We start from the raw sequence: 114,982 nt of genomic DNA, 5'->3' as shown, positions 1-114,982 counted from the left end.
TATGGTGAAGGCCCTTCTCCCCGCGCCGGTCCGCCATGAACACAGCCTATCCCCACCTGCTCTCGCCCCTGCACGTCGGCCCGCTGCACCTGCGCAACCGCGTGGTGATGGGCTCCATGCACACCGGCCTGGAAGACCGCCTGCGGGACTTCGACAAGCTGGCGGCCTACTACCGGGAGCGGGCGCGGGGCGGCGTCGGGCTGATCATCACCGGCGGCTTCGCGCCCAACCGGGAGGGCTGGCTGCTGCCCTTCGGCAGCAGCCTGACCCGCGGCCTGGAAGTGCCGGCCCACCGCCGTCTGACCCAGGCGGTGCACACCGAGGGCGGGCGCATCCTGCTGCAGATCCTGCATGCCGGGCGCTACGGCTATCACCCGCTGGTGGTCTCGGCCTCGCCGCTGAAGTCCCCCATCAGCTGGTTCGCCCCGCGCGAGCTGAGCGAGCGGGGCATCGAGCGCACCCTGCGGGCCTTCGTGCGCTGCGCGCGGCTGGCCAAGGCGGCGGCCTACGACGGGGTGGAGATCATGGGCAGCGAGGGCTACCTGCTGAACCAGTTCCTCTGCCCGCGCACCAACCAGCGCCGCGACCGCTGGGGCGGCTCGCTGGAGAACCGCATGCGCCTGGCGGTGGAGATCGTCCGACGCATCCGCCGCATGGCCGGGGACGGTTTCGCCATCGGCTTCCGCCTGTCGCTGCTGGACCTAGTGGAGGGGGGCAACACCGCCGAAGAGGTGCAGCAGATCGCCCTGGCGCTGCAGGAGGCCGGCATCGACCTGCTCAACACCGGCATCGGCTGGCACGAGTCGCGGGTGCCCACCATCGTTACTTCGGTGCCGCGCGGGGCCTTTGCCGAGGTCAGCGCACGGCTGCGGCGCGTGTTGCGGGTGCCGGTGGTGGCCAGCAACCGCATCAACACCCCGGAGCTGGCCGAGGCGCTGATCGCCGACGGCCAGGCGGACCTGGTGTCCATGGCCCGGCCGCTGCTGGCCGACCCGCAGTTCGTCGCCAAGGCCGCGGCGGGCCGGCCCGAGGCGATCAACACCTGCATCGCCTGCAACCAGGCCTGCCTGGACCACGCCTTCGCCAACCGCCGCGCCAGTTGCCTGGTCAACCCACGGGCCGGCTTCGAGACCGAGCTGCGCTACCGCCGTACCCGCCAGCCCAAGCGCATCGCCGTGGTCGGTGCCGGGCCGGCGGGGCTTTCCGCCGCCTGCGTGGCCGCCGAGCGCGGACACCGGGTGACGCTGTTCGAGGCGGCGGCCGAGATCGGTGGGCAGTTCAACCTGGCCCGGCGCATCCCCGGCAAGGCGGAGTTCGACGAGACACTGCGCTACTTCCGCACCCGCCTGGCGGAGCTGGGGGTGGAGCTGGTGCTCAACCGCCGCATCGGCCCCGGCGAGCTGAGCGGCCATTACGACGAGGTGGTGGTGGCTACCGGGGTGCGCCCCCGCGCGCTGGCGCTGCCGGGCGGCGGGCACCCCAAGGTGCTCAGCTACGCCGAGGTGCTGCTGGGTGCGCCGGTGGGCGAACGGGTGGCGCTGGTGGGGGCCGGCGGCATCGGCTTCGACCTGGCGGCCTTCCTGCTGCAGCCGCACACACCGGACCCGGCGCGCTGGCGTGCCGAGTGGGGCATCGACCTGCAAGGCACCACGCCCGGCGGGCTGGTTCCGCCGCTCGCCCTGCAGCCGCAGCGGGAGCTGTGGCTGCTGCAACGCAAGCCGGCGCCCCTCGGCCGGGGGCTGGGTAAGACCAGCGGCTGGGTCCACCGCGCCCACCTGCAACGCCTGGGCGCGCGGATGCTGGGCGGGGTGGAATACCTGCGCGTGGACAACGACGGCCTGCACATCCGCCACGACGGACGCGAGCAGGTGCTGCCTGTGGATAACGTGGTGATCTGCGCCGGCCAGGAACCCGTGCGCGACCTGCACCCGGTGCAAGGCTCCGACCACCTGCGCCTGCACCTCATCGGCGGCGCCCGCCGCGCCGGCGAACTCGACGCCAAGCGCGCCATCCGCGAAGGCGCCGAGCTGGCGGCGCGGTTGTGAGGGGCGTCGAGATTCCTGGCGGCGCAGATAGACGCCGGTGGGCTGAAGCGGAACGCCGCCCAGCCCACCCTACGACCGATGCCTAAAGCTGTTTGGCTGCACCCTGTGGGAGCACTTTCAACATCGATGCGGTTCGCCGAGCTCACCGCATCCTACGGCCCCGCTCCGTCCGTAGGATGGGCTGAGCTGTGCGAAGCCCATCGGGATGGCGTGCGGGATCGATCCACCAACGCAACGCTCATGGGCCGCCGATACGTCGGCCTCTCGCACACCTGACGGATCGATGCGGTTCGCCGAGCTCACCGCATCCTACGGTCCCGCTCCATCCGCAGGATGGGCTGAGCTGTGCGAAGCCCATCGGGGTGGCTGCGGGATCGATCCACCAACGCAACGCTCATGGGCCGCTGGAGACGCCGGCCTCTCGCATACCTGACGGGTCGATGCGGTTCGCCGAGCTCACTGCATCCTACGGCCCCGCTCCATCCGTAGGATGGGCTGAGCTGTGCGAAGCCCATCGGGATGGCGTGCGGGATCGATCCACCAACGCAACGCTCATGGGCCGCTGGAGAGCGGTCGGCCTCTCGCATCCCTGACGGATCGATGCGGTTCGCCGAGCTCACCGCATCCTACGGTCCCGCTCCGTCCGTAGGATGGGCTGAGCTGTGCGAAGCCCATCGTGACGGGCTCCGGGCGAGGGACTTCGAGATTCCTGAAGCCGCTAGGCTTCACGCATCCCAGTCGGTGTCGTCCTGCAGGCGTTCGGCGAGGTGGTCGAGGAGCAGGCGCAGGGCGTGGGGCATTTGCCGGCGGCTGCCGTAGAGGGCGTAGATGCCGAGCACCTGGGGTTCGTGGTCGGGCAGCAGCTGCACCAGGTCGCCGCTGCGCACCAGGGCGGCCACCGAGTAGCGCGGTTGCAGGCTGATGCCCTGCCCCGCCAGCGTGGCCTCCAGCAGCACCATGGATTCGTTGGCGCTGAGCCGGCCGCTGACCGGCACGGCGCTGGGCTCGCCGTCGCGGAAGAAGGTCCACAGGCTGCGGCCGAAGTAGGAGTAGGTCAGGCAGTCATGGCGCACCAGGTCCTCGGGGGTGCGCGGCAGGCCGTGGCGGGCGACGTAGGCCGGGGTGGCGCAGACCACCGAGCGGCAGGTGCCGAGGCGCCGGGCGATGAGGTTGGGGTCGAGCTGGTTGGTGATGCGCAGGGCCAGGTCGATGCGTTCCTCGATCAGGTTGACCGCCTGGCTGTTCACCAGCAGGTCGATGCCCACGGCCGGATACTGCTGCTGGAAGCGGCCGATCTCGTGCACCAGCCAGGCCTGGGCGAAGGACTGGCTGCAGGTGACCCGCAGGCGGCCGCTGGGCGCCTCGCGGTGGTCACGCCCGAGGCTCTGCATGGATTCGGCCAGGGCGCAGACCTCCCGGCACTGCGGCAGCATCTGCTCGCCGGTGCCGGTCAGGCTCAGGCGCCGGGTGCTGCGGTGCAGCAGGCGTGCGCCGGCCCACTCCTCCAGCGCGGCGAGGTAGCGCGAGATCATCGCCCGCGACATGTCCAGGGCATCGGCAGCGGCGGTCTGGCTGCCCCGCTCCACCACTTCGACGAAGACCCGCATGGCAGTGATCCGATCCATGTCTATGCTCGCTATGTGCAACAAAGAAGCGCGGATTATGGCGTTTTTTGCCGCCTATCACGCAACTATCCTGCACGCCGTCACCCACTCACCGAGGTAGCCCACCATGGCCCCGTTCGCTCTCATCCGCCGCCTGCTGGCCGGCGCCCTGCTCAGCGCCGCCGCCGGCAGCGCCCTGGCCCAGCAACCCCTGGAACTGCAGGTCTACAACCCCGGCGAGCAGGCCGTGTTCCCGGTCAGCTCCTCCCTGCTGCTGGGCGAGAAGGACGCCCTGCTGGTGGACGCGCAGTTCTCCAGCCACCAGGCCGATGACCTGGTCAAACGCATCCAGGCCAGCGGCCGCCGCCTGACCACCATCTTCATCAGCCACGGCGACCCGGACTTCTACTTCGGCCTGGACACCCTGCTGCGCGCCTTCCCGGACGCCAAGGTGCTGGCCACCCCGCAGACCATCGCCCACATCCAGGCCACCAAGGACCTGAAGCTGGCCCACTGGGGCCCGATCCTCAAGGACGGCGCGCCGCGCAACCTGGTGGTGCCGCAACCGCTGCAGGGCGACAGCCTGACCCTGGAAGGCGAGCGCATCCGCGTGATCGGCCTGGACGGTCCGGACCCGAGCCACACCAGCCTCTGGGTGCCCTCCCTGCGCACCGTGCTGGGTGGCGTGCTGGTTAGCGGCAACATGCACGTGTGGACCGCCGACTCGCAGACCGTCGAGTCCCGCCGCAACTGGGTCGGCGCGCTGGACGCCCTGGAAGCGCTGCAACCGCAACGCGTGGTCCCCGGCCACTACCTGGGCGAACCGGCCAAGGGCCTGGGCGACTTGCAGTTCACCCGTGACTACCTCAAGGCCCTGGAGCAGGAACTGCCCCGCGCCAAGGACGCCAAGGCCCTGGTGGCCGCGATGAAGAAGCGCTACCCCGACCTGCACGGCGTGGAAGACCTGGAACTGAGCGCCAAGGTGCTCAAGGGCGAGATGCAGTGGCCCTGATCTGAGACAGCGACCGGGGGGCGGCGGCATAATCGCCGCCCCCTTCGTTTCAGGAGATTCCCCCATGCCCAATGCCTGGTGGCTGCTTGCCCTGCCCTTCGTCGCCGGTTCCTTCCTCCCGCTCCAGGCGGGCATCAATGGCCAGTTGGCCAGGCAGGTCTCCAGCGTCATGAGCGCGGCGCTGATCTCCTTCCTGGTGGGCACGGTGGCGCTGTTCATCGTCGCTGCCGCGCAACGCGAACTGCCCAGTTTCACCGCGCTCAAGGGCCTCACCTGGTGGCACTGGAGCGGCGGCCTGCTGGGGGCCGTGTTCATCGCCACCGCCGCTTTCGCCGGGCCACGCATCGGCGCGCTGCTGTTCATGGTGCTGGTGCTTGCCGGGCAACTGAGCATGGCCCTGGCGCTCGACCACTTCGGCTGGGCCGGTTACCGCGAGGCCCCCATCAGCGTCGGCAAGCTGGCCGGCCTGGGCCTGATCATTGCCGGCGTGTGGATGATCCGCCGCGGCTGACCGGCCGTCAGACAAAGGTCGGCCGGGACAGTGGCCAGTTGATGTCAATGCGGAACCGGGTAAGCTCTGCCCACCAGCCGTATTTGTGATCACAACGCATGACTGACACAGAGCTGCCCCACCAGCCGGAGACCTTCCCGCTCTGGCGCGAGATCCAGGACACCCGCACCCGCACCCGCCTTGGCGGCCTCTACTACCTGCTGGCCTGGACCATTGCCTGGGCCTTCAGCGCCGCACCCGGCGAGCACCTGCTGCTGGGCCTGGGCGGCACCCTGCTGTTCGGCGCCCTGCTGGTGGCGCGCCTCCGTCACTGCCCGGGCGCGGCCGCCAGCCAGGCGCAGCTCAAGCGCTGGCTGGACACCCACTGGGGGCTGATCCTGCTCACCTGCCTGGCCTGGGGCCTGGCCCACGCTTACATGATCCTCACGCCCGACTACCGGGACGCCCGCATCATCGGCACCCTCAGCACCGTCGCCTTCGGCACCGCCATGGCCTTCAACTTCGCCATGCGCCGGGCCTGGGCCATCCTCGCCTTGATGCTGCTGTACCTGCCGGGCCTGGCCGCCATGCTGCTTTCCCCCGAGCGGCTCACCGCCGAGCTGGTGACCCTGGCCTTCTACCTCAGCTACCTGCTGCTGGCCCTCAACCGCAGCCACCGCGAGTACCAGGGCACCCTGAACCTGGAGATGGAGCTGCTGCAGCAGCGCCAGCGCCTGGATGCCCTCAGCCGCACCGACGGGCTGACCCTGCTGGGCAACCGCCACCAGTTCAACAACCTGTTCCCGGCCATGGTCGCCCACGCCGCCCGCGAGGGCTCGCCGCTGTCACTGGTGCTGCTGGACATCGACTTCTTCAAGCGCATCAACGACGAGTACGGCCACGCCGCCGGCGACCGCTGCCTGGAGCAGTTCGCCGAGCGCATGCGCCAGGTGTTCCGCCGTGACAGCGACGCCCTGCTGCGCCTGGGTGGCGAGGAGTTCGGCGTGCTGATGCCCGGCACCACGCGGGAGCAGGCCGTGCAACTGGGCGAGAGCTTCCGCAGCGCTCTGGCCCGCGAGGGCCTGACCTATGACGGGCACACCCTGCCGATGACCACGAGCCTGGGCGTCGGCTGCTTCGACCCGCAGCAAGACGCCAGTGCCGAGGCCTTCTTCAAGCGCGTGGACGATGCCCTGTACCGCGCCAAGAGCCACGGCCGCGACCGGGTGGAGACCGCCTAGGCCGCCACCCGCCGCCCGGCCTCAGAGGCGGAAGCGCCCCATCTGCCCGGCCAGGTCGTCGGCCAGCCGGCTGAGTGCCTGGCACTCCTCGCGGCAGCCGCGCACCTCGCCGGCGGTGGCACCGGCCAGGTCGGCGATGCCCTGCACGTTGCGGTTGATCTCCTCGGTGACCGAGGACTGTTCTTCGGTGGCCGCCGCCACCTGGTGGTTCATGTCGCTGATGGCCTCCACCTGGTCAGTGATCGCCGACAGCGACTGGCCGGTGCGCTGGCTGGCCTCGACGCCGGTGCCGGTGGCCGATTGCCCGGCGCGCATGGAGCTGACGGCCGTCTCCGCGCCGCTCTTCAGGCGCTGGATCATCTGCTGGATCTCGTCGGTGGAGGCCTGGGTGCGGCTGGCCAGGGTGCGCACCTCGTCGGCCACCACAGCGAAGCCGCGGCCCATCTCGCCGGCCCGCGCCGCTTCGATGGCGGCGTTCAGTGCCAGCAGGTTGGTCTGCTCGGAAATGCCACGGATCACCGCCAGCACCTGGTCGATGGACGCCACCTGCTCGGCCAGCTCGGTGACCGCCGTGGCCGCCTCGCCGATCTCCCCGGACATGCGCTCGATGTGGCGGATGGAGTCCCCCACCACCTGGCGCGCCTGCACCGCTTCGTCCCGCGCCTTCTGCGAGCTGAGCGCGGCGCTGCCGGCGTTGCGGGCGATCTCCTGCACGGTCAGGCCCATCTCGTGCACCGCCGTGGCCACCATGTCGGTCATCTCCTGCTGGCGGCCGGCGCGCTGGGCGGTGTTCTCCACCACCGTGGTCACCTGGCCGACCGCATCGCGCAGGCTGCGGCTGGTGCCGAGCACGTCGGCGATCAGCCCGCGCTGGCTCTCCAGGAAGCGGTTGAAGCCCCGCGCCAGGTCACCCAGCTCGTCGGCGCGGCTGTCGTCCAGGCGCCGGGTCAGGTCGCCACCGCCACCGCCGATCTCCACCAGCGCCGCCGTCACCTGGCGGATCGGTCGCACCAGCCCACGGGCCAGCAGCACCACCAGCAACAGCGAGAGCAGCGCCACGCCAATGCCCACCAGGCAGGTGGTGATCAGCGCCTGGCGCGCCTCGGCGTAGATCTCGCCCTCGGGCACCTCGCTCACCAGCACCCAGTCCACCGACTGCAGCGGCTGAGCCAGCGCCAGGAAGGGCTGGCCGTCACGCTCGAAGCGCACCGCCTGGCCCTGGCCGCCCAACAGCGCGCGGGCGGCATCGCCGCTGGTCAGGTCGGCCAGGGTGCGGCTGTCGTTGTAGTCCGACTGCGGGTGGATCTTCACCTTGCCGTCGGCGCTGACCAGGTACACCCGGCCGCTCTTGCCGAAGCGGAAGTCGCGGATCATCGCCGACATCGCCCCCAGCCCGTAGCCCAGGCCCGCCACCCCCAGGGTGCGGCCGCCGGCACTGACCCGCTGGTTGATGAACAGCGTCGGCTGGCGGGTGCTCTTGTCCACGTCGATGTCCAGCGAGCGCGGCTTGCCGCCATCGAGGAAGCCGTAGAACCAGGCGTTCTCCGCCGGCCCCCGGGTCAGGGTGCGGTCCAGGCCCTTGCCGGTGTAGTAGTGCCCGCTGTCCTGGCTGACCAGGAAGGTGACCAGGGCGTTGTGCTGCGCCTGCACGCCGGCCAGGTAGCGCACGAAGTCCGCCTGGCGCGCCGGGTCCTCGCCGGCGCCGAGCCAGTCATGGACCAGGCTGTTGTCCGCCAGGGAGCGCGCCGCCGTCAGCGGCTCGGCCAGCACCCGCTCCAGGTCGTTGCGGATGGCCAGGGTGCTCTTGGGCAACGCCTCGCCCACCAGGTAGCGGTCGCTCAGGCGGAAGACCACCGCCGAGTAGAGGCCGACCACGATGAGGATGCTCACCAGCAGGGCCGCGCCCATGCTGAGGATCAGCTGCCATTGGATACTGCGTTGCCAGAGGCGCATGGGCCTATCTCCTGGGACTGTGTGGCTGAAAGGCACGCGACCGCCCTGCCCCGCCGGCACGCGCCGGCGAGCCGCCACGATCCGGGGCGGGCAGGTGGGGCTCCTGGGAGGGGCGAGGCGTTCGGACGTGCCTGTCCGGTTACGGGCCCGACCGCGCGCGAATGCACGGGGGCCGGGCGGGACGGCGGATTGTATACATGAAGCCGGACAATCCGGCAGCCCGCCCACCCTGTTTTCTCGACCGCGGGGTCAAGTTGCTTGAGCGGTGGCTAGTCGATCACCCGGAACTCCAGACGAGCGGTCGCCCCGGCCTCGTCCAGCAGGCTCAGCTGATGGCGCCCCACGTCACCGGGCCATGCGTCCAGGGCGCCGTCCGGGCTGCTCTCGCCCAGGGGCGCGCCGTCGAGGAACCACCAGCGCCGGCCACTGCCCCCCAGGCTCGACAGGCGCACCCGCAGCGGACCCGCGCTGGCCGCCGGGCGGCGCACCTGCTCGCCTTCGCGCAGGCCGACGATGGACAGCGGCGCGGCGCCGGGCAGCAGCACCGGCGGGCACGTCGGCGAGGGCGGCGGCAGGCGCCCGGCCAGGCGTTCGCGCCGGGGCAGCCAGGGTTCCAGCGGGGCGGGCCACAGCGCCACCTCGCGGGGCTGGGCACCAAGGCAGCCCGGCGCGGTGCGCCGGCCCTGGGTGTCCACCCACCAGGTCTGGCGCAGGCCCAGGCCCAGCGGCTGGTCGGCCGCCAGCAGGGTCGGCGGGGTGGTGCCGTCGAGGGTCCAGGCCAGGCGCGGCCGGCGGCAGTTGGGGTCGTCCCGGTCCAGGGGCTGGCCGAGGGGCCAGCAGATCGCCGCGATGCCCACCGAGTCCGGGCGTGGATCCGCCGGGGGCAGCACGCCGCGCTGGGCGTCGCGGTTGAGCAGCACATCGTGCACCTGCATCAGCAGCGGCGCCGCCGAGGCCAGGCCGAACTGGCCCGGCACCGGGGTGCCGTCGGGGCGGCCGATCCACACGCCCACCAGATAGCGTGGCCCCACGCCCATGGCCCAGGCATCGCGGAAGCCGTAGCTGGTGCCGGTCTTCAGCGCCAGCAGCGGGCCCAGCGGCGCCGGGGCCTGGGGGTCCGGGTCCGGGCGGGACTGGCCGGCGAGGATGCGCCGCACGATCCACGCCGCTCCGGGGGACAGCAGGCGCCGCTCGCGCAGCCCGTCGTCCGGCTGCAAGCGGGGCGTGGCGGCACGGCCCTGGCGGGCAAGGGCGGCGTAGGCGCCCACCAGGTCCTCCAGCCGCGCCCCGGCACCGCCCAGCACCAGCGCCAGGTTCGGCTCGGCGCCGGCCGGCAGCACCAGGGGCAGGCCGGCGCTGCGCAGCTCACCGGCGAAGCGCTTCGGCCCGTAGGCCTCCAGCAGCTGCACGGCCGGCAGGTTGAGGGAGGTGGCCAAGGCCTCGCTGGCCGCCACCGGCCCGCTGAAGCCGGAGGAGAAGTTGCCGGGGCGGTAGTCGCCGTAGCGGCGCGGCACGTCCTGCAGCAGCGATTCGGAATGGATCAGCCCGGCGTCCAGGGCCAGGCCATAGAGGAAGGGCTTGAGGGTGGAACCGGGGGAACGCAGCGAGGTGACCATGTCGACGTGGCCGAAGCGGCGGGCGTCGTCCAGCTCCACCGACCCCAGGTAGGCGCGCACCGCCATGCTCGGGTGCTCCACCACCAGGATCGCCGCCGAGGTGCGCTCCGGCAGCTTCGCCCGCCAGCCCAGCAACAGGCTTTCCAGCCGCCGCTGCAGGGCCGCGTCGACGGTGGTGCGGATCAGCGGCGGGCTGCCCGGCCGGTTCAGGCGCCGCGCCAGCAGTGGCGCCAGGTTCGGCTCCTGGCGCGGCGCCAGCAGCACCGGCTCCTGCAGGGCTTCGTCCACCACCGCCTGGGGCCACACGCCGTATTCGGCGAGGCGCTTGAGCACCTTGTCCCGCGCGGCGGTGGCGCGCTCGGGGTGGCGGTCCGGGCGCAAGCGGCTGGGGGCCTGGGGCAGCACCGCGAGCAAGGCGGCCTCGGCGCGGGTCAGCTGCGACGGCGGCTTGCCGAGGTAGGCCCAGCTGGCCGCCGCGACCCCCTGCAGGGTGCCGCCGAAGGGTGCGCGGTCCAGGTAGAGGGTGAGGATCTGCGTCTTGGACAGGTGCCATTCCAGCTGCAGGGTGCGCCACAGCTGGCGCAGCTTGCCGGTGAAGGTCCGCGGGTGGGGGTCGAGCAGCCGCGCCACCTGCATCGACAGGGTGCTGCCGCCGGAGAGCACCCGGCCGCCGCTGAGGTTCTGCCAGGCGGCGCGCCCCAGGGCCAGCGGGTTGACCCCGGGGTGGCGGTAGAACCAGCGGTCCTCGTAGGTGAGCAACGCCTCCAGGTAATAGGGCGAGACCTGCTCCGGGGTCACCGGGTAGCGCCACACGCCGTCGGCGTCGGCGAAGCGCCACAGCGGGGTGCCGTCCTCGGCCAGCACCACCCGCGCGCGGTCGTCGGCCGGGAGTGGCAGCGGGAACAGGCGGTCGGCCAGCCACAGCAGCGCCAGTAGCAGGAGCGGCACGCTGATCCAGCGGCGCCGCGCCAGGCGTCGGGCGCCACGGTGGCAGGTGGAAAGCAACGACACGAACGGCACTCCAGGCAGCATCGGACAACGGCCGGCCCCGCCACCGCAAGGGGGTGGGGCCGGCCTTCAGGGCATCGCCAAGACCGGGGGCGAGGCCATCAGCGGTCGTGGATCACCATCACCTCCGGCGCATCCCCCAGGGCCTGCCATTGCGGCCGGTACATGGACTCCACCTGGGGCGGGGGCACGCGGTAGGTGCCGGGGGTCACGGCGCGGGCCAGGTAGAGCAGGTGCGTGGTGTCGTAGCCGCTGACGTCCACGGCGGCCACGTAGCGGTCGTCGCGGAACTCCTGGTGCTTGATGGCCGCCCCCTGCATGGACTCCTGCAGGCCGCGCACTTCCTGGCTGGCGTCCTGCAGGCTGGCGGCGCTGTGGGCCAGGTTCTGGTTCTCCGGCTCCAGCCCGGCGGGCAGCAGGTCCACCACCAGGGCGTCGGGGGTGCGCTCGTGGGCCTGCACACTGAGGTGCACCAGCACCAGCTGGCCGCTGCGCAGGTCGCGGATGTCCACGGGCTTGCCGTCCAGGCCCAGGTAGTCGCGCTGGATCGAGAGGTTCTCGCCGCCCGCCTTCGGTGCCTCCGTCGGGTAGCCGGACAGGGTCAGGCGCTGGTACAGCGGCGCCGGGCTGCGGCTGGTGAGGGTCAGCGGTTCGGCCAGGGCCTGCTCGTCGAGGCGCAGGTTGGCGTGGTCGCGGTCCAGGGTGCGGGCCTGACCGGCGATGTCCAGGCTGGCCTGCCAGTCCGGCTCGGGCTTGCCGATCAGGTGGCGGCCGGCGAGGAACAGCGCGTTGCGCTCCTGGGTCGACAGCCAGTCACGGCCGGCCAGGCGATCCGACAGCGGGAACAGGCGGGCGTCGACCTGATCCGGCGCCAGGCCGCTTTCCTCCAGCAGGGCGAGGATCAGCGCCTCGTCCCGCAGGGTGCTGCCGTAGTCGGCGTACCAGCCGTCGCCACGCACGGCCTGGGCCGCCAGCCCGGCCTCCAGCGCCTGGTCGGCGCGGGGCTGGTCGCCCATGGCCTTGAGGGCCACGGCCAGTTGCACCAGGGCCAGGCCCGAGCGCGATTCGGCACGCCGCTCGAACAGGCTGCGCAGGGCACCGAGGGGTGCCTGCTGGGTGCGGGCCAGCACGTAGCCGGCGTAGGCCTGCACGGCGAAGCGGCTGTAGTCGCTGTTGTCGGTGTAGTTCACGTCGATCTGGTTGCGGTCCTGCAGGTAGCGCAGCAGGCGCTCGTTGGCCTTGGCGAGGGCGGCGGCGGGCACGTCGAAGCCCTGCTCGCGGGCGCGCTGGAGGAAGTCGGTGACGTAGGCGGTCAGCCAGGGTTCCTCGTCGCTCTCGTTGCTCCACAGGCCGAAGCTGCCGTTGAAGCGCTGCATGCCCAGCAGGCGCCCGATGCCGATGGCGATGGCCTTGCGCCGCTGCTCGTCGGGCTCGTCCTCCAGGCCCAGGCGCTGGCGGGTGGCGGCGTCGAGGTAGAGCGAGGCGTAGAGCCCGCTGGTGGTCTGCTCGGCGCAGCCATAGGGGTAGGCGCGCAGGGCGCGGATGTGCTCGGCGATATTCAGCGGCGGGCGCGCGGACACCGACAGCCGGGCCTCGCGGCCGATGGTCTCGAAGGCCGCCAGGGTGCCGGCGGGCAGGCTCCAGCTGTCGCCCTTGAGCACCGCGCGGAAGCTGCGGTTCTGCGCCGGCCAGGCCGGGCGGATGCCCAGGGTCCAGTCACGGGTCAGCGGTGCCAGGGCCTCGCCGGGCAGGGCCAAGCCGTTGACCGTGACGCGGATGCTGCCCTGGCCGAAGCCACTGAGGGCGCGCACCGGCACCCGCAGGGTGGTGCGCTGGCCGTCGGCCAGTTGCAGCGGGGTGGTCTGCCCGGCGGGGGCCTCGGCGAGGCGCAGCAGGCCGTCGGCCTCCAGCTTCACGTCAAGGGCCTGGGGCTGGCCGGAGAGGTTGGTCAGGTCGAGGGCGACGCTGGTCTCGTCACCGCCGGCGAGGAAGCGCGGGGCGGCCAGTTCGGCCACCAGCGGCGCGGCCACCACGGTCTTGCCTTCGGCCATGCCGTAGCGTTCGTCGGTCCACACCTGGGCCATCAGCCGCAGCTCGCCGTTGAAGTCGGGGATATCCAGGCTGACGTCGCCTTCCCCCTGCTCGTCGAGGGTCACCGGCACGCTCTGCAGGGCCACCAGGCGCACCTTGCTCGGCGGGCGCTTGCCACCGGCGGCGAGGCCGGCGTCACCGCCGAAGGCCAGGGAGGCTAGGCGCCCCTGGCCGGCTTCGATCAGTTGGCCGTACACGTCCAGCTGGTCGGCGCCGTAGGCCTTGCGGCCGAACAGCGCGGCGAAGGGGTCGGGGGTGGCGTAGTCGGTGATGCTGAGGATGCCGGCGTCCACCGCCGCCACCAGCACATGGGCCTGGCGCGCCGGGGTGCCGTCGGCGTTCTTCGCTTGCACGTGCACCGCCAGGGGCTGGTTGGGGCGCATCTTCTCGGCGGCGCGCAGGGTCAGCGCCAGCTTGCGCGGGGCGCGCTCCAGGGGCAGGTGCAGCAGACCGACGGCGCGCTTGGGCGTGACCCGCTCCTTGCGCTCGCCGGGGCGCACCACCAGGGCGCTGACGTAGAGGTCATGACGAGCCCATTCGCGGCCCACCGGGACCTCGAAGGTGCGGCCTTCGGCGGGCACGTCGATGTTCTGCCACCACAGCGGGCCGTCGGCGGATTCCACCAGCAGGTAGCCGCTGCCGGCCGCCGGCGGGGTGACGCTGATGCGTGCCACGTCGCCTTCGCTGTAGGCGGGCTTGTCCAGCGCCAGCTTGACCTGGTCGGGGCGCACGGCGCCGCCCTCGGTGTTGTCCTGCCAGCGGTAGCCGGCCCAGAAGCGCAGGCTGCTGACCATCCCGGTCTGCGGGTCTTCCACCTCGACCCGGTAGGGGCCCCACTGCACGGGGAAGCTGACGCGGGTGGTGCCGTTGGCGGCGACGTCCACCAGGCGTTCGTCGCTGATGAGGAATTTCTCGTTGTAGTGGTAGTTCCAGCCGCCGTCGTCGTCGTAGCTCCAGTAGTAGTCGCGGCGCTCGCGCACCAGGCGCACCTTGACGCCCTGGGCAGCCAGCTTGTTGCCCTCGGGATCGGCGATCAGCAGTTCCACCTCGGCCATGCCGTTCATGTCCACCTGGTCGTCGGTGAACACGCCACGCAGGCCGGGCAGGCGGGCAGCGGGCCACACCGGCTGCTCCAGGCGCCGGGTGACGGGGCGGCCGCCGGACTCCAGCAGGCTGGCCTGCAGGGTCAGCGACAGCGGCGAGCGGGCGCTGGCCCAGCGGCTTTCCAGCTCCAGGGCGCCCTTGCCGGCTTCGTCGAGCTTGACCTCGTCCAGCTCCACGTCCTGGCTCAGCTCCTCTTCGGTCACCGAACCGAACTGGTAGCCGGGCAGTGCCTTCACCGCTTCGCGCAGCGGCCGCACGTAGAGCTGGCCGGTGAGGCGGTTGCCGGCAGCCGGGGCGCCGTAGAGGTAGCGCCCCTGCACCTGGAAGCGGGCGACGTCGCCGGGTTCCAGGGGCGTGTCGCTGCCCTTGATCTCCAGGGCCATGCGTTCGGGGAGGAAGTCCTCCACCTGGAATTCGTAGAGCTGCTTGTGGCCGTTGCCGAGGTCGATCAGCAATTGCCAGCGGCCGGTGGGGGCATCCCCCGAAAGGGCCAGCTGGTGCTGGTAGAGGCCGTTGGCGTCGGGGGTCCAGACGAAGCTCTGGCTGACCTGGTCGTCCGGGCGGCGCACTTCGACGTTCACCGGCTGGGGCGCCAGGGCGTGGCCGTCGCGGTCACGCAGCAGGGCGTTGAGCAGCACGGTCTCGCCGGGGCGGTAGAGGTCACGCGGGCCGAAGACGAAGAACTGCAGCGGCTGCTGGGCCGGCCCGGCGATGTCGAACTCGGACAGGTCCAGGGCCGGCGTGTCCAGGCGCAGCAGGCTGATCTGGTCACCCTGGTGGCCCACCAGCACGCGGCCCTTGTCGGTCAGCGGCAGTTGCAGGTGGCCCTTGTCGTCGGTCTTGCCCTCGGCCAGCACGGTGCCTTCGGAGTCGAGCAGCTGCAGGTTCACCTCGGCCTGGGGCTTGCCGCCCTCCAGGGCCTGGGCGAAGACATCCAGGCGGCCGCCGAAGCGGTGGGCGGAGAGGCCGATGTCGCTCAGGGTGAACAGCGTGGCGGGGTTGCTGTAGCTGTAGCGGCCGGCGCGGCGCATCACCGCCAGGTACACGCCGGCCGGTTTCAGCGGCTCGATGCCGGCGATGGGCAGCAGCAGGTTCTCGCGGGTGTTGGGCGCGGGCTTGAGGTCGAAGCGCCCGGAGTAGACCAGGTCGGCGGTGCGCAGCAGGGCGTCGCTGTCCCAGTAGCTCATCTGGCTGCGGCGGCCCCAGCGGGCGAGCAGCTTGGGCAGTTCGGCGGGGCGCACGCGGAAGAAGTCGACATCCACGGCGTCGACGTTGAGGGCGATCACCGGCAGGCCTTCGGCAAGGCGGCTGGGCAGCAGCGAGCCCTGGCTGGCGAAGCCCACCGAGGGCTGCAGGTCGCGGGTGCGCAGCTGGCTGACGCTGGCGGAGGCCAGGCGGGCGTCGTTCACCCCGCGCAGGCCGGCGTCGATGGTCAGCTCCAGGTCACGCTTGGGCTGCAGGTGGCGCAGGCGCAGCTCCATGAGGTTGTCGTCCAGCTCCCAGGCGCCATCCACCTTGCCGCTGGCCTTGTCCACCAGGTGCAGGCGCTCGGCGAAGGGCTGCTCCGGGTCCAGCGGCACGGAGAAGGTCACCGACAGGGCGCTGGCGCCGTCGAGCTGGACTTCGGAGATGTCCACCACCTTCAGCTCGCGGCCGGCATAGCGCTTGGCCAGTGCCGCGGTGTCCACCGGCGCGCGGGGCGCCTGGACCTGGGCAGCGGGTTCGGCGGCGGCCTTCTCGGCGGTGTGTTCGGGGGTGGAGGAATCGCAGGCGGCAAGCAGCCCCAGCGAGAGGGCCAGTAACAATCCTTTGTACGACGACATGGTGACTCCGGGGCGGGACGCGCGGTTGCGCGCGCGGCAACTATAGACGAGCCGTGATGCCGGTAAAGTCGCCGCCTTCACGGTTTTGCACCGCTATACTGCGCTGCCCTTGCGGAGCCCGAGAATGAGCCCGATTCGCGACGCCTGGCGGCACCGCCCCACCCACCGACGGGTGTGGGGCCTGGCCGCACCGATGATCCTCTCCAATGTTTCCGTGCCCCTGGTGGCGCTGGTGGACAGCACAGTGGTGGGCCACCTGCCCCATGCCCACCAACTGGGCGCCGTGGCGGTGGGCAGCATGCTCTACACGCTGATGATCGGCGTGCTCGGCTTCCTGCGCATGGGCACCACCGGCTTCGCTGCCCAGACCGCCGGACGGGCGGATGGCGGTGCGCTGCGCCAGGTGCTGCTGCAGGGCCTGCTGCTGGCCGGGGTCCTGGCGCTGGGCCTGGGGCTGCTGGCCCTGCCCTTCGGCCACCTGGCCCTGGGGCTGATGGCGCCCTCGGCGGAGCTGGACCAGCTGACCCGCGAATTCTTCCACCTGCGCCTGCTGGGATTGCCGGCGGCCCTGGCCAACTACGCGCTGGTGGGCTGGTTCCTCGGCACCCAGAACGCCCGGGCGCCGCTGGCGATCCTGCTGGGGACCAACCTGGCGAACATCGCCCTGGCGCTGTGGTTCGTGCTCGGGCTGGACTGGGGCGTGGCCGGCGCGGCCAAGGCGGCGGTGACGGCCGAGTGGTTCGGCGCCCTGATCGGCCTGGCGCTGACCCGGGGCGCGCTGCGGCGCCACCCGGGGCGCATCGTGGCGGGTGCCTTGCGCCGCTGGGCCAGCTGGCGGCCGCTGCTGGCGGTGAACCGCGACATCTTCATCCGTTCCCTGGCGCTGCAGCTGGTGTTCTTCCTGCTCACGGTGCAGGGCGCGCGGCTGGGCGATGCCACGGTGGCGGCCAACGCGCTGCTGCTCAACGGCCTGCTGGTGACCGCCTATGCGCTGGACGGCCTGGCCCACGCGGTGGAGGCCCTGTGCGGCCACGCCATCGGCGCCGGCAACCGCGCGGAGCTGCGCCGGGCCCTGGTGGTGGCGGGGGGCTGGTCGCTGATCGCCAGCCTGGGCTTTGCGCTGTTCTTCCTGCTCGGCGGCGGGCTGTTCATCGACCTGCAGAGCGACATCGCCGAGGTGCGCGCAGTGGCCCACCGCTACCTGCCCTACCTGGCGCTGCTGCCACTGGTGGCGGTGTGGAGCTACCTGCTGGACGGCCTGTTCATCGGCGCCACCCGCGCCCGCGAGATGCGCAACGCGATGCTGCTGGCGGTGCTGCTGAGCCTGCCGCTGGGGCTGGCCCTGGCGGGCCTGGGCAACCACGGGCTGTGGCTGGCCTTCCTGGGCTTCATGGCGCTGCGCGGCCTCAGCCTGGCGGGCCTGGCCTGGCGCCTGCAGCGGCGCGATGCCTGGTTCGCGGGGGCGCCTGCGCCCTCGAACGCTTCCCCCTCCCCTGCCCCCTGAAGGAGCCTGCCATGGCCGACGCGATCGCTGCCTACCTGCATTACCTGTCGATCTTCCTGCTGTTCGCGCTGCTGGTGCTGGAGCACCGCCTGTTCAAGCTGCCGCTGGACCTGGACCGGGCCCGCAGCCTGATGCGCATCGACATCGCCTACGGCATCACCGCCAGCCTGGTGCTGGCCACGGGGCTGGCGCGGGTGCTGTGGTTCGGCAAGGGCAGCGCCTACTACCTGCACAACAGCCTGTTCCACGCCAAGGTCGGGTTGTTCGTGCTGGTGGCGCTGCTCTCCACCTTCCCCACGGTGGTGTTCCTCGGCTGGCGCAACAGCGTCAAGGCCGGCCAGGTGCCGGTGCTGTCGCCGCGCACCGGCAAGCTGCTGGTGATCACCCTGCGCGCCGAGCTGACCCTGCTGCTGGTGCTGCCGCTGCTGGGCGCGTTGATGGCGCGGGGCTTCGGGGTGATCGGCTGAGCCCTTACAGGCGCATCCCCACGGCCAGCCGGTTGAAGGCGTTCATCAGAGCGCAGACGAAGCTGAGGTCGCTGATCTCGGTGTCGCTGAAATGCGCCTTGAGCGGCTCGTAGGCCGAGTCGGGGGCGCCACTGCCTTCCAGCCGGGTCAGCGACTCGGCCCACTCCAGCGCGGCACGCTCGCGCTCGCTGTACAACCCGCTCACCCGCCAGCCGGCCAGGGCATCCAGGCGCGCCTGCTGCTCGCCGCCGGCGCGCAGGGCGCGGCTGTGCATCTCCAGGCAGAAGGCGCAGCCGTTGATCTGCGAGATGCGCAGGTACACCAGTTCGATCAGGGCGTTGCCCAGGGGGCTGTCCTGCAGGGCGTTCTTGGCGCTGAGCAGGCTTTGGTACACACGGGGGGACAGTTCGCTGAACGGCAGTCTGAGTGCACTCATGGGAAAACTCCGATGGGGTTGAAGTAGGGGTGGGTGTCCAGCCGGGCGCGGATCTGCTGCTCGGCCTGGGCGACGGCTTCGGGGCCCTGGGCGAGGCCCTGGAGGTGGAAGAATTCGACGTGGTGCAGGCCGATCACCCCGAGGATGTGGCGCAGGTAGGGGGTGAGGAAGTCGGCCTGGCTGGCCCGCGCCCCCAGGTAGGTGCCGCCGGAGCTGATGACCACGAAACAGGGCCGGTCTTCCAGCAGCCCTTCCTTGGTGCCGTTGCGCAGGGTGAAGGTGCGCTGGATGCGCACCACGTAGTCGAGCCAGAGCTTGAGGCAGGCCGGCACCATGTAGTTGTGCATGGGGGTGGCGATCAGCAGGTGGTCGGCGGCTTCCACTTCGCGCACCAGGGTTTCCGATACGGCGAAGGCGGGGTCGTCCTTCGCGGCGCGGGTCATCAGGGCGCGGGCGTAGTCGCCGGTCAAAGGCGGCAGCGGTTCGGCCACCAGGTCGCGCAGCTGCAGGTCGCTGCGCGGTTGCAGGCGCTCGGCCATCTCGCGGGCCAGGCGGCCACCGAGGGAGGCTTCGCCGTTGGGGCTGCAGTCGATGAGCAGGGTTCGGGGCATGGGGTCCTCCGGTCAGGTGAGAAAACGGCTGAAGTGCAGGCCGGTGGCGAGCAGGCCCTGGCGGAAGTAGAAACGCTGGGCGAGGGCGTTGGCCAAGGCGGTGTCCAGCACCAGCTTGGCGCACCCGTCGGCGCGCGCCAGCCGCTCCACCTCCGCCAGCAGCGCGGCGCCGACGCCCTGGCTGCGGGCGCCTTCGGCGGTGACCAGGTCGTCGACGTAGACGAAGCGGTCGTGGATCAGGTTGTCCAGGGTGCGGTAGCCGGCCAGCCCGAGCAGGCGGCCGTCCTGGCTGGCGGCCAGCAGGCGGTAGCCCTGCTGGCGCTGCCGGGAGACACGCTGGACGAAGGCCTCGGCATCGGCCAGGCGCGGGCGCAGCTGGTGCATCAGGCCGAAGGCCGCGCGCAGGGCGGGTTCGTCCGCTTCGAGGTGGTGCAACTGCAGGGGGGCGTCGCTCATGGGGGCTGTCCGCTGGGTGGTTGGGCGCTACTCTAGGGCGCCCATGTCCCAGCCTACAGAGCCAAGATTCGAGGAAATGACCAGGCCATGACCACCCGCCCGTCGCTGGACCGCACCCTCGATACGCCGCTGTTCCTGCAGCTCTACCAACGCCTGCGCGAGGCCATCGAGCAGGGCCGCCTGGCCCCGGGGGCGCGGCTGCCCTCGCTGCGGGCACTTGCCAGCGAGCTGAACCTGGCGCGGGGCACGGTGGAGGCGGCGTACCAGATGCTGATCGGCGAGGGCTATGCGGAGGCCCACGGCCCGGCCGGCACGCGGGTGTCACCACGCCTGGGCGGCAGCCTGCCGGAACGCCCGACCACACCGGGGCCGGCCCGCACGGCGGCGCCAGCCGAGGCACCCCGGCTGGAGCCGTTCCAGCTCGGCCTGCCGGCCCTGGACGCCTTCCCCCGCAAGCTGTGGACGCGCCTGGTGCAACGCCACCTGCGGGCCCTGGCCGGCCCGGCGATGATGACGCCCGATCCGGTGGGCCACCGCCCGCTGCGGGAAAGCCTGGCGGCGTACCTGGGGGTGTCCCGGGGGATCCGCTGCTCGCCCGAGCAGGTGTTCATCACCACCGGCCACCTCGCCAGCCTGGCGCTGGTGCAGCGCACGCTGATGCGCCCGGGGGACCGCATCTGGCTGGAGGACCCGGGCTATCACCACGCCCGCGAGATGCTCGCGGCGCTGCCGCTGGACTGCGTGCCGGTGCCGGTGGACGGCGAGGGGCTGGTGGTGGAGGCCGGTTGCCGGCGGGCCGCCGACGCGCGCTTCGCCCTGGTCACCCCGACCCACCAGAGCCCCACCGGGGTGGCGCTGTCCCTGCCCCGCCGCCTGGCCCTGCTGGACTGGGCGCGCCGGGCCGAGGCCTGGATCATCGAGGACGACTACGACAGCGAGTACCGCTACCACGGCCGCCCGCTGCCGGCGCTGAAGAGCCTGGACGAGGCCGGCCGGGTGCTCTACGCCGGGACCCTGAGCAAGGTGCTCTACCCCGGCCTGCGCATGGCCTACCTGGTGGTGCCGGCGGCGCAGGTGGAAGCCTTCCGCCAGAGTGCGCGGCTGTTCCCCAGCGGCTGCCCGGAGCTGATGCAGGCGGCCCTGGCGGACTTCATCGAGCAGGGGCATTTCGCCCGCCACCTCAAGCGCATGCGCAGCCTCTACGCCGAGCGCCGCGCCCACACGCGGGAGGCGCTGCTGGCCGCGTTTGGCGAGGGCCTGCGGATCGACCAGCAGGCCGGCGGCATGCACCTGCTGGCCTACCTGGCGGACGGCCAGGACGACACCGCCATCGCCCAGCGCGCCCGCCAGGCGGGGCTGGCGGTGGTGCCGCTGTCGCGCTGGCGCCTGGAGAGCCGGGGCGCACCGGGGCTGGCGCTGGGCTTCACCAACATCGCCACCCCCGACGAGGCCCGGCACCTGGCCCAGCGGTTGCGGGCCGCCGTCGAAGCGACCGGGTAAACACCCAACCGTAGGGTGGGCTTCAGCCCAACGCTCCTGCCCCAAGCCCGTGCCGAACGGTGGATCGGCGCTCACCGGATGGCGCCATGGCACCCGTAGGATGGGCTGAGCTGTGCGAAGCCCATCATCCCGGGCCGGGCGTGGATTGATGCGGTTCGCCGAGCTCACCGCATCCTACGGACTCACACCGTTCCGGCGTCGAGACGATGGATCGATGAAGTGCGATCCAACCACCAATTATCGGCACCCAGATCCTGGGGATAACACCCGAAACCTGCGCAGCAGAAGGTGGATCGGCGTTCACCGGATGGCGCCATGGCACCCGTAGGATGGGCTGAGCTGTGCGAAGCCCATCACCACGGGCGGGGCGTGGATTGATGCGGTTCGCCGAGCGAACCGCATCCTACGGACTCACACCGTTCCGGCGACGAGACGGTGGGTCGATGAAGCGCGATACGCCCTACGGGGCGCCAAGGGTAGAGGCTCGCGTAGGGGGGATGACGCTCTTTTCATCCACCGACTCATGGCGCATGGGGCCTGGGGATAGCGCCGCTCCCGGGCTGAAGCCCGGGCTACGTTGGCTTCGTCCTGGCTGGCGGCGGAATGAAAAAGCCCCGGCATGGGCCGGGGCTTTTCGGGTTGCGGGGCGATCAGGACGAGAGGTAGGAGGAGCGGGTCAGGCCCAGGCGCAGGGCGTCCACGTAGTGGGTGCGTTCGCGGGGACTGAGCTTGGCGCTGGCCACCTTGTCGCGGTAGAGGGCCATCAGTTCCTCGGGGGACAGGTGCACGTAGCGCAGCATGTCCTCGATGGTGTCGTGGGTCTCGATGCCGGCGTGGTAAACGCTGCCGTCTTCGCGCTGGTAGACGTTCACCGAGTCGGTGTCGCCGAACAGGTTGTGCATGTCGCCGAGGATCTCCTGGTAGGCGCCCACCAGGAACACGCCCAGGAGGTAGTCCTCGCCTTCGCGCACGTCGTGCACCGGCATGCTGGTCTCGATGCTCTGCTCGTCGACGTACTGCTTGATCTTGCCGTCGGAGTCGCAGGTCAGGTCCTGCAGCACGGCGCGGCGCAGGGGCTCTTCGTCGAGGCGCTGCAGCGGGATGATCGGCAGCACCTGGCCGATGGCCCAGGTGTCCGGCAGGCTCTGGAACACGGAGAAGTTGCAGATGTACTTCTCGGCCAGCTTGTCGTTCAGCTCGTCGAGCACCTGACGGTGGGAGCGCTGGCGGGCCTTGAGCTGGTTGTGCAGGCGGCGGCAGATGGCGAAATAGGTCTGCTCGGCCAGGGCCTTCTGCGCCAGGGTCAGCTTGCCTTCGGCGTACTGCGCGGCGGCGTCGCCGATGTAGTGGGTGGCGCGCCAGTAGGTCTCGGTGACCATCTCGGTGTCGGTCGGGCCGAGCAGGTCGAGCAGCCAGCGGACGATCTCGGGCTGCTCCTCGCTGTCATCCACCACCGGTACGGCGTCGTTGTGGCGCTCGACGTCGGTGACCTGCATCACCAGCACGGCGTGGTGCGCGGTCATGGCGCGGCCGCTCTCGGAGAAGATATGCGGGTGCGGCAGGCCCTGGGCGTCGCAGAACTCCTTGAGCATGCCCACCACCACGCCGGCGTAGTCGTCCATGTCGTAGTTGATGGAACTGGCGTTGCGCGAGTGAGTGCCGTCGTAGTCCACGCCCAGGCCGCCGCCGACGTCGATATGGTCCACCGGCAGGCCGAGGCTGCGCAGTTCGGCGTAGTAGCGGATGGCTTCCTTGAAGCCGTGCTGGTAGTCGGCCAGGTTGGCGATCTGCGAGCCCATGTGGAAGTGCAGCAGGCGCACGCCCTGGTCGAGGCCGGCCTTGCGGAAGCGCTCGACCACCGACAGCAGCTGGGCGGCGGAGAGGCCGAACTTGGACTTCTCGCCGCCGGTGTCGGCCCACTTGGAGGAGGCCAGGGACGACAGGCGCACGCGCAGGCCGACCTGGGGCGCGACCTTCAGCTCGGCGGCGGCTTCGATGACGAACTCCACCTCCGATTCCTTCTCGATGACGATGAAGACGTTGTGGCCGAGCTTCTGGCCCATCAGCGCCAGGCGGATGAACTCGCGGTCCTTGTAGCCGTTGCAGACGATGGTGCCGCCCTTGGGAGCGAGCGCCAGCACGGCCATCAGCTCGGGCTTGGAGCCGGCTTCCAGGCCGATGGAGACGTTCTGGGTGGCGATGATGTTCTCCACCACCGCTTCCTGCTGGTTGACCTTGATGGGGTACAGGGCGGTGTAGCGGTTCTGGTACTCCAGCCGCGCGATGTTGGCGTCGAAGGCGCCGGTGAGCTGGCGCACGCGCGACTGGAGGATGCCGGGGAAGCGCACCAGCAGCGGCAGGGACAGGCCCGCCTCGCGCAGGTTGCCGACCAGGTCGTGCAGGTCCACCGGTTCGCTGGACGGGCCGCTGGGACGCACGTCGACGCGCCCGGCCTCGTTGATGGCGAAGAAACCAGCCCCCCAATGGCGGATCCCGTAGACACTGCGGCTGTCCGCTACGGTCCAGCGGCTGCCATCGTCCTTGCGCGTGCGTCGTGCAGACATCGTGTTCCCCCTGTGGGATGAAAAGGGCCGAACCCGCCGGGACGTACCGGGCAGGCGTGGGCAGGTTAAAGCGGTCGTATGACGTTGGAGTGTTGACCGTGGCGATGACGGTCAGTTTAGAAAGCCGTGGCTCAGCCGCCGGATTTCTTGGCCTTGAAGCCGCGCTTGGCGAGCTCGTCGAGCAGCAGGTCCACGTGGTCGCCCTGGATCTCGATCACGCCGTCCTTGAGCGCACCGCCGGTGCCACATCGGCGCTTGAGCGCGCTGGCCAGCTCCTTCAGCTCGTCGCCGGCCAGCGGCACGCCGCTGACGGTGGTGACGGTCTTGCCACCCCGGCCCTTGGTTTCGCGGCGAACGCGCGCGATGCCGTCGCCGGCGGGCACGGCGGCTTGCTTGCAGGTGCAGGCGTCGATGGGCTGGGCGCAGTCCGGGCAGTGCCGGCCGCTGTCGGTGGAGTACACCAGGCCGCCGAGGGCGGCAAAGGACGAAGCTTTCTTGACCACCGGCTTTCCTCGTAGGGGTCAGGATAGCGACTGGTCGGCGGGGGGCCGACCGCGAAGCCCCACTCTGGCAGGGGCAGCGCAGCCCCGGCCGGGAAGCCGGGGTTGAAAGGCGGCGCAATTTAGCAGCATTCGCGGCGAATGCTAAGTGCGAATTTGCGCCATTGATCGTCAGATTGGCGACCCTGTTCGGCATCGTGCACGAAAGGGTCCGGGATATTGCACAAACCCGCGCCGGGCGGGGGTTTCAAGGGGTATTTCGGGCGGTACGGCGCGAAGGGAACCTGTGGCGCCAAGCTGATTATCGAGTTTTGCGGATGTTTTCTGTTTCGCCTTGCCTGGCGAGTTTCTTTTTTCAGTCGCCAAAAAAGAAACCAAAAAGGCTCGCCCCTGCATCCGGGTCCCGCTGCGCGGGACTTCCCTCGCTCCATCGGTGCCCCGGGGGCACGGCGCGACTGGCCATCCATGGCCAGATCGCGCCTCTCGCGGCATCCATGCCGCTCAACCCCCGTTGCACCGACTCCGCTCGGCCTCCTGAAGGGGCGGTTGTCCCCGCCCCACCCTTCCAGCCCCTAATAGCCTGATGTGCGCATCGGCGCCTTGAATGAGGAGGGAGTTGAGCTGCCAGCTACAGCGGGCTTAGAGCGACGCCAGATAAAGACGCAACGCCTTGAGCGAGTCCGGGCAGCAGTTCTCCAGCGCCTGGGCCTCGTCGAGGCTCATGAAGCGCGCTTCCATCACCTCTTCCGGCTGCAGCCGCAGGGGCGCGTCGGACACGGCGGAGAACACCGCGCCCCAGAGCCGGTTGCCCGGCTCGTCGAAGTAGAAGCGCCCATGCTCGCGCAGGGGCACGCCGGCGATGCCGAGCTCTTCCTCCAGCTCACGGGCGGCGGAGAGGGCGTAGTCCTCGCCTTCCTGGACCATGCCGCCGGCGGCGACGTCCCAGTAGCCGGGGTACAGCGCCTTGCTCAGGGTGCGGCGATGCACGCAGAGCTGGCCGGCGCTGTTGAACAGGAGGATGAAGGTGCCACGGGAAACCAGCCCGCGCTCGCGCAGCTCGGCCCGGGGCAGGCCGCCGAGGAGGCGGTCCTGCTCGTCGACCCAGGCCACCCGCTCGGCGTCGGAGGCGGCGCGGTGGGCCGCCTCGCGCGGGTCGAGGGCCATCAGCCCTGCTCCAGCAGCTGGCGCAGGTCGATCACGGCGGCGTTGGCGCGAGAGATGTAGTTGGCCATCACCAGCGAGTGGTTGGCGAGTACGCCGTAGCCGCTGCCGTTGAGCACCATGGGGCTCCACAGGGGCTCCTGGGCGGCCTCCAGCTCGCGGATGATCTGCCGCACGCTGATGGTGGCGTTCTTCTTGGCCAGTACGTCGGCGAAGTCCACTTCGATGGCACGCAGGATGTGGGACAGCGCCCAGGCCTGGCCACGGGCCTCATAGAAGACGTTGTCGATCTGCAGCCAGGGCGTCTCGACGATCTCCTCGCTGACCTTGGGCACCACGCCTTCCTGGCCGTCCTGGGCCTTCACGTCGGTGTTCAGGCGGACCCGGCCGACGCTGGCGGACAGGCGCTGGGACAGCGAGCCCAGGCGGGTGGCGACGTCACCCAGCCAGTTGTTGAGGTTGTCGGCGCGGGTATAGAACTGGGCGCCGGGCTGGCTCGGGTCGGAGAGCCGGGCCAGGTAGCGATCCAGGGAGCGGATGCCTTCCTGGTACTCGGTCTCGGAGGCCGGCAGGGCCCAGCTCTTGTTGTCGAAGTTGAAGCGCGGCTCGGCGCGCGCCAGGTCGACGTCCTCGGTGGACTGCGACTGGGAGCGGGCGAAGTCCTTGCGCAGGGCGCGGGTCAGGTCGCGGACCTGTACCAGTACGCCGTATTCCCAGCTGGGCATGTTGTCCAGCCAGATACCGGGCGGGGCCAGGTCGTTGGAGAGGTAGCCGCCGGGCTTGTCCAATAGGGTCTGGGCCACCTGTTTGAGGGTCTCGACAGTGGTGTAGCCGGTGACCAGCTTGCGCTGGGCGCGCTCGGCCGCCGCCTGGGCATTCTGCTGCACGGGGAACAGCTCGGGTTCCTGGCTCCAGTACCAGCCCACCACCCCCGCTCCCACCAGGTAGACGCCGAGCAGGGCGCCGAGGGCGCGGCTGACCCAGATGCCTCCCAGGTAGCTGCGGACATCGTCCACCGAATCATCGACGCGATCTCGTGCCTGGCCCGCACGCTTCTTCCAGTCCAGCATGGCTATGTCCTTCACTCATCCGTTCGGCAAGTTTCGACAGCGCCCTTGCGCAAGGGTGCCGCCGGCCTCGCACTATAAGTGAAGCGAGCGGCCTTGCCAGCGCCCAATGGCCAAACCAAGAGTGGGCCGGTGACAAGGTGTTGAGACGATGCGCACATTCGCGCTGTGACCCAGTGGCACTCCCGGAGAAAAGGTTGGCGCCAAGGGATCGGCGGTACTGGCACGGCTGCAACGAGGTGCTAGCATAGCGCCACCATCCAGGTCGGATTTCGTCCAGAAAACGACCAGAAGCCCAGAAGCCCGTCATGACCGAACCCGAAGATCCGAGCCGCGATCGCCTGAAGACCTATTTCGCCCAACGGGTGATCCACCAGGCGCGCCATCTTCTGGAGGTCTGGCAGCGGCTGCAGCGCAGCGAGTGGCGGGAGTCCGACCTCACCGAGCTGACCGAGGCCAACACCCTCCTGCAGCGTTATGCCCAGCGCTTCGAACAGCCCGAGCACAGCCAGCTGGCCCAGAGCATCGAAGCCTGCCTGGTGGGCATCCAGGCCAACCGTGGGCGCCTGTCCAGCGAACTGATCACCGAGCTGAGCCAGCTGATGCAGCGCCTGTCGCGCACCGGGCTGCGCCATGGCGACCAGCTCGAACAGACCTTCCTGCCGCCCCTGCGCAAGCCGGTCTACCTGGCCCTGCAGGACGGCGAGCGCGCCGCACGCCTGGCCCAGCAGATGGAGTTCTTCGGCCTCTCGGCGCAGACCTGCAACGACGCCAACGCCTTCCGCGCGGCCATGGCCGAGCGGCACCCGTCGGCCATCGTCATGGAAGTGGATTTCGCCGGCACCGGCATGGGCCTGGAACTGGCGTGGGAAGCGCAGAAGGGCCTGGAGCACAAGCTGCCGGTGCTGTTCTTCAGCCACGACGACACCGACACCCCGACCCGCCTGGCCGCCGTGCGCGCCGGGGGGCAGGAGTTCTACACCGGCACGCTGGACGCCTCCAGCCTGCTGGAACGCATCGAGACCCTGACCCGCACCGCCCACTACGAGCCCTACCGGGTGCTGGTGGTGGACGACTCCCGCGCCCAGGCGATGCACACCGAGATGACCCTGAACAGCGCCGGCATCGTCACCCGCGCCATCACCGAGCCGGTGCAGGCGATGGCAGCCCTGGCGGAGTTCCAGCCGGACCTGATCATCCTCGACATGTACATGCCCGAGTGCCTGGGCACCGAGCTGGCCAAGGTGATCCGCCAGAACGAACGCTACGTCAGTGTGCCGATCATCTACCTGTCGGCCGAGGACGACCTGGACAAGCAGCTCGACGCGATGAGCGAGGGCGGCGACGACTTCCTCACCAAGCCGATCAAGCCGCGCCACCTGATCGCCACCGTGCGCACCCGCGCCAAGCGTGCCCGCAGCCTGAAGGCGCGGATGGTGCGCGACAGCCTCACCGGGCTGTTCAACCACACCCACACCCTGCAGCTGCTGGAGGACGCCCGTTCCCGCGCACGCCGCGATGGCCGGCCGCTGTGCTTCGCGATGCTCGACATCGACCACTTCAAGAAGGTCAACGACACCTACGGCCACCCCATGGGCGACCGGGTGATCAAGAGCCTCGCGCTGTTCCTCAAGCAGCGCCTGCGCAAGAGCGACCACATCGGCCGCTACGGCGGCGAAGAATTCGCCGTGGTGCTGCCGGACACCGACCTGGAAGCCGCCCAGCGGGTGCTGGACGAGATCCGCCAGCGCTTCGCCGAGATCCGCTACCCGGCCCAGCCCCACGACCTGTCCTGCACCTTCAGCTGCGGCATCGCCGAGCTGAGCGATGACATCGACAGCAACACCCTCTCCAAGCGCGCCGACGAGGCGCTCTACCAGGCCAAGCGCAGCGGCCGCAACCGCGTCGAGCTGTTCCGCTGAGCCGTCCCGCAGCGTGACGCAGGTCACGCTGTCATCAAGCTGCAATCGAATCGAAATATCGTCGGGGTCCGCCGTCCTGTTCGTTGTAGGTCGAGGCCCCCATGCGCCTGAAGCAGCTCACCAACCTCAATACCCTTCTTCTCGTCACCGTGTGCCTGGCCCTGGGCGCCACGCTGTGGTGGTCCCAGCGCGCCCTGGAACGCCCCTACCAGGTGATGGAGCTGTACCTGGACCTGGCGCAGCGCGTGCAGCGGGACGTCAGCGACAACATCGAGGCCTACCTCGCCAGCGGCGATGCCCTGCGCCACAGTGCCGCCACCCAGGGCCTGGACGACCTGGACCAGCGCCTGCAGCAGTTGCCGCCGGAGCTGGCCAGCACCCTGCGCGGCGGCATCGACCCGCTGCGCGCCTTTGCGGCCGACCAGTTGCTGGCGGCCGGCAAGCTGGCCGGTGACCCGCAGGGCCTGCTGATCCAGGCCGAGCGCGAGCTGGACGGGGCACTGGAACAACTGGCGCGCTACGCCGACGCCGGCGACCCAGCCCACGCGGCGGACTACCGGGCGCCGCTGCTGGCGGCCTCCCAGCACCTGACGCGCCTGGCCCACGCCCGCGCCAAGCTGGTGGAAAGCGGCCGTGACGAACTGGCGGCCGACGTGGAACGTGAACTGACCGCCCTCGGCCAGGAATCCGCCCGCCTCGATGCCCTGCCCCTGCTGGGCGTGGCCGAGCAGAGCCAGTCCGCCTCCGACGACTTCGCGGCGATGATGGGCCTGGCCGACCAGGGCGAGCAGAAGGCCGCCGAGGACCGTGGCGTCGCCCTCAAGCGCGAGCTGTCCAGCCTGGTTGGCCGCTACCCGGCCGAACTGCAGCGCACCCGCCAGCTGATCGCCAACCGCGCCGAACTGGCCAAGGCCACCCGCGCCCGCCTCGACGACCTGCGCCAGGCCCTGACGGCCCTGGAGCCCCTGGTGCGCGCCGAGCACGGCCGCATCCAGGGCGAGGTGCGGCTGATGCAGGGGCTGATGATCGGCCTGATCCTGCTCATCGCCCTGGCGGTGGACCGCATCCAGCGCAACCTCACCCGGGTGCTCGGGCGCCTGATGCAGGCGCTGTCCCACTGGGCCTCCGGGGACTTCAGCCAGCCCATCCACCTGGATTCACGCATCGACGACCTGCGCGGTATCGAGGGCTCCCTGGCGCGCCTGCGGGCCTACCTGGGCGACCTGGTGGGCACCATCCGCCACCACGCCGAGCAGGTGCTGAGCAGCAGCCACACCCTGGCCGGCCTCAACGGCGGCCTGCACGACGGCGCCGAACGCCAGGCGGTGGGCACCGGGCAGATCCGCGATGCCCTGGGCGAACTGGAGGCCACCATCCAGCAGGTGGCCGGTGACGCGGCCCACGCCGCCGACGCCAGCCACGCGGCCGGCCGTGCGGTGGAACAGGGCCAGCGCATCATCGGCCAGAGCCTGACCGGCATGCGCACGCTGGTGGGCGAGGTGCAGAACAACGCCAGCGCCATCGAGCGACTGGCCCAGGAGTCGGCCACCATCGAGAGCGTGCTGACAGTGATCCGCGGCATCGCCGAGCAGACCAACCTGCTGGCGCTCAACGCGGCCATCGAAGCGGCCCGCGCCGGCGAGCAGGGGCGCGGCTTCGCGGTGGTGGCGGACGAGGTGCGCACCCTGGCGCAACGCACCGCCGGCGCCACCGGGGAGATCCAGGAACTCATCGGCCGCCTGCAGACCGCCGCCCACCAGTCGGTGCAGGGCATGCGCGCCCAGGTGGAGCACGCCGAGGCCACCGCCACCCGTGCCGCTGCGGCAGACGGGGCGCTGGACGAGATCGTCGACGCCATCCGCACCATCGCCAGCACTGCCGGGCAGATCGCCGAGGCCACCGCCAACCAGAGCGGCGCGGTGAGCGAAATCCGTGGCTACAGCGAACAGATCCACCAGCAGGGCGACGACAACCTGCGCCACATCGGCCACAGCCGCGACCAGGCGGAGCAGCTGCTGCAGCTGGGCGGCGAACTGAACCAGGCGGTGCAGGCCTTCCGCGTCTAGCAGGCCATCGAAACCCGCCTGGCCTGCGGCGACGTGTCGCGCCCCGGGCGCAGGCGGCGCGCCCAAGGGGACGGCGCATGACCTTTCGGCGCGATGAGAAAGCCGCTTACAGGATCGGCCTGCCGGGCGCGGACCGGCTCCGTTATCATGCCCGGCACCTTTGCCTGCCGAGTGTCCCATGCGTCGTCTGCTGACCCTCATCCTGCTACTGGCCACCCTGCCCGCCGTCGCCGGGCTGCTGGACGGCCGCCCCAGCGCCACCCTCGGCGCCCCGCTGAACAACAGCCAGGACTTCCTCCCGGTGCGCGAGGCCTTCCGCCTCAGCCTGGTGGAGAGTTCACCCACGGCGATCAAGCTGCGCTTCACCAATGCCGAGGGCTATTACCTCTACAAGCACCGCTTCCAGTTCCGCACCGAGCCGGCCGATGTCGGCCTGGGCGCGGCGCAACTGCCGGCGGGCAAGCACAAGACCGACGACTACTTCGGCGACGTGGAGGTGTACTACGAAGTCCTCGACGTCGACCTGCCGCTGAACAACCCGCAACAGCGCCCCTTCAAGCTGCTGGTGACCTACCAGGGCTGTGCCGACAAGGGCCTGTGCTATCCGCCGGAAACCGAGACGCTGCAGATCGGCGCCGCATCCGCCGCCGCGCCGAACGGTGCGGTGCCGAGCGACGGGCAGGGCTGGAGCTGGCACGAGCTGGCGCTGTTCTTCCTCGCCGGGCTGGGCCTGACCTTCACCCCCTGTGTGCTGCCGATGCTGCCGATCCTCTCCGGCGTGGTGCTGCGCGGGCAGGTGGGCGGCGGCCGGGGCCTGGTGCTGTCGCTGGCCTACGTGCTGCCGATGGCGGCCTGCTTCGCCGTGCTGGGCGCGCTGATGGGCGTGTTCGGCGCCGAGCTGAACCTGCAGGCGCGCCTGCAATCGGCCTGGGTGCTGGTGCCCTTCGCGGCCTTCTTCGCAGTGTTCGCCCTGGCCATGTTCGGCCTGTATGAACTGCGCCTGCCGGGCTTCCTCGCCGGCCCGCTGGACCGCCTGGCCGGCAGCACCCAGGGCGGTTCGATCTGGGGTGCGGCGGCGCTGGGAGTGCTCTCCAGCCTGCTGGTCTCGCCTTGCGTCTCCGCCCCGCTGGCGGGCGCCCTGCTCTATATCAGTGCCAGCGGTGATGCGCTGGGCGGCGGCCTGAAGCTGTTCCTGCTGGGCCTCGGCATGGGCACCCCGCTGGTGCTCTTCGCGGTGGGCGGCGGCGCGCTGCTGCCGCGCTCCGGCCCGTGGATGGTGGCGGTGCGCAATGCCTTCGGCGTGCTGCTGCTGGCGGTGTCGGTGTGGCTGCTGGAGCGCGTGCTGCCGGGCTCGCTGAGCCTGGCCCTGTGGGGCCTGCTGGCTGCCGGGGTGGCGCTGTTCCTCGGCACCCTGGAGTTCGGCCCCAAATCCCCGCGCCAGCGCCTGGCGCAACTCGCCGGGCTGGTGCTGCTGGTCTACGCCGGCGCAACCTGGATCGGTGCGCTCAAGGGCGAGGCCGATCCGCTGCGCCCGCTGGGACGTGCCAGCGTGGCCGGTGCCCCCCAGGCCACGGCAGCCGCCGGTGCCTGGATCACCGTGAAGACGCCGGCCGAGCTTGAGGCCGCCCAGGCCGCCGCCAAGGCCGCCGGGCAACCGCTGCTGCTGGACTGGTACGCGGACTGGTGCATCAGCTGCAAGGTGATCGAGCGCGAGGTGCTCACCGCGCCGGAGGTCACCGCGCAGCTGGGCCGCTACCGCCTGGTGCGCTTCGACATGACCGAGAGCACCGCCGAGCAGCGCGCCCTGCTGGACCGCTACAAGCTGTTCGGCCCGCCGGCCCTGCTGTTCTTCGGGGCGAACGGTGACGAATGGGCCGATCTGCGTGTCGTAGGAGAGATCCACGCCGCCGCGTTCGCCGACCACCTGGCCCGCGCCGGCTCGCGTCAATAAGCGGAACTTCATAAATCTGCCGCAATCTGCGGGCATCGTGTCGACTACTGGCGACACAGGGACAGTCACGACTATCCTTCACGGTCCCGCCTGGCCCCAATAAGGAAGACAGCCCATGGCCACCTTGCTCGTCCTGCACGGTCCCAACCTCAACCTGCTGGGGACCCGCGAGCCCGACAAGTACGGCGCCACCACCCTGGCCGAGATCAACCAGGACCTGGAGCGCCGCGCCCGCGAAGCCGGGCACCACCTGATGCACCTGCAGAGCAACGCCGAGTACGAACTGATCGAGCGGATCCACGCTGCGCGCAACGAAGGCGTGGACTTCATCCTGATCAATCCGGCCGCTTTCACGCATACAAGTGTCGCGCTACGTGACGCGATGCTCGCAGTGAGCATCCCATTCATCGAAGTGCACCTGTCCAACGTGCACAAACGAGAACCTTTCCGCCATCACTCCTACTTCTCCGACGTAGCCGTGGGAGTGATCTGCGGTCTGGGCGCCACCGGCTACCGCCTGGCCCTGGACGCGGCACTGGAACACCTTGAACGCCCCTGACCTCACCCTTGGGAGTTGATGATTAATGGATATCCGTAAAGTCAAGAAACTGATCGAACTGCTGGAAGAGTCCGGGATCGACGAGCTGGAGATCCGCGAGGGCGAAGAGTCCGTGCGCATCAGCCGTCACAGCAACAAGGCCATGGCCGCCCAGCCGGTCTACGCCGCTGCCCCGGCTCCGGTCGCCGCGCCCGTTGCCGCCGCACCGGCTGCTGCCCCGGCTCCGGCAGCCGACGCTGCCCCGGCTGCTGCGAAGCTGAACGGCCACGTGGTCCGCTCGCCGATGGTCGGCACCTTCTACCGCGCCGCCTCCCCCACCTCGGCCAACTTCGCCGAAGTCGGCCAGACCGTTAAGAAAGGCGACATCCTCTGCATCGTCGAAGCGATGAAGATGATGAACCACATCGAAGCCGAAGCCAGTGGCGTGATCGAATCCATCCTCGTGGAAAACGGTCAGCCGGTTGAGTACGACCAGCCGCTGTTCACCATCGTCTGAACCGCGGAGAGCCTGTGATGCTGGAAAAAGTCCTGATCGCCAACCGTGGCGAGATCGCCCTGCGCATCCTGCGCGCCTGCAAGGAGCTGGGCATCAAGACGGTAGCGGTGCACTCCACGGCCGACCGCGAGCTGATGCACCTGTCCCTGGCTGACGAGACCGTCTGCATCGGCCCGGCACCCGCCGCCCAGTCCTACCTGAACATCCCGGCCATCATCAGTGCCGCCGAAGTGACCGGCGCCACCGCGATCCACCCGGGCTACGGCTTCCTCGCCGAGAACGCCGACTTCGCCGAGCAGGTGGAGAACTCCGGCTTCGCCTTCATCGGCCCGAAAGCCGACACCATCCGCCTGATGGGCGACAAGGTGTCCGCCAAGGACGCCATGAAGAAGGCCGGCGTACCGACCGTTCCGGGCTCCGACGGCCCGCTGCCGGAAGACGAAGCGACCGCCCTGGCGATCGCCGAGGACGTCGGCTACCCGGTGATCATCAAGGCCGCCGGCGGCGGCGGTGGTCGCGGCATGCGCGTGGTGCACAGCGCCGACGAGCTGATCAAGTCGGCCAAGCTGACCCGCACCGAAGCCGGTGCCGCGTTCGGCAACTCCATGGTCTACCTGGAGAAGTTCCTCACCAACCCGCGCCACGTGGAAGTGCAGGTTCTCTCCGACGGCCAGGGCAACGCCATCCACCTGGGTGACCGCGACTGCTCCCTGCAGCGCCGCCACCAGAAGGTGCTGGAAGAAGCCCCCGCCCCCGGCATCGACGAGAAGGCCCGCGCCGAAGTGCTGGCACGCTGCGTCCAGGCCTGCATCGAGATCGGCTACCGCGGTGCCGGCACCTTCGAGTTCCTCTACGAGAACGGCCGCTTCTACTTCATCGAGATGAACACCCGCGTCCAGGTGGAGCACCCGGTCACCGAGATGGTCACCGGCGTCGACATCGTCAAGGAGATGCTCAGCATCGCCGCAGGCAACAAGCTCTCGATCAAGCAGGAAGACGTGGTCATCCGTGGCCATGCCCTGGAGTGCCGCATCAACGCCGAAGACCCGGACAACTTCATGCCCTCCCCGGGCAAGGTGAAGTACTTCCACGCCCCGGGCGGCAACGGCGTGCGCGTCGATTCGCACCTGTACAGCGGCTACTCCGTACCGCCGAACTACGACTCGCTGATCGGCAAGCTGATCACCTACGGCAAGGACCGCGACGAGGCCATGGCGCGCATGCGCAATGCCCTCGACGAGATCGTGGTGGACGGGATCAAGACCAACGTCCCGCTGCACCGCGACCTCACCCGCGACAAGGGTTTCTGCAAAGGGGGCGTGAACATTCACTACCTCGAGCACAAACTGGGCAAGAAGTAAGCCTGGTGAACCCCGAAGGGCCGCATAATGCGGCCCTTCTTCATTTCCGCCACGCAAAGGAATGCCCCGCCCGTGAAAGCAAGATTCAAGTCCATCGGCCGGGCCTTTCTGGAAGCTTTCATCTGCCTGGGGCTGGCCCTGCGCTCCAGCCTGCGGCCGGGCATCCTCATCGGCTCGTCGGGCCTCTGCCTGCTGATGACCAGTTTCTGGGGCTGGCTGTTCTATACCCACTTCGAGTTCATCGCCAAGGCCGCCGGGCTGATCGCCTCCTTCGTGATCATGGGCGCTGCCGCCCTCGGGTTGCTCCCGAGCGTCAGCGGCGGCCCGGCGACTATCAGCGCCATGGCCAACATCGCCCCAGCCCTGGCCTTGATGGCGGTGTACGCCGCGCTGTTGGCAGTGGCTATCGTGGTCGTGCTCTACGCTGGCGCCGTGGTACTCAGCATCCGCCTCAGCCTGCGCTGGGTGCTGATGGGGCGCCTGAAGACCCGTACCCGCAGTCACTACCCCAGCCTGCTCCAGCGCCAACCCGCCACCACCGACCTGCTGCGCGCCGGCCGCTACCACCTCGGCCCCTGGCTGGGCCTCGGCATCGGCATCGGAATCGGCCCGCTACTCTGCCTGCTGATCCCCGTGGTCAACGGCATCCTGATGCTGATGCTGCTGGCTTACCTGAACGTGCGCTTCCTGGTGCCCGCCGCCCTCGCCGGACTGGCCAGTGGCGCCGAACAGATGCGCGTGGTGCGGGCCCAGCGCGGCGCACTCATCGCCTTCGGCCTGCTGATCCTGATGCTGGCGGTGGTTCCAGTGCTCAATCTGCTGCTCCCGGCCCTGCTCGGCAGCGGCGTCTGCCACCTCGCCTACCGCGGCCTCGACCGCCTGGACGCCGCGGCTGGCATGGCACCCGAGCCTCAAGTAAGCTTGCCCGCCCCGTAAGAGCCCCTTCTCCACGCCGCATCGAGGTTTCGCCATGCCCTGGTTACAAGTCCGTCTCGCCATCACCCCGGATCAGGCGGAAACCTATGAAGACGCCCTGCTGGAAGTCGGCGCCGTCTCGGTGACCTTCATGGACGCCGAAGACCAGCCGATCTTCGAGCCCGACCTCGGCACCACCCCGCTCTGGTCCCACACCCACCTGCTGGCCCTGTTCGAGGCCGACACCGACGAGACGGCACTGGTGGCGCACCTCGAACTGCTCACCGGCGGCGCCCTGCCGCAGCACCAGATCGAGCGCATCGAAGACCAGGACTGGGAACGCAGCTGGATGGACAACTTCCAGCCCATGCGCTTCGGCCGCCGCCTGTGGATCGTCCCGAGCTGGCACGACGCCCCCGAGCCGGATGCGGTGAACCTGCTGCTGGACCCGGGCCTGGCCTTCGGCACCGGCACCCACCCGACCACCGCGCTGTGCCTGGAATGGCTGGACGGCCAGGAACTGGGCGGCTGCGACCTGATCGACTTCGGCTGCGGCTCCGGCATCCTCGCCATCGCCGGCCTGCTGCTGGGCGCGCGCCAGGCGGTGGGCACCGACATCGACCCGCAAGCCCTGGAGGCCTCCCGCGACAACGCCTCGCGCAACGGCATCGACCCGGCCCTGTTCCCCGTCTACCTGCCCGCCGACATGCCGCAACAGCCGGCCGACGTGGTAGTGGCCAACATCCTCGCCGGCCCGCTGGTGTCCCTGGCGCCGCAGATCACCGCGCTGGTCAAGGCCGGCGGCCGCCTGGCGCTGTCGGGCATCCTCGCCGAGCAGGCCGAGGAGGTCCGCGCGGCCTATGCCGACGCCTTCGAGCTGGACCCGACCGCCGAGAAGGACGGCTGGGTGCGCATCAGCGGCGTTCGTCGCTGAGGCCCGCAAAGGATGCACAGCAGGAATGCGCCAGCGACGTGGCGAGTTGGTAGACTAGCGCGTCGTTTTGCCCGGACCGCCGCATGACCGATAGCTTCGTCACCCAGTGCCCCCATTGCCAGACCAGCTTCCGCGTGACCCGCGCCCAGCTGGCGGCGGCCCATGGCGCGGTGCGCTGCGGCGCGTGCCTGCACGTGTTCAACGCGGCCAAGCAACTGCTGGGGAGCCTGGCGGCGAAAGAGGCCTCGGCCCCGACGACGACCGCCCCGGCTGCAACCACGCCCCCCGCTCGCCCGGCCGCCCCGAGCCCGACGCCACCCGCACCCCGGGCTCCGGCTCCGGCTCCGGCTCCGGCTCCGGCTCCGGCTCCGGCTCCGGCTCCGAGCGTGCCCAGCGTCGCCACCGTGCTCAAGCCGCAGGCTGCCGCAACGCCGGCCCCCAGCGGCAAGAGCGGCGACAAGAACACCCTGTGGATCCATGACGACCTGGACCTGGACAGCCTCGACCTCGACGAGGAACTGGCCAAGCTGGAGCAGGAAGAACTCAAGCTCTCCCGCGAATTCATGGCCCTGCAGGCCGCCCCCAAGCCGGGCGAGCAGTTGCTGGGCCAGCGTGACGACCCCGAACAACGCTACGACGAAGGCTGGGCCGAGGCCCTGCTGCACGCCGAGCAACGCCCCACCGCCTCCGCCCCCCAGGCACCCGTGCCGCCGCGCCCGGCCGAGCCGGAGCGCCGCGAGCCCGCGCTGAACCTGGCCGCCGTCGAGGAAGAGGACGATCCGCTGCCGAGCATCGGCTCGGCCCGCGACGACGAGCCCGATGACGAACCGGATCTCCCCGCCCCCGGCCGCAGCGCCGCGCAGGAACGGGACGAGGACGACACAGACGAACCGCTGGACGACGCGCCGACCGAGCCCGTCGTGACCCGCAGCCCGCCGCGCAACGAACCGAGCCTGCGCGACAAGGGCCTGCTGGACCTGGACGACGAGCCCCTGCAACTGGAATGGCAAGCCCCGCGCAAACCCTGGGGCCGCTGGATCGGCTGGGGCCTGCTGAACCTGATCGGCGGCCTCGCCCTGGGCTTCCAGTACGTCTGGTACCACTTCGACGAACTGGCCCGCACCGACCAGTACCGCCCCTGGTTCGAGCAACTCTGCCCCGAGATCGGCTGCCGCCTGCCTTCCAAGGTCGACGTCAACCTGATCAAGAGCAGCAACCTGGTGGTGCGCAGCCACCCGGACTTCACCGGCGCCCTGGTGGTGGATGCGATCATCTACAACCGCGCGGCCTTCTCCCAGCCCTTCCCGCTGCTGGAACTGCGCTTCGCCGACATCAACGGGCAACTGCTCGCCAACCGTCGCTTCAAGCCCGGCGAATACCTCGGCGGGGAGCTGGCCGGGCAGACGGAAATGCCGCCGCAGACGCCGATCCACATCTCGCTGGACATCCTTGACCCCGGCACCAAGGCGGTCAATTACAGCCTGAGCTTCCACTCCCCGGAATAGCCTGACAGGCCCGCCGGACGCCGCTCCGGGGCCTTGCCAGAACCCCTGGCGATAAGCTCGGCACTGTTCAGAATTTGTTCAAAACAACCTTTATCCGGTCATCGAGAGCGGGTATGATGCCCACCCTTTTTCGTAGACCAAGATCCGGCCCCACAGGCAGGGAAGACCCATGTCGGCGGTACGCATCGGCCCGTATGCCCTACCCAACCAGGTGATACTCGCCCCCATGGCGGGCGTGACCGACCGTCCGTTTCGTCTGCTTTGCCGTCGCCTGGGTGCCGGCTTGGTAGTCTCCGAGATGGTCACCAGCGACGTGCGCCTGTGGAACAGCCGCAAGTCGCGGTTGCGCCTGCTTCATGAAGGCGACCCGGAGCCCCGTTCGGTGCAGATCGCCGGCGGCGACCCGGAGATGCTGGCCGAGGCGGCCAGGGCCAATGTGGCGCTCGGAGCCCAGATCATCGACATCAACATGGGCTGTCCGGCGAAGAAGGTCTGCAACAAGGCGGCCGGTTCCGCGCTGATGAAGGATGAGGCCCTGGTGGCACGCATCCTCGACGCCGTGGTGAAGGCCGTCGATGTCCCGGTCACGCTGAAGATCCGCACCGGCTGGGACCGCGACAACAAGAACGGCATCGCCGTGGCGAGGATCGCCGAAGAGTCGGGTATCCAGGCGCTGGCCGTTCACGGTCGCACCCGGGCCGACCTGTACACCGGCGAAGCCGAGTACGACACCATCGCCGCGATCAAGCAGTCGGTGTCGATCCCGGTCTTTGCCAACGGCGACATCGACTCGCCACAGAAAGCCAGACAGGTCCTCGACGCCACCGGTGCCGATGCCCTGCTGATCGGTCGAGCGGCCCAGGGGCGACCCTGGATCTTCCGCGAGATCACGCATTACCTGGCCACCGGCGAACTGCTGGCGGTGCCGGGGCTTGAAGAGGTGGAACAGATCCTGCTGGAGCACCTGGCCGCACTGCACGCCTTCTACGGCGAAGTGATGGGCGTACGCATCGCCCGCAAGCATGTCGGCTGGTATCTCGCAACCCTGCCGGGCGCCAGGGAGTTTCGCGCCCAGTTCAATCGTTTGGAGTCCACGGACGCGCAGTGCGCCAGCGTTCGGCAATTTTTCGCCGAGCGTCACAACGAAGGGGATAAGGCCGCATGACGACGATGACCGAGAATTTTTTTGATGGGGCAACACCCGTGAGCGACAACGCCAACCTGAAACAGCACCTGACCACACCGACCGCCGAGGGCCAGACCCTGCGCGGCAGCGTCGAGAAGGCACTGCACAACTACTTCGCCCACCTGGAGGGCGCGACGGTCACGGACGTCTACAACCTGGTGCTCTCCGAAGTGGAGGCCCCGCTGCTGGAAACCGTGATGAACTACGTCAAGGGCAACCAGACCAAAGCCTCCGAGATGCTCGGCCTCAACCGGGGCACGCTGCGCAAGAAGCTCAAGCAGTACGACCTCCTGTAAGCACGTATTCGATAAAGAAAGGGCGGCCCCCGAGAACATCAAAGGCCGCCCTTTTTTACTGATTCCCCTGCTCCGATGGACATCGACATGACCGACCAGACCACCCGCCTCCCCGTTCGCCGCGCCCTGATCAGCGTTTCCGACAAGACCGGCATCCTCGAGTTCGCCCGTGAACTGGCTGCCCTGGGCGTGGAGATCCTCTCCACCGGCGGCACCTACAAGCTGCTCAAGGACAACGGCGTCGCCGCCGTGGAAGTCGCCGACTACACCGGCTTCCCGGAAATGATGGACGGCCGCGTGAAGACCCTGCACCCGAAGATCCACGGCGGCATCCTCGGTCGCCGCAACCTGGACGGCGCGGTCATGGAGCAGCACGGCATCAAGCCGATCGACCTGGTGGCGGTCAACCTCTACCCCTTCGAGGCCACCGTCGCCAAGGCTGACTGCGACCTGCCCACCGCCATCGAGAACATCGACATCGGCGGCCCGACCATGGTCCGCAGCGCCGCGAAGAACCACAAGGACGTCGCCATCGTGGTCAACGCCAGCGACTACGCCGGCATCGTCGAATCCCTCAAGGCCGGCGGCCTGACCTACGCCCAGCGCTTCGACCTGGCCCTCAAGGCCTTCGAGCACACCAGCGCCTACGACGGCATGATCGCCAACTACCTGGGCACCATCGACCAGGCCCGCGACACCCTGTCCACCGAAGACCGCAGCGCCTTCCCGCGCACCTTCAACAGCCAGTTCGTCAAGGCCCAGGAAATGCGCTACGGCGAGAACCCGCACCAGAGCGCGGCGTTCTACGTCGAGGCGAAGAAGGGCGAAGCCAGCGTCTCCACCGCCGTCCAGCTGCAGGGCAAGGAACTGTCGTTCAACAACGTCGCCGACACCGACGCCGCCCTGGAATGCGTGAAGAGTTTCGTCAAGCCGGCCTGCGTCATCGTCAAGCACGCCAACCCCTGCGGCGTCGCCGTGGTCCCGGAAGACGAAGGCGGCATCCGCAAGGCCTACGACCTGGCCTACGCCACCGACACCGAATCCGCCTTCGGCGGCATCATCGCCTTCAACCGCGAGCTGGACGGCGAGACCGCCAAGGCCATCGTCGAGCGCCAGTTCGTCGAAGTGATCATCGCCCCGAAAATCTCCGCCGCCGCCCGTGAAGTGGTGGCTGCCAAGGCCAACGTACGCCTGCTGGAATGCGGCGAGTGGCCGGCCGAGCGCGCCCCGGGCTGGGACTTCAAGCGCGTCAACGGCGGCCTGCTGGTGCAGAGCCGTGACATCGGCATGATCAAGGCGGAAGACCTGAAGATCGTCACCCAGCGCGCCCCGAGCGAGCAGGAGATCCACGACCTGATCTTCGCCTGGAAAGTGGCCAAGTTCGTCAAATCCAACGCCATCGTCTACGCCAAGAACCGCCAGACCGTCGGCGTCGGCGCCGGCCAGATGAGCCGCGTCAACTCCGCCCGCATCGCCGCCATCAAGGCCGAGCATGCCGGCCTCGAGGTCAAGGGCGCGGTCATGGCCTCCGACGCCTTCTTCCCCTTCCGCGACGGCATCGACAACGCCGCCAAGGCCGGCATCACCGCCGTGATCCAGCCGGGTGGCTCCATGCGTGACAACGAAGTCATCGCCGCCGCCGACGAGGCCGGCATTGCGATGGTGTTTACCGGCATGCGCCACTTCAGACACTGAGTGACAGGGACGCACTGAAGCAGGCATCTGCTGCGTTGTCCGGCCCCTCCCCAATGCTTATTGCCAGAAGGCAACTCCGCTTGGTGAGGGCCCGGACGCCTTGCATCTACCCGCTCCATCGCGTCCCCGAAGGTCTGCAGGAATAAGCTTTTGTAGGGTGGATGACGCTTTTCTCATCCACCATCGGGGCCCCCGGCCCGCCTCCTCGAGGAAAACGCAATGAATGTACTGATCATCGGCAGCGGCGGTCGTGAACACGCCCTGGCCTGGAAAGTGGCCCAGGACCCGCGCGTCGCCAAGGTCTTCGTCGCCCCGGGCAACGCCGGCACCGCCACCGAAGCCAAGTGCGAGAACGTCGCCATCGACGTGCTGGCCATCGAGCAACTGGCCGACTTCGCCGCTGCCAACGTGCAGCTGACCATCGTCGGCCCCGAGGCCCCGCTGGTGAAAGGCGTGGTCGACCTGTTCCGCGCCCGTGGCCTGGCCATCTTCGGCCCCACCGCTGGCGCCGCCCAGCTGGAAGGCTCCAAGGCCTTCACCAAGGATTTCCTCGCCCGCCACAAGATCCCCACCGCCGACTACCAGAACTTCACCGAAGTCGAGCCGGCGCTGGCCTACCTGCGCGAGAAGGGTGCCCCCATCGTGGTCAAGGCCGACGGCCTGGCCGCCGGCAAGGGCGTGATCGTCGCCATGACCCTGGCCGAAGCCGAGGAGGCCGTGCGTGACATGCTCTCCGGCAACGCCTTCGGCGACGCCGGTGCCCGCGTGGTGATCGAAGAGTTCCTCGACGGCGAGGAAGCCAGCTTCATCGTCATGGTCGACGGCCAGAACGTGCTGCCCATGGCCACCAGCCAGGACCACAAGCGCGTCGGCGACGCCGACACCGGCCCCAACACCGGCGGCATGGGTGCCTACTCCCCCGCCCCGGTGGTCACCCCCTCCGTGCACCAGCGCGTGATGGACGAGGTGATCTACCCCACCGTTCGCGGCATGGCCGAGGAAGGCAACGTCTACACCGGCTTCCTCTACGCCGGCCTGATGATCGACAAGAACGGCGCGCCCAAGGTCATCGAGTTCAACTGCCGCTTCGGCGACCCGGAAACCCAGCCCATCATGGTGCGCCTGGAAAGCTCCCTGGTCCTGCTGGTCGAGGCCGCCCTGGCCAAGGCCCTGGACAAGGTGGAAGCCACCTGGGACCCGCGCCCCACCGTGGGCGTGGTCCTCGCCGCCGGCGGCTACCCGGGCGACTACGCCAAGGGTGACGTCATCGAAGGCCTGGCCGACGCCGCCGCCCTCGACGGCAAGGTGTTCCACGCCGGCACCGCCCTCAAGGACGGCCAGGTGGTCACCGCCGGCGGCCGCGTGCTCTGCGCCACCGCCATCGGCGCCAGCGTGTCCGACGCCCAGCAGCAGGCCTACCGCCTGGCTGAGAAGATCCGCTGGAACGGCTGCTTCTACCGCAAGGACATCGGCTACCGCGCCATCGCCCGCGAACGCGGCGAAGGCTGAAGGTAGGTAAAGTTCCGGTAAAACCTCGCAAAGGCGGCCCAAGTGGCAGCCTTTGTCATATTCCGCCGGCTGGGCCTTGGCTATAATCCGGCCACTCATTCATGAAGGGACCTCGCCGTGCGCCGGCTCAGGAATGCCATAGGACTTTGCGTCAGCCTGCTGCTGACCCTGCTGTGCCTGCATCCCCTGCATGCCGCAGAGGCGCCGCGCTGGAGCGCCCTGCTCGACCCCGCCGCCAGCCTCCAGCTGGACGACGTCCGCGCCCAGCAATCCATCGCCCAGTTCACCCCCGTCGACCTCGACCGCCTCTACACCCCCGGCGGCGAGAGCGCTCTCTGGCTGCACTACCCGCTGCCGGCCGGCCAGCACGAACGGCTGCTGAGGGTCTTCGCCCCCTACCTCTCCTACCTCGACCTGTACGTGGTGCAGGACGGCGAGGTGATCGACCACATCCGCACCGGCAGCCGCCTGCCCTACGCCGAGCGACCGCTGCCCAGCCGTGACTTCCTGCTGCCGCTGCCCCAGCGCAGCGAACCCCTGGAGCTCTACCTGCGGCTCTCCTCCGAGCACGCCCTGCGCCCCACCATCAGCCTGCAGAGCGCCGCGCTGATGGCCGCCGACGACAGCCGCCCGCTGCTCTTCGGCCTGCTGCTGGGCAGCCTGGTGATGCTGGTGCTGCACAACGTCCTGCGCTTCGCCTACGCCCGCGCCGCCTGCAGCCTGTGGCTGGCCGCCACCCAGCTGTGCATCATCGCCACCGCCCTGGCCCTGCTGGGCATCAGCAGCCCCTGGCTGGACTTCTGGCCCGGCGCCCAGTCGCAGCTGGCCAACCTCTCCATGCTGGCCGCCATGGTCTGCGCCCTGGCCTTCGCCGGCAGCTTCTTCCGCCGCGTCTGCCCCGATACCCCGCTCAACGGCCTGTTGATCAGCGAAGCCGTGGTGATCGCCATCACCGGCCTGCTCCTGCTGGTGGCCACCGACCTGCAGTTCAACCAGCTGGTCTACGGCATGGGCGCCGTCACCGGGCTCAGCATCTTCGGCGTGGCGGTGCATCACTGGCGGTCCGGCTACCGCCCGGCGCGCCTGTTCACCCTGGCGCTGCTGGTGTTCTGCGTGGCGTTCCTCGGCTCGCTGCCGGCGCTGTTCGGCTACTGGGCCGTGCGGTCGGAGTGGCTGGCCTTCGGCCTGCTCAGCGTCACCAGCGTCAGCGGCGTGCTGATGAGCATGGCCATGAGCGAGCGCCAGCGGCGCATCCTCCTCGACGACTTCGTGGTCAGCCGCGAACTGGCCGCCAGCTCCGCCGAACTCAAGGCCAAGGGCGAGTTCCTGGCCAAGATCAGCCATGAGATCCGCACCCCCATGAACGGCGTGCTGGGCATGACCGAGCTGCTGCTGGGCACCCCGCTGTCGGCCAAGCAGCGCGACTACGTGCAGACCATCCACAGCTCCGGCAACGAGCTGCTCACCCTGATCAACGAGATCCTCGACATCTCCAAGCTGGAGTCCGGGCAGATCGAACTGGACGACGTGCAGTTCGACCTCAACGCCCTGATCGACGACTGCCTGGACATCTTCCGCGCCAAGGCCGAACAGCAGAAGGTCGAGCTCATCAGCTTCATGCAGCCCCAGGTGCCGCGCGTGGTGGGCGGCGACCCGACGCGCCTGCGCCAGGTGCTGCTGAGCCTGCTGGACAACGCCTTCAAGCAGACCGACGAAGGCGAAATCCTGCTGGTGGTGGCCCTGGACACCAGCGGCGCCGAACCGCGCCTGCGCATCGCCGTGCAGGACAGCGGCCGCCCCCTGGAAGCCGGTGAGCGCGACGCCCTGCTCAACGCCGAGCTGCACAGCAAGGACTTCCTCTCCGCCACCAAGCTCGGCGGCCGCCTCGGCCTGATCATCGCCCGCCAGCTGGTGCGCCTGATGCACGGCGACTTCGGCATCCAGAGCGGCGGCAACCAGGGCAGCACCCTGTGGCTGACCCTGCCCCTGGACGCCCAGCGCCTGGAGCAGCCCGCCTCCGACCTCGACGGCCCGCTGCAGGGCGCACGGCTGCTGGTGGTGGACGACAACGACACCTGCCGCAAGGTGCTCGTGCAGCAATGCAGCGCCTGGGGCCTGCAGGTCAGCGCCGTGCCGTCCGGCAAGGAAGCCCTGGCCCTGCTGCGCACCAAGGCCCACCTGCGCGAATACTTCGACGTGGTGCTGCTGGACCAGGACATGCCCGGCATGACCGGCATGCAGCTGGCCGCCAAGATCAAGGAAGACCCGAGCCTCAACCACGACATCCTGATCATCATGCTCACCGGCATCAGCAACGCGCCGAGCAAGATCATCGCCCGCAACGCCGGCATCAAGCGCATCCTCGCCAAGCCGGTGGCCGGCTACACCCTCAAGACCACCCTGGCCGACGAACTGGTCCAGCGCGCCGCCGGCGGCGCCGCCACCCTCCCCGGCTCCCAGGTCAGCTCGCCGCTCAACGTCCCCGGCGACTTCCGCATCCTCGTCGCCGAGGACAACAGCATCTCCACCAAGGTCATCCGCGGCATGCTGAGCAAGCTCAACCTGCAGCCGGACACCGCCAGCAATGGCGAGGAAGCCCTCAGCGCCATGAAGGAGCGCCAGTACGACCTGGTGCTGATGGACTGCGAGATGCCGGTGCTCGACGGCTTCTCCGCCACCGAAATGCTCCGTGACTGGGAGCGCGACGCACAGCGCCCGCGCACCCCGGTGGTCGCCCTCACCGCGCACATCCTCAACGAGCACAAGGAGCGCGCGCGCCAGGCCGGCATGGACGGCCACATGGCCAAGCCGGTGGAGCTGTCCCAGCTGCGCGAACTCATCGAGCACTGGGCCGCCGAGAAGGAACTGCGCCGCCTGCGCGAACCGGGCAGTGCCCTGCATTCCTGAGGCTCCCGTAGCCCGGGCTTCAGCCCGGGATTCCGATCACGCATGAATTCGCCCGCCCGCACGAACATGACCACTGCGCAGGGTGGATGACGCTCTTTTCATCCACCAACGGGGTGTTGATCGGCTCCACCGCCAGGTGCTTCGCGTGTCCTTGAGCCGGACTTCAGTGCTGGGCTCCAATCGCGAATGAATTCGCTCCTACACGAACGGCGGCGCTACGCACCGCTTGGCGACTGAAGTCGCCCCTACAAAGGCATTCCGGCACACGCACGGGCATCACCGCCGCGTATGATGACGCGCCGCCAGGTCGACCCGGATCAACGGGTGCGGCCCCCGGCGCCTCCTACACTCACACCACCGTTCCCTCGCGAGCCCGTCCGATGCTCTCCACGATGTTCAGCCTGTACCTGAAGATGCTGGTGCTCTACAGCCCCTTCTTCGTCCTTTCCTGCTTCATCGGCCTCACCCGGGGCTACACGGTGAAGGAGCGCAAGAAGCTCGCCTGGAAGGTCGCCCTCGGCACCCTGGTGGCCAGCGCCCTGCTCTACCTGTTCGGCCAGGCCATCTTCAACGTCTTCGGCATCACCATCGACGCCTTCCGCATCGGTGCCGGCGCCGTGCTGTTCATCTCCGCCCTCGGCATGGCCCAGGGCAAGCCGGCGGTGCAGGCCGACAACGTCCAGCAGGACGTCACCATCGTGCCGCTGACCATCCCCCTCACCGTCGGCCCCGGCACCATCGGCGCCATGCTGGTGATGGGCGCCGGCCACGTGCACTGGAACGACAAGTTCACCGCCCTCGCCGCCATCGCCCTCGCCAGCGTCACCGTCGGCGTGGTGCTCTACCTCTCCAACCGCATCGAACGCATCCTCGGCGAGCAGGGCCTGCAGATCGTCAGCCGCCTGATGGGCCTGTTCGTCTGCGCCCTCGCCGCCCAGATCATCTTCACCGGGGTGAAGAACTACCTCGCGCCCTGAAACCGTGCAGGGCCATAACTGACCGAGTGCCCAGGTTGGCGGCGCGCACCGCAATGAGGCGCGCCGACTCCCGGGTCATCCCCCTAAAAACCAAAAAAATCCTTCCAGAACAACCGCTTGCCGCTCTTGGCACGGATGCTGCCATTGGACTGACAGCAGTACAGATGACCGTACTCATGTCCCCAAATCGGTCCCATCCCCTGTTCCCATGAACAGCCAAGGAGGCTTTACATGAAGCGCCGTCCGTTCCTGAAGTCCACCCTCGCCGCCAGCGCACTGGTGCTCACCGGCCTGTTCCCCTTCACCCTCCAGGCCGCCGAGACCATCAAGGTCGGCATCCTGCACTCGCTGTCCGGCACCATGGCCATCTCCGAGACCTCGCTCAAGGACATGGCGCTGATGACCATCGACGAGATCAACGCCAAGGGCGGGGTGAACGGCAAGAAGCTCGAACCGGTGGTGGTGGACCCCGCCTCCAACTGGCCGCTGTTCGCCGAGAAGGCCCGCCAGCTGCTGACCAAGGACAAGGTCGACGTGGTCTTCGGCTGCTGGACCTCGGTGTCGCGCAAGTCCGTGCTGCCGGTGTTCGAGGAACTCAACGGCCTGCTCTTCTACCCCGTGCAGTACGAAGGCGAAGAACTCTCGCCCAACGTCTTCTACACCGGCGCCGCGCCCAACCAGCAGGCCATCCCGGCGGTGGAATACCTGATGAGCGAAGACGGCGGCAGCGCCAAGCGCTTCTTCCTGCTGGGCACCGACTACGTCTACCCGCGCACCACCAACAAGATCCTGCGCGCCTTCCTGCACAGCAAGGGCGTCGCCGACAAGGACATCGAAGAGGTCTACACCCCCTTCGGCCACAGCGACTACCAGACCATCGTCGCCAACATCAAGAAGTTCTCCGCCGGCGGCAAGACCGCGGTGATCTCCACCGTCAACGGCGACTCCAACGTGCCCTTCTACAAGGAACTGGCCAACCAGGGCCTGGCCGCCACCGACGTGCCGGTGGTCGCCTTCTCCGTGGGCGAGGAAGAACTGCGCGGCATCGACACCAAGCCGCTGGTGGGCCACCTGGCCGCCTGGAACTACTTCGAATCGGTGGATAACCCGGTCAACGCCAAGTTCGTCGAGCAGTGGAAGGCTTACGCCAAGGCCAAGAACCTGCCCAACTACCAGACCGCCGTGACCAACGACCCCATGGAAGCCACCTACGTCGGCATCCACATGTGGGCCCAGGCCGTCGAGAAGGCCGGCACCACCGACGTCGACAAGGTCCGCGAGGCCCTCGCCGGGCAGACCTTCGCCGCCCCCTCCGGCTACACCCTGACCATGGACAAGACCAACCACCACCTGCACAAGCCGGTGATGATCGGCGAGATCCAGGACGACGGTCAGTTCTCCGTGGTCTGGCAGACCGAAGGTCCCCTGCGCGCCCAGCCCTGGAGCCCCTTCATCCCCGGCAACGACAAGAAGCCGGACTACGCGGTGAAGAGCAACTGACCGACTCCCCTCTCCCCTGCGGAGAGGGGCCAGGGAGCGGTGACGCCGCGCGCCGCCGCTTCCCATCCCTCTCCCTTCCCCGGGAGAGGGGGCTCACGGTGCCACCAAGGAAGCCTCCATGCCTGCCCTCTACCGGATCCTGCTCGCCCTGGCCCTGCTGCTGCCCCTGGCCGCGCGGGCCGGCGATGCCAACGACTTCGCCGCCGCCAACCCCACGCAACAGGCCCGGCTGCTCGAACGCTGGGCCGCCGAGCCCGACGCCGCCCGCCAGCCCCTGCTGGACGCCCTGCAGCAGGGCCGCTTCGCCATCGACGCCAAGCAGGCGTTCGTCGAGCGCGACGGCGCCTGGCAGGCCCTCGAAGGTGACGCCGCCCCCGCCGGCACGCCGAAGAAACTGCGCCTGAACAACCGCCTGCGCGGCCTGCTGATCACCGCCCAGGCCAGCCACCAACTGCTCGCCAGCGACCCGGCCCTGCGCATGGCCGGCGCCCGCGAACTGCAGAAGAGCGCCAAGCCCGCGCAGCTCGCCCTGCTCAATGCCCGCGTGGTGGCCGAAGCGGACGGCGCCGTGCGCGACGCCCTGTCCCTGGCCCTGGCCAACCTGCAACTGGTCGACCCCGACCCGGCGGTGCGCCTGAACGCCGTGCGCCTGCTGGGCGAGACCGGCGACCCGCTGGCCCGCACCCGCCTCGAAGCCCTGCTCGACCCGTCGGTGGAAACCGACGCCAGCGTGCGCACCGCCGCCGAGACCAGCCTGGCCCAGGTCAAGCGCCGGCTGATGCTGGGCGAAGTGCTCGGCCAGGCCTTCGGCGGCCTGTCCCTGGGCTCCATCCTGCTGCTGGCCGCCCTGGGCCTGGCCATCACCTTCGGCCTGCTCGGGGTGATCAACATGGCCCACGGCGAAATGCTCATGCTCGGCGCCTACACCACCTACGTGGTGCAACTCGCCTTCCAGCGCCTGGCCCCCGACTTGCTCGCCCTCTACCCCCTGGTGGCCCTGCCGGTGGCCTTCTGCGTCACCGCCGCCATCGGCATGGCCCTGGAACGCACGGTGATCCGCCACCTCTACGGCCGTCCGCTGGAAACCCTGCTGGCCACCTGGGGCATCAGCCTGATCCTCATCCAGCTGGTGCGCGTGGTGTTCGGTGCGCAGAACGTCGAAGTGGCCAACCCGGCCTGGCTCTCCGGCGGCATCCAGGTGCTGCCCAACCTGGTGCTGCCGTACAACCGCATCGTCATCATCGGCTTCGCCCTGTTCGTGGTGGCGCTGACCTGGCTGCTGCTCAACCGCACGCGCCTGGGCCTCAACGTCCGCGCCGTCACCCAGAACCGCAACATGGCCGCCTGCTGCGGCGTGCCCACCGGCCGCGTGGACATGCTCGCCTTCGGCCTCGGCTCCGGCATCGCCGGGCTCGGCGGCGTGGCCCTGTCCCAGGTCGGCAACGTCGGCCCGGAGCTGGGCCAGGGCTACATCATCGACTCCTTCCTGGTGGTGGTGCTCGGCGGCGTCGGCCAACTGGCCGGCAGCGTCATGGCCGCCTTCGGCCTGGGGGTGGCGAACAAGATCCTCGAACCGCAGATCGGCGCCGTGCTGGGCAAGATCCTCATCCTCGCGCTGATCATTCTCTTCATCCAGAAGCGGCCCCAGGGCCTCTTCGCCCTGAAAGGACGGGTGATCGACTGATGAACCAGCCCCTGACCCTCACCGCCGCGCAGAAGGCCGGCCCGAAAGTCACCCTCGGCGTCGGCGCCCTGGTGCTCGCCGTGCTGATCGCCCTGCCGCTGCTGCACCTGCTGCCGGCCGACAGCCCGCTGCAGGTCTCGGCCTACACCCTGACCCTGGTGGGCAAGATCCTCTGCTACGCCATCGTCGCCCTGGCCCTGGACCTGGTCTGGGGCTACGCCGGGCTGCTGTCCCTCGGCCACGGGCTGTTCTTCGCCCTCGGCGGCTACGCCATGGGCATGTACCTGATGCGCCAGAGCGCCGGGGACGGCCTGCCGGCCTTCATGAGCTTCCTCGCCTGGAACGAGCTGCCCTGGTACTGGGCCGGCACCTCCAGCTTCCTCTGGGCCCTGTGCCTGGTGGTGCTCGCACCCGGCCTGCTGGCCCTGGTGTTCGGCTTCTTCGCCTTCCGCTCGCGGATCAAGGGCGTGTACTTCTCGATCATGACCCAGGCCCTGACCTTCGCCGGCATGCTGCTGTTCTTCCGCAACGAGACCGGCTTCGGCGGCAACAACGGCTTCACCGGCTTCACCCGCATCCTCGGCTTCGACATCACCGCCCCTGGCACCCGCGCCGTGCTCTTCCTCGCCACCGTCGCGCTGCTGGTGGCCAGCCTGCTGCTGGGCTGGCGCCTGGCCCGGAGCAAGTTCGGCCGCGTGCTCACCGCCCTGCGCGACGCCGAGAACCGGCTGATGTTCTGCGGCTACGACCCGCGCGGCTACAAGCTGTTCATCTGGGTGCTGTCGGCCGTGCTCTGCGGCCTGGCCGGCGCGCTGTACGTGCCCCAGGTGGGCATCATCAACCCCAGCGAAATGTCCCCCACCAACTCCATCGAGGCCGCCGTCTGGGTCGCCCTCGGCGGGCGCGGCTCGCTCATCGGCCCGCTGCTGGGGGCCGGGCTGGTCAACGGCATGAAGAGCTGGTTCACCGTGGCCTTCCCCGAGTACTGGCTGTTCTTCCTCGGCGCGCTGTTCATCCTCGTCACCCTGTACCTGCCCAAGGGCGTGATCGGCCTGCTGAAGAAGGAGGACAAGTGATGCGCGCCACCCCGGACTTCATGCTCGAACCCATCCTCGACCCCAACCGCGACGCCGGCAGCGGCCGCGATGCCCTGGGCCTCGGCCAGGCCGCCGGGCAGGGCCTGAACACCCGCCACGGCACCATCCTCACCCTGGAGGACATCAGCGTCAGCTTCGACGGCTTCAAGGCCCTGCGCGACCTCAACCTGTACATCGGCGTCGGCGAGCTGCGCTGCATCATCGGCCCCAACGGCGCCGGCAAGACCACCCTGATGGACGTCATCACCGGCAAGACCCGCCCCGACACCGGCCAGGCCTGGTTCGGCGAAACCCTCGACCTCACCCGCATGAGCGAGGTCGAGATCGCCCAGGCCGGCATCGGCCGCAAGTTCCAGAAGCCCACGGTGTTCGAGGCGCTCAGCGTGTTCGAGAACCTGGAGCTGGCGCAGAAGACCGACAAGTCGGTGTGGGCCAGCCTGCGCGCCAGGCTCACCGGCGAGCAGAAGGACCGCATCGACGAGGTGCTCGCCACCATCCGCCTGGACAGCGCGCGCCAGCGCCCCGCCGGCCTGCTCTCCCACGGCCAGAAGCAGTTCCTGGAGATCGGCATGCTGCTGATGCAGGACCCGCAACTGCTGCTGCTCGACGAACCGGTGGCGGGCATGACCGACGCCGAGACCGAGTTCACCGCCGAGCTGTTCAAGGGCCTGGCGCGCAAGCACTCGCTGATGGTGGTGGAGCACGACATGGGCTTCGTCGGCACCATCGCCGACCACGTCACCGTGCTCCACCAGGGCCACGTCCTGGCCGAAGGCTCCCTCGCCCAGGTCCAGGCCAACGAACAGGTGATCGAGGTGTACCTCGGCCGCTGAGGAACGAACCCCAGGGTGGATGACGCCTTTTCCCATCCACCCTGCGCACAGACAAGGACATCGACATGCTGAAAGTCGACCAGCTCCACCAGTACTACGGCGGCAGCCACATCCTACGCGGCCTCTCCTTCGAAGCCCGGATCGGCGAAGTCACCTGCCTGCTCGGGCGCAACGGCGTGGGCAAGACCACCCTGCTGAAATGCCTCATGGGCCTGATCCCCGCCAAGGAAGGCACGGTGAACTGGGAGGGCCGCGCCATCACCGGGCTCAAGCCGCACCAGCGCGTGCACGCCGGCATCGCCTACGTACCCCAGGGCCGCGAGATCTTCGGCCGCCTCAGCGTGGAGGAAAACCTGCTGATGGGTCTCTCCCGCTTCAGCGCCCGTGACGCCAGGGCCGTGCCCGAATCCATCTACGAACTCTTCCCCGTCCTGCGGGAGATGAAGCACCGCCGGGGCGGCGACCTCTCCGGCGGCCAGCAACAGCAACTGGCCATCGGCCGCGCCCTGGCCAGCCAGCCGCGCCTGCTGATCCTCGACGAGCCCACCGAAGGCATCCAGCCCTCGGTGATCAAGGAGATCGGCGCCGTGATCCGCACGCTGGCCGAACGCGGCGACATGGCCATCCTGCTGGTGGAGCAGTTCTACGACTTCGCCGCCGAACTGGCCGACCAGTATCTGGTGATGAGCCGGGGCGAAGTCATCCAGCAGGGGCGCGGGGAACACATGGAGGCCGATGGGGTGAGGGGGTTGGTGGCCATCTGAAAAGCCAGGACGCCGATCAGCGCGGACACCCACCTGCACCGAATCAGTTCAGGGCACGCCTCTTGCTTGCCCACTCGGTCAACTATTCCGAGAAGCGCCACCGCCCCATGAACCTGCCTGCCACCCCGTTCACGCCGAGCTGGCCCGCCGAACTGGAGCTGGCCTATTCCCGCCAGGGGGAACGCACCATTCCGGTGCTGCGCCGCCACCTCGGCCCCCTGAGGGTGCAAAAGCACCTGCACGCCGAAGGCCCCGGGGTCTGCCAGCACATCATCGTCCACCCGCCCGGCGGCATCGCCGGGGGCGACCGGCTGAACATCCGCGCCCGGGCCGGCGAAGCCAGCTGGGTGCAGCTCACCAGCCCCGGCGCAGCCAAGTGGTACCGCGCCACCGCCCCGGCCCGCCAGGACCTGCAGCTCACCGTCGAGCCCGGCGCGACCCTGGAATGGCTGCCCCAGGAGACCATCCTCTACGCCGGCGCCCAGGCCGACCTGCACAGCCGCATCGACCTGCACGGCGATGCCCGTCTGCTTTACTGGGACATCGTGGCCCTCGGCCGCCCCGCGGCGGGCGAGCGCTTCGTCGACGGCCACTACCAGGCCGCCCTCGACATCCGCCGCGACGGGCACCTGCTGTGGCACGAGCGGCAACGGGTGGAAGGCGGTGACGGCCTGCTCGACTCCCCCATCGGGCTGGCCGGTTTCCCGGTGTTCGCCACCCTGATCGCCACCGGCGAGATCGCCCCCGAACTGCTGGAGCGCTGCCGCGAGCAGCCGTGCGGCGGGCGCGGCGATCTCACCCAGCTGCCCGGCCTGGTGCTGGCCCGCTGCCTGGCCCCCGAAGCCCTGCAGGCCCGTGCCTGGCTCATCGAACTCTGGCGCCTGTTGCGCCCTGCCTTGCTCGGCCGCGAGGCCAAGCCCCCGCGAATCTGGAGTACCTGAGATGGACCTGTCGCCCCGCGAGAAAGACAAGCTGCTGATCTTCACCGCCGGCCTGGTGGCCGAGCGACGCCTGGCCCGTGGCCTGAAGCTCAACTACCCGGAAGCCATGGCCTTCATTTCCGCCGCCCTGCTGGAAGGTGCCCGCGACGGCCAGACCGTGGCCCAGCTGATGCACTACGGCACCACGCTGCTGACCCGCGAGCAGGTCATGGAAGGCGTGCCGGAGATGATCCCGGAGATCCAGATCGAAGCCACCTTCCCCGACGGCACCAAGCTGGTAACCGTCCACCAGCCCATCGCCTGAGGTCGCCATGCCCTACGTCATCCACGACGCGCGGGACGCCGACCTGCCCGGCATCCTCGCCATCTACAACGACGCCGTGGCCCACACCACGGCGATCTGGAACGAAACCCAGGTGGACCTGGCCAACCGCCAGGCCTGGCTGGCCGAGCGCCGTGCCGCCGGCTTCCCGGTGCTGGCGGCGGTATCCCCTGCCGGCGAGGTGCTCGGCTACGCCACCTACGGCACCTGGCGCAGCATCGAAGGCTTCCGCCACACCGTGGAGCACTCGGTCTACGTGCGCGAGGGCCTGCGCGGCCAGGGCATCGGCCGGCACCTGCTGGAAACCCTGGTGCACCGCGCCCAGGAGGCCGGGCTGCACGTGATGGTGGCGGCCATCGAGACGCAGAACAGCGCCTCCATCCACCTGCACCAGCGCCTCGGCTTCGTCGTCACCGGGCAGATGCCCCAGGTGGGGCGCAAGTTCGGCCGCTGGCTGGACCTGACCTTCATGCAACTCATCCTGGAGTGACTCCCATGATTCCCGGCGAATACCAGATCCAGGACGGCGAGATCGAACTCAATGCCGGCCGCCGCACCCTGACCCTCTCCGTGGCCAACACCGGCGACCGGCCGATCCAGGTCGGCTCGCACTTCCACTTCTTCGAGACCAACGACGCCCTGGCCTTCGACCGCGCCAGCGCCCGTGGCATGCGCCTGAACATCCCCGCCGGCACCGCCGTGCGCTTCGAGCCGGGCCAGAGCCGCGAGGTGGAGCTGGTGGACCTGGCCGGCGCGCGCCGGGTGTTCGGCTTCGCCGGGCGCGTCATGGGCGACCTTTAAACAACAGGAAGAACGCAGATGAAGATCAGCAGACAGGCCTACGCCGACATGTTCGGCCCCACGGTCGGCGACAGGGTGCGCCTGGCCGACACCGACCTGTGGATCGAGGTCGAGAAGGACTTCACCACCTACGGCGAGGAAGTGAAGTTCGGCGGCGGCAAGGTGATCCGCGACGGCATGGGCCAGGGCCAGCTGCTGGCCGCCGAGGTGGTCGACACGCTGATCACCAACGCGCTGATCATCGACCACTGGGGCATCGTCAAGGCCGACGTGGGCCTCAAGGACGGGCGCATCGCCGCCATCGGCAAGGCCGGCAACCCGGACATCCAGCCCGACGTCACCATCGCCATCGGCGCCAGCACCGAGGTGATCGCCGGCGAGGGCATGATCCTCACCGCCGGCGGCATCGACACCCACATCCACTTCATCTGCCCGCAGCAGATCGAAGAGGCGCTCATGAGCGGCGTCACCACCATGATCGGCGGCGGCACCGGGCCGGCCACCGGTACCAACGCCACCACCTGCACCTCCGGCCCCTGGCACATGGCGCGCATGCTCCAGGCCGCCGACGCCTTCCCGATGAACATCGGCTTCACCGGCAAGGGCAACGCTTCGCTGCCCGAACCCTTGATCGAACAGGTGAAGGCTGGCGCCATCGGCCTCAAGCTGCACGAGGACTGGGGCACCACCCCGGCGGCCATCGACAACTGCCTGAGCGTCGCCGACCAGTACGACGTGCAGGTGGCCATCCACACCGACACCCTCAACGAGTCGGGCTTCGTCGAAACCACCCTGGGCGCCTTCAAGGGCCGCACCATCCACACCTACCACACCGAAGGCGCCGGCGGCGGCCACGCCCCGGACATCATCAAGGCCTGCGGTTTCTCCAACGTGCTGCCCAGCTCCACCAACCCGACCCGGCCCTTCACCCGCAACACCATCGACGAACACCTGGACATGCTCATGGTCTGCCACCACCTGGACCCGAGCATCGCCGAGGACGTGGCCTTCGCCGAAAGCCGCATCCGCCGCGAGACCATCGCCGCCGAGGACATCCTCCACGACCTCGGCGCCTTCAGCATGATCAGCTCCGACAGCCAGGCCATGGGCCGCGTCGGCGAGGTCATCACGCGCACCTGGCAGACCGCCGACAAGATGAAGAAGCAGCGCGGCGCGCTGCCCGGCGACGGCCCCGGCAACGACAACTTCCGCGCCAAGCGCTACATCGCCAAATACACCATCAACCCGGCCATCACCCATGGCATCAGCCACGAGGTGGGCTCGGTGGAGGTGGGCAAGTGGGCCGACCTGGTGCTCTGGCGCCCGGCCTTCTTCGGCGTCAAGCCGACGCTGATCCTCAAGGGCGGGGCCATCGCCGCGAGCCTGATGGGCGACGCCAACGCCTCCATCCCCACCCCGCAACCGGTGCACTACCGGCCGATGTTCGCCAGCTACGGCGGCAGCCGCCATGCCACCAGCATCACCTTCATCAGCCAGGCCGCCTTCGAGGCGGGCGTGCCCGCCCAGCTGGGGCTGCAGAAGAAGATCGGCGTGGTGAAGGGCTGCCGCAGCGTGCAGAAGCAGGACCTGATCCACAACGACTACACCCCGACCATCGAGGTGGACCCGCAGAACTACCAGGTGAAGGCCGACGGCCAGTTGCTCTGGTGCGAACCGGCCGAGGTGCTGCCGATGGCGCAGCGCTACTTCCTGTTCTGAGCGGCGCCGGCCGACGGGCTCAGGCGTCCACCGGTGGCGTCTGCTCCTCGGGCAAGGTCAGCTCGATGGTTTCCGCCAGGGAGTTTTCCAGGCGCTGCAGCTCGCCTTCCAGGGCCGCCTCGTCGTCGCCGTAGCGCTCGGCGATGCGGGCGAAGCCGTCGGCCACTTCGAGGAAGGCCATCACCACCAGCGGGTCGAAGTGGCTGCCGCTGGCGGCGCTGATCCGCTGGATCGCCTCGTCACCGCCCACCCGTGGGCGGTACGGGTGCGGTGCGGTGAGTTCGTCATAGTAGTCCGCCACCGCCATCAGCCGCGCCGCCAGGGGGATCTGCTCGCCCCGCAGGCCGTCGGGGTAGCCGTCACCGTCCCAGCGCTCGTGGTGGGACTGGATGATCTGCCGGGCATAGCACAGGAAGCCCTCGCCCTCACCGCCCGCCAGGCGCCGGTCGGCGCGCTCCAGGGCTTCGCGGCCCAGGCGCGTGTGGCTCTGCATCAGCCGCAGGTCGTCGCCCTCCAGCGCGCCGGGGTTGAGCAGGACGCGGTCCGGCAGGGCCACCTTGCCGATGTCGTGCAGCTGCGCCGACTTGGCCATCAGCGCCACCTTGTCCGGGGTCAGTTCGTCGGCCAGGGCCGGTTGCTGCCGGGCCAGGGCATTACCCAGCAGGCGCATGTACAGCTCGATGCGCACCAGGTGGTTGCCGGCGGGGTTGTCGCGCAGGTCGGCCAGGTTCGCCAGGGCCTCGATGGTGGCCTCGTGCAGGTGGCTGATCTCGCGGGTGCGGCGGCGCACCTCCAGCTCCAGGTATTCGCTCTTGTCCCGCAGGAAGTCGGCGTTGGCCTTGAGCTGCAGCTGGGCCTGGATGCGCGCGAGGACGATGGGCGGGCTGATGGGCTTGGTGATGTAGTCCACCGCGCCGAGGTCGAAGCCGCGCTGCTCGTCCGCCGCCTCGCCCCGGGCGGTGAGGAACACCACCGGGATGTCGCGGGTGGCCGGGTCGGCCTTGAGCCGGGCGCAGACTTCGTAGCCGTCCATCTGCGGCATCATCACGTCCAGCAGGATCAGGTCCGGCGGCTGCCGGCCGCCGGCGATGCGCAGTGCCTTCTCGCCGTTGCCGGCGACCTTGACCCGGTAGCGGTCCATCAGCAGCTCGCTCATGAGCTCCAGGTTGTCGGGCGTGTCGTCCACCACCAGCACCACTTCACGCTCCGGTCTGTCCAGCATCCCGGTCATCACGGCACCTCGTCATAACGTGATTTCGCGCTGGTCGGCCAGCGCGCGCAGCGCTTGGTGCGCTGTCTCGAAGTCATAGGCCCGCACGGCCGATTCCAGGGCCCCGTAGCCTTCATTAAAGGCGCTGCGCAGCATTCCGGCCTGCTCGTCGAGCAGCCGCGCGGCCCGTGGGTCGTCCTCCTCCAGCAGGCGGGCGAGCTGGCGGCAGGTGCGCGCCAGCGCGGCGCTGTCGTCGGCGGCTGCCGGGGGCGGCGCAGCGGCCTCGCGCTGCTGGGCCTCGATGGCTCCGACCAGCGCCAGCAGTGGCGGTTCCAGCTCGGTCAGCAGCAGTTCGATGCGCTCCGGCTCCGCCGCATCGGCCAGGGCCTGTTCGAGGGTGGCGGCCTGGGCCTTGAGCCCATGGGCCCCGAGGCTGCCGGACAGGCCGCGCAGGTCGTGGGCCTGGCGTTCGGCCTGGCTGCGCTGGCCGCTGGCCAGGGCTGCACGCAGGCGCTGGCTCCAGTCGCGCTGGCCCTCGGCGAAGCGCACCAGGAGCCGGCGGTAGGCGTCCTCGCGGCCCAGGGCGCGGCGTATCCCGTCGGCGATGTCGACCCCCGGCAGGTGCCAGGCCGGCAGCGGTGGCGCCACGGGGGGCGCGGCGGCCGGACGGGGGCCGAGCCAGCGCGACAGGGTGCCCCACAGTTCGCGGGGCTCGATGGGCTTGGCGATGTGGTCGTTCATGCCGGCCGCCAGGCAGCGCTCGCGGTCGTCGGCCAGGGCGTTGGCGGTCATGGCGATGATCGGCAGGCGGGCGAAGCGCCCTTCCTGGCGCAGCCGGCGGGTGGCCTCCAGGCCGTCGAGCACCGGCATCTGCATGTCCATCAGCACCAGCGCGTAGTGGCCGTCGGGCTGCCAGCGCAGGCGGTCGAGGGCGTCGAGGCCGTTCTCCGCCAGGTCCACCTGGAGGTTGGCCATCTCCAGCAGCTCGCCGGCCACCTCGCGGTTGAGCGGGTGGTCCTCCACCAGCAGCACGCGCTGGCCGTCGAACTGCGGCATGTGGGTCGCCTCGCTGCGCGGCGCGGCGGCCTGGCGCTGCAGCTGGCAGGCGTGGATGGCGTGCAGCAGGCGCGGCAGGGTGAGGGGCTTTTCCAGGTACTGGTCGATGACGTCGACGCTGGGCTCGCCCTCCCCTGTCGTACTGGCGAGCAGCACCCACGGTGTCTTGCCCAGGGGCAGGGCCGCCAGGCGCCGGGCGGTCTCCAGGCCGTCGAGCCCGGGCATATGGCGGTCGAGTATCACCAGGCTGAACGGGTTGCCCTGGGCATCGGCCTCCTGCAGGCGGGCCAGGGCGGCTTCGCCGTCGCCACAGTGCTCGGCCCGCAGCGCCAGGCTGGCCAGCAGGTCGCTGGCGGCGCGCCGGGCGCTGGGGTTGTCATCCACCACCAGGGCACGCAGGCCGAGCAGGTCGGGGCGCAGCAGGTCCGGCTGGGGCTGTTCGGGGGCGATGGGCAGCAGCAGACGGCACCAGAACAGGCTGCCCTCGCCGGGCTGGCTGTCCACGCCCACATCACCACCCATGGCTTCGGCCAGGCGCCGGCAGATGGCCAGGCCGAGGCCGGAGCCGCCGTAGCGCCGCGTGGTGGAGGTGTCGGCCTGCTGGAAGGACTCGAACAGCCGCGCCTGCTGGGCGGCGTCCAGGCCGATGCCGGTGTCGCGCACCGAGAGCTGCAGCAGCCAGCCGCCGGCGCGCGGCTCACCGCGCACGGCCACTTCCACTTCGCCGCGCTCGGTGAACTTGACCGCGTTGTTGGCGAAGTTGATCAGGATCTGGCCGATGCGCAGCGGGTCGCCCACCAGGTGCCGGGGCACCTGCGGGTCGATGCGGAAGATGAGTTCCAGCCCTTTGTCAGCCGCCCGTTCGCCCACCAGGGCGGCGAGGTTTTCCAGCACCAGGGTGAGGTCGAAGTCGATCTGCTCCACCTCCAGCTTGCCGGCCTCGATGCGGGAGAAGTCGAGGATGTCGTTGATCAGCCCCATCAGGTGCTGGCTGGCCTGGCGGATCTTCTCCAGGTAGTCGCGCTGGCGCGGTTCGGGGCCGGCACGCAGGGCCAGGTGGGTCATGCCGACGATGGCGTTCATCGGCGTGCGGATCTCGTGGCTCATGTTGGCGAGGAAGTCCGCCTTCAGCCGCGCGGCCTCTTCGGCCAGTTCCTTGGCGCGCTCCAGGGCCTCTTCGCTCTGCTTGCGCGCGGTGACGTCGCGGCTCACGCCCACCAGCCCCAGCAGGTGCCCGTCTTCATCGTCGAAGGTGGCGCGCACGGTGGCGTAGAGCAGCTTGCGGCCGTCGCGCTGGAGCACCCAGTCCTCGCTTTCCATGGGCCGGCTCATGGCCAGCGCGGCCTGGTCCTGGATCAGCCGCAGGCGGGCACGTTCAGTGGGCAGCAGCTCGGCATCGGTGTGCCCCACCAGGCCGTCGAGGTCCTGGCCGATCAGTTCGGCGAAGGCCTGGTTGGCGCCGAGGTAGCGGCCGCCGGTGTCCTTGAACCAGATCGGGTCGGGGATGGCGTCCACCAGCGCCTGCAGGGTGCTGCGCTGGCGCTGGGCCTCGGCTTCGGCGCGCTGGCGTTCCACCACCTGCACCGCCAGGCGGCGGTTCCACACCAGCACGAAGGTCACCAGCACCAGCACGGCGAGCCCGTAGGGCCAGCCCAGGGCCAGTAGCTCGTGCCAGTCCACGCTGTCGGCGGGGGGCAGCCAGCGCGCCAGGATGGCCTCGCGCTCGCTGTTGGTGACGCTGGCCAAGGCATGGTCGAGCAGCTCGGCGAGCATCGCCTGCTCGCGGAGCACGGCGAAGTGCAGGGCACTGCCGGCCAGGCCGGGATCGCCGCTGACCTCCAGGTTGCTCAGGTTGAGCCGGTGGATCAGGTAGCCGGCCGCCATCATGTTGCCGACGTAGGCATCGGCCCGGCCGGAGGAGAGTGCCCGCAGGGCGGCCTCGGTGTCGCTCGTCTCCACCAGTTGCAGGTCGCGGCTGCGCTGGCGCAGGCGGTCTTCCATGGCGTAGCCGCGCTCCACGGCCACGCGCCGCCCGGCCAGTTCCTCCAGGCTGCGGTAGGGCGTTTCGCGGCGGGAGTAGATCAGGCTGGTGGTGGTCAGGTAGGGGTCGCTGAAGGCCATCCAGCGCTCCCGCTCCGGGGTCTTGGCCGCCGACGGCACCACGTCCACCTCGCCCCGGCGCAGGGCTTCGCGGGCCTGGGGCCAGTCGTCGAAGTAGACCGGCTCCACGCCGAGCCCGAGGCGCTCGCCGAGCAGGCGCAGGAAGTCGGCGCTGATGCCCTGGTAGCTGCCGTCCTCGCCCATCAGGTCGAACGGTGGCCAGCCCTTGCGCTCCAGGCCCACGCGGATGCGCCCGTGCTCCTGCAGCCAGCGGGCTTCGGCGGTGGAGAACTCCAGCGGTTCGGCGGCCTGGCAGGTGCTGCTCCCCAGCAGCAGGAGCAGCACCAGCCGGCCGAGCAGTCGCAGCATGATCGGTCCCTGTATCGCGGTCTTGACCGCTTCAGCTTAGCCACCCGGCGGGCGCCGGGCGGCTCAGCGGAACAGTTCGCCGGGGGTGACGCCGAACAGCCCGCGAAAGGCGGCGATGAACGCCGAGGGGGATTCGTAGCCGCTGGCCAGGGCCACTTCGGTGACGCTGGCGCCGCCCTCCAGCGGCTGCAGCGCGGCGAGCAGGCGCAGGCGCTGGCGCCACTGGCGGAAGCTCAGGCCGGTCTCCCGCAGGAAGGCGCGGCTCAGGGTCTTCTCCGAGGTGTTGAGCCGGGCTGCCCAGTCCCCCAGGCCGAGGGCCAGGTCGGGCTGCGCGGCCAGTTCGTCGCAGAGCACTCGCAGGCGGCCGTCGGCCGGCATCGGCAGGGAGAAGCCGGCCTCGGGCAGGGCCCGTAGCTGGTCCAGCAGCACCGCCACCAGGCGCGCCTCGGCGCTGTCGCCCTCGGGGTACTCCACCGGCAGCAGGCAGAAAGCCTTGATCAGCTCGCGGGCCAGCGGCGTCACTTCCAGCACGCGGCACTGCTCCGGCGCCCAGGCGCAGGCATCGCGGCGCACGTAGAGGCTGCGCATCTCGGCGTGCATGGAGCTGACCACCTCGTGCTCCAGCCCGGCCGGCACCCACACGGCCCAGTGCGGCGGGGCGAAGAAGCTGCCGTCGGCGGTGTGCACGCCGAGCACGCCGCTGATGGCGTAGGAGAACTGCACCCAGTCGTGGCGGTGGCGCGGCGTCCAGGAGCCGGCGCGCAGGCTTTCCGCCCGGGCGTAGAGCGGGCGCGGCAGGGCATCGAGGGTGGGGATCAGCCGGGCGGGGCCGCRCTGCTGTCCGTTTGTCGACATGGATTGATCCTTTGTCGTTAGACGGTCGGATTCTGCCCCCGCTACCCTGCCGCCTCAATCCCCCGCTGCCCCGGAGGCCCCGATGTCTGCCCTCAAACCCCTCAAGCGCCTGGTCACCGACTGGTTCCTCGGCGGCATGCTGCTGGCCGTGGCGCTGGCCTGGCTGTTCCCCAACGTGGGCCGCCACGGCGGCCTCCTGCACGCGGAGAACCTGATCAACGCCGGGGTGTTCCTGGTGTTCTTCCTGCACGGCATCAACCTCTCCACCGAGCAGATCCGCAAGGGGCTGGGCAACTGGCGCCTGCACCTGATGGTGCAGCTGTTCACCTTCGCGGCCTTTCCGCTGCTGTGGCTGGCGGCGGACCGCCTGCTGGGCACCCGCCTGCCGACGGCGCTGATGCTGGGCTTCTTCTATCTGTGCGCGCTGCCCTCGACCATCTCCTCGTCGGTGGCGCTGACCGGCAGCGCCGGCGGCAACGTGCCGGCGGCGATCCTCAACGCCAGCCTGTCGAGCCTGCTGGGGGTGTTCATCACGCCCTGGCTGGTGAGCCTGGTGGCCGATGCCAACGGCGGCATGGACCTGGGCAAGACGCTGCTGGACCTGAGCCTGCTGCTGCTCCTGCCGCTGGTGCTGGGCCAGGGGCTGCGCCCGCTGTGGGGGCGCTTCTTCGCCCGCTACAAGCGCTACACCTCGGTGTTCGACAAGCTGGTGATCCTGCTGCTGGTGTTCGCCTCGTTCAGCGATTCGGTGGCCGCCGGCATCTGGCAGCAGCAAGGGCCGGAGACCCTGGCCATCGCCTTCATCGGCAGTGCGCTGGTGCTGGCGCTGATGCTCTGGTCCACCACCCGCGCGGCACGGGCGATGGATTTCAGCCATGAGGACGAGATTGCGGCAGTGTTCTGCGCCACCAAGAAATCCCTCGCCGCCGGCGCGCCGATGGCGGGGATCATCTTCGGCGCCAACCCCGCGCTGGGGCTGATCCTGCTGCCGATCATGCTGTACCACCAGATGCAGCTGATCGTCTGCTCGGTGATGGCCGAGCGCTACGCCCAGCGGGGCGCGGCGCTGGCGGCACAGGCGGCCTGAAGCGGCCGCCGGCGGGTCAGGCGCCCAGCAGGCTCTGCCCGCAGACCCGCATCACCTGGCCGGTGAGGCCACCGGAGCTGGGCTGGGCGAACCAGGCCACGGCTTCGGCCACGTCCTGGGGCAGGCCGCCCTGGCTCATGGAGTTCATGCGCCGGCCGGCTTCGCGGATGGTCAGCGGGATGGCGGCGGTCATCTGGGTTTCGATGAAGCCGGGCGCCACGGCGTTGATGGTGATGCCGCGCTTGGCCAGCGCCGGGGCCCAGGCCTGGGCCAGGCCGATGACGCCGGCCTTGCTCACCGCGTAGTTGCTCTGCCCGAGGTTTCCGGCGATGCCGCTGATGGAGGCGATCAGCACCACGCGGCCGTTGTCGTGCAGCTTGCCGGCGTCCAGCAGGGCCTGGGTCAGCACCTGGGGGGCCTTGAGGTTGACGTTGATCACCGAGTCCCAGAAGGCTTCGCTCATCTTCGCCAGGGTCTTGTCACGGGTGATGCCGGCGTTGTGCACGACGATGTCCAACCCGTCGGGCAGCGCCTCCACCAGGCGCGCGGGGGCGTCCTCGGCGCAGATGTCCAGGGCCACCGCGCGGCCGCCTAGGCGGGCGGCCAGGGCTTCGAGGGCGTCCTTGGCCTGGGGCACGTCCAGCAGCACCACCTCCGCACCGTCCCGGGCGAGGGTCTCGGCGATGGCCGCGCCGATGCCCCGCGAGGCCCCGGTGACCAGCGCGCGCTGGCCGCCGAGGGGACGGCTCCAGTCCTTGACCTGGGCGCTGCTGGCGGCGAGCCGCAGCACCTGGGCCGAGACGTAGGCGCTCTTGGGCGAGAGGAAGAAGCGCAGCGCGCCTTCGAGCTGGTCCTCGGCGCCCTTGCCGACGTACACCAGTTGCACGCTGCCGCCCCGGCGGATCTCCTTGCCCAGGGAACGGGTGAAGCCCTCCAGGGAGCGCTGCACGCTGGCGGCGATCGGGTCCTTGAGGCTTTCCGGCGGGCGCCCCAGCACCACCACGCGCGGGCATTTGCCCAGGCCCTTGAAGGTGGGCTGGAAGAAGTTGCGCAGCTCGATCAGTTGCTCGAAGCGGGTCAGCCCGCTGGCGTCGAACACCAGGGCCTTGAGCTTGGGCCCGTGCTCGGCGGTCCAGCGCGGCAGGCCGAAGCGGCCTTCCTCGGCGGCGAAGGACTGGTCGGTGAGCTTGTTCAGCACGGCGCTGGCGGCGTCGGCCAGGGCCCCCTCGCCGCCCAGCAGCAGGGCACCGTCCACCGGCCGCACGCGCCCTGCGGTCCAGCGCTCCAGGCGCAGCGGCGCGGGCAGGCCGAGGGCGCCGACCAGGCGTCGGCCGGTGGTGGAGTTGGCGAAGGCGAGATAACGGTCGGACATGGGGGCAGGCTCCTGCACGCATAAGAAGTGGGGCCACTCTACGCAGACAGCGCCGGCCCGCAATTGACCGCGTTGCCCGCCGCGCCGGCAAGGCGGCCAATGCGAGGGATGGCCTGGCGGCTAGTCTTGTGCCCACCTGCTGCACCCCGCATCCATTTCCCCAGGCAAGGAGTCACCCATGACCCAGCTGCGCCGGGTCGCCATCGTCGGCGGCAACCGCATTCCGTTCGCCCGTTCCAACACGGTGTACGCCACCGCCACCAACCAGCAGATGCTGACCAGCGCGCTGGAAGGCCTGGTGGAGCGCTACAACCTGCACGGCGAGCGCATCGGCGAATTCGTCGCCGGGGCGGTGCTCAAGCACTCCCGGGACTTCAACCTGGCCCGCGAATGCGTGCTCGGCTCGCGCCTGGCGCCGGAAACCAGCGCCTACGACCTCCAGCAGGCCTGCGGCACCGGCCTGGAAGCGGCCATCCTGGTGGCCAACAAGATCGCCCTGGGGCAGATCGAGAGCGGCATCGCCGGTGGCGTGGACACCACCTCCGACGCCCCCATCGGCGTGCACGAGGAGCTGCGCAAGATCCTCCTGGAGGCCAACCGCGGCAAGACCACCGCCGACAAGATCAAGACCCTGCTCAAGGTGCGCCCGCGCCACCTGGCGCCGCACATCCCGCGTAACGGCGAACCGCGCACGGGGCTGTCCATGGGCGAGTCCTGCGAGCTGATGGCGCAGACCTGGGCCATCCCCCGCGACGAGCAGGACAAGCTCGCCGTGGCCAGCCACCAGAAGCTGGCGGCGGCCTATGCCGAGGGCTGGCACAACGACCTGATGACCCCCTTCCTCGGCCTGACCCGCGACCAGAACCTGCGGGCGGACATCAACCTGGAGAAGCTCGGCACCCTGAAGACGGTGTTCGAGCGCGGCCCGCGCGGCACCCTCACCGCCGCCAACTCCACCCCGCTGACCGACGGCGCCTCGGTGGTGCTGCTGGCCAGCGAGGAGTGGGCCAAGGCGCGCGGCCTTCCGATCCTCGCCTACTTCAAGGACGGCGAAGCCGCTGCGGTGGACTTCGTCAGCGGCAAGGAAGGCCTGCTGATGGCGCCGGTCTACGCCGTGCCGCGCCTGCTGGCACGCAACGGGCTGACCCTGCAGGACTTCGACTACTACGAGATCCACGAGGCCTTCGCCGCCCAGGTGCTGTGCACCCTCAAGGCCTGGGAAGACGCCGAGTACTGCAAGACCCGCCTCGGCCTGGAGCAGCCGCTGGGCGCCATCGACCGCAGCAAGATGAACGTCAAGGGCAGCTCCCTGGCCGCCGGCCATCCCTTCGCGGCGACCGGTGGTCGCATCGTCGCCAACCTCGCCAAGCTGCTGGACGCGGCGGGCCAGGGCCGCGGGCTGATTTCCATCTGCGCGGCGGGCGGTCAGGGTGTGACTGCAATCCTGGAGAAGTAATCCAATACCGGTGGCCGCAAGTCATCGCGGCCACGCGATGTAAGCAACTCCGTGATTTAGGGCGGCCCTGCGTGCAGGGCCGCCCTTTTTTTCGTCCGCGCGCCAGCGCCACCAGGCGCACCTCAACGCCCCCAGGGCGGGTTATTGCCAAAACCCCTCGCCGCCGAGAAAATGCGATCAATTTTCATTTGATACTGCTTCTCGCGGTGACCCCATGGCCTCTTCCCTTTCGATCCAGGCGTTGTACAGCGAGCACCACGGCTGGCTGAAGGCCTGGCTGCGCAGCAAGCTGGGCAACGCGGCGGATGCCGCCGACCTGGCGCAGGACACCTTCCTGCGCCTGCTGGGCAGGGGCGAGGCGCTGGAGCTGCACACCCCGCGCGCCTTCCTGCGCACCGTGGCCCGTGGGCTGGTGATCGACCACTGGCGTCGCGAGGAGCTGGAGCGGGCCTACCGCGAGACCCTGGCCCAGGTGCCGGAGGCCGAGGCGCCCTCCCCCGAGACCCGCGAGCTGGTCCTGGAGCTGCTGGAGCAGATCGCGGCGCTGCTGGACCGCCTCAAGCCCAAGGTCCGCACGGCCTTCCTGCTGGCCCAGTGCGAGGGGCTGAGCCACCGCGAGGTGGCCGAGCGCATGGGCATCTCCCTGCGCTCGGTGGAGCGCTACGTGGCCGATGCGCTGTTCCATTGCTACCAGCTGCGGTTCGCCGAATGACCCCGCGCCCCGCTCAACCCGACGAGCAGGTGGTGCGCCAGGCCATCGCCTGGATGCTGCGCCTGCGCGGCCAGCCCGACACCGGCGCGCTGCAGGCCTGCGAGCACTGGCGCAACCAGCACGCCAGCCACGAACTGGCCTGGCAGCGGGTGCAACAGCTGGACCAGGAACTGGGTGTCGGCCTGCGCGCCCTGCCGCAGTCGCGCCAGGTGCTGGAAGACGCCCGTGCCGGCCTGCGCCGGCGCCAGGCGCTGAAGCTGCTGTCCGGGGCGGCCGTGGGGGGCGCGGCGCTCTGGCTGAGCCGCGACCTGACGCCCTGGGAGCGCCTGACCGCGGACCTGGCCACCGCCACGGGCGAACGCCACGGCCAGCGCCTGGCCGATGGCAGCCGCCTGCTGCTGAACACCGACTCGGTGGTGGACCTGCGCATGACGGCGGGCCAGCGCCAGGTGCACCTGCGCCGAGGCGAGATCCTGCTGGAGGCAGCGCCCCAGGCAGAAGCGTTGCACCTGCGCAGCGCACAGGGCTGGCTGCGTACCCGGGCAGCGCGCTTCGTCGCCCGGCTGGACGCAGGGGCGCTGCGCCTCTGCGTGCTGGGCGGCGAGGTGGAGGTGCTGCACAGCGGCACCGGGGGCCGCACGGTGGGGGCTGGGCGCACCGTCGAAGTCCGTGCCGGCGAGGTCCGCGAGCTGCCGCCGCCGGCCATGGAGCCGGGAGCCTGGGCGGATGGGCTGATCGTCACCCGCGATGTGCGGCTGGGGGATTTCGTCGCGGAGGTGGCCCGCTACCGCCCCGGCCGCCTGGCCTGCAGCGAGGCCGTGGCCGACCTGCGGCTGTCCGGGGTCTACCGGCTGGACGACACCGAGCGGCTGCTGGCACTGCTGCCACAGACGCTGCCCGTGCAGCTGCGCTACCGAACCCGCTGGTGGGTGACGGTGGAGGCGCGGGCCTGAGCGGATCAGCCGCCCGATGATCCCTGCGAATTTTTTTGGCGGGTTTTCCGGCGAAGCCCGGCAATGGGAATAACACCCATTCACCTTGCCAATCACGGACCCTGCCATGCGCGCTTCCTGCCCTACCCGCCTTGCCCTTGCCGTTCGCGGCGCCCTGATCGCCGCCGCCCTCGCCACGCCCCTGCTGCCCGCCAGTGCCTCGGCGCAGACCGCCCAGGCCAGCGCCAGCCAGGGCTATGCGATTCCCGCCGGCCCGCTGGCCGAGGCGCTCAACCGCTTCGCCCGCGAGGCGGGCATCAGCCTGTCGGCGACGCCGGAGCAGACCCAGGGCCTGAACAGCGCGGGGCTGTCGGGCCACTTCGGGGTGGAGGAAGGGCTCGCCCGCCTGCTGCAAGGCACGCCGCTGCAGGCCGAGCCCCTGGGGGATGGCCGCTTCGTGCTGCGCGAGGCGCCCTCGGATGCGGCGCTGGAACTGGGCAGCACCCAGGTGTTCGCGCTGGGCAATGCCCTGGGCAGCGCCGAGGGCTACCAGGCGACCCACAGCCACGTGGCGACCAAGACCAGCAAGCCGCTGCTGGAAACCGTGCAGAGCGTGTCGGTGGTGACCCGCGAGCAGATCGACGACCAGGGCTCGAAGACCGTGCAGCAGGCGGTGCGCTACACCCCCGGCATCTTCACCGGCCAGGTGGGCGCCTCGAACCGCTACGACTACATCGTGATGCGCGGCTTCGCCGACAACAGCGTGGACAACGTCTTCCTCGACGGCCTGAAGACCATGGGCGACAGCGGCACCTTCAGCTCGCTGCAGGTGGACCCGTACTTCCTCGAACGCATCGACGTGCTCAAGGGTCCGTCGTCCGTGCTCTACGGCCGCAGCCTGCCGGGCGGCCTGGTGGCGCTGACCAGCAAGAAGCCGCTCTACACGCCCTACCACCAGGTGCAGGCCTCGGTGGGCAACATGAACCAGAAGAGCCTGGGCTTCGATTTCAGCGGCCCGCTGGACGAGGAGCAGCACATCGCCTACCGCGTGGTGGGCCTGGGCAAGGGCAGCGACACCCAGTTCGACCACGCCCGCGAGGAGCGCTACGCCATCGCGCCGTCCCTCTCCATCGACTTCAACGAGGACACCTCGCTGACCCTGCTGGGCTACCTGCAGCACGACCCCAACGGCGGCTACCACAGCGGCGTGCCGGCCGACGGGGCGCTGCACCCCCACAACGGCCGGCGCATCGACCGCAACTTCTTCGACGGCGAGCCGGGGCTGGACGACTTCGACCGCACCCAGCGGATGGCCGGCTACCAGCTGGAACACCGTTTCAACGACGTCTGGAGCGCGCGGCAGAACCTGCGGGTGCTGGACGCCAGCGTGGACCTGTCTCAGGTCTACGGCTACCAGTGGACAGCACCGGCGGCCAACACCCTGACCCGCTACTACTCCGGCGCCAGCGAGAAGCTGCGGGCCTACATCGTCGACAACATGCTGCAGGCCGAATTCGACACCGGCAGCGCGCGCCACACCCTGCTCACCGGCCTCGACTACCAGAATCGCAAGACGCGCGTGGACTGGACCTCGGCCAGCGTCTCGCCGCTGGATGCGTTCAACCCCGTCTACGGCAACGCGACGCTGGGCACCCTGTACCCGGACAACCACACCCGCCGCCTGGAGCAGACCGGCCTGTACGTGCAGGACCTGATCGACCTGGACCGCTGGCGCTTCTCCCTGGGCATGCGCCAGGACTGGGTGTCGGTCTCCGACGAGAACCGCACCAGCGGAACCAGGAGCGAGGCCGACTGGCGCCGCTTCACCGGTCGCGCGGGGGTGCTGTACCTGTTCGACAACGGCGTGGCGCCCTTCGTCAGCTACTCCGAGTCGTTCAACCCCAACGCCTATTCCGACGCCGGCGGCAAGCCGCTGGAGCCCACCGAGGGCACCCAGTGGGAGGCCGGGGTGAAGTTCCAGCCGCCGGGCAGCAACAGCCTGTACACCGCCTCGCTGTTCCACATCGTCCAGCAGAACGTGGCGTCGAAGCTGCCGCAGTACAGCTACTACGAGTCGGTGGGCGAGGTACGCTCCCAGGGCCTGGAGCTGGAGGCCAATGCCCAGCTGAGCGAACGCCTGCGCCTGCTGGCCAGCTACACCTACACCGACATCACCTACACCCAGGCGCTGGACGGCTCCCGGGGCAACACGCCGAACCAGGCGCCGAAGCACATGGCCTCGATCTGGGGTGAGTACCGCTTCGACGCCGGTGCGCTGGACGGCCTGCGCACCGGGCTGGGGGCACGTTACGTGGGCCGCAGCTGGGCGGACCGTGCCAACACGCTGCACGTGCCGTCCTACACGCTGGTGGATGCGCTGATCGGCTTCGACCTGGGCAAGGTGGGCCTGCCCGGGATGGACCTGGCGCTGAACGCCAACAACCTGCTGGACGAGGACTACGTGGCCTCGTGCTACAGCCTGGACTTCTGCTACTTCGGCGAGCAGCGCAACGTCACCGCCACCCTCAGCTACCAGTTCTGACCGGCGCCTGGACGAGGCCGCCCCGGCGCCGGGGCGGCCTCGTTCATGTGCGTGACAGACTTGCCACAGGAACGCGCCCATGCGCCCCCTTATCGTCCTGCTGCACCGCTACCTCGGCCTGGCCACGGCGCTGTTCCTGGCCCTCGCCGGGCTCACCGGCAGCCTGCTGGCCTTCCAGCACGAGATCGATGAATGGCTGAACCCGGCCTTCTACCACGCGCCCGCACGGGGGCCGCTGCTGTCACCGGGCGAGCTGGTGCAGCGCATCGAGCAGGCTGAGCCGCGCCTGCAGGTCTGGTACATGGAGGTGCCGGACGAAGCCGGCCACTCGGCGCTGATGGCGGCGGTGCCCCGTACCGACCCGGCCACCGGTGCGCCCTACGACCTGCACCACCGGGTGATCTACCTGGACCCGGTGAGCGGCGCCGAGCTGGGCATGCGCCAGTGGGGCGCCTGCTGCCTGCAGGCGCAGAACCTCATCCCCTTTCTGCTGGAGTTCCACTACACCCTGGCGCTGCCGGGCAACTGGGGGCTGATCCTGATGGGGCTGGTGGCGATCCTCTGGGTCATCGACTGCTTCGCCGGCGCCTGGCTGACCCTGCCCCGTGGGCGGCCCTTCCTGAAGAAATGGTGGACGGCCTGGACGCTGAAGCGCGGCGCCGGACGCTACCGGCGCACCCTCGACCAGCACCGCGCCGGCGGGCTCTGGCTGTGGCTGCTGCTCCTGCCGGTGGCGGTGAGCAGCGTGGCGATGAACCTGCCGGAGCAGGTGTTCAAGCCGGTGGTGTCGCTGTTCTCCGAGGCGCCACCGAGCACCTACCAGCAGCGCAGCCAGATGCCCCGCGAGGCACTGGGGGAGACGCGCCTGGACTACCAGCAGGTGTACCGGCTGGCGCAGGCGGAAGGCGCGCGGCAGGGCATCGAGGGGGGCATCGGCGAGCTGTACTACAGCGTCGAGTACAACTTCTTCGGGGCAGGGTTCGGCGGTCACGACGCCAACCCGCTGGAGAAGTCATGGCTGTTCTTCGATGGGGCCGACGGCCGCCTGATCGGCGCGGAGGTCGCCGGGCGCGGCACGCCGGGTGAACGCTTCTACCGGCTGCAGGCACCGATCCACGGTGGGCGCATCGCGGGGTTGCCGGGGCGCATCGTGATCGCGCTGCTGGGGCTGGCCATCGCCGGGCTGAGCGTCACCGGCGTGGTCATCTGGTGGCGCAAGCGGCAGGCCCGGCGCGCCAGTGCGGCCCGCGCCCGCGAGGGGCGGCGAGCCGCTTTCGGTCAGAATTTGTAGCTCAGGCCGAGGGAGGTGCTTTCGTTGTTCTTGTCACGACCGGGCAGGTTGGAGTCCTTGTCCTTGTGCTCGTAGCTGACGGTCATCACCAGGTCCTTGGTGAGCTTGTGACCGAGGGTGACGACGTGCTTGGTCTCGTCCTCTTCCTTGCCGGTGGGGTCGTGCTTGAAGTCGGTGTGACGGCGGCTGTAGGCGACGCTGGCGAAGCTGTCCCAGGGCAGTTTGCGGGCGTAGCTGATCTTCCAGCCTTCCTGCTCCTTGTCCTTGTTGCGCTTGTCGTTGTCTTCCACCTTGGGCGAGTAGCTGAGGTCGAAGCTGTCCTTGCCGGTGGGCTTGAAGCGGGTGCCGACCTTGAAGGTGTCGACTTCGATATCCAGCGGGCTGTCGTTCTCCAGGCCACGGTTCTCATAGTTGTAGCGGGTGTACAGCTCCAGCACGCGGTTCAGCTTGTGGCTGGCGCCCAGGGACCAGATGGTGCTGGAGAGGTCGTACTGGTGGTCCTTGTAGAGCTGCAGGTAGGTGACGGCGGCGTTGATCTTCAGGCGCCAGGCCGGGATGACGAAGGTGGGGCCGGTGGAGACCGCCCAGGTCTGCCGGTTGAGTTCGTCGCGGTCGTCCTGGCGGGCCTGGGCGATGTTGGCGCCGAGGTTCCAGCGGCTGCCACGGTCGTCGAAGCCGTAGCCGTAGCGCAGGCTGCCGGCGGCCTGCCAGCGGTTGTCGTGGACGGTGGACTTGGGCTTGGCGACCGGGGTGGGCGCGGTGTCGTCGTCTTCCTCGCCGTCGTCGGCCAGGTCGTCCTCGTCCAGGTCGATGTCGTCGAGCAGGTCGTCGAGGCTGTCGTCGTCTTCGAAGGCCATGTCGTCCATGTCCTCGTCGTCCTCGTCATCGAACGAGGGGTCCTGGGTCATGCCGGCACTGGCGTTGGCGGTGTCGGTGTCATGCACCCGGGCCACGGCGACGCGGCCGCCGAAGGTGTGGGTCTTGAGCTTCTTGGCGATGCGCTTGGCCAGCTTGGCGCCTTCCTTGGCCTCCGCGGAGTCGGGGGCGTCCTGCTTGAGCCGCGCCAGCTCGGCCTTGGCGGCCGGGTAGTCGAGGGCGTCGGCATAGACCTTGGCCAGGGCCAGGCGCGCGCGGGGGTGGCTGGCGCTCAGGCTTGGGTCGGCGAGGATGGCGCGGTACTGCTCGGCGGCACTGCCGAGCAGGCCCCAGCGGGCACTGCTTTCCGCGTCACGGGCGAGGGTCTGGTAGGGGCTGGCGATGCTGCACAGGGGCAGGCCGGCCAGAAGCAGAACGGCGGTCAGTCCGTTGAGTTTCATGGTGGGTTCCGGGAGGGCGGTCGATGGAATGGTGGGCAAGCCTATAGAGGCGGTTTGCCAGCGTCCAGAGCCCGGCCTGAATGTGATTTTGCATTCACAAAGTCCCGTCCCACGCGGGCTGCAGGCCTCTCCGAAAGACGACGAACGGCTGTGGATAACCGCTTCGGCAGGCGCCGCTTTTCATCCTCCTGAAACGAAAAAGGCGCAGCCTGGGGGCTGCGCCTTTGTCTGTGCCGGACGGCTCGACTCAGAACGGGATGTCGTCGTCGAAGCTGTCGTAGTCCGGGGCCGGCTGGGCGGCCGGTTGCGGAGCCGGGCGGGACTCGCGCGGGGCGGACTGCTGCGGCTCGCGCTGCGGACGCGGGGCGCGCGGGGCGGAATCGCCATCGCTGCCGGGACGGCCGCCGAGCAGTTGCATCTGGCCGTTGATGTCCACGACGATTTCGGTGGTGTAGCGGTCCTGGCCGTCCTGACCCTGCCACTTGCGGGTGCGCAGGCTGCCCTCGACGTAGACCTGGGAACCCTTGCGCAGGTATTCGCCGGCGATCTCGGCGAGGCGGCCGAAGAACACCACGCGGTGCCACTCGGTGCGTTCCTGCTGCTGGCCGGTCTGCTTGTCCTTCCAGCTCTCGCTGGTGGCCAGGGTGATGTTGGTCACGGCGTTGCCGTTGGGCATGTAGCGGACTTCAGGGTCGCCGCCGACGTTGCCGACCAGAATGACTTTGTTAACCCCACGGGCCATAACGTTCTCCTAGGCTTCAGCACGTTCGGGCGCCGGCTTGATCAGGCGCTCCAGGGACGTGCGGTCCAGTTTTTCGGTATCCACTTTGATATAGATGGCGGCTTCTTCGACCACCACCACGGCATCCGCCACTCCGGGCAAAGCCAGCAAACGCGGGACCAGCGTCGCATCGCCGAGGGCCGCTGCATCGAGCGGCTGGCGCAGGCTGGTCACGTACGGAGGTTCGCGCATAGTAACAGCAATGGCGACCCAAATCGCACAGAGCGCCGCACATCCGATGAACACGACGGACAGGCCGCCATGCTGGAACAACCAGCCGCCGAGGATGCCGCCGAGGGCGGCGCCGAGGAACTGGCTGGTGGAGTAGACGCCCATGGCGGTGCCCTTGCCGCCGGCCGGGGCGACCTTGCTGATCAGCGAGGGCAGCGAGGCCTCCAGCAGGTTGAAGGCGGTGAAGAAGACGATGGTGCCGATGACCAGGGCGCTCAGGGTGTCGCCGAAGGCCCAGAAGAACAGTTCGCAGGCGGCCAGTACGCTGACGGCGCCGATCAGCACACGCTTCATCTGGCGCTTCTTCTCGGCGTAGATGATGAACGGGACCATGCCGAAGAACCCCACCAGCAGCGCGGTGAGGTAGACCCACCAGTGCTGCTCCTTGGGCAGGCCGGCCTTCTCCACCAGCGCCAGCGGCAGGGCGACGAAGCTGGCCATGAGCACGGCGTGCAGGGCGAGGATGCCGAAGTCCAGGCGCAGCAGGTCGGGGTGCCTGAGGGTCGGCAGCAGCGCCTGGCGGGCCACGCCGGACTCGCGGTGCTGCAGCGGCGAGGCGGCCCGGGGGACGAACAGGGCGATGATCAGGATGCCGACCAGGGCCATGGCGGCGGTGATCCAGAACAGCCCGGCCAGGCCGAAGGCGCGGGTGACCAGGGGGCCGACCACCATGGCGACGGCGAAGGAGACGCCGATGCTCATGCCGATCATGGCCATGGCCTTGGTGCGGTGCTGCTCGCGCGTGAGGTCGGAGAGCAGCGCCATGACCGCAGCGGAGATGGCCCCGGCCCCCTGCAGGACGCGCCCGGCGATGACGCCCCAGATGGAGTCGGCGTTGGCCGCCAGCACGGCACCGGCGGCGAAGATCAGCAGGCCGATGTAGATCACCGGCAGGCGGCCGATGCGGTCGGAGACGATGCCGAAGGGGATCTGCAGCACCGCCTGGGTCAGGCCGTAGGCGCCGATGGCCAGGCCGATCAGCGCCGGGGTGGCGCCGGCCAGGTCCTGGCCGTAGGTGGCCAGGACCGGCAATACCATGAACATGCCGAGCATGCGGAAGGCGAACACCAGCGCCAGGCCACCGGCGGCGCGGGTCTCGCGACCGCTCATGCGTTCGGAATGGGGATCGTGCATAGATGCCTCGTGACAGGAAGTGCGGGAATGCGTCATGCCCCGCGTCGGGCGCTGGCACCCGGTCCCCGGGTGCGCGGCTGCTGCCTGCGCCGGAAAAATGCGGCGCATTCTAGCAGTCCCGGCCCGTCAGGACACTGCCGTGCCGCTTTGCCGCGCCCCTGGGGGCACCCGTATACTCGGGCGTTTTCCGCTCGCCATGCGAGGCCGCTGTGGACCAGATACTCATCCGTGGGGCACGTACCCACAACCTGAAGAACGTCGACCTCACCCTCCCCCGCGACAAGCTGATCGTGATCACCGGGCTGTCCGGTTCGGGCAAGTCGTCCCTGGCGTTCGACACGCTCTACGCCGAGGGCCAGCGGCGCTATGTGGAATCGCTGTCGGCCTATGCCCGGCAGTTCCTGTCGATGATGGAAAAGCCCGATGTGGACACCATCGAGGGGCTGTCGCCGGCCATCTCCATCGAGCAGAAATCCACCAGCCACAACCCCCGTTCCACGGTGGGCACCATCACCGAGATCTACGACTACCTGCGCCTGCTCTACGCCCGCGCCGGTACGCCGCGCTGCCCGGACCACGATGTGCCGCTGGAGGCGCAGACCGTGAGCCAGATGGTCGACCAGGTGCTGGCCATGCCCGAGGGCCGCAAGCTGATGCTGCTGGCGCCGGTGATCCGCGAGCGCAAGGGCGAGCACCTGGCGGTGTTCGACGAACTGCGCGCCCAGGGCTTCGTCCGCGCACGGGTCAACGGCCGCCTCTACGAGCTGGACGAGCTGCCCAAGCTGGACAAGCAGAAGAAGCACTCCATCGATGTGGTGGTGGACCGCTTCAAGGTGCGCGGCGATCTGCAGCAGCGCCTGGCGGAATCCTTCGAGACGGCGATCAACCTCGCCGACGGCATTGCGCTGGTGGCGCCGATGGACGACGAGCCGGGCGAGGAGATCATCTTCTCCGCGCGCTTCGCCTGCCCCCATTGCGGCCACTCCATCAGCGAGCTGGAACCCAAGCTGTTCTCCTTCAACAACCCGGCCGGTGCCTGCCCGACCTGCGATGGCCTGGGGGTTAAGCAGTTCTTCGATGCCAAGCGCCTGGTCAACGGCGAGCTGACCCTGGCCGAAGGCGCGATCCGCGGCTGGGACCGGCGCAACGTCTATTACTTCCAGATGCTCGGCTCCCTGGCCGCGCACTATGGCTTCAGCCTGGAGGAGCCGTTCGACGACCTGGCGCCGGAGCACCAGCGGGTGATCCTGCAGGGCAGTGGCCGCGAGGACGTGGACTTCCGCTACCTCAACGACCGTGGCGACATCGTCAAGCGCTCCCACCCCTTCGAGGGCATCGTCCCGAACCTGGAGCGGCGCTACCGCGAGACCGAATCCAACACCGTGCGCGAGGAGCTGGCGAAGTTCCTCAGCACCCAGCCCTGCCCGGATTGCCGGGGCACCCGCCTGCGCCGCGAGGCGCGCCATGTGTGGGTCGGCGAGAAGACGCTGCCGGCAGTGACCGGCCTGCCGGTGGGCGAGGCCTCGGACTACTTCGGCGTGCTGGAGCTGCCGGGGCGCAAGGGCGAGATCGCGGCGAAGATCCTCAAGGAGATCCGCGAGCGCCTGCAGTTCCTGGTGAACGTCGGCCTGGACTACCTGACCCTGGACCGCAGCGCCGACACCCTCTCCGGTGGCGAGGCCCAGCGCATCCGCCTGGCCAGCCAGATCGGTGCCGGCCTGGTGGGGGTGATGTACATCCTCGACGAGCCGTCCATCGGCCTGCACCAGCGTGACAACGAGCGCCTGCTGGCCACCCTCACCCACCTGCGCAACCTGGGCAACACGGTGATAGTGGTGGAGCACGACGAGGACGCCATCCGCCTGGCCGACTATGTGGTGGACATCGGCCCGGGTGCCGGCGTGCATGGCGGCCGGATCGTCGCCGAGGGCACGCCGGACGAGGTGATGGCCCACCCGGATTCGCTCACCGGCAAGTACCTGTCGGGTCGGGTGAAGATCGAGGTGCCGGCCACCCGCACGCCCCGCGACAAGAAGAAATCGCTGAAGCTCAAGGGCGCGCGCGGCAACAACCTGCGCAACGTCGACCTGGAGATTCCGGTCGGCCTGCTGACCTGCATCACCGGTGTGTCCGGTTCGGGCAAGTCGACGCTGATCAACAACACCCTGTTCCCCATCACCGCGACGGCGCTGAACGGTGCGACCACCCTGGAGGCAGCCCCCCACGACAGCTTCGACGGGCTGCAGCACCTGGACAAGGTGGTGGACATCGACCAGAGCCCCATCGGCCGTACGCCGCGTTCCAACCCGGCGACCTACACCGGGCTGTTCACGCCGATCCGCGAGCTGTTCGCCGGCGTACCGGAGTCCCGCTCGCGGGGCTACGGGCCGGGCCGCTTCTCCTTCAACGTGAAGGGTGGCCGCTGCGAGGCCTGCCAGGGCGATGGCGTGATCAAGGTGGAGATGCACTTCCTGCCGGACATCTACGTGCCGTGCGACGTGTGCAAGGGCAAGCGCTACAACCGCGAAACCCTGGAGGTGAAGTACAAGGGCCGCAGCATCACCGAGGTGCTGGACATGACCATCGAGGAGGCGCGCCAGTTCTTCGATGCCGTGCCGGCCATCGCCCGCAAGCTGCAGACGCTGATGGACGTGGGCCTCTCGTACATCCGCCTGGGGCAGTCGGCGACCACCCTCTCCGGCGGTGAGGCACAGCGGGTGAAGCTGTCCCGCGAGCTGTCCAAGCGCGACACCGGCAAGACGCTGTACATCCTCGACGAGCCCACCACGGGCCTGCACTTCGCCGACATCCAGCAGCTGCTGGACGTGCTGCACCGGCTGCGGGACCACGGCAACACGGTGGTGGTCATCGAGCACAACCTGGACGTGATCAAGACCGCCGACTGGCTGGTGGACCTGGGCCCGGAAGGCGGTTCCAAGGGCGGCCAGATCATCGCCACCGGTACGCCGGAGGAGGTGGCGGCGATGCCGCAGTCCCACACCGGGCACTTCCTCAAGCCGTTGCTGGAGCGCGACCGCGCCTGATACGAAAAAGCCCCGCAGATGCGGGGCTTTTTCGTGGAGCGGTGGATCAGGCCAGGTCGAAGCGGTCGAGGTTCATCACCTTGATCCAGGCGGCGACGAAGTCCTGGGTGAACTTCGCCTGGGCGTCGGCGCTGGCGTAGACCTCGGCGATGGCGCGCAGCTGCGAGTTGGAACCGAACACCAGGTCGACGCGGGTGGCGGTCCACTTCAGGGCGCCGCTGCTGCGGTCACGGCCTTCGAACAGCTCAGCGGCTTCGCTGGTGGGCTTCCACGCCGTCCCCATGTCCAGCAGGTTGGCGAAGAAGTCGTTGCTGAGCGTCCCGGGGCGCTGGGTCAGCACACCGTGGGCGGTCTGCCCGACGTTGGCACCCAGTACCCGCAGACCGCCGACCAGTACGGTCATTTCCGGGGCGGTGAGGGTCAGCAGCTGGGCACGGTCCACCAGCATCTCCTCGGCGGTCACGGTGAAGCGCGCCTTCTGGTAGTTGCGGAAGCCGTCGGCCAGGGGTTCCAGCACGGCGAAGGACTCGACGTCGGTCTGCTCCTGGGAGGCGTCCATGCGGCCCGGGGTGAAGGGCACTTCCAGGGCCTGCCCGGCGGCCTTGGCAGCCTGCTCGATGCCCACGCCACCGGCGAGGACGATCAGGTCGGCCAGGGAGACCTTCTTGCCACCGGCTTGCGAGCGGTTGAAGTCGGCCTGGATGCCTTCCAGCACGCCGAGCACGCGAGCCAGTTGCGCGGGCTGGTTGGCTTCCCAGTCCTTCTGCGGTGCCAGGCGGATGCGGGCACCGTTGGCGCCGCCGCGCATGTCGGAACCGCGGTAGGTGGAGGCCGAGGCCCAGGCGGTGGACACCAGCTCGCTGACCGAGAGGCCGGAGGCCTGGATGCGTGCCTTGAGCTGGGCGATGTCCTGTGCGTCCACCAGCGGGTGGTCGACGGCCGGGATCGGGTCTTGCCAGATCAGCTCTTCAGCCGGGACTTCCGGACCAAGGTAGCGGGCACGCGGGCCCATGTCGCGGTGGGTGAGCTTGAACCAGGCGCGGGCGAAGGCGTCGGCGAAGGCCTGCGGATCCGCCAGGAAGCGGCGGGAGATCTTCTCGTAGGCCGGGTCCAGGCGCAGCGACAGGTCGGTGGTGAGCATGGTCGGGCGGTGCATCTTCGACGGGTCGTGTGCATCCGGGATGACCGCATCAGCGCCCTTGGCCACCCACTGGTGGGCACCGGCGGGGCTCTTGGTCAGTTCCCAGTCGTACTTGAACAGGTTCTCGAAGAAGTAGTGGCTCCACTGGGCCGGGGTCTGGGTCCAGGTGACTTCGAGGCCACTGGTGATGGTGTCCGAGCCCTTGCCGCTGCCGAAACTGCTGTGCCAACCGAGGCCCTGGGCTTCGATGCTGGCGGTTTCCGGGTCAGCCCCCACATGGGCGGCGTCGCCGGCACCGTGGGTCTTGCCGAAGGTGTGGCCGCCGGCGATCAGGGCGACGGTCTCCTCGTCGTCCATGGCCATGCGGGCGAAGGTTTCGCGGATGTCACGGGCTGCGGCAATCGGGTCGGGGTTGCCGTCCGGGCCTTCCGGGTTCACGTAGATCAGGCCCATCTGCACGGCAGCCAGCGGGTTCTCCAGGTCACGGTCACCGCTGTAGCGGCTGTTGGGCTTCTCGCTGGTGGCCAGCCACTCGCGCTCGGAACCCCAGTAGATGTCCTCTTCCGGCTCCCAGATATCGCGGCGGCCGCCGGCGAAACCGAAGGTCTTGAAGCCCATGGACTCGAGGGCGACGTTGCCGGTCAGGATCATCAGGTCGGCCCAGGAGATCTTCTGGCCGTATTTCTGCTTGATCGGCCACAGCAGGCGGCGGGCCTTGTCGAGGTTGACGTTGTCCGGCCAGCTGTTGAGCGGGGCGAAACGCTGGTTGCCGGTGCCCGCGCCGCCGCGGCCGTCTGCCGTACGGTAGGTGCCGGCGCTGTGCCAGGCCATGCGGATGAACAGCGGACCGTAGTGGCCGAAGTCGGCGGGCCACCAGTCCTGGGAATCGGTCATGAGGGCGTGGAGGTCACGCTTGAGGGCCTGCAGGTCGAGGCTCTTGAAGGCTTCGGCGTAATCGAAGCCGCTGTCCAGGGGATCGGACAGGCTGGAGTGCTGGTGCAGGATCTTCAGGTTCAGCTGGTTAGGCCACCAGTCGCGGTTGGACGTACCACCGCCGGCGGAATGCTGCGCACCGCCACCGGAAAAGGGGCACTTGGCTTGGGCGGGGGTCGTGGGCTTCTGGCTCATCTGTGATCGCTCCTTATCAGGTCGTCACCGGCCCGTGCCGGCGATGGAGGAAAGATTAGAATGCCATCAGCAAGAGAACCAATTTATTAACCGTAACAAAACAATAGAAAATAACTCTTACAAGATCGCAGGTATAAAAAAACCGGGCACTAGGCCCGGTTTCTTCGCAGCGACCGATTACTCGGCAGCGGCTTCGACTTCACCAGCGACCGGACGGTCAACCAGTTCGACATACGCCATGGGGGCGTTGTCGCCAGCGCGGAAGCCGCACTTCAGGATGCGCAGGTAGCCGCCCTGACGGTTGGCGTAGCGCTTGCCCAGATCGTTGAACAGTTTGCCAACGATGGCTTTCGAACGGGTACGGTCGAAGGCCAGACGACGGTTGGCAACGCTGTCTTCCTTGGCCAGGGTGATCAGCGGCTCGGCAACGCGACGCAGTTCCTTGGCTTTGGGCAGGGTGGTTTTGATCAGTTCGTGCTCGAACAGCGATACCGCCATGTTCTGGAACATGGCCTTGCGGTGAGCGCTGGTGCGGCTGAGGTGACGGCCACTTTTACGATGACGCATGGTTCAATTCCTTACCAAACTAAGACGTTCGGTGATTACGACGATCAGGCAGTCGCCTTGTCGTCCTTCTTAAGACTTGCCGGCGGCCAGTTGTCGAGGCGCATGCCGAGGGACAGACCACGGGAGGCCAGGACGTCCTTGATCTCGGTCAGGGACTTCTTGCCCAGGTTCGGAGTCTTGAGCAGCTCTACTTCGGTACGCTGAATCAGGTCGCCGATGTAGTAGATGTTCTCCGCCTTCAGGCAGTTGGCCGAACGCACGGTCAGCTCAAGGTCGTCGACGGGGCGCAGGAGGATCGGATCGATCTCGTCTTCCTGTTCCACGACCACGGGCTCGCTGTCACCTTTGAGGTCCACGAACGCTGCCAGCTGCTGTTGCAGGATGGTAGCGGCGCGACGGATAGCCTCTTCGGGATCCAGGGTGCCGTTGGTTTCCAGGTCGATGACCAGCTTGTCCAGGTTGGTGCGCTGCTCGACACGGGCGTTTTCCACGACGTACGCAACGCGACGGACCGGGCTAAAGGAAGCGTCGAGCTGGAGACGGCCAATGCTACGGCTCTCGTCTTCGTCGCTCTGGCGCGCGTCAGCGGGTTCGTACCCACGGCCGCGAGCCACTTTCAGCTTCATGTTCAGCGAGCCGTTGTCCGCCAGGTTGGCGATGACGTGGTCACCGTTGACGATCTCGACATCATGATCCAGCTGAATATCGGCAGCAGTGACAACGCCCGGGCCTTTCTTGACCAGGTTCAGCGTTACTTCGTCACGGCCGTGCAGTTTGACAGCCAGACCTTTCAGGTTGAGCAGGATTTCAATGACGTCTTCCTGAACACCTTCGATGGCGCTGTACTCATGGAGTACGCCGTCGATTTCGGCCTCGACTACTGCACAGCCAGGCATGGAGGACAACAGGATGCGACGCAGCGCGTTGCCCAGGGTATGGCCGAAGCCACGCTCGAGAGGCTCGAGCGTGATCTTGGCGCGGGTCGTGCTGACCGCTTGCACATCGATGTGGCGAGGGGTCAGGAACTCATTTACCGAACTCTGCATGGATGCACCTATTTTCTAGCCCTTACTTGGAGTAGAGCTCGACAATCAGGTTTTCGTTGATGTCGGCGGACAGATCAGTACGAGCCGGAACGCTTTTGAACACGCCCGACTTCTTGTCGGCGTCGACTTCAACCCACTCAACGCGACCGCGCTGAGCGCACAGCTCAAGGGCTTGAGCAATGCGAAGCTGGTTCTTGGACTTCTCGCGAACAGCGACTACGTCACCAGCCTTGACCTGATAGGAGGGGATGTTGACGGTCTGGCCGTTCACGCTGATGGCCTTGTGGGAAACCAGCTGACGGGACTCGGAACGGGTAGCGCCGAAGCCCATACGGTAGACGACGTTGTCCAGACGGCACTCGAGGAGTTGCAGCAGGTTCTCGCCGGTAGCGCCCTTGCGACGGGCAGCTTCCTTGTAGTAACCGCTGAACTGACGCTCCAGTACACCGTAGATACGACGGACCTTCTGCTTCTCGCGCAGCTGAGTGCCGTAGTCAGACAGACGGCCACGACGGGCACCGTGCTGACCAGGAGCGGATTCGATGTTGCACTTGGACTCGAGGGCACGAGCGCCGCTCTTCAGGAAGAGGTCAGTGCCTTCACGACGGGACAGTTTGCATTTGGGACCAATGTAACGAGCCATTTCTCACTGTCTCCTATTACACGCGACGCTTCTTCGGCGGACGGCACCCGTTGTGCGGGATAGGCGTCACGTCGGTGATGCTGGCAATCTTGTAGCCGCAGGCGTTCAGAGCACGCACAGCGGACTCGCGACCCGGACCGGGACCCTTGACGTTGACGTCGAGGTTCTTCAGACCGTATTCCAGAGCAGCCTGACCGGCACGCTCGGCAGCCACCTGGGCAGCGAACGGGGTGCTCTTACGGGAGCCACGGAAACCGGAACCACCGGAGGTCGCCCAGGACAGAGCGTTGCCCTGACGGTCGGTGATGGTCACGATGGTGTTGTTGAAAGAAGCGTGGATATGGGCGATCCCATCAACCACTGTCTTCTTGACTTTCTTACGGGGACGAGCAGCAGGCTTAGCCATGACTTAATTCCTGTCGATTCGCGGGCGCAAAATTACTTGCGGATCGGCTTACGCGGGCCCTTGCGGGTGCGCGCGTTGGTCTTGGTGCGTTGGCCATGAACAGGCAGACCACGACGGTGACGCAGGCCGCGGTAGCAACCCAGGTCCATCAGACGCTTGATGTTCATGTTGATCTCGCGGCGCAGGTCACCCTCGGTGGTGAGCTTGGCCACTTCGCCACGCAGCTGTTCGAGCTGCTCGTCGGTCAGATCCTTGATTTTCACCGACGGGTTGACGCCGGTGGCCGCACAGATGTTCTGCGCGGTGGTGCGACCAACACCGTAGATGTAGGTCAGCGAGATAACAGTGTGCTTGTTATCTGGAATGTTGACGCCTGCAATACGGGCCATTCAATGAAAACTCCAGTTGACAGCTATCGGTGCCCCGGAAGCCAAGAAATAGGGCGCGCGATATTAGCGCTGTAATAACGAATAATCAACCCGGCAGCACACTAGCTGCCGGGCTCACGACGCGTGAATCACACTCAGCCTTGGCGCTGTTTGTGACGCGGCTCCGCGCTGCAGATCACGCGAACGATACCGTCGCGGCGAATGATCTTGCAGTTACGGCACAGCTTCTTCACCGATGCACGAACTTTCATCAGTAACTCCTAGAACCTTACGGCACTGCGTCAGCGGAGCATTCCGCCGCCGTAGCCCTTCAGGTTGGCTTTCTTCATGAGGGATTCATACTGGTGCGAAACGAGGTGCGACTGTACTTGGGCCATAAAGTCCATCACAACCACGACCACGATCAGCAACGAGGTCCCGCCAAGGTAGAACGGAACGTTTGCCGCAACCACAAGGAACTGGGGAAGCAGGCAGACAGCCGTCATGTACAGGGCACCGAACATGGTCAGACGAGTCAGAACGCCATCGATGTAGCGCGCAGACTGCTCACCAGGACGAATACCCGGGATAAAGGCACCGGACTTCTTCAGGTTCTCCGCCACGTCTTTCGGGTTGAACATCAGCGCTGTGTAGAAGAAGCAGAAGAAAACGATCCCTGCACTAAACAGCAGAATGTTCAACGGCTGACCAGGAGCGATCGCCTGCGAGAGGTCCTGCAGCCAGCCCATTTTCTCGGACTGACCGAACCATGCGCCCAGCGAGGCCGGGAACAGCAGGATACTGCTGGCGAAAATAGCCGGGATCACGCCCGCCATGTTCACCTTCAGCGGCAGGTGGCTGTTCTGCGCAGCAAAAACCTTGCGGCCCTGCTGACGCTTGGCATAGTGCACCGCGATGCGGCGCTGACCACGCTCGATGAACACCACAAAACCGATGATCGCAACAGCCAGGAGGCCGATGGCGATCAGGGCGAAGATGTTGATATCGCCCTGACGAGCAGACTCGAAAGACTGCCCAATCGCTCTCGGCAGACCGGCAACGATGCCCGCGAAGATAAGCATCGAGATACCGTTGCCGACACCGCGCTCGGTGATCTGCTCGCCCAGCCACATCATGAACAGTGCACCCGCCACGAAGGTGGTGACTGCCACGAAGTGGAAGCCGAAATCAGTCGAGAAAGCGACGCCCTGACTGGCCAGGCCAACAGCCATGCCGATGGCCTGAACCAGTGCTAGGGCTACGGTGCCATAGCGGGTGTACTGGCTGATCTTGCGACGGCCAGCTTCACCTTCCTTCTTCAACTGCTCCAGCTGCGGGCTGATAGCGGTCATGAGCTGCATGATGATCGAAGCCGAGATGTACGGCATGATCCCCAGTGCAAAAATGCTCATGCGCTCCAGCGCGCCGCCGGAAAACATGTTGAACAGGCTAAGAATGGTCCCCTCGTTCTGCCGGAACAGTTCGGCCAGCCGGTCCGGGTTGATACCGGGCACTGGGATGTGCGCGCCGATCCGATAGACGATGATCGCCAGGAACAGGAAACGCAGTCGAGCCCAGAGCTCGGACAATCCGCCATTGCTGAGCGCGGAGAGAGCACCTTGCTTAGCCATTTAGTCCTCGAACTTACCGCCAGCTGCTTCGATGGCCGCACGCGCACCTTTGGTGGCGGCGATGCCCTTCAGGGTGACCGCGCGAGCAACTTCGCCGGACAGCATGACTTTTACACGCTGCACGTTCTGGTTGATCACGTTGGCATCCTTCAGCGCTTGCAGAGTGACGACATCGCCTTCCACCTTGCCCAGCTCGGAGGTACGCACTTCTGCGCGATCCATGGCCTTCAGGGAGACGAAGCCGAACTTCGGCAGGCGGCGGTGCAGGGGCTGTTGACCACCCTCGAAGCCGGGAGCGATGGTGCCACCGGAGCGAGAGGTCTGACCTTTGTGACCACGGCCACCGGTCTTGCCCAGACCGCTACCGATGCCACGGCCCGGACGGTGCTTCTCGCGACGGGCACCCGGCGCGGAACGCAGATCGTTCAGTTTCATGGATTAACCCTCGACACGCAGAAGGTAGTAAGCCTTGTTGATCATGCCGCGATTTTCAGGAGTGTCCTGAACCTCTACGGTGTGACCGATACGACGCAGGCCAAGGCCCTTGACGCAGGCTTTGTGGTTGGCCAGACGGCCATTCACGCTCTTGACCAGCGTAACTTTTACAGTAGCCATGATCAGAGAATCTCCTCGACGCTCTTGCCACGCTTGGCTGCAACAGCTTCAGGGGACTGCATGTTCTTCAGGCCCTTGAAGGTGGCATAAACCACGTTCACCGGATTGGTAGAGCCGTAGCACTTGGCCAGGACGTTTTGGACACCTGCCACTTCCAGGACAGCGCGCATGGCGCCGCCGGCGATGATCCCGGTACCTTCGGAAGCCGGCTGCATGAACACCTTGGAGGCGCCGTGAGCGGACTTGATGGGGTACTGCAGGGTGGTGCCATCCAGCTCGACCTGGATCATGTTGCGACGGGCAGCTTCCATGGCCTTCTGGATTGCAGCAGGCACTTCGCGGGACTTGCCGCGACCGAAACCGACGCGACCTTTCCCATCACCCACCACGGTCAGCGCGGTGAAGGTGAAGATACGGCCACCCTTTACGGTCTTGGCAACGCGGTTAACCTGAACCAGCTTCTCGATGTAGCCTTCGTCGCGCTTTTGCTCGTTGTTCGCCATAACTTAGAACTCCAGCCCGCCTTCACGAGCAGCATCGGCCAGCGCCTTGACGCGACCGTGGTACTTGAAGCCAGAACGATCGAACGCTACCTGGGTAACACCAGCGGCTTTCGCGCGCTCGGCAACCAGCTGGCCGACTTTCTTGGCCGCGTCAACGTTGCCGGTGGCACCGCTACGCAGTTCTTTGTCCAGAGTCGAGGCGCTGGCCAGGACCTTGGCGCCGTCGGCCGAAATGACCTGGGCGTAGATGTGCTGGGAAGAGCGGTATACGCAGAGGCGTACGGCTTCCAGCTCGCGCATTTTCAGGCGTGCCTTGCGAGCGCGACGCAGACGAGTTTCTTTCTTTACGCTCATTTGCTATGCCCTACTTCTTCTTAGCTTCTTTACGACGCACGACTTCATCGGCGTAACGTACACCCTTGCCTTTGTAAGGCTCCGGCGGACGGAAGTCGCGGATCTCGGCGGCCACCTGACCAACCAGCTGCTTGTCGATACCCTTGATCAGGATGTCGGTTTGGCTGGGGGTTTCAGCGGTTACGCCTTGCGGAAGCTCGTAGTCAACCGGATGGGAGAAGCCGAGAGCCAGGGACAGCACTTGGCCTTTGGCCTGAGCCTTGTAGCCGACGCCGACCAGCTGGAGCTTGCGCTCGAAGCCTTGGCTGACGCCTACGACCATGTTGTTCACCAGCGCACGGGTGGTACCGGCCATGGCCTTGTTCTGCTGGTCGCCGTTGCGAGCGGCAAAGCGAAGCTCGCCGTTTTCCTGCAGGATTTCCACGGACGGATGTACTTTCAGCTCAAGAGTGCCCTTGGCGCCCTTAACGGAAAGTTGCTGACCAGCCAGCTTGATTTCAACGCCAGCGGGCAGCTTGACGGGGTTCTTAGCAACGCGAGACATGCTTCAACCCCCTTAGAACACAGTGCAAAGCACTTCGCCACCAACGCCAGCGGCGCGAGCAGCACGATCAGTCATCACACCTTTGTTGGTGGACACGATCGAAACGCCCAGACCGCCACGAACCTTCGGCAGCTGATCGACGGACTTGTACTGGCGCAGGCCAGGACGACTTACGCGCTTCAGCTCTTCAATGACCGGACGGCCTTCGAAGTACTTCAGCTCGATGGACAGCAGAGGCTTAACATCGCTGCTGACCTGGTATCCCGTGATGTAACCTTCGCTCTTCAGAACGTTGGCTACCGCCACCTTCAGCTTGGAGGACGGCATGCTTACGACAGACTTTTCAGCCATCTGGGCATTACGGATACGAGTTAGCATGTCCGCTAACGGGTCCTGCATACTCATGGGCTAGTTGCTCCTAAATACAAAAGAATAGCCTTGCGGCTAGAGTCACCTGCGAGCTCCAGGCACAAGAAGGCCTGAATCGGGCGAGCCGAATATTCTAGAGAGACCCTAGAAACGAATCAAGCCCCTTGCGGGGCTTGATTCGGCACATCCATGAAAGGCCGACGACTGGCGTCGACCTTCGACATTACCAGCTGGCTTTGACCAGACCGGGAACGTCACCACGCATGGCGGCTTCACGCAGCTTGTTACGGGACAGCCCGAACTTGCGGTAAACGCCGTGCGGACGGCCAGTGATGCGGCAGCGGTTACGCAGGCGCGATGCGCTGGCGTCACGCGGCTGCTTCTGCAGGGCTACCTGGGCTTCCCAACGCGCTTCCGGAGTGGAGTTCGGGTTGGCAATGATAGCTTTGAGCTCAGCACGCTTCTTGGCGTACTTGGCGACCGTCAGCTGACGCTTCAGCTCGCGGTTCTTCATGCTCTGTTTGGCCATATTCCTGCTCCAATCAGTTGCGGAAGGGGAAGTTGAAAGCGCGCAACAGAGCGCGACCTTCATCATCATTGCGGGCGGTGGTGGTCAGGGTGATGTCCAGACCACGCAGCGCATCGATCTTGTCGTAATCGATTTCCGGGAAGATGATCTGCTCTTTCACACCCATGCTGTAGTTGCCGCGACCATCGAAGGACTTGGCATTCAGGCCGCGGAAGTCACGAACGCGCGGCAGGGAGATGGAGAGCAGGCGATCCAGGAACTCGTACATACGATCGCGGCGCAGCGTCACCTTGACACCGATCGGCCAACCCTCGCGAACCTTGAAGCCGGCAATGGACTTGCGGGCGTAGGTCACGACGGCCTTCTGACCGGTGATCTTTTCTAGGTCGGCTACTGCGTTCTCGATGACTTTCTTGTCACCGATAGCTTCGCCGAGACCCATGTTCAGGGTGATCTTGGTAACACGCGGAACTTCCATCACGTTAGCCAGCTTCAGCTCTTCTTTCAGCTTGGGCGCGATTTGCTTCCGGTAAATCTCTTTCAGTCGTGCCATGGTGTTCTACCTATGATTCTCAAGCGCCAACCGGCTTCTGGGTGGACTTGAAGACACGAATTTTTTTGCCGTCTTCGATCTTGAAGCCAACGCGGTCAGCCTTGTTGGTTTCGCTATTGAAGATGGCGACGTTGGAGACGTGCAGGGGCGCCTCCTTCTCGACGATACCGCCCTGGACGCCGGACATCGGGTTCGGCTTGGTGTGGCGCTTCACCAGGTTGATCCCACCGACGACCAGACGGTCGTCAGCGAGAACCTTGAGCACCTTGCCACGCTTGCCCTTGTCTTTGCCGGCGATGACGATGATCTCGTCGTCACGACGAATCTTTTGCATGACGGCTTCTCCTTACAGCACTTCAGGGGCGAGCGAGACGATCTTCATGAACTTCTCGGAACGAAGCTCACGGGTCACAGGCCCGAAGATGCGGGTACCGATCGGCTCTTGCTTGTTGTTCAGCAGAACAGCAGCGTTGCCGTCGAAGCGGATGATGGAGCCATCAGGACGGCGAACACCGTGCTTGGTGCGGACCACGACAGCAGTCATCACCTGGCCTTTCTTGACCTTGCCACGGGGAATCGCTTCCTTGACGGTGACCTTGATGATATCGCCGATACCGGCATAACGACGGTGCGAACCACCCAGGACCTTGATGCACATAACGCGACGAGCACCGCTGTTGTCAGCGACGTCGAGCATGGATTGAGTCTGAATCATATCTTTCTCCGACCCTTAGTCCTTAGACTTCCACGGCACGTTCGACGATTTCCACCAGCGCCCAGGACTTGGTCTTGGCCAGCGGACGGGTCTCACGGATGGTGACCTTGTCGCCGATGCGGCACTGGTTGGTTTCGTCGTGAGCGTGCAGCTTGGTCGAGCGCTTCACGTATTTACCGTAGATCGGGTGCTTTACACGGCGCTCGATCAGGACGGTGATGGTTTTGTCCATCTTGTCGCTGACGACGCGGCCGGTCAGCGTGCGGACGGTTTTCTGAGCTTCAGCCATGATCACTTACCTGCCTGCTGGTTCAGCACAGTCTTGACGCGAGCGATGTCGCGCTTCACTTGCGAGAGCAGGTGAGACTGCCCCAACTGGCCAGTTGCCTTCTGCATACGCAGGTTGAACTGGTCGCGCAGCAGACCGAGCAGTTGCTCGTTCAGCTGCTCTGCGGTTTTTTCACGAAGTTCATTCGCTTTCATCACATCACCGTCCGCTTAACAAAGGAGGTGGCGAGCGGCAGCTTTGCAGCAGCCAGGGCGAAGGCCTCACGCGCCAGCTCTTCGGAAACACCCTCGATCTCGTAGAGCACTTTGCCCGGCTGGATCTGGGCTACCCAGTACTCGACGCCACCCTTACCTTTACCCATACGAACTTCGAGGGGCTTCTTGGTGACAGGTTTGTCGGGGAATACACGGATCCAGATCTTGCCACCACGCTTCACGTGACGGGTCAGGGCACGACGTGCCGCTTCGATCTGGCGAGCGGTGAGACGACCGCGAGAAACCGCCTTCAGGGCGAACTCGCCGAAGCTGACCTTGCTACCGCGGTGAGCCAGACCACGGTTGTGGCCGGTCATCTGCTTGCGGAATTTTGTACGCTTGGGTTGCAGCATTTTGCGTACTCCTTACTTAGCAGCTTTTTTACGAGGAGCGGGCGCTACGGGCTTCAGCTCTTCCTGGCGGCCACCAATGACCTCGCCCTTGAAGATCCAAACCTTCACACCGATCACACCGTAAGTGGTGTGAGCCTCGTAGGTTGCGTAATCAATGTCGGCGCGCAGGGTGTGCAGGGGCACACGGCCTTCGCGGTACCACTCGGTACGCGCGATCTCGGCACCGCCGAGACGACCACTGACCTGGATCTTGATGCCTTTGGCACCAAGACGCATGGCGTTCTGTACCGCACGCTTCATGGCGCGACGGAACATAACGCGACGCTCGAGCTGCTGAGCAACGCTCTGAGCAACCAGCATACCGTCGAGTTCCGGCTTGCGGATCTCTTCGATGTTGATGTGCACAGGCACACCCATTTGCTTGGTCAGGTCCTGGCGCAGCTTCTCGACATCCTCACCCTTCTTGCCGATCACGATGCCGGGACGAGCGGTGTGGATGGTGATGCGTGCGGTTTGAGCCGGACGATGGATATCGATACGGCTTACGGACGCGCTTTTTAGTTTGTCTTGGAGGTACTCACGGACCTTCAGATCGGCAAACAGATAGTCGGCATAAGTGCGCTTATCTGCGTACCAGACGGAGGTGTGCTCCTTGACGATTCCCAGGCGAATGCCAGTGGGATGTACTTTCTGACCCATCTGATCGACTCCGTTACTTGTCCGCAACCTTGACAGTGATATGGCAAGACCGCTTGACGATGCGATCAGCGCGGCCCTTGGCACGCGGCATGATGCGCTTCAGCGAACGCCCTTCGTTAACGAAAACGGTGGAGACCTTGAGGTCATCCACATCAGCGCCTTCGTTGTGCTCGGCGTTGGCAACGGCCGACTCCAGCACTTTCTTCATGATTTCAGCGGCTTTCTTGCTGCTGAAGGACAGCAGGTTGAGCGCCTCGCCCACCTTCTTCCCGCGGATCTGGTCGGCGACCAAGCGGGCTTTCTGGGCGGAGATTCGAGCGCCCGACAGCTTAGCGGCTACTTCCATCTTTCCTTACCCCTTAACGCTTGGCCTTTTTGTCCGCAGCATGCCCGCGATAGGTGCGGGTAGCGGCGAACTCGCCCAGTTTGTGGCCGACCATGTCTTCGTTCACGAGAACGGGGACATGCTGGCGACCGTTGTGTACAGCGATGGTCAGACCGACCATCTGCGGCAGAACGATGGAACGACGCGACCAGGTCTTGACCGGTTTGCGATCGTTCTTTTCCACCGCCACTTCGACCTTCTTCAACAGGTGAAGATCGATAAAGGGACCTTTTTTCAGAGAACGCGGCACAGTCGTATCCTCGATTATTTACGGCGACGGACAATCATGTTGTCAGTGCGTTTGTTCGCGCGAGTCTTCGCACCCTTGGTCGGGAAGCCCCACGGCGAAACCGGATGACGACCACCAGAAGTACGACCTTCACCACCACCATGCGGGTGGTCGACCGGGTTCATGGCAACACCACGAACGGTCGGACGAACGCCACGCCAGCGCTTGGCACCAGCCTTGCCCAGCGAGCGCAGGCTGTGCTCGGAGTTCGAGACTTCGCCCAGGGTCGCACGGCACTCGGCCAGAATCTTGCGCATTTCGCCGGAGCGGAGACGCAGGGTTACATAGGCACCTTCACGGGCGACCAGCTGAGCAGAAGCACCAGCGGAACGCACCAGTTGAGCACCTTTACCCGGCTTCAGCTCTACACCGTGAACGGTGCTACCAACCGGGATATTGCGCAACTGCAGGGTGTTGCCAACCTTGATCGGTGCATGGGCACCGGAGATCAGCTGATCACCCGCCACAACGCCCTTGGGAGCGATGATGTAGCGACGCTCGCCGTCGGCGTACTTCAGCAGAGCGATGTGCGCGGTACGGTTCGGATCGTATTCGATACGCTCTACAACGGCAGGGATACCATCCTTGTTGCGACGGAAGTCGACCAGGCGGTAATGCTGCTTGTGACCACCACCAATGTGGCGAGTGGTGATGCGGCCGTTGTTGTTACGACCACCGGACTTGGACTTCTTCTCAACCAGCGGAGCATAGGGAGCACCCTTGTGCAGATCCTGGTTGACGACCTTGACCACGAAACGGCGGCCAGCGGAAGTCGGTTTGCATTTAACGATTGCCATGATGCACCCCTTTACTCAGCGCTGCTGGCGAAATCGAGATCTTGGCCAGGCTGGAGAGCGATATACGCTTTCTTCCAGTCATTGCGCTTGCCCAGACCACGAACGGTGCGCTTGGTCTTGCCCTTTACGTTCAGGGTGTTGACTGCGGCGACCTTCACGCTGAACAGGCTCTCTACGGCCTTCTTGATTTCCAGCTTGGTTGCATCGGAAGCAACCTTGAAGACGAATTGGCTCTTGCCATCTGCCAGAACGGTAGCCTTCTCGGAGATGTGCGGGCCAACCAGCACTTTGAATACGCGTTCCTGGTTCATGCCAGCAGCTCCTCGAATTTCTTGATGGCCGACACGGTGACCAGCACCTTGTCATAGGCGATCAGGCTTACCGGATCGGAACCCTGGACATCACGCACATCGACGTGAGGCAGGTTGCGAGCGGCAAGGTACAGGTTCTGGTCGACGTCATCGGAGATGATCAGCACGTCGCTCAGACCCAGACCATTCAGCTTGCCCAGCAGGGCTTTGGTCTTCGGCGCTTCAACAGCGAACTCAGGCACTACAACCAGACGATCCTGACGAACCAACTCGGAGAGGATGGAGCGCAGAGCTGCGCGGTACATCTTCTTGTTGAGCTTCTGGGAGTGATCCTGGGGCTTGGCAGCAAAGGTGGTACCACCGGAGCGCCAGATGGGGCTGCGAATGGTGCCAGCACGAGCACGACCAGTGCCCTTCTGACGCCACGGCTTCTTGCCACCACCGGAAACTTCGGAGCGGGTCTTCTGCGCACGGGTGCCCTGACGACCGCCAGCCATGTAGGCTACGACAGCTTGGTGAACCAGGGTCTCGTTGAACTCACCACCAAAGGTACGCTCGCTGACTTCGATAGCCTGAGCGCCACTTACATTCAATTGCATCTCAGCTTCCTCTCTTAACCGCGAGCCTTGGCAGCCGGACGCACGAGCACGTCGCCACCGGTGGCGCCGGGAACAGCACCCTTGACCAGCAGCAGGTTGCGCTCAGCATCGACACGAACCACTTCCAGGGACTGGACGGTTACGCGCTCGGCACCGAGGTGACCGGACATTTTCTTGCCCTTGAAGACACGACCAGGAGTCTGGCACTGGCCAATGGAGCCCGGGACGCGGTGAGAAACGGAGTTGCCGTGGGTATTGTCTTGACCACGGAAATTCCAGCGCTTGATGGTACCGGCGAAGCCTTTACCTTTGGACTGACCCGTGACATCAACCAGCTGACCAGCCTGGAAGATCTCGGCGGTGATCTGGTCGCCTGCCTGGTACTCGCCTTCTTCGAGACGGAACTCCCAGACACCACGACCAGCAGCCACGCTCGCCTTGGCGAAGTGACCGGCCTGGGCCTTGGTTACGCGAGAGGCACGACGCTCACCGACAGTTACCTGCACGGCGCGATAGCCATCGGACTCTTCGCTTTTGAATTGGGTCACACGATTCGGCTCGATCTCGATGACCGTAACCGGAATGGAGACACCTTCTTCGGTGAAAATGCGGGTCATGCCGCACTTACGACCGACTACACCAATAGTCATGTTGTAAACCTCATGAGTGTACGGGGCTTTCACCCGCTATGGCCGCCCATTTCAGAGCGTTACACGACTAAGAACCCGAAGGTCATTAGCCGAGGCTGATCTGCACTTCCACGCCTGCAGCAAGGTCGAGCTTCATCAGCGCGTCAACGGTTTTATCCGTCGGCTGGACGATGTCCAGAACACGCTTATGAGTGCGGATTTCGTACTGATCGCGCGCGTCCTTGTTGACGTGCGGAGAAATCAGAACGGTATACCGCTCCTTGCGAGTAGGCAGAGGAATCGGACCACGCACCTGAGCACCAGTACGTTTCGCGGTTTCCACGATTTCCTGGGTGGATTGATCGATCAGGCGATGGTCAAAAGCCTTCAACCGAATACGGATTTGTTGGTTTTGCATTTTGACCTCAGACTCTATCTCTGCTTGCCCCCAACAGACGGACTACGCCTGTTAAAAGGAGGCGCAATTGTACGGACGACCCCAGGGGGTGTCAACTTTTAACCAATCCAAAAGAAAAGGGCCCCGAAGGGCCCTTTTCTCTGATGCAGGATCGCCGATTACTCGATGATCTTAGCGACGACGCCGGCGCCAACGGTACGACCGCCTTCGCGGATTGCGAAGCGCAGGCCATCTTCCATGGCGATCGGAGCGATCAGGGTGACGACCATCTTGATGTTGTCACCCGGCATTACCATTTCAACGCCTTCCGGCAGCTCGCAGTTGCCAGTCACGTCGGTGGTACGGAAGTAGAACTGCGGACGGTAGCCCTTGAAGAACGGGGTGTGACGACCACCTTCTTCCTTGGACAGCACGTACACTTCACACTCGAACTTGGTGTGCGGCTTGATGGTGCCCGGCTTGGCCAGAACCTGACCACGCTCTACTTCGTCACGCTTGGTGCCACGCAGCAGGATACCAACGTTCTCACCAGCACGGCCTTCGTCCAGCAGCTTGCGGAACATTTCAACGCCGGTGCAGATGGTCTTGGAGGTAGCGCGGATACCAACGATCTCGACTTCCTCTTGAACGCGAACGATACCGCGCTCAACACGACCGGTCACAACGGTGCCACGGCCGGAGATGGAGAACACGTCTTCGATCGGCATCAGGAACGGCTGGTCAACGGCACGAATGGGCTCCGGAATGTAAGAGTCCAGAGTCTCTACCAGCTTGCGAACAGCGGAGACACCGATTTCGTTGTCGTCTTTGCCTTCCAGCGCCATCAGCGCGGAGCCGATAACGATCGGAGTGTCGTCGCCCGGGAAGTCGTAGGTGTTCAGCAGATCGCGAACTTCCATCTCGACCAGTTCCAGCAGCTCGGCGTCATCAACCATGTCGGCCTTGTTCAGGAACACGACGATGTAGGGAACGCCCACCTGACGGGACAGCAGGATGTGCTCGCGAGTCTGCGGCATGGGGCCGTCAGCAGCGGAGCAAACCAGGATCGCGCCGTCCATCTGGGCAGCACCGGTGATCATGTTCTTCACGTAGTCAGCGTGACCGGGGCAGTCAACGTGAGCGTAGTGACGAGTAGCGGAATCGTACTCAACGTGGGAAGTGTTGATGGTGATACCGCGAGCCTTCTCTTCCGGAGCGTTGTCGATCTGATCGAACGCACGAGCCGAACCACCCCAGGTCTCGGAGCAGACTTTGGTCAGGGCAGCAGTCAGAGTGGTCTTGCCATGGTCAACGTGACCAATGGTGCCGACGTTGACGTGCGGTTTGTTACGTTCAAATTTTTCCTTAGCCACGACAGTAAACCTCTTACTTAAAGGGCGGGATTAGCCTTGTTTTTTAACGAGCGCTTCGACGATGTTCGACGGAGCTTCGGCGTACTTGGAGAATTCCATGGAGTAGCTGGCGCGACCCTGAGACATGGAGCGAACGTCGGTCGCATAACCGAACATCTCACCCAGCGGAACCTCGGCACGGATAACCTTACCGGAAACCGAGTCTTCCATACCCAGAATCAGGCCACGACGACGGTTCAGGTCACCCATCACGTCGCCCATGTAGTCCTCGGGGGTCACCACTTCGACCTTCATGATCGGCTCAAGCACCTTACCACCGCCCTTCTGGGCCAGCTGCTTGGTTGCCATGGAGGCCGCGATCTTGAACGCCATTTCGTTGGAGTCGACGTCGTGGTACGAACCATCGAATACGGTGGCCTTCAGGCCGATGAGCGGATAACCGGCAACAACGCCGTTCTTCATCTGCTCTTCGATACCCTTCTGGATCGCAGGAATGTATTCCTTCGGAACCACACCACCGACGACTTCGTTAGTGAATACCAGACCTTCGGTGATGTTGCCTTTATCGTCCACGTCAGCCGACGAGAAGCGAATCCAGCAGTGACCGAACTGACCACGACCACCGGACTGACGAACGAACTTGCCTTCGATCTCGACGTTGTCCTTGGAAATGGTCTCACGGTAGGCCACCTGCGGCTTACCGATGTTGGCCTCTACACCGAACTCACGCTTCATGCGGTCGACGATGATGTCCAGGTGCAGCTCGCCCATACCACCAATGATGGTCTGGCCGGACTCTTCGTCGGTCTTGACGCGGAACGACGGGTCTTCCTGGGCCAGCTTGCCCAGAGCGATACCCATCTTCTCCTGGTCAGCCTTGGTCTTCGGCTCGACAGCCACGTGAATCACGGGCTCCGGGAAGTCCATGCGCTCGAGGACGATCGGCTTGTCCGGATCGCACAGGGTGTCACCTGTGGTGACGTCCTTCATGCCGATCAGGGCCGCGATGTCGCCTGCGCGCACTTCCTTGATCTCGTCACGCTGGTTGGCGTGCATCTGCACCATACGACCAACGCGCTCTTTCTTGCTCTTCACGGAGTTGATGACCGACTGGCCAGACTCCAGAACGCCCGAGTAGACGCGCACGAAGGTGAGGGTACCAACGAACGGGTCGGTAGCGATCTTGAACGCCAATGCGGAGAACGGCGCGTTGTCGTCGGCATGACGCTCGTCTTTCGGAGCCTCGTCGCCCAGATCGATGTGGTCCGGGTGGATACCCTGGATGGCCGGGATCTCGGTCGGAGCAGGCAGGAAGTCGATGACGGCATCGAGAACCAGGGGCACGCCCTTGTTCTTGAACGAAGAGCCGCAGACAGCCGGAACGATCTCGCAGGCGATGGTGCGCTGACGCAGACCAGCCTTGATCTCCTCGATGGAGAGATCACCCTCCTCGAGGTACTTGTTCATCAGCTCTTCGTTGGCCTCGGCAGCCGCCTCAACCATGTTGGAGCGCCACTCGTTGGCCAGGTCGACCAGCTCCGCAGGAATCTCTTCCTCGCGGTAGGAGGTGCCCTTGTCGTCTTCGTTCCAGTAGATGGCCTTCATCTTCAGCAGGTCGACCTGCCCCTGGAAGTCATCTTCCGCACCGATAGCCAGCTGAACCGGAACCGGGGTGTGGCCCAGGCGGTTCTTGATCTGACCAACCACACGAAGGAAGTTGGCACCAGCGCGGTCCATCTTGTTCACGTAGACGATACGCGGAACACCGTACTTGTTGGCCTGACGCCATACGGTTTCGGACTGCGGCTCAACGCCGGAGGTACCGCAGAACACCACGACAGCACCGTCAAGCACGCGCAGGGAGCGCTCTACTTCAATGGTGAAGTCGACGTGACCGGGGGTGTCGATGACGTTTACACGGTATTTGTCGTACTGACCGCGCGAACCTTCCCAGAAGGTAGTGATCGCAGCGGACGTAATGGTGATACCGCGCTCTTGCTCCTGCACCATCCAGTCGGTGGTAGCAGCGCCGTCGTGCACCTCACCCATCTTGTGGCTGAGACCGGTGTAGAACAGGATCCGCTCGGTGGTGGTGGTCTTGCCCGCGTCAACGTGGGCGCAGATACCGATGTTCCGATAGCGGTTAATTGGTGTGGTACGAGCCATAAAGCCCTCGCAAAAGTATTGATGCCGTGATTAGAAGCGGTAGTGCGAGAACGCTTTGTTGGCCTCAGCCATGCGGTGTACGTCTTCACGCTTCTTGACGGCTGCGCCTTTGCCTTCGAAGGCATCCAGCAGCTCACCAGCGAGACGCAGGGCCATGGACTTCTCGCCACGCTTGCGCGCGGAGTCCACCAGCCAGCGCATTGCCAGCGCATTGCGACGAGACGGGCGAACTTCGACCGGCACCTGGTAGGTAGCACCGCCTACACGGCGGGACTTGACTTCGACCAGCGGAGCGATGGCGTCGAGAGCTTTCTCGAAGATCTCCAGGGGATCGGTGTTCTTGCGTGCTTTGACAGTATCCAGGGCACCGTAAACGATGCGCTCGGCTACGGCCTTCTTGCCGCTTTCCATCACGTGGTTCATGAACTTGGCGAGGATCTGGCTTCCGTATTTCGGATCGTCCAGGATCTCACGCTTGGCTGCTACACGACGTCTTGGCATTGATAAGCCCTCAAACGGTCTTCAGGTTAGCCCGGCACGATAACCATTCGGTTACGGCCGACCTTACTCTTATCGACTCAGTAAAAAGAATTCAGGTTGAAGCGCCGGATTACTTCGGACGCTTGGTACCGTACTTGGAGCGACCCTGCTTACGGTCTTTGACACCAGTGGTATCCAGAGAACCGCGAACGGTGTGGTAGCGAACACCCGGGAGGTCTTTTACACGACCGCCACGGATCAGCACTACGCTGTGCTCCTGCAGGTTGTGACCTTCACCGCCGATGTAGGAGGTGACTTCAAAACCGTTGGTCAGGCGAACACGGCAAACCTTACGGAGTGCGGAGTTCGGTTTTTTCGGCGTGGTGGTGTACACGCGGGTGCACACGCCACGACGCTGCGGGCAGTTCTGCAGCGCAGGAACGTCGGACTTGTCGACGATACGCTTGCGCGGCTGACGTACCAGCTGGTTGATAGTTGCCATCTATAAGCTCCACTGTTGTCTTTCGACGCTATTGCCCTAAAGCAAAATGGCAGAGCTCAGCGCCCTGCCAAATTTAGGGGTGCATGAGTCTAAAGAGACTCAATCCCCCAGTCAAGACAAGGCCCTGGGCAACACAAAGTCGCCCAGGGCCCGCCTGATTAGTTGCCGCTGGAGTTCAGCGCTTCGGTCAGCGCTGCTTCCACCTCGCTCGCGCTTACGCGGACCGGCTTGCCGGCTTCGCGCTGACGCTTGCGCTCGCTGTGGTAGGCCAGGCCGGTACCGGCCGGGATCAGGCGACCCACCACGACGTTTTCCTTCAGGCCACGCAGGTAGTCGCGCTTGCCGGTGACCGCCGCCTCGGTGAGGACGCGGGTGGTCTCCTGGAAGGATGCCGCGGAGATGAACGACTCGGTGGACAGCGAAGCCTTGGTGATGCCCAGCAGGACGCGCTCGTACTTGGCGATGAAGCGATCTTCACCAGCCAGACGCTCGTTCTCCTCGAGCACCTGGGTCAGCTCCATCTGGTCGCCCTTGATGAAGCTGGAATCCCCGGACTCCGCGATCTCTACCTTACGCAGCATCTGACGCAGGATGGTCTCGATGTGCTTGTCGTTGATCTTCACGCCTTGCAGGCGGTACACGTCCTGGATTTCATTGACGATGTACTTGGCCAGCGCACTGACGCCCAGCAGGCGCAGGATGTCGTGCGGGTTGCTCGGACCGTCGGAGATCACCTCGCCACGGTTCACCTGTTCGCCTTCGAACACGTTCAGGTGACGCCATTTCGGAATCAGCTCCTCATAAGGATCGCTACCGTCGTTCGGCGTGATGACCAGACGGCGCTTGCCCTTGGTCTCCTTGCCGAAGGAGATGGTGCCGCTGATTTCCGCCAGGATCGAAGGCTCTTTCGGACGACGAGCTTCGAACAGGTCGGCAACGCGCGGCAGACCACCGGTGATGTCACGGGTCTTCGAGGTTTCCTGCGGGATACGGGCAATAACATCACCCACGCCCACTTGAGCACCGTCGGCCACGCCAACCAGGGCGTTCGCCGGCAGGAAGTACTGGGCCGGTACGTCGGTACCCGGCAGCAGCAGTTCCTTGCCATTGGCGTCGACCAACTTCACAGCCGGACGAATGTCCTTGCCGGCAGCCGGACGATCCTTCGGATCCAGAACCTCGATGTTGGTCAGGCCGGTGAGTTCGTCGGTCTGACGCTTGATGGTGATGCCTTCCTCCATGCCGACGAAGGTCACGGTACCCTTCATCTCGGTCACGATCGGGTGGGTGTGCGGATCCCACTTGGCAACGATGGCGCCTGGGTCGACCTTGTCACCTTCCTTCACGGAGATCACGGCACCGTACGGCAGCTTGTAGCGCTCGCGCTCGCGACCGAACTCGTCAGCCACTGCCAGCTCGCCGGAACGGGAAACCGCCACCAGCGCGCCATCGACACGCTCGACGTGCTTCAGGTTATGCAGGCGGATGGTACCGCCATTCTTGACCTGGACGTTGTCGGCTGCCGAGGTACGGCTGGCTGCACCACCGATGTGGAACGTACGCATGGTCAGCTGGGTACCCGGCTCACCGATGGACTGGGCAGCAATGACGCCGACCGCTTCACCGATGTTCACCTGGTGACCACGTGCCAGGTCGCGACCGTAGCACTTGGCGCAGATGCCATAGCGAGTTTCACAGGTGATCGGCGAGCGAACTACAACCTCGTCGATGCTCGCGCGCTCGATGAACTCGACCCACTGCTCGTCGATCAGGGTGCCGGCCGGGACGATGACTTCGCCGTCGTCGCTGCCAGGCTTGAACACGTCCTTGGCGATGACACGACCCAGGACGCGCTCGCCCAGGGGCTCGACCACGTCGCCGCCTTCGATGTGCGGAGTCATCAGCAGGCCATGCTCGGTACCGCAATCGATCTCGGTCACGACCAGGTCCTGCGCCACGTCGACCAGGCGACGAGTCAGGTAACCGGAGTTCGCGGTCTTCAGTGCGGTATCCGCCAGACCTTTACGAGCACCGTGAGTGGAGATGAAGTACTGGAGTACGTTCAGGCCCTCACGGAAGTTCGCGGTGATCGGGGTCTCGATGATGGAGCCGTCCGGCTTGGCCATCAGGCCGCGCATACCGGCGAGCTGACGGATCTGGGCCGCGGAGCCCCGCGCACCGGAGTCCGCCATCATGTACATGGAGTTGAAGGACTCCTGATCGACTTCCTTGCCCTCGCGATCGACCACTTTCTCTTTCGAGAGGTTGGCCATCATCGCCTTGGACACTTCGTCGTTCGCCTTGGACCAGAGGTCGATCACCTTGTTGTACTTCTCGCCCTGGGTAACCAGGCCGGAGGCGTACTGGGATTCGATCTCCTTCACTTCCTCGGTGGCGGCATCGATGATGCGCGCCTTCTCATCGGGAATGACGAAGTCGTTCACACCGATGGAAACGCCGGAAATGGTGGAGTAGGCGAAACCGGTGTACATCAGCTGGTCAGCGAAGATGACGGTATCCTTCAGACCCACCACGCGATAGCACTGGTTGATCAGCTTGGAGATCGCCTTCTTCTTCATCGGCTGGTTGACCACGTCGAACGACAGGCCTGCCGGAACCACCTGGAACAGCAGAGCACGGCCGACGGTGGTGTCGACGATGCGGGTGTTCTTGGTGATACCGCCGTCCTTGTCCTTCACGGTCTCGTTGATGCGGACTTTCACACGGGCGTGCAGGGACGCCTCGCCGGCGCGGAACACGCGGTCGACTTCCTGCAGGTCAGCGAAGACGCGACCCTCACCCTTGGCGTTCACCGCCTCACGGGTCATGTAGTACAGACCGAGAACCACGTCCTGGGACGGAACGATGATCGGCTCGCCGTTGGCAGGCGACAGGATGTTGTTGGTGGACATCATCAGCGCGCGCGCTTCCAGCTGGGCCTCGAGGGTCAGCGGAACGTGGACGGCCATCTGGTCACCGTCGAAGTCGGCGTTGTACGCGGCGCAGACCAGCGGGTGCAGCTGGATGGCCTTGCCTTCGATGAGCACCGGCTCGAATGCCTGGATACCCAGACGGTGGAGGGTCGGCGCACGGTTAAGCAGCACGGGGTGTTCGCGGATGACTTCGGCGAGTACGTCCCAGACCTCGGGCAGTTCGCGCTCGACCATCTTCTTGGCCGCCTTGATGGTGGTGGCCATGCCGCGGGCTTCGAGCTTGCCGAAGATGAACGGCTTGAACAGCTCGAGAGCCATCTTCTTGGGCAGACCGCACTGGTGCAGACGCAGGGTCGGACCCACGGTGATCACGGAACGACCGGAGTAGTCCACGCGCTTACCGAGCAGGTTCTGACGGAAGCGGCCTTGCTTGCCCTTGATCATGTCGGCCAGGGACTTCAGCGGGCGCTTGTTCGAGCCAGTGATGGCACGACCACGACGGCCGTTGTCCAGCAGGGCGTCGACAGCTTCCTGCAGCATGCGCTTTTCGTTGCGCACGATGATGTCCGGAGCGGCCAGGTCGAGCAGGCGCTTCAGGCGGTTGTTACGGTTGATGACCCGGCGATACAGATCGTTCAGGTCGGAGGTCGCGAAGCGACCGCCATCCAGCGGAACCAGCGGACGCAGGTCCGGCGGCAGCACCGGCAGGACGGTCAGCACCATCCACTCGGGGTGGTTGCCGGAATCCTTGAAGGCTTCCATCAGCTTCAGGCGCTTGGACAGCTTCTTGATCTTGGTTTCCGAGTTGGTCTGCGGAATCTCTTCGCGCAGGCGGCCGATCTCGTGCTCCAGATCGATGGCGTTCAGCAGCTCGCGCACAGCCTCGGCCCCCATACGGGCGTCGAAGTCGTCACCGAACTCTTCGAGGGCTTCGAAGTACTGCTCGTCGTTCAGCAACTGACCTTTCTCAAGGGTGGTCATGCCTGGATCGATCACTACGTAGCTCTCGAAATAGAGCACACGCTCGATGTCACGCAGGGTCATGTCCAGCAGCAGGCCGATACGGGACGGCAGGGACTTCAGGAACCAGATGTGGGCAACAGGGGAAGCCAGCTCGATGTGGCCCATGCGCTCACGGCGCACCTTGGCCAGGGCGACTTCCACACCGCACTTCTCGCAGATCACACCGCGGTGCTTGAGGCGCTTGTACTTACCGCACAGGCACTCGTAGTCCTTCACCGGGCCGAAGATCTTGGCGCAGAACAGGCCATCGCGCTCCGGCTTGAAGGTACGGTAGTTGATGGTCTCCGGCTTCTTCACTTCACCGAAGGACCAGGAACGGATCATCTCGGGCGAGGCCAGGCCAATACGGATGGCATCGAACTCTTCGATTTGACCCTGGTTTTTCAACAGATTCAGCAAGTCTTTCAAGGCCTTTCCTCCTCACGGACCCGCTACGACCGGCCTTGACCAGCCGTAGCGTTCTGGGCGTCGCGTGTTATTCGGTTTCCAGTTCGATGTCGATGCCGAGCGAACGGATCTCTTTGATCAACACGTTGAAGGACTCGGGCATGCCGGCCTCCATGCGGTGATCGCCATCCACGATGTTCTTGTACATCTTGGTACGGCCGTTCACGTCGTCGGACTTCACGGTCAGCATTTCCTGCAGGGTGTAGGCGGCGCCGTAGGCTTCCAGCGCCCAGACCTCCATCTCCCCGAAACGCTGGCCACCGAACTGCGCCTTACCACCCAGCGGCTGCTGGGTAACCAGGCTGTAAGAGCCGGTGGAACGTGCGTGCATCTTGTCGTCGACCAGGTGGTTCAGCTTCAGCATGTACATGTAGCCAACGGTGGTCGGACGCTCGAACATGTTGCCGGTACGACCGTCGAACAGGCGCATCTGGCCGCTCTCGGGCAGATCGGCGAGTTTCAGCATCGCCTTGATCTCGCGCTCCTTGGCACCGTCGAACACCGGGGTAGCCATCGGCACGCCGCCGCGCAGGTTCTTCGCCAGGTCGAGGATTTCCTGATCGCTCAGTTCATCCAGGCTCTCCTGACGCCCACCGATCTCGTTGTAGATCTCGTGCAGGAACTTGCGCAGCTCGGCGATCTTGCGCTGCTCTTCGAGCATGCGGTTGATCTTCTCGCCCAGGCCCTTGGCCGCAAGGCCCAGGTGGGTTTCGAGAATCTGGCCGACGTTCATACGCGACGGTACGCCCAGCGGGTTGAGGACGATGTCCACCGGCGTGCCATTGGCATCGTGGGGCATGTCTTCGACCGGCATGATCACGGAGACCACACCCTTGTTACCGTGGCGGCCCGCCATCTTGTCGCCCGGCTGGATGCGGCGCTTGATGGCGAGGTACACCTTGACGATCTTCAGGACGCCCGGCGCCAGGTCGTCGCCTTGCTGAAGCTTGCGCTTCTTGTCTTCGAACTTGTCGTCCAGCAGCTGGCGACGGTCGGAGAGGTAGGCCTGGGCCTTCTCGAGCTGCTCGTTCAGAGCGTCGTCCGCCATGCGCAGCTTGAACCACTGGCCGCGCTCAAGGCCGTCGAGGTACTCGTCGGTGATCTCGGTGCCTTTCTTGAGGCCGGCGCCACCTTCGGCAACCTGGCCGACCAGGGCGGAACGCAGGCGCTCGAAGGTTGCCCCTTCGACGATGCGGAACTCTTCGTTCAGATCCTTGCGGATCTCGTCGAGCTGCATCTTCTCGATGGACAGAGCACGGGAGTCGCGCTCCACGCCATCACGGGTGAAGACCTGGACGTCGATGACGGTGCCCTTGGTGCCGGTCGGCACACGCAGGGAGGTGTCCTTAACGTCGGATGCCTTCTCACCGAAGATCGCGCGCAGCAGCTTCTCTTCCGGAGTCAGCTGGGTCTCGCCTTTCGGGGTGACCTTGCCGACCAGGATGTCGCCAGCCTGTACTTCGGCGCCGACGTAGACGATGCCGGCTTCATCCAGCTTGTTCAGCGCAGCCTCACCCACGTTCGGGATGTCCGCGGTGATTTCTTCTGGGCCGAGCTTGGTGTCACGGGCGACGCAGGTCAGTTCCTGGATGTGGATCGTGGTGAAACGGTCTTCCTGGACCACGCGCTCGGAGAGGCAGATGGAGTCTTCGAAGTTGAAACCGTTCCAGGGCATGAACGCGACGCGCATGTTCTGACCCAGGGCCAGTTCACCCATGTCGGTGGACGGACCATCGGCCAGGATGTCGCTGCGCGAAACCTTGTCACCCTTCTGCACCAGCGGACGCTGGTTGATGCAGGTGTTCTGGTTGGAACGGGTGTACTTGGTCAGGTTGTAGATGTCGACACCGGCTTCGCCAGTCTCGACCTCGTCGTCGTTCACACGGACGACGATGCGGCTGGCATCGACGGAGTCGATCACGCCACCACGACGGGCCACGACGCAGACACCGGAGTCACGGGCAACGTTGCGCTCCATGCCGGTACCGACTAGCGGCTTGTCGGCACGCAGGGTCGGCACAGCCTGGCGCTGCATGTTCGAGCCCATGAGTGCGCGGTTGGCGTCGTCGTGCTCGAGGAACGGGATCAGCGAGGCAGCGACGGAAACGACCTGCTTCGGCGATACGTCCATGAGGGTGACGTCTTCCGGCGCCTTCACGGTGAACTCGTTCAGGTGACGCACAGCCACCAGTTCGTCGATCAGTTGGCCCTGCTCGTTGAGCGTGGCAGACGCCTGAGCGATGACGTGGTCGGCCTCTTCGATGGCGGAGAGGAAGACGATCTCATCGGTCACTTGGGTGCCTTTTACAACACGGTAGGGGCTCTCGAGGAAACCGTACTGGTTGGTGCGGGCGTAGGTAGCCAGGGAGTTGATCAGACCGATGTTCGGACCTTCGGGCGTCTCGATCGGGCACACACGGCCGTAGTGGGTCGGGTGTACGTCGCGGACTTCGAAGCCCGCGCGCTCGCGAGTCAGACCACCTGGGCCGAGTGCGGAAACGCGGCGCTTGTGGGTGATCTCGGACAGCGGGTTGTTCTGGTCCATGAACTGGGAGAGCTGGCTGGAGCCGAAGAACTCCTTGATCGCAGCAGCCACGGGCTTGGCGTTGATCAGGTCCTGAGGCATCAGGCCTTCGCTCTCCGCCATGGACAGGCGTTCCTTGACCGCGCGCTCGACGCGCACCAGGCCAACACGGAACTGGTTTTCGGCCATTTCGCCAACGCAACGGACACGACGGTTACCCAGGTGGTCGATGTCGTCGACGATGCCCTTGCCGTTGCGGATGTCGACCAGGGTCTTGAGGACCTCGACGATATCTTCGCGACTGAGGACACCAGGCCCCTCGATCTCGGTGCGACCGATCCGGCGGTTGAACTTCATGCGGCCGACAGCGGACAGGTCGTAACGCTCGGCGCTGAAGAACAGGTTGTTGAACAGGGTCTCGGCAGCCTCTTTGGTCGGCGGCTCACCAGGACGCATCATGCGATAGATTTCCACCAGGGCTTCCAGCTGGTTGCTGGTGGAGTCGATCTTCAGGGTGTCGGAGATGAACGGACCGCAGTCGATGTCGTTGGTGTACAGGGTCTCGATGCGGACGACCTGTGCCTTGGCGATCTTGACCAGCAGGTCGGTGGTCAGCTCGGTATTGCACTCAACGATGATCTCGCCGGTGGCCGGATGCACGATGGCCTTGGCGGTGGTGCGACCGAGGACGTAGTCCAGCGGAACTTCCAGCTCGCTGATGCCAGCCTTCTCCAGCTGGTTGATGTGGCGGGCAGTGATACGACGGCCCTGCTCCACGATCACCTTGCCGGACGGATCCTTGATGTCGAATACGGCGACTTCACCGCGCAGGCGCTGAGGCACCAGTTCCAGGTGCAGGCCTTCGCCCTTCACATGGAAGACGTTGGTGGCATAGAAGGCGTTGAGCACTTCCTCGGTGCTGTAGCCGAGCGCGCGCAGCAGGACGGAGGCCGGCAGCTTGCGGCGACGGTCGATACGAACGAATACGCAGTCCTTCGGATCGAACTCGAAGTCCAGCCAGGAACCACGGTAGGGAATGATCCGCGCGGAGTACAGCAGCTTGCCGGAGCTGTGGGTCTTGCCACGGTCATGGTCGAAGAACACGCCCGGGGAGCGGTGCAGCTGGGAGACGATCACGCGCTCGGTACCGTTGATGATGAAGGTACCGTTCTCGGTCATGAGCGGGATTTCGCCCATGTAGACTTCTTGTTCCTTGATGTCCTTGATGGCCTTGTTCGACGACTCCTTGTCGAAAATGATCAGACGCACCTTGACGCGCAGCGGAACGGCGAAGGTCACGCCGCGCAGCACGCATTCCTTGACGTCGAAGGCCGGCTCGCCAAGGCGATAGCCAACGTATTCCAGAGCGGCGTTGCCGGAATAGCTGATGATCGGGAATACAGACTTGAAGGCCGCGTGCAGGCCGATATCACGGATCCGCTCCTTGCTCGCGCCCGCCTGCAGGAATTCGCGGTACGAATCCAGCTGGATGGCCAGGAGGTAGGGTACATCCATGACGTCCGGCAACTTGCTAAAGTCTTTGCGGATACGTTTTTTCTCAGTGTATGAGTAAGCCATCAGCGTTCCCCAGCTTGGTCACCTGCTTATTTGGCTCCTCCGACGGGAGTAGCCAGAAAATCGTGCAAACCCCTTGGTTTGCGCCACCTTGGTCGGTGGGAGCCTCACATTCCAGGTAGCCGCCACGAGGCGACCACCTAGAACGGAAAAAGGCCGGTGGCCTAAGCCACCAGCCATCAGCCTTTCGCTTACCGCTCAGGCTGTAGACGCAAGGTCGTCGCTTACTTGAGCTCGACTTTGGCGCCAGCTTCTTCCAGAGCCTTCTTGGCAGCTTCGGCTTCTTCTTTCGAAGCGCCTTCCTTGACCACGCCCGGGGCGCCGTCAACAACTGCCTTGGCTTCTTTCAGGCCCAGACCGGTCAGCTCGCGAACGACCTTGATGACGTTCACTTTCTTGTCGCCAGCTTCAGCCAGGACGATAGTGAACTCGGTCTGCTCTTCAACAACAGCAGCAGCGGCAGCCGGGCCAGCAGCAACAGCTGCAGCAGCGGAAACGCCGAACTTCTCTTCCATTGCCTTGATCAGTTCAACAACTTGCATCACGGACATTTCGGATACGGCGTTGATGATGTCTTCGTTGGTCAGAGCCATGACTCTAATTCCTGTATTGATGGATGGCCTCAGGCGGCCATCGAATTAATCGAATAAAGCGAAAGGAAGGGCGCGGCCTTATCAGGCTGCGGCGCTTTCCTTCTGGTCGCGGATTGCCGCCAGGGTACGAGCCAGCTTGCTGGTGGCGCCTTGGATAACGCTCATCAGCTGGGATACGGCTTCGTCGTAGGTCGGCAGGGTTGCCAGTACGTCGATCTGGTTGGCTGCGATCAGCTTGCCTTCAAACGCGGCGGCCTTGATCTCGAACTTGTCCTGACCCTTGGCGAACTCCTTGAAGATACGGGCGGCAGCACCCGGATGTTCCTTGGAGAAAGCGATGAGGGTCGGGCCCTTGAACACGTCGCCGAGCACTTCAAAAGAAGTGCCTTCGACGGCGCGACGGGCAAGGGTGTTACGTACGACTTTGACGTAAACACCAGCCGCGCGGGCCTCTTTACGGAGTCCGGTCATGGCAGCCACGGTCACACCACGGGCATCAGCCACGACAGCGGACAGGGCAGCTTGGGCAGCCTCGTTGACTTCAGCGACGATGGCCTTCTTGTCTTCGAGCTTAATTGCCACGGGTTCACTCCTGGATGTTACCGGTTCGTCCAGCCGAGGCCGGACGGCGTTTTGGTGTCTGATTCGGTAAACGAATCGGGAGCACCATCTGCGTAGGCTCGGGGATCGCTCCCCGGTTTGAGGCATGGCCGCCTACGGTCTTGGATAGCCCCCGCCAGGCAGGGACCCCAATACCTGCGCAGCGGGCACAAGGCCCACTGCGACTTTGTTTCTTAAGCTTCCAGGGAAGCCTGATCGATCTGCAGACCCGGGCCCATGGTGGTGCTCAGGGTCACGCGCTGCACATACACACCTTTGGAGGTGGACGGCTTGAGGCGCTTCAGGTCGGACAGCAGGGCTTCGACGTTCTGCTTCAGCTTGACCGGCTCGAAATCAACCTTGCCAACGGAAGCATGGATGATGCCGTTCTTGTCAGTACGGAAGCGCACCTGGCCAGCCTTGGCGTTCTTGACAGCGGTAGCCACGTCGGGAGTAACGGTACCGACTTTCGGGTTCGGCATCAGGCCACGGGGACCGAGAACCTGACCCAGTTGACCGACAACGCGCATTGCATCGGGAGATGCGATCACCACGTCGTAGCTCAGGTCGCCAGCCTTCATTTCGGCAGCCAGTTCGTCCATGCCAACCTTGTCAGCGCCGGCAGCCAGAGCGGCTTCGACACCAGGACCCTGGGTGAACACGGCAACGCGAACGCTCTTGCCAGTGCCATTCGGCAGGACAGTGGCGCCACGAACAACCTGATCGGATTTGCGAGGATCAACGCCGAGATTGATGGCGATGTCCACGGACTCCTTGAACTTGATGGTGGACAGCTCAGCAAGAAGCTTGGCTGCATCTTCGAATGCATATTGCTTGCCGGCTTCAACCTTGGCAGCAATTGCCTTTTGGCGCTTGGTCAGCTTTGCCATTTACACGCCCTCCACGTTCAGGCCCATGCTACGAGCGGAACCGGCGATGGTACGCACGGCCGCATCCAGGTCAGCTGCAGTCAGATCCGCCTGCTTGGCTTTGGCGATATCTTCCAGCTGTGCACGGGTAACGGTGCCAACCTTCTGGCTGTTCGGACGGGAAGAGCCGCTGGTGATGCCAGCCGCCTTCTTCAGCAACACGGAAGCCGGGGTACTCTTGGTCTCGAACGTGAAGCTACGGTCGCTGTAGACAGTGATGATCACCGGAGTGGGCAGACCGGGCTCCATGCCCTGGGTCTTGGCGTTGAACGCCTTGCAGAACTCCATGATGTTCACGCCGTGTTGACCGAGAGCGGGACCAACCGGCGGCGAAGGGTTGGCCTGGCCAGCCTTCACTTGCAGCTTGATGTAAGCCTGAATCTTCTTAGCCATTTATGACTCCATTTGCGGGTTCAAGCGCCCAAGGGCTCCCCGATTTCATTGCGTTTATCCCAGTGACGACAAAACCCCGCAACCATTGGCTGCGGGGTATGGGATGCATCTACAGCTAGACCTTTTCGACCTGGCTGAACTCCAACTCGACAGGAGTGGAGCGACCGAAGATGAGCACAGCAACTTGAATGCGGCTCTTCTCGTAATTAACCTCTTCAACCACGCCATTGAAATCCGCAAACGGACCATCAATGACACGAACAGTCTCGCCCGGCTCGAACAGGGTTTTGGGCTTCGGCTTGTCACCACTATCAGCAACACGGCGAAGAATCGCCTCAGCCTCACGCTCAGTGATGGGAGCGGGCTTGTCCGCAGTACCACCGATGAACCCCATGACACGAGGAGTGTCCTTGATCAGGTGCCAGGTGGCTTCATTCATCTCCATCTGGACCAGCACATATCCAGGAAAGAACTTCCGCTCACTCTTGCGCTTCTGACCATTGCGCATTTCGACCACTTCTTCGGTCGGCACGAGGATCTCACCAAACTGATCCTCCATACCCGCAAGCTTCACGCGCTCAACGAGAGAACGCATGACATGCTTCTCATAACCGGAATACGCGTGAACAACGTACCAACGCTTAGCCACGGGGCACCCTTTAACCAACAATCATCGAAACAAGCCAACCCAGCAGGGAATCCAAGCCCCACAGGAGCAGCGCCATGACAAGAACAACCGCAACCACGATCAGCGTGGTCTGAGTAGTTTCCTGACGAGTCGGCCAGACCACCTTGCGGATCTCGACACGCGCTTCTTTGGCCAGAGAAAAGAACGCCTGCCCCTTGACGGTCTGCAGCGCAACAAAAGCGGCAGCACCACCCAGAACCAGGAGAGCAAGGACGCGATAGATAATCGGCTGAGCAGCGAAGTAGTGGTTGCCCACAACCCCCACAACAACCAGAAAAGCCACAACGATCCACTTCAACGCATCGAAGCGAGTTTCTTTGGCTTCAAGCTTGGCATTCATTGGAAAGGACCTTGTGTGGAGATTGCCAGACCCCAGGACCGGGAAATCTGGCAGGCCAGGAGGGAATCGAACCCCCAACCTGCGGTTTTGGAGACCGCCGCTCTGCCAATTGAGCTACTGGCCTGTAACAAAATCAGGCCGACCATTATGCCGGCCTGATAACGCAAGATCAACTACTTATTCGATGATCTTGGCGACGACGCCGGCGCCGACGGTACGACCACCTTCGCGGATTGCGAAGCGCAGGCCATCTTCCATGGCGATCGGAGCGATCAGGGTGACGACCATCTTGATGTTGTCACCCGGCATTACCATTTCAACGCCTTCCGGCAGCTCGCAGTTGCCAGTCACGTCGGTGGTACGGAAGTAGAACTGCGGACGGTAGCCCTTGAAGAACGGAGTGTGACGACCACCTTCTTCCTTGGACAGCACGTACACTTCGCACTCGAACTTGGTGTGCGGCTTGATGGTGCCCGGCTTGGCCAGAACCTGACCACGCTCTACTTCGTCACGCTTGGTGCCACGCAGCAGGATACCAACGTTTTCACCAGCACGGCCTTCGTCCAGCAGCTTGCGGAACATTTCAACGCCGGTGCAGATGGTCTTGGAGGTAGCGCGAATACCAACGATCTCAACTTCCTCTTGAACGCGAACGATACCGCGCTCAACACGACCGGTCACAACGGTGCCACGGCCGGAGATGGAGAATACGTCTTCGATCGGCATCAGGAACGGCTGGTCAACGGCACGAATGGGCTCCGGAATGTAGGAGTCCAGGGTCTCTACCAGCTTGCGAACAGCGGAGACACCGATTTCGTTGTCGTCCTTGCCTTCCAGCGCCATCAGCGCGGAGCCGATGACGATCGGAGTGTCGTCGCCCGGGAAGTCGTAGGTGCTCAGCAGATCGCGAACTTCCATCTCAACCAGTTCCAGCAGCTCGGCGTCGTCAACCATGTCGGCCTTGTTCAGGAACACGACGATGTAGGGAACGCCTACCTGACGGGACAGCAGGATGTGCTCGCGAGTCTGCGGCATGGGGCCGTCAGCAGCGGAGCAAACCAGGATCGCGCCGTCCATCTGGGCAGCACCGGTGATCATGTTCTTCACGTAGTCAGCGTGACCGGGGCAGTCAACGTGAGCGTAGTGACGAGTAGCGGAATCGTACTCAACGTGGGAGGTGTTGATGGTGATACCGCGAGCCTTCTCTTCCGGAGCGTTGTCGATCTGATCGAACGCACGAGCCGAACCACCCCAGGTCTCGGAGCAGACTTTGGTCAGGGCAGCAGTCAGAGTGGTCTTGCCATGGTCAACGTGACCAATGGTACCGACGTTGACGTGCGGTTTGTTACGTTCGAATTTTTCTTTAGCCATCGAGAACGTCTCCCATCAATGAATTGAGCGAGTCACGCCACCATTAAAACAAAGGCAGATATTCTCATATCTGCCTTTGTAAGATGGAGCTCATGAGCGGATTTGAACCGCTGACCTCACCCTTACCAAGGGTGTGCTCTACCAGCTGAGCTACATGAGCCAAACACATTGCACAAACATCAAACCTGGAGCGGGTAGCGGGAATCGAACCCGCATCATCAGCTTGGAAGGCTGAGGTTCTACCACTGAACTATACCCGCGGAGCCTGGTGCTCACGCTTGAATCTGGTGGAGGGAGAAGGATTCGAACCTTCGAAGTCTATGACGTCAGATTTACAGTCTGATCCCTTTGGCCACTCGGGAATCCCTCCAATCGGGAGGCAGCATTTTCATCGTAGCCACCTCCACTGTCAAGCTTTTTCTCATTAAAATCTTGAGGTTAGCTATTTTTGACAGCGCTTCGGCAAACATCTCTTTAGGCCTGCCTGCGAAGCGGGCGCCATTCTATGCAAACTATTCGCGAGATGCAACACCCTGGCAGGGCATAATTTTGTGCTGAAGACCCGGAAAATCTTTCACAAGCGTCGCTAGCAAAGCGTCATCCACAAGTCGACGGCCCTCTCCATCCACGCGAACCCAGTAGTCGCGGTGAGCGCGTGGCAACTCACGCATAAGAGGCTCGTACCCCGCATCCTTGAGACGCGTCATTACACTTTCGGCCGAATCAAGTCTTGGAAAAATCCCAAGTGAGATGCCGTTCTGCAGGTCGCCCTGACTGATCAGGTAGCTGTCGATCTTGCGAGCCTGGAGCTCCTTCAATTGCCGCAAAGATGCCTGCCTGGAGGCAAGCGGAGCGAGATAGACCCAGTAGTCAACACCTGCAGCAGCATCCACACTTTGAATGCTGCTCTGGATATTCAGGGCTAGCAGCCTTTGCTCAACACCCTTCACTTGCTCCTCACGATCCAGGCCTCCCAAAAACAGACAAACCTGAGCATCAGGCAAAGGCGCTGACTGCTGCTGAGCACGCGGGGCAGTATTTTCCTTGGACTCACTCAACAAACGAATGTCTTGCTGCCCCCCCCTGTAAAGGGACAGCGTCTCGACTTCTTTGACCTGGAGAGGGGCCTGTTGTTGGTGCCAAACGTAATAGAAGAGATTCAGCACCAATAAGAGCAGGAACAGCCAGCGCATGGACAACCTCAGTCAAATGGACACGCAATCGCGAGTCCGGAAAAAACCAGATCAGGAACCAATCTCGCATTGGGCACTTCCTCTTTCACCAATGCAGCATCCCCTCCGGTGAGAAAAACACAGAAATCCTCTCCCAACTGTTGTCGGGCCAGATCCAATTGCATGCGCACGAACCCCTTGAGCATCAAAAGGCAACCTCGCTCAACGGCTTCAGCGGTGTTCCGCCCTGGCTTCATGTGCGCCAACGCTTGAGCGGCAGCTTCGTCGTCATACCGGATTCGGCGCGTATGCGTTCTGAGCTGGCTACGCATGAGTGGCACTCCTGGACATATATATCCCCCGAGATGCACGCCACTGGAGGTTACGAAGTCGGAGGTGACCGCTGTACCGAGATCAAGCACGAGCGATGCGCTCTTGCTGACGTGGTAGGCGGCAACGACAGCAAGCCATCGATCCAGTCCAAGCTTGTGGAAATCCTCATAGCCATTAACGACTCCCGCCAATACCTTCGAAGAGGATGCGAGCAAAGGCCTTGCATGAAACGCTTGCTCAAGAGCCTGCAGCAGCGAGGAGGTTTCCTCCTCCGAGCGCACACTGACTAATCGGCACTGCTGAATGCCTGAGTACTCGGAGGCCTTGATCGCCTGGATGACATTGGCGCCATCAGCAGCAACACCAGAAATGAGCGCTCCTTCACTGTCAGCGCCGAGCACGCGCCACTTGATGAAGCTGTTGCCACAGTCAAGCTCTAGAATCATCTCGCAACCTCAAACTGAGCTCTCCCCCGTTTAGCAGCAACTCGGCGCCCTCCACATCAAGGCGAAGAGCGCCACTTTTATCAATACCAAGGACCACACCGTCCACACGCTTGCTGGCGGTTAGCACAGATACCTCCCTTCCGGTCCACGCATGATGGAGCTCCCACTCCCTCCGAACAGCAGCGAACCCCCCCCCCAGGCAACGACGGAGTTCACATAGAAGAGCAGCAGCAATTTGCGTGCGATCCTGAAGGGATCCGATCTCGGAACGGACGGACGTCCACTCCTGGGTGATTTCCGCCTGTCGGCTCAACATATTGACGTTGAGCCCGACACCAATAACGACATTGCAGATATCAGCTGGATCTCCCACGAGCTCGATGAGAATTCCGGCAATCTTCCGCTCCGCCACCAAAACATCATTGGGCCACTTGAGCTGCGCGGAATTCACACCTAGCGACTGAAGAACCCGCAACACGGCAACACCAACCAGCAGACTCATTCCCTCCAGCTGTCTGGCGCCTCCATCTATCCTGATTACGCATGAGAGATAGAGATTCTCACCATAGGGCGACACCCAGGCTCGCCCTCGACGACCGCGCCCACCAGACTGGTGCTCCGCCAAGACAACAAATGGCGCCTGTATGCCTTGGGATAACAAGCGCAGTGCTTCCGCGTTTGTAGAGTCAATGCTCTCATGGATAAAGATTGGCCACGGCTCACCTAGGGCGAAAAGACGCTCCTGGGAAAGAGGCTCGAATGGAGAAGCAAGGCGATAACCTTTTCCCCGGACCCTATGGATATCCAGGCCGTAAGCAGCCTCAAGGTGCTTCAGATGCTTCCAGACAGCAGCACGGGAAATGCCAAGCGCCTCACCCAGGAACTCTCCGGAATGAAACTGGCCATCCTGAAGGAGACGTATAAGATTCAACATAACGCTCAGCCTCTTTACGAGGCAGGCATCATAACGGCGCCCTGTTGGGTTGCATAGAAAAGGGATGGGGTGCAGACCTTAACGACTAGTCCCTACTGCAGGAAAGGTCGATTCAATTTTCATCCGCGCAAAGTCAAACCCCCGATCATCTTTCGATGATCGGGGGTTTGGTATAGGTGCTTGACGATGACCTACTCTCACATGGGGAAACCCCACACTACCATCGGCGATGCATCGTTTCACTACTGAGTTCGGGATGGGATCAGGTGGTTCCAACGCTCTATGGTCGTCAAGCAATTCTTTAGGGTGATCGTCGAGACGCTCACCCGAATTCGGGTATGTGACAGCAATTTGCGGTTCAATCG

Annotated in this window: 102 protein-coding genes, 4 tRNA genes, 1 rRNA gene and 1 pseudogene; 39 read left to right on the top strand and 69 right to left on the bottom strand. The window is 66.2% G+C overall.

Translation table 11 applies throughout. The features are described from left to right. Positions 1-35 precede the first annotated feature (35 nt). Positions 36-2,045, top strand: a complete 2,010-nt coding sequence (locus SZ55_RS21230) for an NADPH-dependent 2,4-dienoyl-CoA reductase (RefSeq protein WP_044411215.1) — start codon at positions 36-38, stop codon at positions 2,043-2,045. A gap of 725 nt (positions 2,046-2,770) precedes the next feature. Here the strand turns inward: SZ55_RS21230 and SZ55_RS21225 are convergent. Next, entirely contained in the window at positions 2,771-3,670 is a 900-nt protein-coding gene (locus SZ55_RS21225; protein WP_044411213.1) for a LysR family transcriptional regulator, read from the bottom strand. A 106-nt stretch (positions 3,671-3,776) separates the two neighbouring features. On the opposite strand from SZ55_RS21225, the gene SZ55_RS21220 reads away from it, so the two are divergent. From SZ55_RS21220 to SZ55_RS21210, 3 genes are all read left to right on the top strand, one after another. Beyond that, entirely contained in the window at positions 3,777-4,661 is an 885-nt protein-coding gene (locus SZ55_RS21220) for an MBL fold metallo-hydrolase (RefSeq protein WP_044411211.1), read from the top strand. Positions 4,662-4,725: 64 nt separating this feature from the next. Beyond that, complete coding sequence (locus tag SZ55_RS21215; RefSeq protein WP_044411209.1) at positions 4,726-5,172, top strand: DMT family transporter; 447 nt, start codon at positions 4,726-4,728, stop codon at positions 5,170-5,172. Positions 5,173-5,270: 98 nt separating this feature from the next. After that, on the top strand, positions 5,271-6,392 hold the full coding sequence (locus tag SZ55_RS21210) for a GGDEF domain-containing protein (RefSeq protein ID WP_044411207.1): 1,122 nt from the start codon (positions 5,271-5,273) through the stop codon (positions 6,390-6,392). Positions 6,393-6,413: 21 nt separating this feature from the next. On the opposite strand, the gene SZ55_RS29185 is transcribed toward SZ55_RS21210, so the two are convergent. From SZ55_RS29185 to SZ55_RS21195, 4 genes and pseudogenes are all read right to left on the bottom strand, one after another. Continuing rightward, positions 6,414-7,142, bottom strand: coding sequence for a methyl-accepting chemotaxis protein (locus SZ55_RS29185; protein ID WP_373874426.1), 729 nt, complete (start codon positions 7,140-7,142; stop codon positions 6,414-6,416). A 135-nt stretch (positions 7,143-7,277) separates the two neighbouring features. Then, a pseudogene (locus tag SZ55_RS29180) lies at positions 7,278-8,300 on the bottom strand (HAMP domain-containing protein); the annotation flags it as partial. A 314-nt stretch (positions 8,301-8,614) separates the two neighbouring features. Beyond that, a complete protein-coding gene (gene pbpC / locus SZ55_RS21200; protein WP_442963708.1) occupies positions 8,615-10,933 on the bottom strand; it encodes a peptidoglycan glycosyltransferase PbpC in 2,319 nt (772 codons plus the stop codon). 137 nt (positions 10,934-11,070) lie between these two features. After that, positions 11,071-15,987, bottom strand: a complete 4,917-nt coding sequence (locus SZ55_RS21195; RefSeq protein WP_044411201.1) for an alpha-2-macroglobulin family protein — start codon at positions 15,985-15,987, stop codon at positions 11,071-11,073. 124 nt (positions 15,988-16,111) lie between these two features. Between SZ55_RS21195 and SZ55_RS21190 the strand changes: the two genes are divergently transcribed. Both SZ55_RS21190 and SZ55_RS21185 read left to right on the top strand, forming a co-directional pair. Further along, positions 16,112-17,491, top strand: coding sequence for an MATE family efflux transporter (locus SZ55_RS21190; protein ID WP_044411198.1), 1,380 nt, complete (start codon positions 16,112-16,114; stop codon positions 17,489-17,491). An 11-nt stretch (positions 17,492-17,502) separates the two neighbouring features. After that, a complete protein-coding gene (locus SZ55_RS21185) occupies positions 17,503-17,958 on the top strand; it encodes a DUF2214 family protein (RefSeq protein WP_044411196.1) in 456 nt (151 codons plus the stop codon). Between the two features lie 4 nt (positions 17,959-17,962). Here SZ55_RS21185 and SZ55_RS21180 read toward each other — a convergent pair whose 3' ends face one another. From SZ55_RS21180 to SZ55_RS21170, 3 genes are read right to left on the bottom strand one after another with little or no spacing between them, the layout of a single operon-like run. Then, on the bottom strand, positions 17,963-18,394 hold the full coding sequence (locus SZ55_RS21180) for a carboxymuconolactone decarboxylase family protein (RefSeq protein WP_044411193.1): 432 nt from the start codon (positions 18,392-18,394) through the stop codon (positions 17,963-17,965). Further along, positions 18,391-19,005 carry an FMN-dependent NADH-azoreductase gene (locus SZ55_RS21175; protein ID WP_044411190.1) on the bottom strand — a complete coding sequence of 205 codons (615 nt, stop codon included), beginning with the start codon at positions 19,003-19,005 and terminating at the stop codon, positions 18,391-18,393. Before SZ55_RS21175 ends, SZ55_RS21180 begins: the two co-directional genes overlap by 4 nt. Before the next feature lie 12 nt (positions 19,006-19,017). Continuing rightward, on the bottom strand, positions 19,018-19,461 hold the full coding sequence (locus SZ55_RS21170) for a GNAT family N-acetyltransferase (protein ID WP_044411187.1): 444 nt from the start codon (positions 19,459-19,461) through the stop codon (positions 19,018-19,020). A gap of 87 nt (positions 19,462-19,548) precedes the next feature. Here SZ55_RS21170 and pdxR point away from each other — a divergent pair, with 87 nt between their 5' ends. Next, positions 19,549-20,961: a MocR-like pyridoxine biosynthesis transcription factor PdxR gene (pdxR, locus tag SZ55_RS21165; protein WP_044411184.1), complete on the top strand. Its 1,413-nt coding sequence runs from the start codon at positions 19,549-19,551 to the stop codon at positions 20,959-20,961. 650 nt (positions 20,962-21,611) lie between these two features. On the opposite strand, the gene speA is transcribed toward pdxR, so the two are convergent. The 4 genes from speA to SZ55_RS21145 all read right to left on the bottom strand — a co-directional run bounded on the left by speA (position 21,612) and on the right by SZ55_RS21145 (position 26,256). Next, positions 21,612-23,525 carry an arginine decarboxylase gene (gene speA, locus SZ55_RS21160; RefSeq protein WP_044411180.1) on the bottom strand — a complete coding sequence of 638 codons (1,914 nt, stop codon included), beginning with the start codon at positions 23,523-23,525 and terminating at the stop codon, positions 21,612-21,614. A 131-nt stretch (positions 23,526-23,656) separates the two neighbouring features. Continuing rightward, a complete protein-coding gene (locus SZ55_RS21155) occupies positions 23,657-24,028 on the bottom strand; it encodes a translation initiation factor Sui1 (protein WP_044411177.1) in 372 nt (123 codons plus the stop codon). 636 nt (positions 24,029-24,664) lie between these two features. Next, positions 24,665-25,189: an NUDIX hydrolase YfcD gene (yfcD, locus tag SZ55_RS21150; protein WP_044411174.1), complete on the bottom strand. Its 525-nt coding sequence runs from the start codon at positions 25,187-25,189 to the stop codon at positions 24,665-24,667. Beyond that, the gene (locus SZ55_RS21145; RefSeq protein WP_044411171.1) at positions 25,189-26,256 is read right to left on the bottom strand and encodes a DUF2333 family protein; all 1,068 of its coding nucleotides are present in this window, start codon (positions 26,254-26,256) and stop codon (positions 25,189-25,191) included. The genes yfcD and SZ55_RS21145 overlap by 1 nt, the downstream gene beginning before the upstream one ends. Before the next feature lie 305 nt (positions 26,257-26,561). Here SZ55_RS21145 and SZ55_RS21140 point away from each other — a divergent pair, with 305 nt between their 5' ends. From SZ55_RS21140 to ureC, 25 genes are all read left to right on the top strand, one after another. Next, positions 26,562-28,175, top strand: coding sequence for a diguanylate cyclase (locus SZ55_RS21140; RefSeq protein WP_044411168.1), 1,614 nt, complete (start codon positions 26,562-26,564; stop codon positions 28,173-28,175). A gap of 101 nt (positions 28,176-28,276) precedes the next feature. Beyond that, complete coding sequence (locus tag SZ55_RS21135) at positions 28,277-30,241, top strand: methyl-accepting chemotaxis protein (protein ID WP_044411165.1); 1,965 nt, start codon at positions 28,277-28,279, stop codon at positions 30,239-30,241. A gap of 178 nt (positions 30,242-30,419) precedes the next feature. Continuing rightward, complete coding sequence (locus tag SZ55_RS21130; protein WP_044411163.1) at positions 30,420-32,192, top strand: protein-disulfide reductase DsbD; 1,773 nt, start codon at positions 30,420-30,422, stop codon at positions 32,190-32,192. A gap of 115 nt (positions 32,193-32,307) precedes the next feature. Then, on the top strand, positions 32,308-32,751 hold the full coding sequence (gene aroQ / locus SZ55_RS21125) for a type II 3-dehydroquinate dehydratase (protein ID WP_044411161.1): 444 nt from the start codon (positions 32,308-32,310) through the stop codon (positions 32,749-32,751). Positions 32,752-32,776: 25 nt separating this feature from the next. After that, entirely contained in the window at positions 32,777-33,247 is a 471-nt protein-coding gene (accB, locus tag SZ55_RS21120) for an acetyl-CoA carboxylase biotin carboxyl carrier protein (protein WP_044411158.1), read from the top strand. A gap of 17 nt (positions 33,248-33,264) precedes the next feature. Then, entirely contained in the window at positions 33,265-34,608 is a 1,344-nt protein-coding gene (gene accC, locus SZ55_RS21115; RefSeq protein WP_044411155.1) for an acetyl-CoA carboxylase biotin carboxylase subunit, read from the top strand. 72 nt (positions 34,609-34,680) lie between these two features. Further along, positions 34,681-35,544 (top strand): EI24 domain-containing protein, encoded by an 864-nt coding sequence (locus SZ55_RS21110; RefSeq protein WP_044411152.1) that lies wholly within the window; start codon positions 34,681-34,683, stop codon positions 35,542-35,544. Positions 35,545-35,578: 34 nt separating this feature from the next. Then, positions 35,579-36,457, top strand: coding sequence for a 50S ribosomal protein L11 methyltransferase (gene prmA, locus SZ55_RS21105; RefSeq protein WP_044411150.1), 879 nt, complete (start codon positions 35,579-35,581; stop codon positions 36,455-36,457). A gap of 83 nt (positions 36,458-36,540) precedes the next feature. Further along, on the top strand, positions 36,541-37,962 hold the full coding sequence (locus tag SZ55_RS21100; protein WP_044411148.1) for a DUF3426 domain-containing protein: 1,422 nt from the start codon (positions 36,541-36,543) through the stop codon (positions 37,960-37,962). A 169-nt stretch (positions 37,963-38,131) separates the two neighbouring features. Next, positions 38,132-39,127, top strand: a complete 996-nt coding sequence (dusB, locus tag SZ55_RS21095) for a tRNA dihydrouridine synthase DusB (RefSeq protein ID WP_044411146.1) — start codon at positions 38,132-38,134, stop codon at positions 39,125-39,127. Continuing rightward, positions 39,124-39,444 carry a DNA-binding transcriptional regulator Fis gene (gene fis, locus SZ55_RS21090; RefSeq protein ID WP_044411145.1) on the top strand — a complete coding sequence of 107 codons (321 nt, stop codon included), beginning with the start codon at positions 39,124-39,126 and terminating at the stop codon, positions 39,442-39,444. Before dusB ends, fis begins: the two co-directional genes overlap by 4 nt. Before the next feature lie 87 nt (positions 39,445-39,531). Continuing rightward, positions 39,532-41,139, top strand: a complete 1,608-nt coding sequence (purH, locus tag SZ55_RS21085) for a bifunctional phosphoribosylaminoimidazolecarboxamide formyltransferase/IMP cyclohydrolase (RefSeq protein ID WP_044411293.1) — start codon at positions 39,532-39,534, stop codon at positions 41,137-41,139. A 219-nt stretch (positions 41,140-41,358) separates the two neighbouring features. After that, positions 41,359-42,648, top strand: coding sequence for a phosphoribosylamine--glycine ligase (gene purD / locus SZ55_RS21080; protein WP_044411143.1), 1,290 nt, complete (start codon positions 41,359-41,361; stop codon positions 42,646-42,648). 117 nt (positions 42,649-42,765) lie between these two features. Next, complete coding sequence (locus SZ55_RS21075) at positions 42,766-45,555, top strand: hybrid sensor histidine kinase/response regulator (protein ID WP_044411140.1); 2,790 nt, start codon at positions 42,766-42,768, stop codon at positions 45,553-45,555. 380 nt (positions 45,556-45,935) lie between these two features. Further along, entirely contained in the window at positions 45,936-46,532 is a 597-nt protein-coding gene (locus SZ55_RS21070) for a MarC family protein (protein ID WP_044411137.1), read from the top strand. A 231-nt stretch (positions 46,533-46,763) separates the two neighbouring features. After that, positions 46,764-48,032, top strand: coding sequence for an urea ABC transporter substrate-binding protein (gene urtA, locus SZ55_RS21065; RefSeq protein ID WP_044411134.1), 1,269 nt, complete (start codon positions 46,764-46,766; stop codon positions 48,030-48,032). A gap of 118 nt (positions 48,033-48,150) precedes the next feature. Further along, positions 48,151-49,716 carry an urea ABC transporter permease subunit UrtB gene (gene urtB, locus SZ55_RS21060; RefSeq protein WP_044411131.1) on the top strand — a complete coding sequence of 522 codons (1,566 nt, stop codon included), beginning with the start codon at positions 48,151-48,153 and terminating at the stop codon, positions 49,714-49,716. Further along, entirely contained in the window at positions 49,716-50,792 is a 1,077-nt protein-coding gene (gene urtC, locus SZ55_RS21055; protein WP_044411128.1) for an urea ABC transporter permease subunit UrtC, read from the top strand. Before urtB ends, urtC begins: the two co-directional genes overlap by 1 nt. Beyond that, positions 50,792-51,646: an urea ABC transporter ATP-binding protein UrtD gene (gene urtD, locus SZ55_RS21050; RefSeq protein ID WP_044411125.1), complete on the top strand. Its 855-nt coding sequence runs from the start codon at positions 50,792-50,794 to the stop codon at positions 51,644-51,646. The genes urtC and urtD overlap by 1 nt, the downstream gene beginning before the upstream one ends. A 65-nt stretch (positions 51,647-51,711) precedes the next feature. Beyond that, complete coding sequence (gene urtE, locus SZ55_RS21045; protein WP_044411122.1) at positions 51,712-52,410, top strand: urea ABC transporter ATP-binding subunit UrtE; 699 nt, start codon at positions 51,712-51,714, stop codon at positions 52,408-52,410. A gap of 107 nt (positions 52,411-52,517) precedes the next feature. After that, positions 52,518-53,351, top strand: a complete 834-nt coding sequence (locus SZ55_RS21040; RefSeq protein ID WP_044411290.1) for an urease accessory protein UreD — start codon at positions 52,518-52,520, stop codon at positions 53,349-53,351. Position 53,352: 1 nt separating this feature from the next. Continuing rightward, on the top strand, positions 53,353-53,655 hold the full coding sequence (locus tag SZ55_RS21035) for an urease subunit gamma (protein ID WP_044411119.1): 303 nt from the start codon (positions 53,353-53,355) through the stop codon (positions 53,653-53,655). Between the two features lie 7 nt (positions 53,656-53,662). After that, on the top strand, positions 53,663-54,163 hold the full coding sequence (locus tag SZ55_RS21030) for a GNAT family N-acetyltransferase (RefSeq protein ID WP_044411116.1): 501 nt from the start codon (positions 53,663-53,665) through the stop codon (positions 54,161-54,163). A 5-nt stretch (positions 54,164-54,168) separates the two neighbouring features. After that, the gene (locus SZ55_RS21025) at positions 54,169-54,474 is read left to right on the top strand and encodes an urease subunit beta (protein WP_044411111.1); all 306 of its coding nucleotides are present in this window, start codon (positions 54,169-54,171) and stop codon (positions 54,472-54,474) included. An 18-nt stretch (positions 54,475-54,492) separates the two neighbouring features. Then, positions 54,493-56,193: an urease subunit alpha gene (gene ureC / locus SZ55_RS21020; protein WP_044411104.1), complete on the top strand. Its 1,701-nt coding sequence runs from the start codon at positions 54,493-54,495 to the stop codon at positions 56,191-56,193. A 19-nt stretch (positions 56,194-56,212) separates the two neighbouring features. On the opposite strand, the gene SZ55_RS21015 is transcribed toward ureC, so the two are convergent. The 3 genes from SZ55_RS21015 to SZ55_RS21005 form a co-directional block, all read right to left on the bottom strand. Then, complete coding sequence (locus SZ55_RS21015) at positions 56,213-57,424, bottom strand: response regulator (RefSeq protein ID WP_044411101.1); 1,212 nt, start codon at positions 57,422-57,424, stop codon at positions 56,213-56,215. Between the two features lie 12 nt (positions 57,425-57,436). Beyond that, complete coding sequence (locus SZ55_RS21010) at positions 57,437-60,928, bottom strand: response regulator (protein ID WP_044411098.1); 3,492 nt, start codon at positions 60,926-60,928, stop codon at positions 57,437-57,439. 63 nt (positions 60,929-60,991) lie between these two features. Then, on the bottom strand, positions 60,992-61,783 hold the full coding sequence (locus tag SZ55_RS21005) for an AraC family transcriptional regulator (protein ID WP_044411096.1): 792 nt from the start codon (positions 61,781-61,783) through the stop codon (positions 60,992-60,994). A gap of 82 nt (positions 61,784-61,865) precedes the next feature. Between SZ55_RS21005 and SZ55_RS21000 the strand changes: the two genes are divergently transcribed. Continuing rightward, positions 61,866-62,870 carry a bile acid:sodium symporter family protein gene (locus tag SZ55_RS21000; RefSeq protein ID WP_044411094.1) on the top strand — a complete coding sequence of 335 codons (1,005 nt, stop codon included), beginning with the start codon at positions 61,866-61,868 and terminating at the stop codon, positions 62,868-62,870. A gap of 16 nt (positions 62,871-62,886) precedes the next feature. Here SZ55_RS21000 and SZ55_RS20995 read toward each other — a convergent pair whose 3' ends face one another. Continuing rightward, the gene (locus tag SZ55_RS20995; RefSeq protein WP_044411092.1) at positions 62,887-64,242 is read right to left on the bottom strand and encodes a 3-oxoacyl-ACP reductase; all 1,356 of its coding nucleotides are present in this window, start codon (positions 64,240-64,242) and stop codon (positions 62,887-62,889) included. A gap of 178 nt (positions 64,243-64,420) precedes the next feature. Between SZ55_RS20995 and SZ55_RS20990 the strand changes: the two genes are divergently transcribed. From SZ55_RS20990 to SZ55_RS20970, 5 genes are all read left to right on the top strand, one after another. Then, positions 64,421-65,698, top strand: coding sequence for an acetyl-CoA C-acetyltransferase (locus tag SZ55_RS20990; protein ID WP_044411084.1), 1,278 nt, complete (start codon positions 64,421-64,423; stop codon positions 65,696-65,698). Positions 65,699-65,912: 214 nt separating this feature from the next. Then, complete coding sequence (locus SZ55_RS20985; RefSeq protein WP_044411081.1) at positions 65,913-66,410, top strand: sigma-70 family RNA polymerase sigma factor; 498 nt, start codon at positions 65,913-65,915, stop codon at positions 66,408-66,410. Next, positions 66,407-67,363: a FecR domain-containing protein gene (locus tag SZ55_RS20980; protein WP_044411078.1), complete on the top strand. Its 957-nt coding sequence runs from the start codon at positions 66,407-66,409 to the stop codon at positions 67,361-67,363. The genes SZ55_RS20985 and SZ55_RS20980 overlap by 4 nt, the downstream gene beginning before the upstream one ends. 106 nt (positions 67,364-67,469) lie before the next feature. Further along, positions 67,470-69,884 carry a TonB-dependent siderophore receptor gene (locus SZ55_RS20975; RefSeq protein WP_044411076.1) on the top strand — a complete coding sequence of 805 codons (2,415 nt, stop codon included), beginning with the start codon at positions 67,470-67,472 and terminating at the stop codon, positions 69,882-69,884. A 79-nt stretch (positions 69,885-69,963) separates the two neighbouring features. Next, the gene (locus SZ55_RS20970) at positions 69,964-71,175 is read left to right on the top strand and encodes a PepSY-associated TM helix domain-containing protein (protein WP_044411074.1); all 1,212 of its coding nucleotides are present in this window, start codon (positions 69,964-69,966) and stop codon (positions 71,173-71,175) included. Here the strand turns inward: SZ55_RS20970 and SZ55_RS27165 are convergent. From SZ55_RS27165 to SZ55_RS20955, 3 genes are all read right to left on the bottom strand, one after another. Beyond that, positions 71,163-72,491 carry a hypothetical protein gene (locus tag SZ55_RS27165; protein WP_052807637.1) on the bottom strand — a complete coding sequence of 443 codons (1,329 nt, stop codon included), beginning with the start codon at positions 72,489-72,491 and terminating at the stop codon, positions 71,163-71,165. The two genes, SZ55_RS20970 and SZ55_RS27165, sit on opposite strands and share 13 nt — an antisense overlap. Positions 72,492-72,738: 247 nt before the next feature. Further along, positions 72,739-73,233, bottom strand: coding sequence for a single-stranded DNA-binding protein (locus SZ55_RS20960; RefSeq protein WP_044411072.1), 495 nt, complete (start codon positions 73,231-73,233; stop codon positions 72,739-72,741). 9 nt (positions 73,234-73,242) lie between these two features. Then, complete coding sequence (locus SZ55_RS20955) at positions 73,243-74,637, bottom strand: MFS transporter (protein ID WP_044411068.1); 1,395 nt, start codon at positions 74,635-74,637, stop codon at positions 73,243-73,245. A gap of 209 nt (positions 74,638-74,846) precedes the next feature. Between SZ55_RS20955 and uvrA the strand changes: the two genes are divergently transcribed. After that, a complete protein-coding gene (gene uvrA / locus SZ55_RS20950; protein WP_044411066.1) occupies positions 74,847-77,681 on the top strand; it encodes an excinuclease ABC subunit UvrA in 2,835 nt (944 codons plus the stop codon). A gap of 46 nt (positions 77,682-77,727) precedes the next feature. Here the strand turns inward: uvrA and katG are convergent, their stop codons facing one another. The 50 genes from katG to rrf form a co-directional block, all read right to left on the bottom strand. Continuing rightward, entirely contained in the window at positions 77,728-79,950 is a 2,223-nt protein-coding gene (katG, locus tag SZ55_RS20945; protein ID WP_044411063.1) for a catalase/peroxidase HPI, read from the bottom strand. A gap of 177 nt (positions 79,951-80,127) precedes the next feature. Then, complete coding sequence (gene rplQ, locus SZ55_RS20940) at positions 80,128-80,517, bottom strand: 50S ribosomal protein L17 (RefSeq protein WP_016490551.1); 390 nt, start codon at positions 80,515-80,517, stop codon at positions 80,128-80,130. Between the two features lie 44 nt (positions 80,518-80,561). Then, the gene (locus tag SZ55_RS20935) at positions 80,562-81,563 is read right to left on the bottom strand and encodes a DNA-directed RNA polymerase subunit alpha (RefSeq protein WP_044411060.1); all 1,002 of its coding nucleotides are present in this window, start codon (positions 81,561-81,563) and stop codon (positions 80,562-80,564) included. A 22-nt stretch (positions 81,564-81,585) separates the two neighbouring features. After that, positions 81,586-82,206 carry a 30S ribosomal protein S4 gene (gene rpsD / locus SZ55_RS20930; RefSeq protein WP_044411057.1) on the bottom strand — a complete coding sequence of 207 codons (621 nt, stop codon included), beginning with the start codon at positions 82,204-82,206 and terminating at the stop codon, positions 81,586-81,588. A gap of 16 nt (positions 82,207-82,222) precedes the next feature. Further along, entirely contained in the window at positions 82,223-82,612 is a 390-nt protein-coding gene (gene rpsK, locus SZ55_RS20925) for a 30S ribosomal protein S11 (protein WP_003093689.1), read from the bottom strand. Positions 82,613-82,644: 32 nt separating this feature from the next. Then, complete coding sequence (gene rpsM / locus SZ55_RS20920) at positions 82,645-83,001, bottom strand: 30S ribosomal protein S13 (RefSeq protein WP_044411054.1); 357 nt, start codon at positions 82,999-83,001, stop codon at positions 82,645-82,647. Positions 83,002-83,135: 134 nt separating this feature from the next. Then, a complete protein-coding gene (rpmJ, locus tag SZ55_RS20915; RefSeq protein WP_003093693.1) occupies positions 83,136-83,252 on the bottom strand; it encodes a 50S ribosomal protein L36 in 117 nt (38 codons plus the stop codon). 30 nt (positions 83,253-83,282) lie between these two features. Continuing rightward, complete coding sequence (secY, locus tag SZ55_RS20910; RefSeq protein ID WP_044411046.1) at positions 83,283-84,611, bottom strand: preprotein translocase subunit SecY; 1,329 nt, start codon at positions 84,609-84,611, stop codon at positions 83,283-83,285. Next, on the bottom strand, positions 84,612-85,046 hold the full coding sequence (gene rplO, locus SZ55_RS20905) for a 50S ribosomal protein L15 (RefSeq protein ID WP_044411045.1): 435 nt from the start codon (positions 85,044-85,046) through the stop codon (positions 84,612-84,614). A gap of 3 nt (positions 85,047-85,049) precedes the next feature. Beyond that, on the bottom strand, positions 85,050-85,226 hold the full coding sequence (gene rpmD, locus SZ55_RS20900; protein WP_036991154.1) for a 50S ribosomal protein L30: 177 nt from the start codon (positions 85,224-85,226) through the stop codon (positions 85,050-85,052). A gap of 2 nt (positions 85,227-85,228) precedes the next feature. Then, entirely contained in the window at positions 85,229-85,729 is a 501-nt protein-coding gene (gene rpsE, locus SZ55_RS20895) for a 30S ribosomal protein S5 (RefSeq protein WP_044411025.1), read from the bottom strand. Positions 85,730-85,732: 3 nt separating this feature from the next. Beyond that, positions 85,733-86,083, bottom strand: coding sequence for a 50S ribosomal protein L18 (rplR, locus tag SZ55_RS20890; protein ID WP_044411023.1), 351 nt, complete (start codon positions 86,081-86,083; stop codon positions 85,733-85,735). A gap of 10 nt (positions 86,084-86,093) precedes the next feature. Then, the gene (gene rplF / locus SZ55_RS20885; RefSeq protein WP_044411021.1) at positions 86,094-86,627 is read right to left on the bottom strand and encodes a 50S ribosomal protein L6; all 534 of its coding nucleotides are present in this window, start codon (positions 86,625-86,627) and stop codon (positions 86,094-86,096) included. 12 nt (positions 86,628-86,639) lie between these two features. Beyond that, complete coding sequence (rpsH, locus tag SZ55_RS20880; RefSeq protein WP_044411020.1) at positions 86,640-87,032, bottom strand: 30S ribosomal protein S8; 393 nt, start codon at positions 87,030-87,032, stop codon at positions 86,640-86,642. Positions 87,033-87,219: 187 nt separating this feature from the next. Beyond that, the gene (rpsN, locus tag SZ55_RS20875) at positions 87,220-87,525 is read right to left on the bottom strand and encodes a 30S ribosomal protein S14 (protein WP_044411017.1); all 306 of its coding nucleotides are present in this window, start codon (positions 87,523-87,525) and stop codon (positions 87,220-87,222) included. A gap of 13 nt (positions 87,526-87,538) precedes the next feature. Next, on the bottom strand, positions 87,539-88,078 hold the full coding sequence (gene rplE / locus SZ55_RS20870; RefSeq protein ID WP_044411014.1) for a 50S ribosomal protein L5: 540 nt from the start codon (positions 88,076-88,078) through the stop codon (positions 87,539-87,541). Positions 88,079-88,097: 19 nt separating this feature from the next. Then, complete coding sequence (gene rplX / locus SZ55_RS20865) at positions 88,098-88,412, bottom strand: 50S ribosomal protein L24 (protein ID WP_044411011.1); 315 nt, start codon at positions 88,410-88,412, stop codon at positions 88,098-88,100. 12 nt (positions 88,413-88,424) lie between these two features. Further along, positions 88,425-88,793 carry a 50S ribosomal protein L14 gene (gene rplN / locus SZ55_RS20860; protein WP_003448734.1) on the bottom strand — a complete coding sequence of 123 codons (369 nt, stop codon included), beginning with the start codon at positions 88,791-88,793 and terminating at the stop codon, positions 88,425-88,427. 22 nt (positions 88,794-88,815) lie between these two features. Further along, a complete protein-coding gene (gene rpsQ, locus SZ55_RS20855) occupies positions 88,816-89,082 on the bottom strand; it encodes a 30S ribosomal protein S17 (protein WP_044411009.1) in 267 nt (88 codons plus the stop codon). A 2-nt stretch (positions 89,083-89,084) separates the two neighbouring features. Then, entirely contained in the window at positions 89,085-89,276 is a 192-nt protein-coding gene (gene rpmC, locus SZ55_RS20850; protein ID WP_044411006.1) for a 50S ribosomal protein L29, read from the bottom strand. Next, positions 89,276-89,689 (bottom strand): 50S ribosomal protein L16, encoded by a 414-nt coding sequence (gene rplP / locus SZ55_RS20845; RefSeq protein ID WP_044411003.1) that lies wholly within the window; start codon positions 89,687-89,689, stop codon positions 89,276-89,278. The genes rpmC and rplP overlap by 1 nt, the downstream gene beginning before the upstream one ends. Before the next feature lie 12 nt (positions 89,690-89,701). Further along, entirely contained in the window at positions 89,702-90,388 is a 687-nt protein-coding gene (gene rpsC / locus SZ55_RS20840) for a 30S ribosomal protein S3 (protein ID WP_044411000.1), read from the bottom strand. 13 nt (positions 90,389-90,401) lie between these two features. Further along, positions 90,402-90,734, bottom strand: coding sequence for a 50S ribosomal protein L22 (gene rplV, locus SZ55_RS20835; protein WP_044410997.1), 333 nt, complete (start codon positions 90,732-90,734; stop codon positions 90,402-90,404). A 13-nt stretch (positions 90,735-90,747) separates the two neighbouring features. Further along, a complete protein-coding gene (gene rpsS, locus SZ55_RS20830) occupies positions 90,748-91,023 on the bottom strand; it encodes a 30S ribosomal protein S19 (RefSeq protein ID WP_027590504.1) in 276 nt (91 codons plus the stop codon). Positions 91,024-91,037: 14 nt separating this feature from the next. Continuing rightward, positions 91,038-91,859, bottom strand: a complete 822-nt coding sequence (gene rplB / locus SZ55_RS20825) for a 50S ribosomal protein L2 (protein WP_044410973.1) — start codon at positions 91,857-91,859, stop codon at positions 91,038-91,040. A gap of 11 nt (positions 91,860-91,870) precedes the next feature. After that, on the bottom strand, positions 91,871-92,170 hold the full coding sequence (gene rplW / locus SZ55_RS20820) for a 50S ribosomal protein L23 (RefSeq protein ID WP_044410970.1): 300 nt from the start codon (positions 92,168-92,170) through the stop codon (positions 91,871-91,873). After that, positions 92,167-92,769, bottom strand: coding sequence for a 50S ribosomal protein L4 (rplD, locus tag SZ55_RS20815; protein WP_044410967.1), 603 nt, complete (start codon positions 92,767-92,769; stop codon positions 92,167-92,169). The genes rplW and rplD overlap by 4 nt, the downstream gene beginning before the upstream one ends. A 14-nt stretch (positions 92,770-92,783) precedes the next feature. Then, positions 92,784-93,419 carry a 50S ribosomal protein L3 gene (gene rplC / locus SZ55_RS20810; protein ID WP_044410965.1) on the bottom strand — a complete coding sequence of 212 codons (636 nt, stop codon included), beginning with the start codon at positions 93,417-93,419 and terminating at the stop codon, positions 92,784-92,786. Positions 93,420-93,504: 85 nt separating this feature from the next. Next, positions 93,505-93,816 carry a 30S ribosomal protein S10 gene (gene rpsJ, locus SZ55_RS20805; protein WP_003243886.1) on the bottom strand — a complete coding sequence of 104 codons (312 nt, stop codon included), beginning with the start codon at positions 93,814-93,816 and terminating at the stop codon, positions 93,505-93,507. A 158-nt stretch (positions 93,817-93,974) separates the two neighbouring features. Continuing rightward, the gene (gene tuf / locus SZ55_RS20800) at positions 93,975-95,168 is read right to left on the bottom strand and encodes an elongation factor Tu (RefSeq protein WP_044410941.1); all 1,194 of its coding nucleotides are present in this window, start codon (positions 95,166-95,168) and stop codon (positions 93,975-93,977) included. Positions 95,169-95,198: 30 nt separating this feature from the next. After that, a complete protein-coding gene (gene fusA, locus SZ55_RS20795) occupies positions 95,199-97,334 on the bottom strand; it encodes an elongation factor G (protein ID WP_044410938.1) in 2,136 nt (711 codons plus the stop codon). Positions 97,335-97,364: 30 nt separating this feature from the next. Continuing rightward, entirely contained in the window at positions 97,365-97,835 is a 471-nt protein-coding gene (rpsG, locus tag SZ55_RS20790; RefSeq protein ID WP_044410935.1) for a 30S ribosomal protein S7, read from the bottom strand. A gap of 109 nt (positions 97,836-97,944) precedes the next feature. Further along, positions 97,945-98,316 (bottom strand): 30S ribosomal protein S12, encoded by a 372-nt coding sequence (gene rpsL, locus SZ55_RS20785; RefSeq protein ID WP_044410932.1) that lies wholly within the window; start codon positions 98,314-98,316, stop codon positions 97,945-97,947. Positions 98,317-98,474: 158 nt separating this feature from the next. Beyond that, positions 98,475-102,680, bottom strand: a complete 4,206-nt coding sequence (rpoC, locus tag SZ55_RS20780; RefSeq protein WP_044410930.1) for a DNA-directed RNA polymerase subunit beta' — start codon at positions 102,678-102,680, stop codon at positions 98,475-98,477. A 67-nt stretch (positions 102,681-102,747) separates the two neighbouring features. Continuing rightward, on the bottom strand, positions 102,748-106,821 hold the full coding sequence (gene rpoB / locus SZ55_RS20775) for a DNA-directed RNA polymerase subunit beta (RefSeq protein ID WP_044410928.1): 4,074 nt from the start codon (positions 106,819-106,821) through the stop codon (positions 102,748-102,750). A 221-nt stretch (positions 106,822-107,042) separates the two neighbouring features. Continuing rightward, a complete protein-coding gene (gene rplL, locus SZ55_RS20770) occupies positions 107,043-107,411 on the bottom strand; it encodes a 50S ribosomal protein L7/L12 (RefSeq protein WP_044410925.1) in 369 nt (122 codons plus the stop codon). Between the two features lie 81 nt (positions 107,412-107,492). After that, a complete protein-coding gene (gene rplJ, locus SZ55_RS20765) occupies positions 107,493-107,993 on the bottom strand; it encodes a 50S ribosomal protein L10 (RefSeq protein WP_044410923.1) in 501 nt (166 codons plus the stop codon). 212 nt (positions 107,994-108,205) lie between these two features. Further along, complete coding sequence (gene rplA / locus SZ55_RS20760) at positions 108,206-108,901, bottom strand: 50S ribosomal protein L1 (protein ID WP_044410921.1); 696 nt, start codon at positions 108,899-108,901, stop codon at positions 108,206-108,208. Beyond that, the gene (gene rplK, locus SZ55_RS20755) at positions 108,902-109,333 is read right to left on the bottom strand and encodes a 50S ribosomal protein L11 (protein ID WP_044410918.1); all 432 of its coding nucleotides are present in this window, start codon (positions 109,331-109,333) and stop codon (positions 108,902-108,904) included. Positions 109,334-109,448: 115 nt separating this feature from the next. Further along, positions 109,449-109,982, bottom strand: coding sequence for a transcription termination/antitermination protein NusG (nusG, locus tag SZ55_RS20750; RefSeq protein WP_044410915.1), 534 nt, complete (start codon positions 109,980-109,982; stop codon positions 109,449-109,451). Between the two features lie 10 nt (positions 109,983-109,992). Continuing rightward, positions 109,993-110,361, bottom strand: a complete 369-nt coding sequence (gene secE, locus SZ55_RS20745; RefSeq protein ID WP_044410913.1) for a preprotein translocase subunit SecE — start codon at positions 110,359-110,361, stop codon at positions 109,993-109,995. A gap of 48 nt (positions 110,362-110,409) precedes the next feature. After that, positions 110,410-110,485: transfer RNA gene (locus SZ55_RS20740), tRNA-Trp, on the bottom strand. Between the two features lie 53 nt (positions 110,486-110,538). Beyond that, positions 110,539-111,732 (bottom strand): elongation factor Tu, encoded by a 1,194-nt coding sequence (tuf, locus tag SZ55_RS20735; RefSeq protein WP_044410910.1) that lies wholly within the window; start codon positions 111,730-111,732, stop codon positions 110,539-110,541. An 84-nt stretch (positions 111,733-111,816) separates the two neighbouring features. After that, positions 111,817-111,892, bottom strand: a tRNA-Thr gene (locus SZ55_RS20730). Positions 111,893-111,918: 26 nt separating this feature from the next. Beyond that, positions 111,919-111,992: transfer RNA gene (locus SZ55_RS20725), tRNA-Gly, on the bottom strand. Between the two features lie 25 nt (positions 111,993-112,017). After that, a tRNA-Tyr gene (locus SZ55_RS20720) sits at positions 112,018-112,102 on the bottom strand. Between the two features lie 142 nt (positions 112,103-112,244). Continuing rightward, the gene (locus SZ55_RS20715) at positions 112,245-112,925 is read right to left on the bottom strand and encodes an SPOR domain-containing protein (protein WP_044410907.1); all 681 of its coding nucleotides are present in this window, start codon (positions 112,923-112,925) and stop codon (positions 112,245-112,247) included. Between the two features lie 8 nt (positions 112,926-112,933). Then, positions 112,934-113,683 carry a pantothenate kinase gene (locus SZ55_RS20710; protein ID WP_044410905.1) on the bottom strand — a complete coding sequence of 250 codons (750 nt, stop codon included), beginning with the start codon at positions 113,681-113,683 and terminating at the stop codon, positions 112,934-112,936. Continuing rightward, positions 113,667-114,617 (bottom strand): bifunctional biotin--[acetyl-CoA-carboxylase] ligase/biotin operon repressor BirA, encoded by a 951-nt coding sequence (gene birA, locus SZ55_RS20705; protein ID WP_044410900.1) that lies wholly within the window; start codon positions 114,615-114,617, stop codon positions 113,667-113,669. The genes SZ55_RS20710 and birA overlap by 17 nt, the downstream gene beginning before the upstream one ends. Before the next feature lie 178 nt (positions 114,618-114,795). Beyond that, a 5S ribosomal RNA gene (gene rrf, locus SZ55_RS20700) occupies positions 114,796-114,911 on the bottom strand. Positions 114,912-114,982: the final 71 nt, after the last annotated feature.

It is taken from the genome of Pseudomonas sp. FeS53a (assembly GCF_000931385.1).
Taxonomy (GTDB): Bacteria; Pseudomonadota; Gammaproteobacteria; order Pseudomonadales; family Pseudomonadaceae; genus Metapseudomonas; species Metapseudomonas otitidis.
This window is presented reverse-complemented; position numbering and strand designations above follow the sequence as displayed.

Bases quoted from the DNA above. Each gene is read 5' to 3' on its own strand.
- SZ55_RS21230 (WP_044411215.1), top strand. From the start codon at position 36: ATGAACACAGCCTATCCCCACCTGCTCTCGCCCCTGCACGTCGGCCCG.
- SZ55_RS21225 (WP_044411213.1), bottom strand. From the start codon at position 3,670: ATGGATCGGATCACTGCCATGCGGGTCTTCGTCGAAGTGGTGGAGCGG.
- SZ55_RS21220 (WP_044411211.1), top strand. From the start codon at position 3,777: ATGGCCCCGTTCGCTCTCATCCGCCGCCTGCTGGCCGGCGCCCTGCTC.
- SZ55_RS21215 (WP_044411209.1), top strand. From the start codon at position 4,726: ATGCCCAATGCCTGGTGGCTGCTTGCCCTGCCCTTCGTCGCCGGTTCC.
- SZ55_RS21210 (WP_044411207.1), top strand. From the start codon at position 5,271: ATGACTGACACAGAGCTGCCCCACCAGCCGGAGACCTTCCCGCTCTGG.
- SZ55_RS29185 (WP_373874426.1), bottom strand. From the start codon at position 7,142: ATGGTGGCCACGGCGGTGCACGAGATGGGCCTGACCGTGCAGGAGATC.
- SZ55_RS21195 (WP_044411201.1), bottom strand. From the start codon at position 15,987: ATGTCGTCGTACAAAGGATTGTTACTGGCCCTCTCGCTGGGGCTGCTT.
- SZ55_RS21190 (WP_044411198.1), top strand. From the start codon at position 16,112: ATGAGCCCGATTCGCGACGCCTGGCGGCACCGCCCCACCCACCGACGG.
- SZ55_RS21185 (WP_044411196.1), top strand. From the start codon at position 17,503: ATGGCCGACGCGATCGCTGCCTACCTGCATTACCTGTCGATCTTCCTG.
- SZ55_RS21180 (WP_044411193.1), bottom strand. From the start codon at position 18,394: ATGAGTGCACTCAGACTGCCGTTCAGCGAACTGTCCCCCCGTGTGTAC.
- SZ55_RS21175 (WP_044411190.1), bottom strand. From the start codon at position 19,005: ATGCCCCGAACCCTGCTCATCGACTGCAGCCCCAACGGCGAAGCCTCC.
- SZ55_RS21170 (WP_044411187.1), bottom strand. From the start codon at position 19,461: ATGAGCGACGCCCCCCTGCAGTTGCACCACCTCGAAGCGGACGAACCC.
- pdxR (WP_044411184.1), top strand. From the start codon at position 19,549: ATGACCACCCGCCCGTCGCTGGACCGCACCCTCGATACGCCGCTGTTC.
- speA (WP_044411180.1), bottom strand. From the start codon at position 23,525: ATGTCTGCACGACGCACGCGCAAGGACGATGGCAGCCGCTGGACCGTA.
- yfcD (WP_044411174.1), bottom strand. From the start codon at position 25,189: ATGGCCCTCGACCCGCGCGAGGCGGCCCACCGCGCCGCCTCCGACGCC.
- SZ55_RS21145 (WP_044411171.1), bottom strand. From the start codon at position 26,256: ATGCTGGACTGGAAGAAGCGTGCGGGCCAGGCACGAGATCGCGTCGAT.
- SZ55_RS21140 (WP_044411168.1), top strand. From the start codon at position 26,562: ATGACCGAACCCGAAGATCCGAGCCGCGATCGCCTGAAGACCTATTTC.
- SZ55_RS21135 (WP_044411165.1), top strand. From the start codon at position 28,277: ATGCGCCTGAAGCAGCTCACCAACCTCAATACCCTTCTTCTCGTCACC.
- SZ55_RS21130 (WP_044411163.1), top strand. From the start codon at position 30,420: ATGCGTCGTCTGCTGACCCTCATCCTGCTACTGGCCACCCTGCCCGCC.
- aroQ (WP_044411161.1), top strand. From the start codon at position 32,308: ATGGCCACCTTGCTCGTCCTGCACGGTCCCAACCTCAACCTGCTGGGG.
- accB (WP_044411158.1), top strand. From the start codon at position 32,777: ATGGATATCCGTAAAGTCAAGAAACTGATCGAACTGCTGGAAGAGTCC.
- accC (WP_044411155.1), top strand. From the start codon at position 33,265: ATGCTGGAAAAAGTCCTGATCGCCAACCGTGGCGAGATCGCCCTGCGC.
- prmA (WP_044411150.1), top strand. From the start codon at position 35,579: ATGCCCTGGTTACAAGTCCGTCTCGCCATCACCCCGGATCAGGCGGAA.
- SZ55_RS21100 (WP_044411148.1), top strand. From the start codon at position 36,541: ATGACCGATAGCTTCGTCACCCAGTGCCCCCATTGCCAGACCAGCTTC.
- dusB (WP_044411146.1), top strand. From the start codon at position 38,132: ATGTCGGCGGTACGCATCGGCCCGTATGCCCTACCCAACCAGGTGATA.
- fis (WP_044411145.1), top strand. From the start codon at position 39,124: ATGACGACGATGACCGAGAATTTTTTTGATGGGGCAACACCCGTGAGC.
- purH (WP_044411293.1), top strand. From the start codon at position 39,532: ATGACCGACCAGACCACCCGCCTCCCCGTTCGCCGCGCCCTGATCAGC.
- purD (WP_044411143.1), top strand. From the start codon at position 41,359: ATGAATGTACTGATCATCGGCAGCGGCGGTCGTGAACACGCCCTGGCC.
- SZ55_RS21070 (WP_044411137.1), top strand. From the start codon at position 45,936: ATGCTCTCCACGATGTTCAGCCTGTACCTGAAGATGCTGGTGCTCTAC.
- urtA (WP_044411134.1), top strand. From the start codon at position 46,764: ATGAAGCGCCGTCCGTTCCTGAAGTCCACCCTCGCCGCCAGCGCACTG.
- urtB (WP_044411131.1), top strand. From the start codon at position 48,151: ATGCCTGCCCTCTACCGGATCCTGCTCGCCCTGGCCCTGCTGCTGCCC.
- urtC (WP_044411128.1), top strand. From the start codon at position 49,716: ATGAACCAGCCCCTGACCCTCACCGCCGCGCAGAAGGCCGGCCCGAAA.
- urtD (WP_044411125.1), top strand. From the start codon at position 50,792: ATGCGCGCCACCCCGGACTTCATGCTCGAACCCATCCTCGACCCCAAC.
- urtE (WP_044411122.1), top strand. From the start codon at position 51,712: ATGCTGAAAGTCGACCAGCTCCACCAGTACTACGGCGGCAGCCACATC.
- SZ55_RS21040 (WP_044411290.1), top strand. From the start codon at position 52,518: ATGAACCTGCCTGCCACCCCGTTCACGCCGAGCTGGCCCGCCGAACTG.
- SZ55_RS21035 (WP_044411119.1), top strand. From the start codon at position 53,353: ATGGACCTGTCGCCCCGCGAGAAAGACAAGCTGCTGATCTTCACCGCC.
- SZ55_RS21030 (WP_044411116.1), top strand. From the start codon at position 53,663: ATGCCCTACGTCATCCACGACGCGCGGGACGCCGACCTGCCCGGCATC.
- SZ55_RS21025 (WP_044411111.1), top strand. From the start codon at position 54,169: ATGATTCCCGGCGAATACCAGATCCAGGACGGCGAGATCGAACTCAAT.
- ureC (WP_044411104.1), top strand. From the start codon at position 54,493: ATGAAGATCAGCAGACAGGCCTACGCCGACATGTTCGGCCCCACGGTC.
- SZ55_RS21015 (WP_044411101.1), bottom strand. From the start codon at position 57,424: ATGACCGGGATGCTGGACAGACCGGAGCGTGAAGTGGTGCTGGTGGTG.
- SZ55_RS21010 (WP_044411098.1), bottom strand. From the start codon at position 60,928: ATGCTGCGACTGCTCGGCCGGCTGGTGCTGCTCCTGCTGCTGGGGAGC.
- SZ55_RS21000 (WP_044411094.1), top strand. From the start codon at position 61,866: ATGTCTGCCCTCAAACCCCTCAAGCGCCTGGTCACCGACTGGTTCCTC.
- SZ55_RS20995 (WP_044411092.1), bottom strand. From the start codon at position 64,242: ATGTCCGACCGTTATCTCGCCTTCGCCAACTCCACCACCGGCCGACGC.
- SZ55_RS20990 (WP_044411084.1), top strand. From the start codon at position 64,421: ATGACCCAGCTGCGCCGGGTCGCCATCGTCGGCGGCAACCGCATTCCG.
- SZ55_RS20985 (WP_044411081.1), top strand. From the start codon at position 65,913: ATGGCCTCTTCCCTTTCGATCCAGGCGTTGTACAGCGAGCACCACGGC.
- SZ55_RS20980 (WP_044411078.1), top strand. From the start codon at position 66,407: ATGACCCCGCGCCCCGCTCAACCCGACGAGCAGGTGGTGCGCCAGGCC.
- SZ55_RS20975 (WP_044411076.1), top strand. From the start codon at position 67,470: ATGCGCGCTTCCTGCCCTACCCGCCTTGCCCTTGCCGTTCGCGGCGCC.
- SZ55_RS20970 (WP_044411074.1), top strand. From the start codon at position 69,964: ATGCGCCCCCTTATCGTCCTGCTGCACCGCTACCTCGGCCTGGCCACG.
- SZ55_RS27165 (WP_052807637.1), bottom strand. From the start codon at position 72,491: ATGAAACTCAACGGACTGACCGCCGTTCTGCTTCTGGCCGGCCTGCCC.
- SZ55_RS20960 (WP_044411072.1), bottom strand. From the start codon at position 73,233: ATGGCCCGTGGGGTTAACAAAGTCATTCTGGTCGGCAACGTCGGCGGC.
- SZ55_RS20955 (WP_044411068.1), bottom strand. From the start codon at position 74,637: ATGCACGATCCCCATTCCGAACGCATGAGCGGTCGCGAGACCCGCGCC.
- katG (WP_044411063.1), bottom strand. From the start codon at position 79,950: ATGAGCCAGAAGCCCACGACCCCCGCCCAAGCCAAGTGCCCCTTTTCC.
- rplQ (WP_016490551.1), bottom strand. From the start codon at position 80,517: ATGCGTCATCGTAAAAGTGGCCGTCACCTCAGCCGCACCAGCGCTCAC.
- SZ55_RS20935 (WP_044411060.1), bottom strand. From the start codon at position 81,563: ATGCAGAGTTCGGTAAATGAGTTCCTGACCCCTCGCCACATCGATGTG.
- rpsD (WP_044411057.1), bottom strand. From the start codon at position 82,206: ATGGCTCGTTACATTGGTCCCAAATGCAAACTGTCCCGTCGTGAAGGC.
- rpsK (WP_003093689.1), bottom strand. From the start codon at position 82,612: ATGGCTAAGCCTGCTGCTCGTCCCCGTAAGAAAGTCAAGAAGACAGTG.
- rpsM (WP_044411054.1), bottom strand. From the start codon at position 83,001: ATGGCCCGTATTGCAGGCGTCAACATTCCAGATAACAAGCACACTGTT.
- rpmJ (WP_003093693.1), bottom strand. From the start codon at position 83,252: ATGAAAGTTCGTGCATCGGTGAAGAAGCTGTGCCGTAACTGCAAGATC.
- secY (WP_044411046.1), bottom strand. From the start codon at position 84,611: ATGGCTAAGCAAGGTGCTCTCTCCGCGCTCAGCAATGGCGGATTGTCC.
- rplO (WP_044411045.1), bottom strand. From the start codon at position 85,046: ATGAAACTGAACGATCTGCGTTCCGCGCCGGGTGCCCGTCGCGAGAAG.
- rpmD (WP_036991154.1), bottom strand. From the start codon at position 85,226: ATGGCTACTGTAAAAGTTACGCTGGTCAAGAGCGTGAATGGCCGTCTG.
- rpsE (WP_044411025.1), bottom strand. From the start codon at position 85,729: ATGGCGAACAACGAGCAAAAGCGCGACGAAGGCTACATCGAGAAGCTG.
- rplR (WP_044411023.1), bottom strand. From the start codon at position 86,083: ATGAGCGTAAAGAAAGAAACTCGTCTGCGTCGCGCTCGCAAGGCACGC.
- rplF (WP_044411021.1), bottom strand. From the start codon at position 86,627: ATGTCTCGCGTTGCTAAGAACCCCGTCAAGCTGCCCGCTGGCGTTGAA.
- rpsH (WP_044411020.1), bottom strand. From the start codon at position 87,032: ATGAGTATGCAGGACCCGTTAGCGGACATGCTAACTCGTATCCGTAAT.
- rpsN (WP_044411017.1), bottom strand. From the start codon at position 87,525: ATGGCCAAACAGAGCATGAAGAACCGCGAGCTGAAGCGTCAGCTGACG.
- rplE (WP_044411014.1), bottom strand. From the start codon at position 88,078: ATGGCACGACTGAAAGAGATTTACCGGAAGCAAATCGCGCCCAAGCTG.
- rplX (WP_044411011.1), bottom strand. From the start codon at position 88,412: ATGCAAAAGATTCGTCGTGACGACGAGATCATCGTCATCGCCGGCAAA.
- rplN (WP_003448734.1), bottom strand. From the start codon at position 88,793: ATGATTCAGACTCAATCCATGCTCGACGTCGCTGACAACAGCGGTGCT.
- rpsQ (WP_044411009.1), bottom strand. From the start codon at position 89,082: ATGGCTGAAGCTCAGAAAACCGTCCGCACGCTGACCGGCCGCGTCGTC.
- rpmC (WP_044411006.1), bottom strand. From the start codon at position 89,276: ATGAAAGCGAATGAACTTCGTGAAAAAACCGCAGAGCAGCTGAACGAG.
- rplP (WP_044411003.1), bottom strand. From the start codon at position 89,689: ATGCTGCAACCCAAGCGTACAAAATTCCGCAAGCAGATGACCGGCCAC.
- rpsC (WP_044411000.1), bottom strand. From the start codon at position 90,388: ATGGGTCAGAAAGTACATCCCACTGGCATTCGCCTGGGAATCGTCAAG.
- rplV (WP_044410997.1), bottom strand. From the start codon at position 90,734: ATGGAAGTAGCCGCTAAGCTGTCGGGCGCTCGAATCTCCGCCCAGAAA.
- rplB (WP_044410973.1), bottom strand. From the start codon at position 91,859: ATGGCAATCGTTAAATGCAAACCGACTTCCGCTGGCCGCCGTTTCGTG.
- rplW (WP_044410970.1), bottom strand. From the start codon at position 92,170: ATGAACCAGGAACGCGTATTCAAAGTGCTGGTTGGCCCGCACATCTCC.
- rplD (WP_044410967.1), bottom strand. From the start codon at position 92,769: ATGCAATTGAATGTAAGTGGCGCTCAGGCTATCGAAGTCAGCGAGCGT.
- rplC (WP_044410965.1), bottom strand. From the start codon at position 93,419: ATGACTATTGGTGTAGTCGGTCGTAAGTGCGGCATGACCCGCATTTTC.
- rpsJ (WP_003243886.1), bottom strand. From the start codon at position 93,816: ATGCAAAACCAACAAATCCGTATTCGGTTGAAGGCTTTTGACCATCGC.
- fusA (WP_044410938.1), bottom strand. From the start codon at position 97,334: ATGGCTCGTACCACACCAATTAACCGCTATCGGAACATCGGTATCTGC.
- rpsG (WP_044410935.1), bottom strand. From the start codon at position 97,835: ATGCCAAGACGTCGTGTAGCAGCCAAGCGTGAGATCCTGGACGATCCG.
- rpsL (WP_044410932.1), bottom strand. From the start codon at position 98,316: ATGGCAACTATCAACCAGCTGGTACGTCAGCCGCGCAAGCGTATCGTC.
- rpoB (WP_044410928.1), bottom strand. From the start codon at position 106,821: ATGGCTTACTCATACACTGAGAAAAAACGTATCCGCAAAGACTTTAGC.
- rplL (WP_044410925.1), bottom strand. From the start codon at position 107,411: ATGGCTCTGACCAACGAAGACATCATCAACGCCGTATCCGAAATGTCC.
- rplA (WP_044410921.1), bottom strand. From the start codon at position 108,901: ATGGCAAAGCTGACCAAGCGCCAAAAGGCAATTGCTGCCAAGGTTGAA.
- rplK (WP_044410918.1), bottom strand. From the start codon at position 109,333: ATGGCTAAGAAGATTCAGGCTTACATCAAGCTGCAAGTGAAGGCTGGC.
- secE (WP_044410913.1), bottom strand. From the start codon at position 110,361: ATGAATGCCAAGCTTGAAGCCAAAGAAACTCGCTTCGATGCGTTGAAG.
- tuf (WP_044410910.1), bottom strand. From the start codon at position 111,732: ATGGCTAAAGAAAAATTCGAACGTAACAAACCGCACGTCAACGTCGGT.
- SZ55_RS20715 (WP_044410907.1), bottom strand. From the start codon at position 112,925: ATGCGCTGGCTGTTCCTGCTCTTATTGGTGCTGAATCTCTTCTATTAC.
- SZ55_RS20710 (WP_044410905.1), bottom strand. From the start codon at position 113,683: ATGATTCTAGAGCTTGACTGTGGCAACAGCTTCATCAAGTGGCGCGTG.
- birA (WP_044410900.1), bottom strand. From the start codon at position 114,617: ATGTTGAATCTTATACGTCTCCTTCAGGATGGCCAGTTTCATTCCGGA.